Below are 112,896 nucleotides of genomic sequence, written 5' to 3'. Positions count from 1 at the left end.
CGCGGTGTGCTCTGCACCCGTGGTGGTTACGGAGCGCAGCGGATGGTCGACGCGATCGACATGGCGGCGGTACGCGCCGACCCGAAGGTGGTGGCCGGCTTCTCCGACATCACCGCGTTGCAGTTCGCGCTCTGGCGCGGTGCCCGGCTCGCCACCGTGCACGGTCCGGGAGCCGCCTGGCTGGACCAGCGCACCCCGGCGGTCTCGGCCGAGTCGTTGCGCCGCGCGCTGATGACCACCGAGCCGGCCACGGTCACCCGGCTGCCCACCGAGGAGACCGCCCCGGTGCTGGTCCCCGGTACGGCCACCGGCCCGCTGATCGGCGGCAACCTGTGCCTGGTGCTGGCCTCGCTCGGCACCCGCGACATGCCGGACCTGACCGGGGCGATCCTGTTGATCGAGGATGTCGAGGAGCCGCCGTACAAGGTGGATCGGATGCTCACCCAACTCCGCCGGACCGGGGTCCTGGACGGGGTCGCCGGGGTGGCGGTGGGCCAGTTCACCAACTGCGCCGACGACTGGGCGGTGAGTGTCGCGGACGTGATCGCCGAACGCCTGGGCGACCTGGGCGTGCCGGTGCTCGGCGGGCTGCCGATCGGGCACGGCCACGGCCAGCTCACCGTCCCCGTCGGTACGCCCGCCACGCTCGACACGACCGCCGGCACCTTGACGGTTTCGCCCGCCGTGAGCTGAGTTCCCGGCTTTTTACTGTCCGGTTTTATACCAACAATTCGGGTTTCAGGGCTAATTCACAGGCTGCGCATAGGTTCAGCACGGGGTTCGTCCAGGTCGGTACGTGACGGTGGGTGGGTCGTGCACCACACACCGATCATGGGGGTTTGCATGTTCAGGACCATCTCCAGGAAGACGGCGCTGGGCGGGCTCGCGGCTGCCGGCGTACTCGCGGTGGGGATCGCCGTACCGACCGTCGCTTTCGCCGAGGACCCCACGCCGGCACCGTCGACCTCGAACTCGACCACCGCACCGGATCCCGCCGCCCCGGCTCCCGGCGACCAGGGCGACCAACAGGGGCGGCCCGGACACTCGGGTGCTTTCGCCGAGGACCTGGCCAAGGAACTGGGCATCTCCAGTGACAAGGTGACCGCCGCGCTGGAGAAGCTACGGGAGCAGCACAAGTCCGACGCCAAGCCGCAGGACGGCCAGAAGGGCGGCCGGCCGGCCGACTGGCAGGCCAAGATCACCGACCGGCTGGCCCAGGCGGTCAAGGACGGCAAACTCACCCAGGAGCAGGCCGACGCGATCACGGCCGCCCTCGACGCCGGCATCCTGCCGAACGGGTTCGGCGGCCACGGCCGCGGTGGCCCGGGCGCCCCGACCGAGTAACCGGCAACGCCCGTTCGTGAACCACGAAGGGTCCGGCTCGCCAGTGCGAGCCGGACCCTTCCTGATCAGCAGACCTAGGCGACGGCCTGGAGGTAGAACCTCTGCTCGACACCGAGGTACGGCTCCGGGTCGACGACGTCGTAGGCCCGGCTGGCGATCAGCGCCGAGGCACCACCGTTCGGCGCCGTCACCGCCTTCCCGTTGACGATCGCGCTGAGGTAGAAGCTGCCATCCGCGGGGTACCCGAGGACGAAGAACTTCTCCCACTCGAAGACCGCGGTTGCGCGGGCGAGCAGCGGGCTGGCACCGGCGGCGTTCGCCGACACGTAGTTGGCGTTGGCAGCGGCCTTCAGGGCGAAGGTGCCGTCACCGGAGTCGGAGATCTCGAACCGCTCCCACGGGCCGACCGTGTCACGGTTGGCGATCAGCGGCGAGGCGCCGCCGTTCTCCGCCACCACGTACTTGCCGTTGACCGCCGCCCGAATGCCGATCGTCGGGAACGGTGCGACGTACTCGAACTTCTCCCAAGCACCGATGGCGGGCCGGTTGGCGCTCATCGCCCCGCCGACGGTGAAGTCGGCCGTCACGAAGGCGCTGGTGGCGTTCGCCCGCAGGCTCACGCTGCCGTCGGCGCTCTGCACGACCTGGAACTTCTCCCAGTCGCCGATCGCGGCACGGTTGGCGACCAGCCGGCCACCAACGGTGGCGTCGGCCTGCACGAACAGGCCGTTGGCCTTCGACCGCAGGGCGACGAACCCGTTGCCGGCGTCGACCTGGTCGAACCGGTCGGCCGCGACGAGCGCGGCGGCCGAGGCCCGCAGTTGCTGGCTACCGCCGGCACCCGGGGTCACGTACGAACCGGTGGCCACCGCACGGAAGCCGACGTTGGCGCGTGCCGGGGCGAGCGCGCCGACGTGCAGCAGGCGGTTCGGCGAGCCCTGGAGGTCCTGGACCGTGCCGAAGGTGCTGCCGGCGACGATGGCGTCACGTACCTGCTGCGGCGTCCAGGTCGGGTTCGCCGACAGCAGCAGCGCCGCCGCGCCCGCCACGTGCGGCGAGGCCATCGACGTGCCGCTCGCGACCAGACCCTCGGGCGCACCGAGCGCGGCCGAGCGGATTTGGACGCCCGGAGCGAACAGGTCCACACACGGTCCGTAGTTCGAGAAGAACGCACGGAAGTCGAGGTGGTCGGTCGCTCCCACGGTAATCGCCGCGGGCACCCGGGCCGGCGACGGCGTGCAGGCGTTCCTGCCCTCGTTGCCGGCCGCGACCGCGTAGGTCACACCGGAGGCGATCGACGCCTGGACCGCGGCGTCGATGATCGCGTCGGGCCCGTCGGTGCCGAGGCTCATGTTCGCGACGGCCGGCTTGACCGCGTTCGCGGTCACCCAGTCGACCCCGGCGGCGATCTCCTCGGACGTCCCCCAGCCGGCGCAGTCGAGCACCCGCACGGCCACCAGGTTCACGTTCTTGGCGACGCCGTACGTGGTGCCGCCGACGGTGCCCGCCACGTGCGTACCGTGGCCGTGGCAGTCGGTCGCGTCGCTGTCGTCGTCGATGAAGTCGTGCCCGGACTGGATCCGACCGGCGAACTCGGGGTTGGTCATCCAGACACCGGTGTCGAGGACGTACGCGGTGACGTTGCTCGTCGACGTCGGGTAGGTGTACGAACGGTCCTGCACCGGCGTGACCTGGTCGACCCGGTCCAGCCCCCACGACGGCGGGTTGGTCTGGGTGCCACTCTTCGAGTAACGGCGGACCGGCTCGACCAACTTGACGTCGGAATTCTTCGCGACCTGCTTGGCCTGCGCCTCGGTCATCTGCGCGGAGTAGCCACGGATTGCGGCGGTGTAGACCCGACGCACCGTCCCGCCGTTCGCCCGGGTGAGCGTCGCGGCGGTGGCCTGCGTCTGGGCGGCGCTCGCCTTGCCGTCCTTCAGCACGACGATGTATCGGTCCTTCACCACACCGAGGGGTGCGGCGGGCGCCACTCCCCGGATCGGATCGGTGGGCTTGGCCGGATCGGCCATCGCGGCTCCGCCGGTGGCGGCGAAGAGCATGGTCGTCACGGTGGTGAGGGCAACCCCCACGACCGCGGAGCGGCGCAGTACGCCACGACGTTCCATAAATTGTTCTCCCCGTTGCTAGACAACTGTCCTCGAAGGACAGTAGGTCACGTGATCGACAGCCGCGAAGGGTTTTCGGGCCGGCGACAGCCGCTTAATAATCCGCGACGATCGACATCGCTGCGTCCGCCATTCGGCTGATTCCCACGTCGCTCGCCCGCGTCGCCACATCGACGGCTCCATATCTTCACGGGACCTTCACGAGCTGGCCGCACGGCACCGCGCGGCACCGTCCATTTCGGACTTATGCCTGCCGCCGGGCACCGCCTCGGTGCGCACGAAAATCGGCTGGCCCCGCAATGTGCCGGGACCAGCCGATGGACGCTTCGGTTCAGAGGGCGCCGAGGTAGCGCTGACGCTCGTACGGGGTGACCTCGCGGCGGTACTGCTCCCACTCGGCCCGCTTGTTGCGCAGGAAGAAGTCGAAGACGTGCTCACCGAGCACCTCGGCGACCAGTTCCGAGCCGGCCATCACGTCGATCGCCTCGGAGAGGTTCTCCGGCAGCGCCTCGTACCCCATCGCCTTGCGCTCGGCGTTGGACAGCGACCAGACGTCGTCCTCGGCGCCCGGCGGCAGCTCGTAGCCCTCCTCGATGCCCTTGAGGCCGGCGCCGAGCAGCACCGCGAAGGCGAGGTACGGGTTGGTCGCCGAGTCCAGCGACCGAACCTCCACCCGGGCCGAGTTCGGCTTGCCGTACGCCGGCACCCGGACCAGCGCCGACCGGTTCAGGTGACCCCAGCAGACGTACGCCGGGGATTCGGTGATCCGGTCCGGCAGTGCCTGCGGGAAGAGCCGCTTGTACGAGTTGACCCACTGGTTGGTGACCGCGGTGTATTCCCGGGCGTGCACCAGCAGCCCGGCGATGAACGCGCGGGCGACCTTGGAGAGCTTCGACGGGTCGCCGCCGTCGTGGAAGGCGTTGCGCTCGCCCTCGAACAGGGACAGATGGGTGTGCATGCCGCTGCCCGGCTGGTCGGTGAAGGGCTTCGGCATGAAGCTGGCCTGGACCCCGGTGGAGAGCGCCACCTCTTTGATCACGTGCCGGAAGGTCATGATGTTGTCGGCGGTGGTGAGCGCGTCGGCGTAGCGGAGGTCTATCTCCTGCTGGCCGGGGGCGACCTCGTGGTGGCTGAACTCGACCGAGATGCCGATCCGCTCCAGCGACAGCACCGCCTGGCGGCGGAAGTCGCGGGCGATGGCGTGCGTGGTGTGCTCGAAGTAGCCGCCGGCATCGACCGGGACCGGCACCGAGCCGTCGTTGGGGCCGTTCTCCAGCAGGAAGAACTCGATCTCGGGGTGGGTGTAGAAGGTAAAGCCCTTCTCGGCGGCCCGGGACAGCGCGCGGCGCAGGACGTGGCGCGGGTCGGCCCAGGAGGGGGTGCCGTCGGGCAGCAGGATGTCGCAGAACATCCGGGCGCTCTCGCCGCTGACCCCGCCCTCGAACGGGAACACCTGGAAAGTGGTCGGATCGGGCATGGCGACCATGTCGGATTCGAAGACCCGGGCGAAGCCCTCGATGGCGGAACCGTCGAAGCCGATGCCCTCCTCGAAGGCCGCTTCCAGTTCGGCCGGCGCGACCGAGACGCTCTTCAGCGTGCCGAGTACGTCGGTGAACCACAACCGGACGAACCGGATGTCGCGCTCTTCCAGGGTGCGGAGCACAAACTCCTGCTGACGGTCCACTTCAACCCCTCGTGACACTCCTGCTTGACCTGGCCAGCCGACCCCCGACCTAGCGGACCAGTCTTACCCGACCTCGTTACGCCGACGTTACGTGATCTCCGTCGCGCGCGGTACGCCGGGACGGTGACTGTCCCGTTCATGGCCTTCCATCCCAAAGATACGAGGACAAGCCCTTTCCAGCACCCCTGCGCGCGAAACCCACCACGGCCGACCACCAGTCCTTGCTTTACACCCCCGGCGGGAGCGGAGCGGACCGTGGCGCGGCAAGATGAGGACATGCCCACCCTGCGCCTCGCTCTCGCCCAGGTGAACCCCACCGTCGGAGACCTGACCGGCAACGCCGAGACGGTCCGCCGGACCAGCCATGCCGCCGTGACCGCCGGTGCGCAGCTCGTCGTCTTCCCGGAGATGATGCTGACCGGCTACCCGGTCGAGGACCTGGTGTTCCGCAAGTCGTTCGTGACCGCCTCCCGGTCCGCCCTACGCCAGCTCGCCGCCGACCTCCAGGCCGACGGCCTCGGTGCCGTACCGGTGCTGCTCGGTTACCTCGACTCCGACGAGTTCGGGCAGACCCCCGACGGGTCGACCGCAGGCGGCGAAACCGCCGACGGTGGCCCGGCCACCTCCGGCACCGGCCCGCACCGCACCCGCGGCCCGCGCAACGCGCTCGCCGTACTGCACGGCGGGACGGTGGCCGCCACCTACTTCAAGCACCACCTGCCCAACTACGGCGTCTTCGACGAGGACCGCTACTTCGTACCCGGGGACACGCTGACCGTGGTCCGGGTCGGCGGGATCGACGTCGGGCTCACCATCTGCGAGGACCTGTGGCAGGCCGGAGGGCCGTTCGCGGTCGCCCGCCGGGCCGGGGTCGGCCTGGTCGTCAACATCAACGGCTCGCCGTACGAGCGGAACAAGGACGACGTACGGCTGCCGCTGGTCCGGCGCCGGGCCGCCGAGGCGGGCGCCACGGTCGCGTACGTCAACATGGTCGGCGGCCAGGACGAACTGGTCTTCGACGGTGACTCGATGGTCGTCGCCGCCGACGGCACCCTGCTGACCCGCGCCCCGCAGTTCGTCGAGCACCTGCTCGTACACGACCTGGACCTGCCGGCGGCGACCGCCGAACGGGCCACCGACGAGGTCGTCACGGCCACCGGGACCACCGACGAGGTGGCCGCCGGAACCAGGTACACCGCGGGCGACGGGCGGACCACGATGCGGATCGCCCGGGTGGCGGTCAGCGACGCCCTGCCCGCCCCCGCCGCACCACCGGCCGAGGGCGGCATCGCCGAACGGGTCGCCGACGAGGCCGAGGTCTGGTCGGCGCTGGTGCTGGGGCTGCGCGACTACGTCAACAAGAACGGTTTCCCGTCGATCGTGCTCGGGCTCTCCGGCGGCATCGACTCGGCGGTGGTCGCCACGATCGCGGTCGACGCGCTCGGCCCGGACCGGGTGGTCGGGGTGTCCCTGCCCAGCCAGCACTCCTCCGGGCACTCCCGCGACGACGCCGCCGACCTGGCCAAGCGGACCGGGCTCGACTACCGGGTGGAGCCGATCCAGCCGATGGTCGACGGGTTCCTGGCCAACATGTCGCTGTCCGGGCTGGCGGTGGAGAACCTCCAGGCCCGCGTACGCGGGGTGATCCTGATGGCGCTGTCGAACCAGGAGGGGCACCTCGTCCTCACCACCGGCAACAAGAGTGAGCTGGCGGTCGGCTACTCCACCCTCTACGGCGACTCGGTCGGCGGTTACAACCCGCTCAAGGACGTGTGGAAGTCGCTGGTCTGGCAGTTGGCGAACTGGCGCAACGCGGACGCGGTCGCGCGCGGCGAACAGCCGCCGATCCCGGAGAACTCGATCCAGAAACCGCCGAGCGCGGAACTGAGCCCAGGGCAGCTCGACAGCGACTCGCTGCCCGACTATTCGGTCCTCGATCCGATCCTGGTCGGTTATGTCGACGGCGACCGGGGCCGGGAGGACCTCGTCGCGGCCGGGCACGACCCGGCAATTCTCGACCGGGTGCTGCGAATGGTGGATACCGCCGAGTACAAGCGCCGCCAGTCGGCACCCGGCACGAAAATCACCATCAAGGCGTTCGGCCGGGACCGCCGGCTGCCGATCACCAACCGGTGGCGGGAGCGCGGCTGAAATCGCCCGAGCGGTGTGAAATCCTCCACTGCACTCTGACCGAGTCCGGCGTCACGGTGCGACGATCGACGTGGACCCGGGGACCGCGAGCGCGGCCTCGAGGTGAAAGGAGTCGTCATGTCCGAGCAGGGAAACAAGCCCGCGACGCCAGGGACCGAACCGGCGGAACCCGAGGTGACCGCGCTGTACGGCGGACCGGCGAGCCGGCGGATCCGTACCCGTGATCTGGCCGTCGCCCGCGAGCGCGGCGACCGGTGGGCGATGCTCACCTCGTACGACCAGTACACCGCGTCGATCTTCGACCAGGCCGGCATCCCGGTGTTGCTGGTCGGCGACTCGGCGGCGAACAACGTGTTCGGCTACGAGACCACCGTGCCGGTGACCGTGGACGAGTTGCTGCCGCTGGTCCGGGCGGTGGTACGGGCCACCCGGTACGCACTCGTCGTCGCCGACCTGCCGTTCGGCTCGTACGAGGAGGGGCCGACCCAGGCACTGCGTACGGCGGTGCGGTTCATGAAGGAGGGCGGCTGCCACGCGGTGAAGCTGGAGGGCGGCCGTCGGGTCGCCGCCCAGATCGAGGCGCTGACCACCGCTGGCATCCCGGTGATGGGACACGTCGGTTTCACCCCGCAGAGCGAGCACACCATCGGCGGCTACCGGGTGCAGGGGCGCGGCGACGCGGCCGACGAGGTGTTGGCCGACGCCCGCGCGGTGGCCGAGGCGGGCGCGTTCTCGGTGGTGCTGGAAATGGTGCCGGGCGAGGTCGCCAAGCGGGTCACCGCGGAGGTGGGAATTCCGACGATCGGCATCGGCGCCGGCCCGGACACCGACGCCCAGGTGCTGGTCTGGCAGGACATGGCCGGTCTGCGTACGGGCAAGGCGCCCCGGTTCGTCAAGCGTTACGCCGACCTGTCCGGGGTGCTCACCGACGCCACCCGGCAGTTCGCCGCCGAGGTACGCGACGGCGGTTTCCCGAGCGCCGAGCACACGTTCTGACCCGTACCGTCCGGGGGTGTGCGGCCGTGCACACCCCCGGCGGACGGCTCAGACGTCCGTGACCCGGATACCGGCGTGCGACCGGTACCGCTTGTTGATCGCGATCAGGTTCGCGGTGAACGCCTCGACCTGGTGGGCGTTGCGCAGCCGGCCGGCGTAGATGCCCCGCATGCCGGGGATCCGGGCGGCGAGCGCGCCGACGATGCCGACCAGTTCCCGCTCCTCGGTGCAGATCAGCACGTCCAGCTCGATCCGCTCGATCTCCGGGTCGGCCAGCAGCGGCGCACTGACGTGGTTGAACGCGGCGCAGACCCGCGACTCCGGCAGCAGGGCGGCGGCCTGCTGCACCGCGCTGCCCTCTTCCACCCGCAGCGCGTACGGGCCCTGCTTATCGAAACCGAGCGGGTTGACGCAGTCGATAACGATCTTGCCGACCAGGGGTTCGCGGAGCGCGGCGACGGTGTCGTGGTGCCCGTCCCACGGCACCGCGATGACCACCACGTCGGACTCGACGCAGACGGTGTTGTTGTCGACACCGGTCAGGTCGGCGTCCGCGGGCACCCCGGGCAGCGCGGCGATCTCCTTCGCCGACTGTGCCGCCCGCTCCGCCGACCGGGAGCCGATCAGGACCCGCTGCCCGGCGCGGGCGAACCGGTAGGCCAGCCCCCGCCCCTGGTCGCCGGTGCCGCCGATGATGCCGACGGTGAGCCCCGAAACGTCGGGCAGTTCGCTCGCCTCGTATGCCATACCCGCATCCTGCCAAACCGCCCACCCGGCCAGCCGGCGCGGTCGTCGCCACCGGCGCAGTCGTTCCGGCTGGCGCTGTCGCTCCGGCTGGCACTGTCGCTCCGGCTGGTGCGGTCAGTCCAGGGCGAAGAGGACCTTGCGGGCGACCGGGTCGGCGGTGACCAGGCGTACGCGTACCCGCTCGCCCAGGGGCAGGTCGCCCTCGCAGCGGGCCCGTACCGGTGGCTCGTCGAGCGCGACGGTCCCGCCCGGTCGCCGGGTCGGCTTACCCGACTGCCGTCCCACCTGCACCGGCGCGGCGGCGGCTGTGGTCGCAGACGGCGCGGGTACGCGGTCGACGTCGAGGACCGCGGCCTCGAAGGTCTCCCCCACCCGGTGTTCGAGCAGCACCGCCTCGGTCAGCTCCACCGTGGCGCGGGTCGCGGCCGAGGCCACCCGGTCGGTGCCGGTCATCACCGCAGGCAGTTGCGGCAGCGCCTCACGGGCCCAGTCGGGCACCGCCGTACCGGCGTGCAGGGCCAGGCACACCTCGGTGGCGTAGCGGTCGGCGAGCCGGCGCAGCGGCGCGGTCACGTGCGCGTACGCCGCACCCACCGCGCCGTGCCGGGGGTCGGCGGGCGGTTCACCGTCGAACGCGGTGTAGCCGGCGCCGCGCATCAGCTCGGCGGCGTGGTCGAGGAACGCGGCGGCTCTGGGCTGCGCCGGGTCGATGGTGGCGAGCACCTGCCCGACGCTCGCGCCGTCCGGCCACTCGATGCCGAGCACGTCCGCGGCCGTACGCAGTCGGGCCACCGCCTCCGGCTTCGGCGTCGGCATCGTACGCAGCAGGCCCACGCCTCCGGCGAGCATCAGGTCCCCGGCGGCCATCCCGGTCAGCAGGGAGATCTGCGCGTTGTAGTCCTCCATCGGCACGGGGGCGCGCAGCACCAGCCGCCAGCCGCCGTCCTCCGGCTCGACGTCCTGCTCCGGCAGCGGCAGGTTGATCGCACCCCGGTCCAGGCCGCGGGCGATCAGCAGTTTGCCGAGTTCGGGGAGCAGGGCGATCGGTTCGGCCAGCCGGCCCGCGTCCGCGTCGGCCTGCACGCCGACGTAGTCGAGCTTGGCGCGGCTGCGTACCCGTGCGCGTTCGAGGCCGACCGCGACGGTTTCGCCGTCGGCGGCGAGGTCGATGGTCCAGACGACCGCCGCCCGGTCGACGTCAGGCAGCAGGCTCGCCGCGCCCTCACTGAGCGTCGGCGGGTGCAGCGGGATGTTGCCGTCGGGCAGGTAGATGGTCTGGCCGCGCCGCCAGGTCTCCGCCTCGAGTTCACCGCCGGGGCGGACGTGTGCGGCCACGTCGGCGATCGCGTAGTGCACCCGGTAGCCGCCGCCGGGGCGCCGGGTCAGGCACATCGCCTGGTCCAGGTCGCGTGAGCTGGCCGGGTCGATGGTGACGAACGGGATGTCGGTCCGGTCGGCAGCCGGCCCGGGTGGGGCGGCCGCCACCTCGTCGGCCTCGCGTTGCGCCGCGACCGGGAACCGCGTGGGCAGTTCCAGTTCGCGGCGCAACGCGCTGAAGTCGATGCGGGGCGCAACTACGCGTCTGATCACCACGGGTCATTCTTATCAGCGCGACGCGAGAACACGCCGGAGCGCCCGGCACCGGTTTGTCAGCCGGCCGCCTTGCGTACGGTCGCCCGGGTCGACTTCTTCGCCGGCGCCTGACGCGCGGCGACCTTCTTGGCCGGCGCCTTGCGCGCGGTGATCTTCTTCGCGGGCGTACGCGTGGCGGTCGCCGTACGCGTGCCCGTCGACTTGGCGGGAGCCTTCTTGGCCGCGCCAACGGTGGTCTTGCGGGCGCCGGTGGCCGCGCGCGAGGTGGTCGACTTCGCGGTGGTGGCCTTCCTGGCCGGTGCCTTCTTCGCGGTCGCGCGGGTGCCTGGCGCGGTCGACCGGGTCGCGGTGGCCTTCTTCGCCGGAGCCTTCTTCGCCGTGGTCTTCTTCGCTCCCACGGTCTTCTTCACCGCGGACTTCGTCGCCGTCGACCGGGTAGCGGTCGACCTGGCCGGCGTGGACTTGGCCGGTGTCGCCCGCTTCGCGGGTGCCTTCTTCGCCGCGGTCTTCTTCACCGCGCTGGCGGCTCGGGTCGCCGCCGAGGTCGCCTTCTTCCGGGCGGTCGCGGCCTTCGACGCAACGGTCTTCCTGGCCGTTGTCGTCTTGGCCGCGGCCTTCTTCGCCGGAGCCTTCTTGGCCGGTGCCTTCTTGGCCGCCGCGGGCCGGGTCGCGCTCGCCCGGGTGGCCGCCGTGCGGGCCCCGGTCGCTCGGGCCGGCGACGTCTTCTTGGCCACGCCGGTGCTCTTGCGTGCGGCCGTGGTCTTCTTCGCGCCGGTGGTCTTACGGGCCGACGTGGTCTTCGCGCCGGTACGTTTGGCAGCCGGGCGGCTGGTGGCCTTTACTGCTTCGGCCATCTGGGTCCTCCTTGCGGGACATGCTCTCGGGGGTCTCCTTGTGGAGACCGCGGAGTACTTCGACGACGCGGGCTCTGCGCCACGCCGCTACCTCTCCTCCCCGGCCCAACGGGCGTCCTCGGCGTCCCACTCCTCGTTGCGTTGCCGGACCTTCTCCAGCGCGTGCTCCGCGTCGTGTGCCGAGGCGTACGGACCGAGGACGTAGCGCGCCGCACACACGTCGGCATCCGTCTCGACCCGGTGGTGTCGAAGGCACCAGTAGTACCGCTCACCACTTCCGCTGTCGCTCATGTGATAACTGTGCACCGGAAAGTAACTGGAGCGCTACCTTTTCGCACAAAAAGTCGGAGTCTTCTCCACAGTAGATAACTTCCGTTTCCGCAGGTGAGGAATCCGCAGACTCGGTTCCTATCCGGGAAATGGTTGCTATTAAAGGCAATCGCGCGAGGTCGGCATCACGGACGGCCCGTCGGCGGCCGATCCGGGCCCGGAAAAAATATCCGCCACCGGTACGCCCGCAGCCGCTCCCCACCGGCCGTCTGGCACGACGGCACCCTCGTGTACGGACCTCGCACCGAACGACCCCTGCTACGGGACCGCACGACCAGTGAGCGGCGGCACTGCGGATCGGCTGGTCGGCTGATGGCCGGGGTCGTCGCGCGGTCACATCATCGGATCATGTCTCGCTACGAGTATGCCGAAATTGTCTCCCAATGCGCGCTTCACGGTCCGGCGGTGGTGCGGGAGTGGGTCGACTCGAACGGCAAGACGCACCAACTCGGCGGTATCCACCCGGTCGCCCTGCTCACCGCCTGGTCGAGCGAGGGGTGGGACCTGGTGACCGCCACCACCTACGGCAACCTGCGCATCTACACCGTGCGTCGCCCGGTCGACTGAGCGGCGGCGCTCCGTCTCCCCCGGGTTTGACCCGGTGCGCGGTGGGAACCACCGGCTTTTGTCGCCGTCGGGGGCCGTCACCGCAGGTGGGCCCGCCACCGTAGGGGAGCGGATGAGACTACCCACCGCCCGGGGACCGGCCTCGGCGATGCTGGTCGAAGCGCTGACCGGGATCGTCGGCGGGTTACCGGGCGACGCCGACCACTGGTGGCCCGACGCCGGTCGCACCGACCCCCACACCGAGCCGCTTTCGGACGAGGATCTGCAACTGTTCCTCTTCGTCTGTTACGAGCTGCACTACCGGGGCTTCGACGGCGTCGACGAACGGTGGGAGTGGGATCCGTCGCTGCTCGCCGTACGGGCGGCGGCGGAACGCCGGTTCGAGGCGGCGCTGCGCCGTGCGGTCGGACCGCTGCCGGCGGTCGAGCCGGGTGCCGTACCCGAAACGCTGACCGCGCTGGTGGCGGCCGACGACGGCCCGTCACTCGCGGCCGCGCTGCACCGGGAGACGGACCTGGACCGGTTCCGCGAGTTCGTCACCCAGCGTTCGGTGTACCACCTCAAGGAGGCCGACCCGCACACCTGGGGCATCCCCCGGCTCGGCGGTCCGGCAAAGGCCGCGCTGGTCGAGATCCAGATGGACGAGTACGGACGCGGCCAGTTGCCGCGGATGCACGCCGAGCTGTTCCGCGACACGATGAACTGGCTGGGCCTGGACACCGGCTACGGCGCGTACGTCGACTCGGTGCCGGCGGTCACACTGGCCGCCAACAACCTCATCTCCCTGTTCGGCCTGCACCGGCGCTGGCGTGGCGCGCTGCTCGGTCACCTCGCCGCGTTCGAGATGACCTCCTCGCTGCCGAACCGCCGGTACGGCGACGCCCTGCGCCGGCTCGGCGGCACACCCACCGCCACCCGCTTCTACGACGAACACGTCGAGGCCGACGCGGTGCACGAGCAGATCGCCGCGTACGACCTGTGCGGTTCATTCGCGCTCACCGAACCCGCGCGTGCGGCCGACGTGGTGTTCGGTGCCGCGTGCTGCCTGAAGCTCGACGGACTGGTCGCCGAACACGTGCTGGAGTGTTGGGCGGCCGACCGGTCGTCGTTGCGGCTGCCGCTGGCGGCGGGGCATTGACCACCGCGCGACCGGCTGCCGGCGGGCCGCCCACCACGCGACCGGCTGACGTCGGCACCGGGCGGCTGCCGGTGGAGTACGTCCTGCCGCTGCGCTGGTCCGACGACGACGGCTGCGCGGAACTGACCGAATACCTGCGCTGGCTGTCCGAGCGGGTGGCGGTGACCGTGGTCGACGGCTCACCGCCGGAACTGTTCGACCGGCACGCCGCCTGCTGGCCCGCCCTGGTCCGGCACCTCGCCCCGGACCCGGCACTGCGTTACCGCAACGGGAAGGTCAACGGGGTGCTGACCGGGATCCGGCTGGCCCGGCACGAACGGATGGTCGTCGCCGACGACGACGTCCGCTACGACGACGACAGCCTCCGAACGGTGTGCCGGCTGCTCGCCGACGCCGACCTGGTACGCCCGCAGAACTACTTCGACCCGCTGCCCTGGCACGCCTGCTGGGACACCGGCCGTACGCTGCTCAACCGCGCGGTCGGTGACGACTATCCGGGCACCTTCGGGTTGCGCCGCTCGACCGTGCTGGCGATGGGCGGCTACGACGGGGACGTGCTGTTCGAGAACCTGGAACTGCTCCGGACCGTACGCGGCTTCGGTGGCGTCGAGTCCTGCCCCCCGGACCTGTACGTCCGCCGCCTGCCGCCGACCGCGCGCCGGTTCTGGTCCCAGCGAGTACGCCAGGCCTACGACGACCTGGCCATGCCGCCCCGGATGCTGACGTTCCTTGCCGTGCTGCCGGCGGCGGTCGCGCTGGGCCGGCTCGACCGGCGGCTGCTGCCGGTGGCGGTCGCCGCGGTGATGGCGCTGGCCGAGTCGGGCCGCCGCAGGTCCGGCGGGCGGGACGTCTTCCCGGTCCGCGGCTCGCTGCTGGCGCCGCTCTGGGTGCTGGAGCGGGCGGTGTGCAGTTGGGCGGCGCTGGGACTGCGGTTCGGTCGCGGCGGCATCCCGTACGCCGGGCGCCGGATCCGGACCGCCGCGCACAGTCAGCGGTGGTTACAGAACACCCGCCGACCCGTCCACTGACCCTTCCGCATCCCCGCCGGGACGGGGATCGGGGTCGGCGCCAGCCCGGAAACCGATCGCCTTGTGCGTACCGTCGCAGAACGGTTTGAGCGACGACTTGCCGCACCGGCAGAGCGCGATCGTGTCCCGACCGGGGTCCACCGTTTCACCCAGCGCCGTACGCAGGAGGAACTCGCCCCGGACCAGCAGCGGACCGTTCTCGTAGACGGTGACGCTGGCGGCGCTGTCCGTCCGCTCCCGCGGCCCGCCGCCCGTGCGCCCGGTGTCATCCGGCATGCCGCCTGTCTGCCCGGTGCCGGCCCCACGAAACCCCGCCCGTCGACGCGTCCGGAGCCGCCGAGGTTTGTGCCGGCGCGGGGCGGGTAGCTCCGGCCGGGGCCGGACGGCGCCCGTGCGAGGGAGGCCCGGTGGACGGCAGGCGACGGGTTCGGAAGCTGGTGGCCAGCACCGGGCGGGCGGCGGCCCGGGGCGCGATCGGCGCGATGGCGATGTCCGGCGTACGGCAGGCGACCACCTCGTTCGGCCTGGTCCAGCAGACCCCACCGGAGCAGTTGCTGAAGCAGACCGTGCCGGCCCTGTTCAACCGGGTGCCGGTGAACCGGCGACCGGCGCTGGTGGAGCTCATCCACTGGGCGGTCGGCGCGGGCGGCGGCGCGTTCTTCGGCCTGCTTCCCCGGCGGGTACGGCGTCGGGCGTGGGTCGGACCGGCGTACGGCTTCGTCTTCTGGGCGGTCTTCGAGGCGGTCGCCGCACCGAAGCTCGGCATCGGCCGCAACCGCCGCGTGCTCAGCGAGCAGGCAGCCCTCCTGGTCGACCACACCCTGTACGGCGTGGTGGTCGGTTCCGCCCCCTGGCCGAACGCCGACTGACGCTGCCGCCTCCTTGCGACACGACTCGCCGGCAACACGCTGAGCTGCGCGTTTCCGCTTCACCACGGTTGGGCACATCGGTGACCGTTCGGTGAAGGGAGCCGGAGATGAAACGCTGGCTACGGAGCAACGCGCTCTCGGTGACGATGTTCGGGGCCTTCCTGCTCTTCCTCGTCCTGCAGAGCGTTTTCGGGTGGCAGACCCGCAACGAGGAACTGACCCAGTACGGGCTCGGCCCCGAGGGCTACCTGGCCTACCTCGGTACGGGTCACTTCGCCGAGGCGGTGTTCGAGAACTGGGAGTCGGAGTTCCTCCAGATGGGCGGTTACGTGCTGCTGACCGCGTACCTGGTGCAGCGCGGCTCGGCGGAGTCGAAGCCCGAGCAGTCCTCGGACCGCCGGGACGACCGACCCGACCACGCCAAGCCCGACTCGCCGTGGCCGGTGCACGTACGCGGGCTGACGCTGGTGGTCTACCGCAACAGCCTCTCGCTGGCCCTGCTGCTGCTCTTCGCCGGTTCGTTCCTGGGGCACCTGTTCGGCGGCACCGCCGAATACAACGAGCAGCAGGCGTTGCAGAGCGGCGCGGCGTCGATCAGCGCCTGGCAGTTCATCCAGACCAGTGACTTCTGGTTCCAGTCGATGCAGAACTGGCAGAGCGAGTTTCTCGCCGTCGGTGTGCTGGTCGTACTCAGCATCTTCCTGCGGCAGCACGGGTCACCGGAGTCGAAGCCGGTCACCGCGCCGCACGCGATGACCGGCGCCTGACCGGGCCGCCGCGGTATCCGCCGGCTTACTTCTGGCGTACGTCGTTCGCGGTCTGCTGTGCCTGCCCGCGCAGGTTCTGCCCGGCCGACTGGGCCTGGTCACGCAGGGAGCCGGCGTTCTGACCGGCCTTCGACTTGACCGACTCGGCGGCCTGCTGCGCCGGCCCCCGCAGGTTGTCCTGTGCCTGCCGGGCCATGCTGGTGGCCTGCTGCTTGAGGTCGCCGGAGTGCTCGGTCGCCTTGCTGCGCAACTGGCCCGCCACCCGACGCTCCCGATCGCTGGACGGCAGCAGCGCGGAGGCGAGCACGCCGAGGCCGAAGGCGACGAGGCCGGCGGCGAGCGGGTGGCCCTGCGTCTGCTGCTGGGCGCTCTGGCCCATCCCGTGGATCCGGTCGCTGGTCGCGTGGCCCATCTCCTGCGCGCGGGCGCTGGTCGCGTGGCCCATCTCCTGCGCCCGGGCGCTGGTCGCGTGGCCCATCTCCTGCGCCCGGCCGGCGGCCGTCGAGGAGGCCTGCGAGATTCGCGCCTCGGAGACGTCGGCCGCGTGCATGGACGCGTCCCGGGCGTGTGCCGCGCTTCCCATCACGTTCTCCTTGACCTTCTGCCAGGTGCCGCGGGCCCGGTCGACCTGCTGGCGCGCCTGGTGGCGTGGGTTCACCTTGTCCCCGAGCGCGTTCACGTTGCGACCCAGGTCGTCCTGGGTGTCCTCGATGTTGGCTCGGATCTGATCCGGATCCATGCTGCTCACTGATGTCCCCCCGTTCGGTGGTCTCCCCCGGACTTGACCGCGTCCGGTATCCGCCGGACCGATCCCGATGTCTGCGGCAGGGCCTTGAGACCCCGCATCCGCTGGCGGGCCATGGTGATCAGCACCGCCGCGATCACCGCCCAGACCGCCGCGACTATCAGGGCGGACCAGCCCTGGTCGATCACGTTCGACAACCCCCACCACATCGCGTAGGAGAGGAACAGCAGCACCATGAACCCGCCGAGGGCGGCACCGCCGAACATGCCGGCGACCTTGACCGCGCTGCGTACCTCGGCTCGGGCCTCCGCCTTGGCGAGTTGGATCTCCTGGCGTACCAGGGTCGAGGTGTCCCGGGTGATCGCGGTGAGCAGTTCGCCGATCGACGCCTGCCCAGGGTCCCGCTCTCGCTCCTGGGCGGCTCTCGCGCCGCCGGCCGCGGCGCTCACAGCCGCGCTCCTCCGGGTCGCGAGTCGGCGGCCGGCACGCCCGGGTCTGCCTCCTCGTCGACGTTGCCGCGCGCGGTGCTCTGGAACGTCGCCCCCGGCGCGGTCGACTCGCTCGGTCGGTAGTCCGACATCGTCCCGGACCCGCCGCCCTGACGGTGGCCGTCGCCGCGGTGGCCGTCCTCGTGCATGCCGCCGTCGCCCTGCATGGCACGCATGCTCTTGCCCAGTCGACCGGCGAGCACCCCGGCGATCGCGGCGCCGGCCAGGAAGACGCCGGGGTTGCGCCGGGCGTAGTCGCGTACCTCGCTCACCACCGTGCCCGGTTCGCGCTGGTCGAGCCATTGCGCGGCCTGGTGGGCGCGGTCGGCGGCGTGCCGTACGAGGTCGGTGGCGACGCCCTGTTGCTCGGTCCGCTCGGACATCGTCTGCAGTTCGTCGCCGAGTGCCCGTAGCCCTTCGGCCGCACGGTGCTGCTGCTCGTTGGCCTGCTGCTTGAGCTGGTCCGACGCCTGCCCCATCAGTTGCCGTGCCTGCCGGCTGGCCTCGTTGGCCACGTCCCGGCTCTGGTCGACGGCGCTGTGCGCCAGTTGACCGCCCATCTGTGATGCCTGCTGGCCGGTCTGCGCGGCACCCTGTTTGGCTGCCTGCACCTTTGCCGCCCGACCGTCACCGGCATTCGGATTCTGCGTCATAACCAGCCCCCAACAGTGCCGTGCCGTCACCGACCCGACGGAGTCGTCGAATCGGTGCTGGCTACCCGCCCGACCAGGGGTTATGCCGGGACAGTTGCTTCGGCTCGCCGGCCGGTCAGCCGCCGATCCGGGTGAGCAGTTCGCGCATCAGGGTCAGCTCGCCGGGGGTAAGTCCGGCGGGATCCCGGTCGAGCGCGGCGAGCAGGGCGATCGCCGCGGTCGTACGCGACGCGGCCGGGCCGCCGGTTGCCCGGTGCTGCGGCGCGATCAGGATCCCGGCGAGGATCGCCTCGCGGACCCGTTCGGAGAGCCGCAGGTCCCGGTTGTCGTCGGGCTGGGTGATCAGGCTGAGCGTCACGCCGACGTTCGCGGACAGGATCTGCGCGGCGGCCTCGGGCGGCGGCACCCGCAGCAGGCCGCGCCGGGCCGCCTCGTCCAGCAGCCGGACCAGCATGTCGGTGGCGGGACCGGTGATCGCGCACGGCCGTCCGGGTACGACGTCCCCGTAGAGCAGGGCGTAGAAGTTGGGGTGTTGCAGGCCGAAGTCGACGTGTTTGTCCCATCCGTCGCGCAGGTCGCGTACCGGGTCGTCGGAGAGTTCCGGTGAACCGGCGGGTGAGACGTACTGGGTGAAGCCGTGGTGGATCACCGCGTCGACCAGCCCCTGCTTACTGCCGAAGTGGTGGTAGAGCGTGGGCGCGGTCACCCCGGCCAGGTCGCAGATGGCCCGGGTGGAGAAGGACTGGTCGCCGCCCTCCATCAGCTGCGCGGCGGCCAGCAGCAGCCGGTCCCGGGCGGGCGCGGCCTCGTTGATACCCAGCGTCACCTCAGGCTGCATAGCGCTACATTACCCGACCTAGCGGTGATCGAACGGTTCGGATCGTGCCCGCTGCCCGTTGGTGGGATCGTGGTGAGCAGGAAACGACGGTCAGGAAGGGCGGGGCCCGATGTTCGTCTTCTTCTCCAACCGGCTCGGCTGTCTCGGCTCGATCCTGGTCTCGCTGGCGCTGACCGCCCTGGTCATCCTGGTGGTCTCCCTGATCTGGTGAGCCGCGTGTCCGGAGGGGCTGGCCGCCCTGGAACGTAACCTGCACGCACGCTGGAAATCGGTCGCATCGGTCCGGTGTCCGGTGTGCATCGGGAGTTACCCTGCGGGAAGCCGCGCGTGTCCAGTCTCGATGCGGCCGGGGGTGTCAGTGGAGTACCGGATTCTCGGGCCGATCGAAGTCAGAGTCGGTGACACGCCCGTGTACATCGGTGGGCCCCGTGAGCGGCGCAGCCTCACCGCACTGTTGTTGCAGCCCAACCGGACGGTGAGCACCGAGCGCCTGGTGGACGTCCTCTGGGGCGAGCGTCCACCCGCGACGGCCGCCGCCCAGATCCGCAACACCATCGCGACGCTGCGCCGCCACCTCGCCGCCGCACAGGCGGGTCCGGCGCCGGTGGTCCGATCCGCTCACGGATTCCTGGTACGGGTCGAAGACGGTCAACTCGACGCCGCCGTCTTCGACCGTCACGTCACTTCGGCCCGGTCGCTCACCGAGGCCGGGGCGTTCGACCTCGCCGGGACGGCCCTGCGAGCGGCACTTGACCTGTGGCGCGGACCGGCGCTGGGCGGGGCGGACGGGCCGGTGCTCGGCGCGGCGGCGCACGCCTGGGAGGAGCGGCGCCTGGCGACGTACGAGGAACTCGCCGACGTCGACCTGCGTCTCGGCCGCAACGGTGACGTCGTGGCCGACCTGGGCGTCCTGGTGCAGGCGTACCCGTTGCGCGAACGGTTGCGCGGCCAGTTGATGGTCGCGCTCTACCGCAACGGCCAGCCGGCCGAGGCGTTGGCGCTCGTACACGACCTGCGCAGCCAACTCGCCGACCGGTACGGCTTGGAGCCCGGTCCGCAGATCCGCCGGATCGAGGCGTCGATCCTGCGCAACGACCCCGAGTTGCACGCGCCGTCGCCGAGCACCACTCGGCCCGTCCCGGCCAGTTCGCCTCCCGTACCGGTCGAGGTGCCCGCACCCGCCGAACTCCCGGCGGCGGTGCCCGACTTCGTCGGGCGCGACGACCAGATCGCGCGACTGGACAGCCTGCTGCCCGACACGCCCGCCACGGCGCTGACCACCCTGGCCCTCGTCGGGCCCGGCGGGGTCGGTAAGACCGCACTGGCCGTGTGGTGGCTGCACCGGATCAGCCACCTGTTCCCTGACGGCCAGTTGTTCGTCAACCTGCACGGCTACGGGCCCGGCCCGCGGGTACGCCCGGTCGACGCGCTCGCCAGGTTCCTGCGCGCGCTGCGGGTCCCGGAGGAACGGATCCCGATCGGGCAGGACGAGTCGGCCGCCCTGTTCCGCAGCCTGCTCGCCGGCCGGCGGTTCCTCATCCTGCTGGACAACGCGGCCAGTGCCGAGCAGGTCGTGCCGCTGCTGCCCGGTGACGCCCGCTGCCTGGTCATGGTCACCAGCCGGAGCCGGTTGGGTGCGTTGATCGCCACCCAGGGCGCCCGACGGCTCACCCTCGACGTACTCAGCCGACACGAGGCCCGGAGCCTGCTCGGGGCCGTACTCGGCAGGGCCAGGGTCGAGGCGGAGGACGCCGCCAGCACCGAACTCGCCCGGCTGTGCGGGCACCTGCCGCTCGCGTTGCGCATCGCCGCCGCACGTCTCGACGAAACCCCTGACACGCCGATCGCGGACTACACCTCGGCTCTGGCGGCTGCCGGCCCACTGGACGCCCTGGCCGTCGAGGACGAGCCGGAGGTTGCCGTACGGGCCGTGCTCGATGCCTCGTACGCCCGGTTGACCGCAGCCGAACGGCTGCTGTTCGGCCTGCTCGACCTGGCACCGGGCCCGGATGTCACCGCCGAGGCCGTGGCCGCACTCGCCGCCTGGCCACTGTCACGAGCCGAGGAGGTGCTCGACCGGCTGGCCGCGGCACACCTGCTCACCGCCGCCGGCAACCGCTACGCCATGCACGACCTGGTACGCCAGTACTGCGCGGACCGTGCCACCAGCGAGTCGACCGGGAGCGGCGCCGCCGGGAGCGGGTCGAGCGGGAGCGGGTCGGCCGGCGCCGAGCGGGGTGCCGCGCTGGACCGGATGCTGGACTGGTACCTGCACGTCAGCGACTCCGCCGCCGTGCTGCTGTATCCACAGATGGCCCGCCTCGAACTCCCGCCGGCCGGCGAGGGGTTGCCGTCGGTCGGTCTCGACGGTCACGCCGACGCGGGGGCGTGGCTGGCCGCCGAGCTGCCCAATCTGCTCGCCGCGATCGAACGGGCCGGTCCCCGACCGGTCGCCTGGCTGCTCGCCGACACCCTGCGCGGCTATTTCTGGCAGACCCGCCGGATGGTGGACTGGCAGCGGGCAGCCCAGGCCGGGCTGGCCGCGGCGGCGGACGCCGGGGACCCACCGGCCAGGGCTGCGGGTTGGCTCAGCCTCGGCCAGATGTCCTACTGCTCACGCCGGTACCCGGAGGCGATCGAGCACTACACGACCGCGTTGGAGGTCAGCCGCCGCGCCGGTCTGCTGCGCACCCAGGCGGCGATCCTCGGCAACCTGGCCTCGGTACGCGCCGAGTCCGGCCAGCCCGGACCGGCGATGGACGATCTCGGCGCGGCCCTGGCCATCAACCGTACGATCGGCTGGCGCGCCGGTGAGGCGGTCACCCTCGGCAACCTCGGTCTGGTGGCGGGCATACTGGGCCGGCTACGGCAAGCCGAGGAGCACTACCTTCAGGCGCTGCCCCTGCACCGGGCGACCGAGTCGTACGCGAGCCTCGCCGTGATCCTCGGCAATCTCGCCGACATCGAGATCCAGTTCGAGCGGTTCGGTGACGCGTCGGAACACGCCAGCGAGGCGTTGGAGCTGGCCCGGAAGGTCGGCCGGCTGGACGCCGAGACGTTGGCCCTGATCCACCTCGCGGAGATTGCCGGCGCGCAGGACGACCGGGCCTCGTCGGTCCGGCACGCCTCCGAGGCGGTCCGGCTGATCGGGACCGACAACGACCGGGAGATCGAGGCCATGGCGCGCAACAGCCTCGGCCGTGCCTTCCAACGCTGCGGCAACCACCGGGAGGCGGTGGACCAGCACGCCGAGGCGTACCGGCTCGCCACCGAGACCGGCAGCCGGTACGTCGAGGTCGAGTCGCTGATCGGGCTGGCCGCCGGTCGGCACCTCCTCGGCGAGGCGGCGCAGGCGGACGCCGACATCCGGCGCGCGATCGCCGAATGCCGGACCGTCGGCTACCGCGACCTGGAGGGACAGGCCCTCACCGTGCTGGCGACCCTCAGACTCGCCGAGGGTGACGCGGGCTCCGCGATCGGCTACGTCCAGCAATCGCTGACCATTCATCGGCAGACCGGTGGCCGGCTGGCCGAATCGCGGGCCCTCGCGCTGCTCACCGCAGGTCAGCCCATGGACCGGCATCTCGACGGAGAGCTGGGAACGAGCATCGTCGGCCGGGCCGGACTCCCCGCCCGGCAGCTGGAGTGGCTGTCCGGGAAGGAGACGGAGGCTACCGCCGTTGCTACCGACAAGGTGACGATCCAGCAAAGTGGAGGATAAAGCCGTGTCGGTGGAGTTCAACGAGGAGATACGCAAGCTGCTCGACGGGCGGAACTTCGCCACGGTGGCCACGCTCAACCGGGACGGCAGTCCGCAGACCTCGGTGGTCTGGATCGCCCGGGACGGCGACACGGTGCTCTTCTCCACCACCGCCGGGCGGCAGAAGGCGCGCAACCTCACCCGAGACCCGAGGATCAGCCTCACGGTCTTCGACCTGGACGACCCGTACCGGTCGGTGGAAATTCGCGGAACGGTCGAGCTGGTCGCGGACCCGGAGAAGGCGTTACCCCGTACGGTCTCGCACAAGTACCTCGGCGTGGATCCGCCGCCCGAGTCGGACGACGTGCTTCGGTTGGTCGTCCGGGTGACGCCGCATCGGGTCGTCGGGATGTCGGTCTGAGGGCGGGCAAGATGAGCAGGCAGCAGCCGATCGTCTTCGAAACCGAGGTCAGGCAACGCTTCCAGTTCCTTGTCGACGCCTACCACACGGCCGAGCCGGAATACAGCGAACTACTCCTGCCAGGTGTGCTGTACAAGCGGCCGGACCTGTGGGTGTGGGTGTTCCTGGAGTCGGGTGACGGCGCCGGCACCGGCATCTCGGTCAGCGTCGACCTGCTGCGACACGACTGGCCCGCCAAGGCGGAACTGCCGGACCTGGTCGAGGCCGCCGAATTCGCACCCCGACACCATGTCACCCGCAAGGCCCACACCCCCGATGCCGTACGCGACACCCTCGACCAGAACGCGATCTGGCTGCGCCGCCTGATGCCCCTGCTCCTCTCCCCCGAAGCCGAAGCCCTCGTACGCAAGGCAACCAGGCAGCCGCTGAACCGCGCCGGCAACCCCAAACCCCGCAACCCCAACACCAAATGGAAGTACGCCTGACCAACGCGTACGACGGACAGCGGTGGACGGGCTCCTCCACCGTGCTTGGCTACACGACGGTCGTACGCAGTGCCTCTTCGATCTGGTCCGGCGTGCACAACATCACGTCTTGGTCGAGCTGCGGAGTCAGTCCCCCTCCCCAGACGACCCCCAGGCCGTAAGGGCTTGCCGTACCAGCCAACGAACCGGCGAAGGCCTGGCGGTAGGCGAGGAGGTCGAACAGCGCCCGCCCTGCTGTCTCCCTTACGCTCGCATCGACGCTGTGCTTGCACTCGATCATGAGCGTTCGGGGGCTTCCGGTCGGCGCCTGCCAATGCAGTACGAGGTCCGGTCGTAGGTCCAGGGGATTTGGGAACTTGTGGCTGGCGAGCACCTCCCGATAGTTGGAGCCGGTGCCGAGCACCCGTGGCATCGACTGGTACCACAGGTCGATTCGCCGCCCATCCTCGCTGGTGCCGTGCGTTTCGACGGCACCTCGGAACAGCCGGAGGGGCTGGAGCTGCCAGCCGTGGACACCGAGCGCGGCGATCACCCGGAAAAGGGTCAGCAGCTCGAAGAGGAGGTGTTCTTTGGCTGCGACGAGCCCGGCCTGCTCGATCGCCGCCCGGATCGCGGCGCGGTCGAGGCGCTCGACGAGTGCGTTCAGCTTGCGGTACGCAGCGAGCACAGTTTGGTACCTCGTGCCGGTGCGACCCGCTTTGATACGGGCCAACGAGCGCGGTGTGGGTGGGATTCGCTCGATCGTGGTGAGCATGCTGCTGCTCTGCCATTTCGTGGCCTCGTCCAGATGGCCCCGGATGATGGCAGCGGGCTCGGAAGTCATGGTGGGCAGGTGCCAGCCGCTGGCGCTCGCGTGCTTCACCACGGCGTCGAGCACGTGGACCAGAAGCTCGTTTTCGGCTGTCTGGTACGCCCGCTCGACCGGCGCCGTCACGTGCAGATGGGGAGTGCCGCTCGTGAGCCGACCCGTCATCGTCTGACCCCAGTGCACAGCGCCCCGAATACGCTCGGTGCTGCGCTCCTCGTCGCGGACCGACGTGGTGCTGAGCCGCCTGGCAAGCTCGGGAAGTTGCTGGACGAACTCTTTCACCTCCGCGGTCAGCAGAAACTGGAGTGCGGCAAGCTTGGCGACATCCTCCTTGGCCCACCCCAGGAGTGCGGCCGCGACGAGGAGGCCGGGGCCCTCGAGGCTCGAGGCCGGTGAGACATGGGTCCAGAGCTGGTCGCCCACTTCGGCGATACGGGATCGCCGCTCCCACGGCAGTTTGTGCATCACAGCAGCCCGTCTATGCGCCTTCGCCGAGTTCGTCGTCGTCCGGCGAGAGTGTCACCCCGAGAACCTCGCGCAGGGCGGTCGCGAGCCGTTCCCGCTGGGGGCCGACGACAGGTGTCAACGTCTGGAACAGCCGGCGTGCGTCACGCTCGTCGATTCCCTCGAATTGCGGCAGGAGAAAGCTGTAGAACAGCTGGAATGCGAGCGTGCCGTCGGAACCGGTGCCACCCGCCGCCAGGTACTGTCGAGCGAATCCCGCCATGTCCTTGAACACGGCAGGTCCGAGCTGTTTGATCGTCCGGAGCCGTTCGAGCCCCCCGAGGATCTGGCCGACCTGCGCTGCGTCGGCGGCGGTCAGCTCGTCCAGCTCTCGCTGCCAGATCGTCTCGTAGACCGCCGTGTCCGGGGCCGGCACCTCTACGAACGCAAACCGCCGCATCAAGGCGTACGACATCTCGAACAGCAAGGTCTTGTCGAACACGTTCATCGTCGCGATGATGCGCCAGTCACGCGGCACCTCGATGACCGAATACCGCGAGGGTCGGTATTTGTGCGCACCGCCGTCGACCGCGAGGACGATCCTCTTGCGGGTCTCATGATCATCGTACGGGAGCACGACGGATTGACCGGAGAGCACGGTGAACAACTGGCCGAACGCTCGATCGAAATTGGATCGGTTGAGTTCGTCGATGATCAGCCAGCGCCCGTTGGTGGCGGAATCAAGGCACAACCCGGGGTGGAACCGCAGTTCCGTACCGTTACCGGCAGGACGCAAGCCCCCGATCGTCTCGTACGTCGTCCAGTCCGCCGTAGCGGTAGTCAACGTGTATCCCCGGCAAAACCCGGCATCTGCCGCCAACTGGCACAGCACCTCCGCCAGCGTCGTCTTGGCGGTGCCAGGAGGGCCGGTGAGAATCAGATGCTTCCCGCTTCGAACAGCGGCTATGACGGCACGATATACCTCGTCCGCGATCTGCAGACCGTAGGGCAGCGCCGAGGCACGCGCACGCAGGGTGTCGAGGTCGAACGTGGCAGTGGGCGGTTCGTCTTCCAACTCCTCGTCGTCCTCCGGTAGGTCGTTAGGCGACGTCGAAGCGCGGGTGCGTACGTCGAGGTCGAACGTGGCAGTGGGCGGTTCCTCTTCCAGCTCCTCGTCCTCCTCGACGTAGCCGTTACCGAAGCAGTAGTCGAACAACGGGGCGGCCGCCTGCAGCATGTCCAGGTACTCGTCGGCGATGCCGTCGCCTAACGCTTCCAACTCTTTGGTCGAGAGGTAGCGGGAGACGCTCGCCTGGGTGCCCTGCGCGCTACCGGCATAAGCCAGCCAGTCGCGGAGGCTTTCGAACTCGCTCGCCCCCGACGGACGGCGCCACGCAGTCAGGTACCTGACGTCCTTCGGCAGCGCCCGGGTCACTGCCCCGACGACGGCCTCCGGTGCCGATCGGAGCTTGGCTTGCAAACGCTCCAGGTAGTCCTCTCCGTCCTGGCGCAACTCCGGCACCCTGATCTGCGACGTACCCGAGCCTAGACAAAGGCACAATTCGGCGCCGTCGGCCGAGATGATCAGCGCGACCTGTAGGGCGTAGGACTTGTTCGACGCATCACCAGGGTAGACGCAGCACCACATGTCCAGGGGGTCGAACCGTTGGGGTTTAGGGTGCTGACGAAGTGCTGCAGAGGCACTTTCGTGGTCGTTTGGTTCGCCGCCCATTTCGCAAGACCATTGAGTCCGCGCCGAACTCTACGGAAAGCGGCCTGATCGCCCGGAGGTACGCTCGCCTCATCCCAATGAACTCTCTCTGGATAGCGGGCGAATACGTCGCAGTCTGCCTCTGTGAACGAGATTTCAGGAGGCCCCACAGGGCGGCTGGAGTCGACGCTCATCCCTACACTGTAGATGGACGATCGCCGTCCGAGCTGTCCACCCGTCGACGCCCACTTATCTGCATCGATATAGGGACCCGCGATTCGGATGCCGGTGTGGCGGGCGACGGACGAGTCGACCTGTACGCCGGATTCTGTGCCCGGCGGCACCGTTGCCGGTGTCGCCGGCGGCGGCCATCCATCTCGGCCTGCCGTTGCCGGCAGGCTCCAGCGGCCTACCCGCAGACATCGGGCGGGCAGCCCTCAAGCGTCTGCGCGGGCCGTCACCTCGCGGTGATGGCCCTGTCTTGGCCTTGCTCCGGGCGGGGTTTACCTAGCCACCCCGGTCACCCGGGGTGCTGGTGGGCTCTTACCCCACCGTTTCACCCTTACCTGGCGTCTTCTGCCGCGCTTGCTAGCTCGGCAGACTCTGCCCGGCGGTTTGTTTTCTGTGGCACTGTCCCGCGGGTCGCCCCGGGTTGCCGTTAACAACCACCCTGCCCTATGGAGTCCGGACGTTCCTCGGCGACGGGTTCGACCCCGCCGACGCGACCGCCCGGTCAACTCGTCCGTCGCGCCGGCAAGTCTACTTGTCGACGGCGTCACAGAGCCGCCGGGAGTGACGCTGCCCGTACCTGACCGGTCGTTACTCTCGGCAGCGATGGACTTCCTGGACGCGGGCCTGCTGCTCGCCGCTGGGCTCGCCGCGGGCACCATCAACGCGGTCGCCGGTGGCGGGTCGCTGATCACTTTCCCGGCGCTGATCGCGGTCGGTTTGCCGCCGATCCAGGCTAACGTGACCAACTCCGTGTCGGTTTGTCCGGGTTACCTGGCCGCCGTTGCCGGCAGCAGGGACGACCTGCCCGACTATCGGCGGCTGTGGCCACTGCTCCCCACCGCCGCGCTCGGCGCCACCGCCGGAGGCGCGCTGCTGCTGAACACCTCCGAGGACGCATTCAAGATCGTTATCCCGATCCTGGTGCTCGGCGCGACGGCCGTACTCGCGTTTCAGGATCGGCTGCGCCGCCTGGTCGGACATCCGGCGGACCTGGGCCCGCGCCGCCGTACGCTCACGCTCCAGGGCATGGTCGCGCTCGGTTCGGTGTACGGGGGTTACTTCGGTGCCGCCCTTGGCGTGATGTTGGTGGCGGGTCTCGCCCTGGTGCTGGACGAGACCCTGGCCCGGGTCAGCGCGCTGAAGAACGTGATCTCAGCGGTGGTCGGGCTGACCACGGTGGCGATCTTCTCCGCGTTCGGGCCGGTCGACTGGGCCGCGGTCGCGATCGTCGCGCCCGCCACCCTGGTCGGCGGTTACCTCGGCGCCCGGATCGCCCGCCAGCTACCACCCGCCGTACTCAAGGGCGTGATCGTCGCCTTCGGTACGACCATCGGCCTGCTCCTGATCTAGCTGGGCGGTACATCCACCCCCGCGAACCCCGTGCTCACGACGGCCTGCCACTCGCGCAGCGCGGCGGCCAGCTTCACGGTCTGCGGGTGCTCCTCGCCCATGAACCGTGCACTGTCGGCCAGCAGTCGTTCGAGCGTGGCGATCGCCTCGTCGGTGCGCTCCGCCCTCCAGTAGAGGCCAGCGAGGGCGAGCCTCGCGTTCGGCCCGCTCGGATGCGTTTCGTCGTACACCCGGCCGTTGTCGTCGATCACCCGCTCCAGCATCGGGATCGCCTCGGCGACCCGGCCGGCGTCGGCGTACGAGGCGGCGAGGTTGGCCCTGGCCATCGCGGTGTCGGGGTGCCCCGGACCGAGGGTTCGTTCGCTGGCGGCCAGCACCCGTTCCTCGATCGGGATCGCCTCGGCGACCCGCCCGGCTTCCCGGTACGAGGAGGTGAGGTTACCGAGCACGGTCAGCGTCTGCGGGTGCTCGTTGCCCTGGGCCTCGACGCAGTCGGCGGCCACCCGTTCGGCCAGTTCGATCGCCTCGGCGTGGCGCCGGGCGACCCGGTAGGAGGCGGCGAGGTTCATCCGCGCGGTCAGGGTGTTCGGGTGCAGGTCGCCGAGGATCTGCGCGTTGTCGACGACCACCCGTTCCTCGATCGCGATGGCCTCGTCCACGCGCCCGGCCTGCCAGTAGGACGCGGCCAGGTTGATCCGGGCGACCAGGGTGTTCGGGTGCTGGTCACCGAGGTTCCGCTCCCGGTCGGCGACCATCTCCTCCTCGATGGTGATCGCTTCGGCGGTGCGACCGCTGTGCCGGTAGGCGTCGGCGAGACCGAGCCAGAGGGTGGTCATGCCGGGATGCCGCTTACCGACCAGCCGCCCGGTGACCGCGATCAGGTGCTCCCAGTAGCGGATCGCGGCCTGGGGCTGCCCGCCGGCCAGCAGGCTGTCCCCGAGCGTGAGCAGGACCGTCGGCGGGTCGGGGTACCACAACCCACCCGCGGTGTTGTCGATGAGCGCCGCCGTGTTGGTACGCAGCGCGGCGACCAGTTCCGCCTGGTCGGGATGGGTGTCCGGGTCGGGCCAGGCGTCGAGCAGGGCGTCCGCGACCGCCTGGATGGCGGCCTCCAACTCGACCGGCGGGGTGGTTTCGCGTACGGCTCGGGCGGTGAGCGCGTGCACGCGTACGGATCGGGGTCCGGTTCGTGGGTTGTGGGCGAGCAGTCCGTAGCGGTGCAGCAGGCGCATCGCGGCCCGCGCCCGGCTGGCGGTCACGCCCCGGTCCGGGGACGGGTTGTGCCTGCTCAGGTGGGCGACGACGGCGGCGTCGGTCCAGAGCGCCTCGGGGTGTCCGGCCGGGTCGAGCACGGCCGCCACCCGGAGTGCGGGCAGTGCCAGGCCGACGGGTTCGCACGCCTGGGCGGCGTCGAGGGCGACGAGCAGGGTGGCGCCGATCGACCGGCGCCAGCCCCTGGAGTCGGTGGTCGACGGCAGCACGGCGTCGAGCTGCGACCGCCGGTCGGCGAAGAGTCCGAGGTACGTCGCACAGCCCACCGCCTCGTTCACCATGTACGCGGCGGCGTGCGACAGGGCCAGCGGCAGGTGTCCCAGCGCCACGGTGAGCGGCCGGGCCCCGGTGTCGAGCAGGTCCGGTGCTCCGGCGGCGGTGAGCCGCTCGGCGAGATAGCCGGCGGATTCGAGTTCGTCGTACACGTCGACGTCGACGACGGTACGTCCGTTGTCGGAGAGGATGGCGTCGCGGCGGCGGGTGGTGGCCAGGACCCGGCCGTTGCCGGTCGCACCGGTCGGCCACCAGGGTTCGATCCGCTCCGGCTCGGTGACGTCGTCGAGGACGATCAGCCACGTACGTTCGGTGGTGGCCAACCAGTCCAGCAGCGCCCGGGCCGCGGCGACGGCATCGGAGCCACCGCCACCGGGAGCCTGCACGCGCACAGCGGTCTGCGCGTACGCGGCCACCACGGCGTCGGTGCCGCTGGCGTCGACCCAGACCAGCAGGTCGACGCCGTTGCGGGCGGCTTCGATGGCGTACGCGGCGGCAAGCTGGGACTTGCCGACCCCGCCCCCGCCGGTCAGCACGTGGGTGGACACGACTCCACTTCGTCCCGTACGGCTGGCTTCTATCGTGGCGCGGAGCCCGGCGCGGTCCTGGAACGCCGATGCCAGCGCGGGCACCACTCCCACCCGCTGCGGCCAACTGACCGGCGGCCCGGCCTGCACGTAGTAATTGTTCTGCTGCGTGTTGACGCCACCCTGATTGACCTGCACCCCCCGCCCCCCGGAAACATCAACCACGCCCACCCCACCCCTCCCCCAGCCCAACCCCAACCCCAACCCCTACCCCAACCCTCCCACCCCACCCCAACCCCGTCCACCCCCGCCGTTGACCATGAAGTTAGCGACAAGAATCGAGCCGAAATCCGTCGCTAACTTCATGATCAACGGGGCGAACGGGGGGTTAGGCGACGGGTTCGGTGGGGGTGGGGGTGGGGGGTTGGCGTTGGGTGGGGATTTTGCGGGGGTCGGTTTCGTCGGCGAAGTAGTCGTCGCGGGTGGTGCCGTCGGGGCCCTCGGTTACCCGTAGGGCGCGTAGGAGGAGGGTGAGGATGGCTGCTACCAGGAGGTTCAGGGCGACCGCTACCAGTCCTACGTAGATGGTCTTGGGGGTGTCCAGGCCGAACTTCTCCAGCGGGAAGTTGGAGCCGCCGAAGTGGGCGCGTTTGGAGGCGGCGTTCGGGATCTGGTAGAGCATCCACATGCCCAGCCCCATGCCGGCGGCCCAACCGGCGATCAGGGCGCCCCGGTGGAACCAGCGGGTGTAGAGGCCGAGCGCCACCGCGGGCAGCGTCTGGAGGATGATCACGCCGCCGATGAGTTGCAGGTCGATGGAGAACTGCGGGTCGAGGAAGACGATGCAGGCGACCGCGCCGACCTTGACCACCAGCGAGGCGATCTTCGAGACGTTCGCCTCCTGGGCCGGTGAGGCGTCCCGCTTCAGGTATTCCTTGTAGATGTTGCGGGTGAACAGGTTCGCCGCGGCGATCGACATGATGGCGGCCGGGACCAGGGCGCCGATGCCGATGGCCGCGAACGCGATGCCGGCGAACCAGCTCGGGAACTGCTGCTCGAACAGCAGCGGGACCACGGTGTTGTTGTCGACGCTGCCCTCGGTGGCACCGGGCAGCGGCGTCACCCCAGCCGCGATGGCCATGTAACCGAGCAGGGCGATCAGCCCGAGCAGCAGGCTGTAGGCCGGCAGCGCGGACATGTTCCGCTTGATCACGTCCCGGTTCTTGCTGGCCAGGATGCCGGTGATGCTGTGCGGGTAGAGGAACAGCGCGAGCGCGGAGCCGAGCGCGAGGGTGACGTACTGGATCTGGTTGTTGGGGTTGAGCAGCGCGCCGTCACCCGGCGCGGCGCTCGCGTCGAACTTGGCGTCCGCCGCGTCGAAGATCTCCCCCCAACCCCCCAACTTGTACGGCAGGTAGACGATCGCCACCAGGATCACGATGTAGATCAGTGTGTCCTTGACGAACGCGATCAGCGCCGGTGCCCGCAGTCCGGACTGGTAGGTGTAGGCGGCGAGGATGGCGAACGCGACGATGATCGGCAGGTGCCGGGCGATGGTGCTCTCCCCGGTCACGCCCATCGTCTTGAGCACCGCTTCGATGCCGACGAGCTGCAACGCGATGTACGGCATGGTGGCCACGATCCCGGTGATCGCGATCAGCAGGGCGAGCAGTGGTGACCCGAACCGGGTCCGGACGAAGTCGGCCGGGGTGACGAATCCGTGCCGGTGCGACACCGACCAGAGCCGGACCACCACCAGGAAGATCAACGGATAGACGATGATCGTGTACGGCACCGCGAAGAAGCCGGCCGCACCCGCCCCGAACAGCAGCGCCGGTACGGCGACGAACGTGTACGCGGTGTAGAGGTCTCCGCCGACCAGGAACCAGGTGATCCAGCCGCCGAAGCTGCGCCCGCCCAGCCCCCATTCGTCCAGGTGGGCCATGTCCTTCGGCGCCCGCCACCGGGCGGCGACGAAGCCCATGCCGCTGACCAGCAGGAACAGCAGCGTGAAGATGATGATCTCAGTGAGATGGTCGCGCCACATGTGGGCTCACCCCCGCCGCTTCGTGAGCTGGTAGACCACTGTCGTGGTCGTGACGCCGAGCAGGATGAAGGCCAGTTGCAGCCAGTAGAAGACCGGGAAGCCGAACAGCCGGGGTGTGTCCTGGTTGAACAGGGGCGTCAGCAGCGGCACGAGGATCGGCAGGAAGAGCAGCCAGTTCCACGGGCTGCGGTCGCCGGCCTTCGAGACCGCCACCGGTACCGGGTCGGGCGCGGGGGTGGAGGCGGCGGTACCGGCCGGATCCGGTGGGTCCGCCGTACCGGGGTTGGCCGATTCTGGTTCGCTCATCGCACACCTCCACCGCGGTTCTGATCTCGTACGCGGGCGGAGGTTATCGAGGCTGTGACCGCCGTCACGTACCGGCGGCGGAGGTGGTGCGCCGAACGGTGAGCGCGCTGCGCCGAACGGCCGATACGAGGGCTGCCCCGCCGACCGGGTGGTCGACGGGGCAGCCGTCAAGCAGGTGCAGGTGGCGACGCTTTCCAGGGGCTCAGAAGGTCCAGAGTCCGAGGGCGAGCGTCCGGGTCAGCGACGCGTTGTCGTCGTCACCGTCGAGCGACCAGATCATCGCCCCGCCCAGACCCTTGGTCCGGATGTAGAGCGCCTTCTGCAGCACCACCGCCGGATCGTCGTACGTCCAGAGGGTCGTGCCGTCGAACAGCCAGGCGTGCCCGGCGCGCAGGTCGCGGTGCACGGTGTAGCCGTTGCCGGCCAGGTTCTTCAGCAGCTTGTAGTCCTCGTACCCGGCCTCGAAGGTGGCCGGCGCCGGGCCGGTGGCGGGCCCGAAGAGCCCGTTGCCGCCGCCGGTGATCCCGGTCCAACCCCGACCGTAGTACGGCACCCCGAGCACCAGCTTGCGGGCCGGCGCACCCCGGTCGAGCCAGGCGTTGATCGCGACCTCGACGGAGAAGTCCGGGTTGTCCGGCGCACCCGCCGGCACCCGCAGCGCGGACTGCTGGTTGGCGCGCGCGTCCCAGCCGCCGTGGAAGTCGTAGCCCTGCACGGTGGCGAAGTCCAGGTACTTGAAGATTTTGTTGCCCTCGAAGCCGGCGTCGATCGTCGCCGGGGCGGCCGGCAGGAACGCGGTCAGCTCGTAGTGCTCGCGCTTCTTCTTGCCGTACGCGTCGAGCTGCTTGCGGAACTCGGCGAGCAACTTGGTGAAGTTCTGCTTGTCCTCGACGCGGATCACGTTGCCCGGCTCGCCGGCCGAACCCGGCCACTCCCAGTCCAGGTCGATCCCGTCGAAGACCCCAGCGGCCGTGCCGGGGGCGGTGCCCGGCAGGTTGCCCTTGAGGTACAGGTCGATGCAGGAGGAGACGAACGCCTTGCGGGAGGCGTCGGTCGCGGCGGCGTTGGAGAAGTACGTCGACCAGGACCAGCCGCCGAGCGAGATCAGCACCTTCAGGTCGGGGTGCTTGGCCTTCAGCTTGGCGAGTTGGTTGAAGTTGCCGTTCAGCGCCTGGCCCGGAGCGTCGGCTACGCCGTCCACACTCTCCTCGGCCGGCACCGGCCGCTGGTAGTCGGCCCAGGCGTCACCCTCGCCCGGTCCACCGTCCACGAAGCACTTTCCGTCCTCGGTGACGTTGCCGAACGCGTAGTTGACGTGGGTGAGCCGGGCGGCAGCGCCGGAGGTGTCGAGCTTCTTGACCGGGAACGCGCGGCCGTAGATGCCCCACTGGGTGAAGTAGCCGACCTTGTAGTAACCGTCCGAGGCCCGGTTGGTGCCGGTGGCCTGCGCGACGGTGGGCGGAGCGGCGGTGAGCAGCAGAGACGCGGTGACGACGAGGACACCGAGTCGACGGGCGAGACGGTTATTCATCCACACTCCTGAGGAGCTGAGATCTGTAAGGAAACCTTGCAGATCGATGATCTGCTGATCACCTGCTGCGGTCAAGCCCTGACTCTGGCATGCTGGTCGGGTGCCGAGGTTCCCCTCGTACGACGCGACCGAGTTGACCTATCACGTGCACGGCGCCGGGCCGCCGCTGGTCTGCCTACCGGGCGGCCCCGGACGCGCATCGTCCTATCTGGACGATCTGGGCGGGCTCTCCGCGTACCGGACTCTGATCATGTTGGACCACCGGGGCACCGGCGAATCCGAGGTGCCGACCGACCCGGCCAGCTACCGGTGCGACCGGCTGGTCGACGACGTCGAAGCACTCCGACAACACCTCGGCCTGGACCGGATGAGCCTGCTCGGCCACTCTGCCGGCGGTGACCTGGCCCAGCTCTACGCCGCCCGGTTCCCGGACCGGCTGGAGCGGCTACTGCTGATCACCCCGGCGCTGCGCGCCACCGGCACCGAGCCGGCCGGTCAGGACGACGCCCTCGCCGCCCGTGCCGGCGAATGGTGGTACCGGGGCGCCAGGGCCGCCCGAGCCACCTGGCAGGAGGCGGTGGCCGGCGGGGCCAGCCTGGCCGACACCGCCGCCCTCCGGCTCGCCGCCGCCCCGTTCAGCTACGGCCGCTGGGACGAGCGTGCCCGCGCCCACCGCGAGGCCGACGCCTGGGAACGCGCCGACGCCGCGACCGAGGGCTTCTACGCCGGCTTCGAACCCGACACCGCGGAGGTTCGCGCCGCGCTGGCGACGCTGGACGTACCGGTGCTGGTGCTGGCCGGGGCACTGGACCCGATGCCGGCGCCACCGGCCGCGCGGGCGCTGACCGAGCTGTTCCCGTACGGCGAACTTGTCGTGCAGGAGCGGGCCGGGCACTACCCGTGGGTCGACGACGCGCCGACCTTCGCCCGGCTGGTGCTCACCCACCTCAGCACCGCCGCCCCGCACACCGCCTAGATCGCGGCCAGGTGGGCGGTGTCGTTGACGGTGCGTACGGCCACCCCGCCGTCGGGCCAGAAGTCCACGACGGACAGCCCGGCGGGCTCCAGGTAGAGGCGGTGCAGGAAGGCGTCGCCGGCCGCGAGTGCGTCCCGGAGCAGGATCTTCAACGGCGACACGTGCGAGACCACCACCACCGTCTCCCCCGGGTACGCCGCCAGCAGCGCCGACTGGGCCCGGCGGACCCGACCGGTCACCGCCCGGAACGACTCCCCGCCCGGCGGGGCGACGCTCGGCGAGGCCAGCCAGGCGTCCATCTCCCCCGGCCAGCGCGCCTGCACCTCGGCGAAGGTGTGCCCCTCCCAGAGGCCGAAGTCGCACTCGACCAGGTCCGGCTCGACCCCGACCGGTTTGCCTCCGAGCTGCTCGGCGATGATCCCGGCGGTGGCCGTACAGCGGGACAGGGGTGAGCTGACCACGACCGCGGCCGCGGGTGCCAGCCCGGCCACCCGGGCGGCCGTCGCCCGCGCCTGGGCCAGGCCGCGCTCGGAGAGCGGCACGTCGCCCCGGCCGGAGTAACGGCGCTCGGCGGTCCGCTCGGTCTCGCCGTGGCGGACCAGCAGCAGCCGGGTGGCGGTCGACGCCGGCCTCGGCTCCCACGAACTGCGGGTGGTCGAGCCCTGGGCGGCGACCTCCCGCGCGCGGGCGCGGGCGGAGGCGTCCGGCCCGGCCAGGGCACCGGCCTCGGCAACCTCCGGCTTGCCCGCCGCCAGGTCCATCGCCGCGTTGGCCAGCGCGTCCGCGTGCCGGTTCTGGTCGCGCGGAATCCACTGGTACCGCACCGACTCGAACTTGCGGACCAGGGTGGCCGCCTGCGCCGCCAGCGGGCGCAGCCCGTGGTTCTTGATCTGCCAGCGGCCGGACATCTGCTCGACGACCAGCTTGGAGTCCATCCGTACGTCGATCTCGGCGGCCCCCAGCTCGACGGCGGCCTCCAGGCCGGCGATCAGGCCCCGGTACTCGGCGACGTTGTTGGTCGCCACCCCGATCGACTCGGACCGCTCGGCCAGGACCTCGCCGGACTCGGCGTCCCGGACCACCGCGCCGAAGCCGGCCGGGCCCGGGTTGCCCCGCGCCCCGCCATCGGCCTCCATCACCACCCGCAGCCGGCGGCTCACCCGAGCACCCGATCCGCGAGCCCCGGACGGCGGGCGGACACGGTCACAACCCCGACTCGGCGGTCCGGACCATGATCCGCCGGCACTCCTCGCAGCGCACCACCTCGTCCGGCGCCGCCGCCTTGATCCGGGCCAGGTCGGCGCCGTAGAGCTCCAGCCGGCAGCCGCCGCACCGGCCATGCGTCATCAGCGCGGCACCGAGCCCGCCGGACGTCTCGCGGATCTTGTCGTAGAGGGTCACCAGGTCGGCCGGCAGGTCCGCCGCGAGCGGCTGCCGGGCGCCGACCTTGAACTCCTCCTCCTTGGCGATGTCGGCCAGCGACTGGGTACGCCGCTGCTCGGTCGCCTCGCGCGTCTCCCGGGTGGTGGCCAACCGCTCCAGGATCCCGTCCAGCACACCCTGGGCGGTTTCCCGCTGCTCCATCAGCTCCAGCTCGGTGTCCTCCAGCTCGCTCTGCCGCCGGTTGAGCGAGTTGAGCTCGTGCTGCAACGCCTCCAGCTCGCGGGCCGGGCCGGAACCCACGGTCAGCCGCGCCTGGTCCCGGTCCTTGCGGGCCCGGACCTGGTCGATGTCCTTTTCCATCCGGTTGATGTCCCGGTCGAGGTCGTCGACCGCCACCTGGGCGCGTACCCGCTCGTCCTCGAGCGCGGAGAGCTGCCGCGCCAGCGCCTCCAGCTCCGCGTGCTCCGGCAGGGTACGGCGCCGGTGCGCGAGCTGGGCGAGCTGGGTGTCGATCGCTTGCAGGTCCAGCAGGCGACGCTGCTCTTGCGGGTTGGCCTTCACAGAAGGTGCTCCTTGTCCACGGGGGATGCGGCGTGCACGGGAGATACGGCGGCCACAGGCGAAGGTACGGGGGTGACGGGTGATGCGGGGGCGCCGTGCGACGGCGATCCGGCCCGGACCGTCCACGGATCGGTGTCCAGGTCGGACACGTACGCGCTGACGGGCAGGTGTTCCCGCAGGTGGGTCGCGAGGTCATCCAACCAGGGACGCTCGGTGGCCCAGTGGGCGGCGTCCAGCAGTGCCGGACCGCCCTCGGCGAGATGTTCGCTGGCGGGGTGGTGACGCAGGTCCGCGGTGAGGAAGGCGTCCACCCCGGCGGCACGCGCGTCCCCGAGGTAACCGTCGCCCGCGCCGCCGCTGACCGCGATGGTGTGGATCACCCGGTCCGGGTCACCGGCGGCGCGTACGCCCCAGGTGGTGGGCGGCAGCGCGTCGGCCGCGTACCGGGTCAGGTCGGTCAGTGTCATCGGTCGGGGCAGCCGGCCGATCCGCCCGGCGCCCCGTCCCGCTCCGGCCGCCGGCCCGGTCGCCGGACGCAGCGGGCGCAGGTCGATGAGGCCCAGCCGGGCGGCGAGCGCGTCGGAGACGCCCGGGTGGGCGACGTCGGCGTTGGTGTGCGCGACGTACAGGGCGACGTCGTTTTTGATCAACTGGTGCACGATCCGACCCTTGTACGTGGTCGCCGCGACCGACGACACCCCACGCAGCAGCAGCGGATGGTGGGCGACGATCATGTCCGCCCCCCGCGCCAGCGCCTCGGCCACGGTCTCCGGCACGCAGTCGACCACGCAGGCGACCCGGCGTACGGGCGCCGCGGGGTCGCCGAGCACCAACCCGACCCGATCCCACTGCTCGGCCCAGGCCGGCGGGTAACGACGGTCCAGCGCGGCCACCAGTTCGGCCACGCTCGACGTCTCGGATCCAGTTGTTCCCACGGCGGCCCAGCTTACCGGCGCCGGCCCGTCGGCCGTGGTGCCGGCTCGATCGGCCCGGCCGGTCGGACCGGTCGGACCGGCCCGACCGCTGTCACCCGTGCACTCCCCTGGGCGGCCACCGGGCCGGTCGGCCCGCTCAGCCGGGGCGGCCGTTGACCGCGCATCGGGCCCGCAGGGCGTCGCGCCCCAGCTCCCAGGGGTACTGGTCGAGGTAGTGCGCACCGCTGCCGGGGGCGAACGGCGGCAGCACGTCGTCACCGAACAGCACCGTCACGTCCCAGCCGCGCAACCGGTCCAGGCTGGTCCGGAAGGCCGGGTGGGTGGCCATCGCGGCGTTGGTGAACGGCATCGCCACGATCGGCAGCCCCAGGCCCTGTCCCTCGATCAACAAGCCCAGGGCGAGGCTGTCGGTGATGCCGACCGCCCACTTGTTGACCGTGTTGACCGTGGCCGGCGCGACGATCATGGCGTCGGCCGGCGGCAGCAGGTCCGGGTCACCCGGAGACTTGTACGTCGAACGGACCGGATAACCGGTCTGCTCCTCGATCGCCGGTACGTCGACGAACTTCCGCCCGTCCGGCGTACTCACCACGCAGACCACCCAGCCGTCCTGCTGGGCGAGAGCCACCAGCCGGTCGACGTTGCGGGCCAGCGGGGACCCACAGGCGATCACGTAAAGGACTCTGCGCTGGGCCAGCCCGGTCATCCGGCCACCAACCCACTCATATGCCGACACCCATGTGCTCAGCCAACTCTGCAATCGGCGCAGGCGGCGCACCACGTGTGCGACGGAGGATGTCGGACATCACCTCGTGCGCGATCGGCCGGCAGCGGATCTCCGAGGGGGCCAGCCGGTCGCCGTCGACCAGCATCTCCCCCGCGCTGCTCACGTCCCCGATCTGGGCGAAGCCGCGGGCGATGTCGAGCAGGTGGTGGGCCCGCCGCTCGGGCAGCAGGGCGGCGAACCTGCGCTTGTCGATCCGCTGCTCGTGGGTCTCGACCGCCTGCCGGCCCTCGCCCAACTCCACCGCCGCCGCCGCCCGGTGCAGTTCGAGGTTGGTCGGGCCGAAACTGGTCCAGTAGTAGTTCTGGTCCGAGCCGAGCGCGTTCGACGCCTCCTCGGCGCCCCGGATCAGGTCCCGCACGGTGGCGTTGTCGCCCAGCCGGGCGGCGGCCATCGCGCCCTGGAGCAGGAGCATGCCGTAGACCGAGAGCCGGTCCGGGTCGGCGCCGTTGGTGCCGCCGGGGGCCAGCCGGTTGGCGATGTTGACGTTGACCTCCAGCGCCGAGCGGGCCCGACCCAGGGCGAGCAGCGCGTTGCCGACCCGGTACGTGGCCACCCCGGCCAGCAACTGGTCGTCGGCGCGTACGGAGACGGCCATCGAGCGGTCGGCGGCGAGCCAGGCCAGCTCGTGCTCACCCAGCTTGCGCAGGGCCGACGAGGCGATCTGGTAGACCTGCCCGAGCAGGCTCGCGGCGAGCTGTCCGTCGTCACCGGTGTAGTACGCGTCCGCCGCCTGCGCGTCGCGCAGCAGCTTCGGCAGCGCCCGGGTCAGTACGCCGTAGCGGGCGTACTGGTAGGTCAGCCAGGCGTGGCTGACCGCCTTGCGGAACTCCGGCAGGGGCGGCGGGACCACCTGCGCGTCGAAGTACTTGCTCATCGAGACGTACCGCTCCAGCGCGGCCCGGATCTCCTCGACCTCGACCTCGTCGATGCAGTTCAGGGCATCGGTACGCCGTTCCGGGTCCTTGCCGAGCAGGAGCTGGACGTCGATGGTGAGCACGTCGGCGATCTCGTACAGGACGGAGAACTTGTCCAGTCGGCGTACGCCGCGTTCGACCTTGTCGACCCAGCTCTTGGACTTGCCGAGGCGGTCGGCGAAGACCTGCTGGGACAACTTGCGTCGACCACGCCAATAGGCGACGCGGCGCCCGATGGGCAGCTCGTCCACGTCCGTTCCTCCCCTTTGCCATGCCGGCGGTCCGGGCCGGTCGAGCTCTGTCGGGTATGTATCGGGCTCACTTTTCAGATGTACGCTTCATTGCCGTACGAGATCCATTGTGCGTTTTGTTCGCTATGTGTCGGTCGCACATTCTGTGCGTCTGACCCCCGTTTGGTGCTCGTACTTTTCGATGCAAGTTGCAAGTGGCTTTATGCCAGGAGCAACGAATACGCCCGGCGCCGGTGACGGCGCCACCCCATCGATCTCACCTTGATCGACCTCGAAAGGAGCTGCGTGCCATGTGGGGGACTACCCGACCGCCCATCACCCGCCTGACCACGCTGGAACGGGTACGCCTGAGGCGCGTGGCCGTCCGGTACGCCATGCACGGCTGGGAGGTGACCCCCGGCGCCTTCCTCAACCGGCAGCGCTTCGTCTGCGGCCGGGCCGGCTGCCCCACCACCGGCTGCCACCCGGCGCTGGAGGAGTGGGAGGGAGCCGCCAGTTCCGACCCCGCCCGGGTCGGCGCCTGGTGGCGGGTACGACCGCACGCCGTACTGCTCGCCACCGGCTACACCTTCGACGTGCTGGAGGTGCCGGCGTACCTCGGCCGGCACGTACTCGACGCCTGTCGGCCGCACCCCGGCGTCACCATCCCCGGCCACGACGGCGTACGCGGGCCGGTCGCGCTCACCCCCGGCGGGCGGTGGATGTTCCTGGTCCGCCCCGGCGACCCGCTCCGACCGGAACTCGACCAGTGCCTGTACGTGGTCCGGCACGGTCCCGGCTCCTGGATCCCCGCCCCGCCGACCCGGCTGCCCGAGGGAACCGTGCGCTGGGTGGTGCCGCCGGAGGAAGCCCGCTGGCAACTGCCCGACTCGTACGCCGTACAGGAACTGCTGGTCGACGCGTTGCAGGCGCACACCCCGGCGATCCCGGTCGCCCTGCTGCCCGGCCGGCTGCCCGCCCCCCGGCGCGGCTACTGAACCACCGCACCGCGTGGCGCCCGGCTCCCGCGCCGGTACCGGCGAGTCGGCGCGCGGCATGCAGCGACCCACCGAGGTCGCGGTCGTTAACGCAGGTAGCACAGCCGAGGTCGGGACCGCAAGAGGCAAACCGAGCCGGCGCGCACACGGGGGATGAAATGCGAACTGACGAGACGCTGCCGGCAGCCGGCGGTATGGACGGGGCGGAGCCGGCCACCGGCTCACCGCCGTGCCGGTGGGCGGGGACCCGACCGAAGGGATCCCGCCCCGGCGGCCCGCGGCCGACCGGCTCCCGACCGGCCGGCACCCACCGCCCCGTGCGCTGACCCGGCCCACCACGTACGTCAGTCCGTGATCGGCAGGCGGTCGGACCGGGGCGTACGCCGGTCGTCGGTGACCACGGCCCACTCGTACCCGGACAACCGGCCGAGCCAGCCCACTCCGGCCTGCCCCATCGCCAGCGCCGCGGTCGCGTACGCGTCGGCGGTGCCGAGGTCGGTGCCGACCACCGTCACCGAACGCAGGCCCCGTGCCGGTGTGCCCCGGCGCGGATCGACCACGTGGTGCCCCCGCTCGTAGACGCCGGAGGTGGCGACCGCCAGGTCGGTGCCGTGCAGCACCAGCGCCACCCGGCTCGGGTCCCACGGGTCCTGCACCCCGACCCGCCACGGCTCACCGGAACTGGACCGGCCGCGTACCCGTACGTCACCACCGGCGTTGACGCAGTGGTTCGGTGCCCCGGCGGCCACCAGCCGGTCCGAGGCGACCTGGGCCGACCAGCCCTTGACGAAGCCGGACGGGTCGAACCGACCGGTGGCGTACGCGTCGAAGAAACCGTCGGTGTCGCCCCACAGGTCGGCGCAGCGTTCCAGGGTGGCCCGCAGGTCGGCCGACGCGTCGCAGAGCAGCACCTCGCCCCGGTCGAACCGGCTCACCTCGCTGTCGGCCTTGAACGTGCTGAACCGCTGGTCGACCTCGCGCATCCAGCCGAAAACCTGCTCGGCGAGCTGGTCGAGACGCTCCGGGGGCAGGTCGTCGGCGAGGTCGAGGCTGATCGCCGTACCCATGACGAACTCGACCCGGCGCAGCCCCGGCCTGGTCCGTACGCTGGTCACGCCGACCTCACATCTTGTCCAGGGCGGCCTGCAACGACCGCCGGTACGCCGAACTGGTCGCGGTCGCGCCGCTGACCGTGTCCGGCAGCCGGCCCTGGTTCGCCGCCGTGACCGCCTGCCCGCCCGTTCCGCTGTAGGCCCGGTCCACCCGGTCGCTGTTCCCCTCCGAGGTGGCCGTCTCGCCCGGCAGTTCCAGCGCGATGACGTTGGTGACCCGGTCGCCGGAGACGGTGATCTGCACCTGGACCAGGCCGAAGTCGGCCGCGGGCGTGACCGAACCGTCGATCTTGCGCGGCCCGCTGGCCGGCGGCGGCGCCTTGGTGGTGGTCGCTCCCCCACCGGTCGGCGCCTTCGACGTGGACTTGCCGGTCGGGGTCTTCGACGGGGACTTTCCGGGCGACCCGCTCGGCGCACCCGGCTTGCCCGGCGCGGCACCGGACGGGGTCGGTTGTGCACCGCCGCCGGCCGGGTCCGGGGTCGGCTCCGGCGGCGCGCCGGCACTCGGGTCGGTCGACGCGCCCGCCGTCCCGACCGGTACGTCCTGGGCGGTCGCGGTCGTCGCCGGCCCGCCCTTGAGCACCACCAGCAGGGTGGTGCTCGCGGCGAGGCCGGTGATGCCGAGAATGGCGCGACGCAACGGTGCAACCTCCGTCAGAGTTCGAACGTGGCCAGGTGGATCTGCCGGCGCGGCACCCCGGCACGGCGCAGCGCCTTCACCGACTCGCGGACCAGACCCGCCGGCCCGCAGAGGTAGACGTCCCGCTCGGTCACGTCGGGCACCAGCCGGCGCAGGCCACGGGCGGTGAAGATCTGCTGCGGACCGGGGTCGTCACGGGAACCGAGCACGTACCACATCTCGGTGCCACGGGCCTCGGCCAGCCAGTCCAGCTCGCGCCGGAGCAGCAGGTCGTCCGGGGTGCTGGCCCGGTAGATCAACGCGGCACCGGGCGGCAACTCCTCCAGCAGGGCCCGGATCGGCGAGATCCCGCTCCCCCCGGCGATCAGCAGCGACCGCTCCGCGACCCGGTGCGCGGCGGTGAACGTACCGGACGGGCCGGCGGCCCAGACCCGGGTGCCGGGACGCAGCCGCCGCAGTTCGGCGGTGTGCCCGCCGACCACCTTGACGGTCAGCCGCAGCCAGCGGCCGTTGCGCGCGGCGGAGAGCGAGAACGGGTGCGACTGCCACCAGCGCCCGGCGGACAGGAACCGCCAGCGGAAGAACTGGCCGGCGAGCACCTGCAACCGGTCGAGGTTCCGCCCGGTCAGGTAGATCGAGATGGTGTCCCGGCTCTCCGCCACCACGTCGGCGACCCGGAGTCGGTAGCGCAGGTTCAGCCACAGCGGGGCGATCACCCGACCCCAGAGCACGGCCGCGATGACCAGGACGTACACGGCTATCCAACCGGTCCGCACCGGTCCGGGCCGGAACAACTGCTGGCCGTACGTGAACTGGTGGCCGAAGCCGAGCAGCAGTACGGCGTAACTGCTCAGGTGCAGGTAGTACCAGAACTCGTACGGCAGCGCGTTGCGTACGAACCGGATGCCGGTGAAGCCGAGCAGCACGATGATGGCGGCGGCGCCGAACGCGGCGAGCATGTCCTCGTAGTCGCGCAGCAGCGTGGTCGCCTCGGCGAGCAGCGTCTTGCGTTCCAGGCCGGCGTAGCCGGCGAGGATCAGCCCGACGTGCGCCAGCACCGCGACGAACACGGTGCCGCCGATGTCGCGGTGCCACCGGCTGAGCTGCTCGGCACCGATCCACCGCTCCAGCGACCGCAGCCGGCTCATCAGCAGCACCTGCACCAGCAGCAGGTAACCGGCGATCAGGCCGCTGATCCGGCCGGCGGCGGTGAGGGCGGCGTGCTCGCTGTTCACCGCGCCGGGCTCGGTGTCCAACCACCACGGCACCACCGCGGCCAGCAGCCCCACCCAGAGCAGGAGTACGACCAGCCACCGGCCCACCGGCCCGCGCTGCTCCGGCACCTCGTTCGGTACGGCGGCAGGCGGGTCGGACCGCGCCGGCCGGGTCTGCTGCCCTCGGCGCTGCTCGGCGGATCGGCGCTGGTCGGCGTCCCGGGTGTCGTCGGTCCAGCGGGCGTCGTCGGCGTAGACGCGGACGTACGGCTGCTGGCCACCGTCCCGGGAGTAGTCCTCGGAACGGTGGCCAGTCGAGGTCGACCGGTTTGTCACGCGTACAGCTTGACCGGGGTGAATGTCTGACGGGGGAACATCTTCTTCACCTCGGCGTCGGTCAGGTTGAAGCGGCCCTGTGCCACCGACCCGTACACGTTGAACATGTTGTTGTACTCGGGCACGTCACCGCTGTCGAGCTTGTCCAGCCCGTTCCAGTTGCCGAGCAGCGAACTGGCCAGCTTCTTGCCGGACAGGATGGTGACCACGCCGCCGTGGCCGTGGTCGGTGCCGCCGCTGTTCGAGGCGACCCGGCGACCGAACTCGCTGCTGACCATGATCGTGACGTCGGCGGCCAGCGGTCCGAGGTCGGTGAAGAACGCCGCCATGCCCTTGGCCAGCTCGCCCAGCCGGTTGTGTAGCTGGCCGCCCTTGGCCGTGCCCTGGTTCTCGTGGGTGTCGTAGCCGCCCATGCCGATGGTCGCCACGCGTACGTTGGCGCCGCCCTTGATGAGCTGGGCCAGGGTACGGAACGAGTTGCCGACGCCGGTGTACTCGGCCCCCTCGGCCGGGGTGTACGGCTTCGCGGCGAGCTGCTGCGCGGTCTTCAGCGCGCCCAGCCCGGCGATCACCGACTCCTCCACCGGGTGGTTGATCCCGGTGAAGAGGCCCTGGATGGCCCTGGCGGTGGCGTCCTTGAACCGGCCGTCGCCGTTGAAGCCGAGCGAGCCGACGTTGTTCAGCGACAGCGCGCCGTTGTTGCCGACCAGCGAGCGCGGCAGCGTGCTGCCGACGCCGACGCTGCGGAACGCGGTACCCGGCCCAAGGGCGTCGACCAGGCTGTCCAGCCAGCCCCGGCCACCGGTCTCGTTCGGCAGGCCACCGAGGTTGCAGGCGTCCGCGGCCTGGAAGTGGCTGCGCGACACCCGCGGGTCGGAGGCGGCCGGCACGAAACCGAGCTGACCGGCGTCGAGGAACTTCTGCAACGGCGCGAACGCACTGGTCAGCTTGAAGCCTCGGTCCAGGGCGAGCGAGTCGGTGCCGAGCAGCAGGTCGGGCCGGGCCTTGCTGAGCACCGGGTCGTTGTCCGGTGCGACCAGGCTCAGCCCGTCCAGCCCGCCGTAGAGGAAGACGTGGATCAGCGTGCCGCCGGGGGTGGCGGCGAACGATGCCTGGGTCGACACGAACTGGGTGGTGGCCAGGGCGGTCACCGTGGCGGCGGCACCGGCGACGAACGTACGGCGGGTGACGCCGCGCCCGTCCTGCTGGGCCTCTTCCACTTCGGACAGGTTGAGGAACTGCTCGCGTACGGCGGCGTTCTCGGCCGTCACCGCGGCGTGCTCGGCGCGCAGCACGGCCTCGGTCCGGTTCGGGGCGAGACGCCGCAGGTCGGGGCAGTCGGGGTGCAGGGGGTACGAGTGCACAGTCTTCTCCACTGTTAGCTCACCGGAGGTGGTGCTGGGGGGAGGCGAGAAGCGCCCGCGCGATGGCGGTGATCGCGCCGTTGAACGTGGCGTCGACCTTCGCGTCGGCGGTCACCCCGGCGATGCCGAGAATCAGGGACTTTTCCTTGTCCGTCAGCTTCTGGTGCACCAGCCGCAGCGACAGGGCGTCGAGGTAGGCGCCCGCGGTGGCCGGCGGGGCCGCCACCAGCTTGTCCGGCTTGGTGTAGGAGAAGACCTTCCGGTTGCCGTTGATCACGTCGTGGGCTTCGTTCCAGCCGTTGACCATGGTCCCGGCGGAGGTCCAGGCGACGTAGACGTCCGGGTAGCCGTTCGGGGTGGAGAGGCCGGCGGGGAACTGGCCCAGCTCCTCCATCTTGTTCTTGATCTGGTTCAGCCCGTCGGCGAACGGGGTGCGCTTAAGGTCGGCCCGCTTCTGGTAGTCCGGCGACGGGTCCGGCTGCATGCCGAGCACCCGGTACGTGGCGACCAGGTACTCCATCGGGCGGCGTACCTTCTGGCCGACCGCGCCCCAGAACTCGGTGGAGCTGAACAGCGTCATCAGGGTCGGCTTGATCGCACCCTTGTTGGCCGTGTACGTCTTGGCCAGCCGCTCGACCAGGGACTTCGGCGGGGTGTCCGAGACGAACCGGGTGGCCAGGCTCTGCGCGATGTAGTTCGCGGTCGAGGGGTGCAGGGCGAGGTGCTTCAGGTACGCCTTGATCACCGCCTCGCCGCCCTCGGCGGAGTTGTTGTCGCTGTTGAAGCCGAGGATGCTGACCTTGCCGACGTAGTGCCGGTTGGCGCGGTAGACGTACTCGTCCTTGTCGACGCCGAGACCGGTCTGGAGCATCGCGGCCTGCCGTACGTCCATCTCGGTGTAGCCGCCGTCGACGCCGACCGAGTACAGCTCCAGGTTCTCCCGGGCCAGGTTCTCGTTGATCGCGTCCTTGTGCGACTCGTTCTGGTTCAGGTAGACGATCAGCGCGGGGTGGGTGTTGGCGGCGATCAGCATGTCCGCGTAGTTGCCCAGCGCGTGCTTGCGGATGACGTCCCGGTCGAACGTCGACCGGGTGATGTCACCGCCGTCGAAGTACGCGGCGACGTGCAGGAAGTCGTTCCAGAAGTCGACCATGACCTCGAAGAGCTGCCGGTCGGACCAGATCTGGCGGGCGACCGACGCCCAGACGAACTCGTGGTCGGAGTTGTCGACGTCCTTGACCGTCTCGCGGCGTTCCCGGAGCTGCTTGATCGACATGTTCAGGGTGGGCAGCTCGGAGAGCTTCAGCTCGGCCTTGGTCGGCGCGATCTTCTCCGGTTCGAGCTGCCAGCGCAGCCACTCGTCGATACCCATGGTCTTGATCTCGGCGAGCACCTTGGGGGTGGCGCCGAAGGTGGCCCGGGTGGCGAGGTGCCGGATCGGGTCCTTGGCCAGCACCGTCTTGACCGTGACCTCGGTCGCGGCCGCTGCGGAGGCCGGGCCGGCGAGGGTACGACCGCTGGCCGGCGCGTTCTTCTTCAGTTCCGCGCCGGCACGGGAGCCCATGTAGCTCTCGTTCTGCTCGGTGTAGGTACGCACCGTGCTCGGCTGCTGTCCGCTGGGGCGGTCGGCGGTGCCGTCGGTGATCGCGGCCGCGGTCGCGTTGCCGTTGCCGCCGCCGAACGGGGTGTTGCCAAGGATCTTGTCGCCGAGTTCGGTGCCGCGCGAGGCCATCGCGATCGCACCGGCACCGGCCACCACCGCGGCCGCACCGGTCAGCGCGACCAGCGCCCGGCGACGCCCGACGTTGCGCTTGCCCGGTTCACCGTCGTCGTCCAGGTCGGGAAGCTGCGACGGATCGGCGTACGGGTCGCGGCCCTGCGGCTCCAGCCCCTCCGGACCGACCCACTGCGGACCGCGGTGGGCGGTGCCACCCGCCCGGTGCTGCTGGGTCCACTGGTCCACGTACTGGTCGGGGTGCTGCTGTCCGCGCTGCGGGTGACCCGGCTGGGGGTAACCGGGGTATTGCTGGTGACCCGCCGACTGCGGGTAGCGCGCGTCCGGGTACGCGTCGGATCCGGGGGCCGGGCGGCCGTACGCGGACTGGCCGGGCGCGGCCCGGTATCCGTCGGCGCCGGGCTGGGGTCGACCGTCCCAAGGGCTGTCGTCACGCGATCGGCGTGGTGGCACATTCTGGTCAGCCATGTACCAATCCGTCTGCTGAGGCGCGCCGGATTCAGCCGCGTGAACGGCAGGGGCGGTGATCCGGCGGCGGTTACTAAGGGGGTTGCTACGGCAAAGTAACCAAGGCGCCGATCCGCTTCAAGGTCGCCGAAACCGCCCTCCAGCAGCGACTTAAGCAACCCTGAAGGGGAATCACCGGCGCGCGGTTTCGACCGGGGCGCACGGCAACGGCCGCCAGCAGCACCGATGTCACCGGGCCGGCGCTTACGGTGGGGTGCGTAACCTGCGCGTAGCACGGACGGGGATTCGGCGGTAAAGACAAACTTAAGGTGGGAATAAGTAAAACCTGCGTCAATCCGAGCGCTGGAACGCAGGCGATCCGGAGCGGGAGTGAGAGCGGCCACGGATCGGGTATCCCCGCCCCGGACAGTTGACGCGTGAGGGGAAGGCTGCCGCCATGCTCAGCAAAGAGGATCAGCGTCGGTTCGACGAGATCACCCGCCAGCTGAGAATCAGCGACCCGGACTTCGTCGCCCGGCTCAGTGATCGTGCCCAGCATCGCCGGGGCAGACTTCTGCTCCTGTTGACCGTCGTGCTCTGGAGCGCCGTACCGGCCGTGGTTGTCATCGGCGGTTGGTTGGCGGCCGTGATAGCGCCGGTCGTGCTCGCCGCCGCCAGCGTGCTGGCCTGGCGGGTCCGCCGGTTGCACCATTGACCCGGCGTCACCCGTGCCAGCTCGCGATGCACCCGGCCGGACCGGGTTGGGAAGGGCCCCTTCCACATCGGATTCCGATGACCAGGGTCCCTTCCTCGCCGGGGTCACGGTGCGGGCTCACCGAAGCGGTCGTACGCCCGCCGTAGCCGCTCGACCAGCCCGGGGCCGCCGATCGGGGCACCCGGGGCGCCGAGTTGGCGCAGCAGCAGGTCGGGTTCGGTGGCCAGGATCGGCACCGGATCCGGCAGCGGAACCGGTGATTGCCAGTAGCGGGCGACCGCCGCGGCCGGTACGAGGTCGGGCAGGTCGGCCAGGGCCAGTCCGGCTCCGGCGACCGGCACCGCACCCGCCGGCCGTTCCAGTCCGGGCAGCGGCTCGGCCGGCACCGGGTCGGCGTGCTCGTCGGACGGGCCACCCGGCTCGACGGACGGCTGTGCGGCACGCAGTTCGCGTAGCCGGTCGAGCAGTTCGGCCCGGGTACGCCCACGCCAGTGCAGCAACTGGAACGGGTCCGCGTCGAACGCCTCGGCGAGCAGGTAGAACGAGGCGGCGAGGTGCTTGCACGGCACGGCGAAGTCCGGGCAGTTGCAGCGCATCGTCAGGTCGTCGATCACGCTCGGGAATAGCGGCGCGTCCGCCTCGGCGAACACCCGTTCCAGTTCCGGTGGCAGGTCGCCGGCCAGCAGTTGGGCGCTGAACAGCGCCTGACCGGCGAGCACCGTCTCGATCCGGGTCCACACCGGCTCCGGGTACGGGTGCAGCCGCACCGTCACCTGGTACGGCTTCGGCCGGGAGCCCTGCACCACCGCCGTCACCAGCCCGGGCGTGACCTCCAGCGACAGCACCTGCCCGGCGCGGGCGTACGACCGGCCACGGGTGAGCCTGGTGCCGAGCGCGAACGACTCCAGTACGTCGACGAACCGTCGGGACCACCAGGACGCGCCGATCGAGCCCCTGGCCGTACGCGCCCGCAGCCCGCCGTCGACCTTGCGCGGCCGCCCGTAGTCGGCGAACCGTCCGGCGCGGGCTCTACTGTCCGGCTCGCGCCCGCCGGCCTCACCGCTCTGCTCGGTCATTCGGCCACCGCCCCGGCTTCCAGGGCGAACAGGCCGCGCAGCTCGGAGGTGGACAGCTCGGTCACCCACTGCTCGCCGGTACCGACGATCTTCGCGGCCAGACCGCGCTTCTCGTTGATCATCGCAGCGATCTTCTCCTCGACCGTGCCGGCGCAGACGAACTTGCGTACCTGCACCGCGCGGCGCTGGCCGATCCGGAACGCCCGGTCGGTGGCCTGGTCCTCGACCGCCGGGTTCCACCACCGGTCCACGTGCACCACGTGGTTGGCTGCGGTGAGGGTCAACCCGGTCCCGCCGGCCTTGATCGACAGTACGAACAGCGGCGGGCCGTCGTCGGACTGGAACCGGGTCACCAGGGTGTCCCGTTCGGCCTTGCCGATGCCGCCGTGCAGGTAGAGCACCTCCCGGCCGAGCCGGGCCGAGAGCTGCGCCCGGAGCATGTTGCCGAACTCGGCGTACTGGGTGAACAGCAGGGCCTTCTCCCCCGCCGCCAGCACCTCGTCCACGATCTCCTCCAGCCGGGCGAGCTTGCCCGACCGGCCGGTCAGCGCGGAACCGTCGCGCAGCAGTTGCGCCGGGTGGTTGCAGACCTGCTTGAGCTTGGTCATCGTGGCCAGCACCAGGCCCCGCCGCTCGATCCCCGTACTGGACTCGATCTTGGCCATCATGTCGTCGACCACCGCCTGGTAGAGCGAGCCCTGTTCGGCGGTGAGGTTGCAGAGCACCTCCATCTCCAGCTTCTCCGGCAGGTCCGAGATGATCGACTTGTCGGTCTTGGTGCGGCGTAACACGAACGGGCCGGTGAACCGGCGCAACCGCTGGGCCGCGTCGTCGTCGCCGTGCCGCTCGATCGGCACCGCGTACCGCTTGCGGAACGCCGAGGCGGTGCCGAGCAGGCCGGGATTGGCGAACTCCATGATCGACCACAGGTCGGCGAGCCGGTTCTCCACCGGCGTACCGGTGACCGCGATCCGGTGCCGGGCGGGCAGCGCGCGGACCGCGGCGGCCTGCCGGGTCGCCGCGTTCTTGATCGCCTGCGCCTCGTCCACCACCAGCCGGTGCCAGTCGACCTCGGCCAGCGCCGCCGCGTCCCGGGCCGCGACCGAGTAGGTGGTCAGGACCAGGTCCGCGGCGCGCACCGCCGCGGTGAACGTCTCGCCGCGCGCCCGCTCGGCACCGTGATGCACGTGTACGCGCAACTCCGGCGCGAACTTCGCCGCCTCCCGCTGCCAGTTGCCGACCAGCGACATCGGGCAGACCAGCAGCGTCGGCCCGTCGGTCGGCCCGTCCCCGGCGAGCAACGCCAGCAACTGCACGGTCTTGCCCAGCCCCATGTCGTCGGCGAGCACCCCGCCGAGGCCGAGCGACTGGAGGAACACCAACCAGGCCAAACCCCGCTTCTGGTACGGCCGCAGCGTGCCCCGGAACCCCTCCGGCTCGTCGCGCGGGGTCAGGTGCCGCTCGGCCTGCCCGGCGAGCAGGTCACCGAGCGGCCCGTCGGCGCCGACCGTCAGCACCGGCAGCGCGTCCGGCTCGTCGGCGCTCTCCAACCCCAGGCGCAGCAGGTCGGCGACGGTCAACTCACCGCTGTCCCGGAGCAGCCGGAGCCCTGCCGCCAGCCGGCGGGCGTCCAGCTCGACCCACTGCCCGCGCAGGCGTACCAGCGGGGTCTTGAGCTTGGCCAGGTCGCGCAGTTCCCGGCCGGACAGCGGCTGGTCGCCGAGGGCAAGCTCCCACTTGTAGTCGACCAGCGCGTCCAGGCCGAGCGAGCTGCGCGCGGCGACGGTGCCCGGCGCGGTCCGGCTCTTCGCCTGCAACCTGGCACCGAGCCGGGCGCTGGGCCGGGACCACCACGACGGCAGCAGCACCCCGAAGCCGGCCGCGTGCAGCACCGGGGCCCCGTCGCGCAGGAACCGGTGCGCCCCCTCGGTGTCCAGCTCCAAACCGTCCGGCGCGGCCGTACGCAGCGCGTCGGTCAGCTCCGGCCAGAGCCGGCTGGCTCGGCCCAACTCCGCCAGCAACGTCTCCTGTGGCGCGTCGAGGTGCCGGGCCAGCGCCCGCAGGCCGCCCCGGGACTGCCAGATCCGGTCCGCACCGACCACCAGGCTCGGCTCGTCGGCCGACTGGAGCGCGAACTCGACCCGCCAGCCGCCGCCCGCGTCCACCTCGATACCGACCCCGTCCACCGGCTCGGCAGTTATCTCGTCCGGGTCCGGCGGCGGCGGCTCGACCAGCCGGAAGCAGGCGCGTACGGGACTGCCGGCGGCGTCGCGCTGCCACTGGTCGAGTTCCGTGGTCAGGGTGCCGAACGCGTCGGGTGCGATGTCGAACCGGCGCTGCCGCCCGGTGAGTGCCCGCAACCAGGCCCGTACGCCCACCGACACACCGGTGGCACGCGAGTCGATCAGGCGTACGCCCTCCAGCGCGGTACGGGCGGCGGCGTCGGTGAGCGTGTCCAGGGCGTCGGCGACGAGCACGGCAACGGAAACGTCGGGTTCGGCCGCCCGCGCCGCCGGGGGCAGCGCCATCGCCAGTGCCGGTACCCGGGCCGCGTCCGCCCCGGTGAGCAGCGGACGCCAGACGGCGGTGGCCGTGCCGTCACCGTCGGTGCCGATGAGTACGCCGGGCAGGGTGCGGCCCCGGCTGACCAGGTCGGCGGCGAACCCGGCCAGTTCCTCGACCAGCCGCAGCGTGCCGCCCCGGACCACGGTCGGGTCGTCGGCCAGGGCCAGCAGCACCGGCAGGGCGTGGTCGGCGTCGTACTCCAGGGTCGGCACCCGCCAACCGGCCAGGGTGAGGCTCCCGCGAACCGGCTCGGCACCGTCGGCCCGGACCAGTTCCGGCGAGTCGACCGGCAGGCCGGCGCGGGTCGGCAGGGTGAGCAGCGCGGTGCTGGTCGCGGCCTTCGCGGCAACCTCGTCGAGCACCTCGGCCAGCACGGCGTGACCGGCGGCGAACGGATGCGCCCGCTCCCTCGGTGGCCGACCCGACCGCCGCCCCTCCGGCGCGACCAGGGTCGAGTCCTCTCCCCAGAGCGCCAGCCGCCCACCGCGCAGCCAAAGCCCGTGGATCACCCGCAAGGAAGGGCCCCCTCCCGTCGTTTTCGGTGCAGGAAGGTCCCTTCCTAACACCCCAGGCTAGTCAGCCGGCGGACCCACCCCGACGGACGGACGGTCCGGTGTAACCCGCCTCTCCGCCGGGCCTGTCCACCGGACCCCAGCCGGCCGGCTTCGCCCCCCAGCGCCGGCACCGCCCGGCTAGCCTCGGCCGGGTGACCGAGTCGACGAACCAGCGCAACGCCGTCCTCATCCCCGGCGGCGGCTACGGGCTGCAGGCGCCCCTGCTGATGTACGCCGCGGACGCGGTGGAGGCCCGCGGCGCCCGCCAGCATCCGATCTCCTGGAACGGTGAGCCGAGGCAGGTGCCGCCGGACGAGCGCTTCGACTGGGTCGGCGCACACGTGTCACCGGTGCTGGACACATTGCCCGCCGAGGCGGCCGGCGGCCCACCGCTGCTGATCGGCAAGTCGCTCGGCACGTACGCCGCACCGCTCGCCGCCGACCGGGGGCTGCCCGCGATCTGGCTCACCCCGCTGCTCACCGTCGAGCCGGTCGCCGCGCAACTGCGTCGGGCCACCGCGCCGGCCCTGCTGATCGGGGGCACCGCCGACCCGGCATGGGACGGCGCGCTCGCCCGTCAGCTCTCGCCGTACGTGCTGGAGGTGCCCGACGCCGACCACGCGATGTTCGTGCCCGGTCCGCTGGCCGGCTCGGCGGCGGTGCTCGGCCGGGTCGCCACCGCGATCGAGGAGTGGCTCGACAACGTGGTGTGGCGTACGCCGGTCGCCGCCCGAAATTGACGCGCGTTCCGACTGGTTCGTCCGTACCGTGCGAGCACATGAGTGTTACGAGCCGCGAATTCCGCCTGGACAGCCCGACCGCCGAGGCCGACTCCGAGGCCGCTGCGGCGGTGTTGCGCGCCGCGTTGCCGTACCTCGTGGTGACGCCACGGGCGCTGCGTTGGCAGGTGGAGAACGCGCCCGAGACCCAGCACCATCGGCTGCTGCTGGCCGAGGCGGACGGGCAGCTCCTGGGCTGTGCCCGGACCGGGATCTACTACGACAGCAGCGAGCCCGGTCAGGCGTACCTGAACATCTACGTCCACCCGGAGCGGCGGGGCCGGGGCGCCGGCCGTGCGCTGCTGGCCGCCGGTGAGGCGTACGTGACCGGGCTCGACGCCCGGGCCAACTTCTGCTGGTCGCTGGATGACGAGCGGTCGATGGCGTTCGCCGAGCGCAACGGCTACCGGCGGGGCCGTTCGGCGCATTTCCAGCGGCTGGCGCTCGGCGACGGCACGCTGCCGCCGATGCCGCCCTGCCCGCCCGACGTCGAGGTACGCACCGGCGCCAGCTTCGGCGACGACCTGCACGGTATCTGGGTGGCCGACAACGAGGCGGCCCTGGACGAGCCGGACGACCTGGACGTCGAGCCGACCAGCTACGACCTGTGGTTGAGCCAGTATTGGATGCATCCGGAGCACGACCGGGAACTCACCTCCGTGGTGACCGTGGACGGTGAGGTGGCCGCGTTCAGCCTCGCCATCACCGATGGCGGCAGCCGCTACATGTCCGGCATGGCCGGCACCCGGCGCGTCCACCGACGGCGGGGCCTGGCGAAGCTGGCGAAGTCCGCCTCGCTGCACCGGGCCCGCGCGGCCGGCTACACCGAGGCGTTCACCAACAACGACAGCGGCAACGAACCGATGCTCGCGATCAACAAATGGTTCGGCTACCAGGAGTGCGCGACCGAGGTGCGCTGGATCCGCGACCTGACCGGCTGAGGCCGCGCCGCGCGGCCCGATGGGACCGGGGCGATCCGCTGCGGGGCACGCCGGCCGGCGGTTAGATGGTGGCATGGGAGCGACGGCACAGGTACCGCTGGAGGGCGGGGCGGCCGACGGTGGCGTGGTCACCGTCGAGTTGGACGCGCACGGTCGCCCGCCGCTGGTCCACCCGCACCTCGGCGACGGCGGCCTGGCCAAGGCCGAGATGTACGAGCTGGAGTCGGTGCTGGACGACGGCCCACCCTGGGTCTACCGCTGGCGCGGCCCGGCATCCTGAGCCCCCGTCACCGGCCGGCGTGGAACGTGTCAGAGGCCCTTCAGCAGCGGGGTGACGAGTTCACTGGTGAGGTGGGCCTGCGCGCGTACCTCGGCGACCCGGCGCGCGGTGTCCGCGGCCCGCGCCTGCCGCTCGTCCCAGAGCTGGTCGACCTCGGCCAGCAGCGGCCCCTCGACCTCGCGGGCCAGCCCGCTGAGCGCCGGCACACCGATCCGCTGGGCAAAGTCGAAGACCTTTCCCGCGTACGGCAACGGCAGGAACGGTACGCCGGACATGGCGGCGAAAATCAGGAAGTGCAGCCGCATCCCGACAGCCATGTCGAAATGCGACATCAGCCCCAGTAGTTGCCGGGGCGAGTAGTCGCCGTGCAGGATGCGACCCCGGTCCGGGGCGGTCATGTGCGACAGCACCCCGTGCGAGTGCTTGATGTCGTCGCGCTCCATCGGGACGAACAGCACGTTCGCCTCCAGCCGCCGGACCAGGAAGTCGCCGATCTGGGCCAGCAGCCGGTGGTAACCGTCCACGTCCAGCCGGGAGGCGGCCCGCCCCGGCTCGCGCACGCTCATGCCGACCAGCCGGCGGCCGGGACGTACGCCCTCGCGGCGCAGCCACTCCACCGGGAACTCCTCGGGTTGCAGCAGGAAGGCGGGGTCGGCGGTGACCGTGATCGGGCTGTTCACCCCGATGCCCTCGAGCACCAACTGCGACTCGTCGTCGCGTACGGTCACCCCGACCGCCCCGTCCAGGCTCTGTTGCACCATCGAGCAGTCGGTCGAGTCGGTCAACGGCCCCGCACCCACCGCGTACGTGAACACCGGTAGGCCCCGCTCCTGGGCGGCCAGGACCAGCCGCAGGTAACGCCGGGCCTCGCTGTCGTAGAGGATCCCGCCACCGCCGAGGATCAGCAGGTCGAGGCGGGCGACGGTGGCCGCCGAGTCGGCCCGCCTGATCCCGTCCCAGGCCGCCGGCTCGACACCCGGATGGGCGTGGCTGGTGTGCTCGGGGTTACGGGAGAAGACGATGATCCGGGCGTCCGGGCGGGCGGCGCGCACGTCACCGAGGATGCCGGTGAGGATCGCCTCGTCGCCCAGGTTGCGGCCGCCGTACGACCCGATCACGCCGATGGTCGGTCCGTCAGCCTCCGACATCTCCACCCACCCTCCGGTGCTGGAGTGCGGCGTACCCGCTGCGCCGCTCTCCATGCCTGTCCGGGGGGTGGGCGTCCGGCCTGCGGGTCAGACGGTGATCAGGTCGAACTGTTCCCAGCCACCGATCGCGGTCCGGTTGGCGACCAGCGGCGCAGTCCCGCCGCCCTCGGCGCAGACGTAGCTGTTGTTGACCCGGGCGAGCAGGCTGACGCTGCCGTTCGGGTTCTGCACCAGGGCGAACGCCTCCCACGGCCCGGCCGCCGTACGGTTCGCGAGCAGCGGGCCGTTGCCCGCGTCCTCGGCGGTGACCAGCTTGCCGTTGGCCCGGCAGCGCAGGGCGACACCGCCGTCGCCGAGGTCCACCCGGTCGAACTGTTCGGCCGCACCCGCGGCGGAGGCGTTCGCGGTCAGGGGCGAGTCGCCACCGGCACCGGCCGAGACGAAGAGGTTGTTGGCCCGCGAGCGCAGGGTGATCCCGGTGCCGACGACCGGGCCACCGGCCACCGGCGGGGTGGGTCGGGTGGCGGTCAGCGCCAACTGCTTCTTGAGCATCCGGCCACCGTCGGCGGTGAGCCGCAGGTAGTAGTCGGAGGAGCACACGGTGCCGTCCTCGTCGAGCGAGGGCATGGTGATCCCGACCGGCACCATCGAGGCGTTCTCGGCGTTCTTGGCGATGTGGTTGCCCTCGCCGTACTCGTCGAACATGGAGATGTAGATGCCCTGGGCGCCGACCCGGACCATGTTGTAGAACTGCCGCCACATGAAGTCGCCGTGGGCGCGCTGGCCCTCGGTCAGGTCGCCGGGGAGCACACACGGCTGGTAGTCGATCCCGTGCGCGTCACAGTCGGCCTGGTCGGCCTGGTTGACGTTGGCGTAGAACCGGTCCGAGTCGGCGGTGTTGCCGATCCGCCCGACCATCCACGGCGAGAGCATGTGGAAGGCGCGGTAGACGTCACCGAAGCCGGGCCGGGAGTCCTCGTTGCCGGAGCGCCAGTGCGTCGGCACCCCGCCGATGACGTAGCAGCCCTGGGACTTGAACCAGTTGACCACGTCGAGGCAGGCCGCCGCGCCGAACGGGCGACCGGGGTCGTTGAAGCCGAAGCCCCAGACGCAGACGACGGGCTTGCCGTTCTGTCGCGCGTACGCCGACGATCCGGTGTGGACGGACATCTTCGCGGTCCAGTCGGCCTTGATCTCCGACTGCATGTTCGTCCAGTTCGTGACGTCGTACATGATGTAGAACTTGCGCCCGGTGCGTTCCGCCGCGCTGCGGACCTTGGCCGCCATGGCGTCGCGGGTCGGCCCCTCGGAACTGTTCGGGTTGAAGCGTTGCAGGGCCGCGGTGTCGCAGCCGTACTGCTGCATCCACTTGAAGTGGGTGTCGACGGTCTGCTGGTCGTACGAGGAGAAGAGGGTCGCCGGCTGCCCGTTGCCGAAGTTCGGGTACGCGGTCCGGTACACGTTCGTGTACTCCCGCATGTCCGGCCAGCCTTTGATCACGTTGTTGCTCGGCGACGGCGACTGGGACCAGTTCTCGCTCCAGTGCCACCAGCCGTTGATCGGCGCCCCGTCACCCGCGCAGGCGAACCAGCCCTGGTAGCCGACGGTGATCTTCCCGACGACGTCACCCGGTCCGCTGGCCGCCGACGCCGGTCCGGCCAGGTACGCCGAGCCCCCGAGGCCGGCTCCCACCAGCGCGGAGGCGAGGACCGAGCGTCGTGAGATGCCCATGGAACTCCCTTGGATGATGCGGCGTCACCCGGCAGCGGATGCGGGTCGACCGCGACGGGTGCGATAGCTGTCGCAGGGAAGAACCTAAAGACGGCCGCCCGGTGCATCAACACTAAAAAGCCGCAGTTAAGGCAAATTTGAAGTTACTTCACTCTTCGCGCTCCCCCGATCTCGGATTCAAGGGGCCTGTATATACCGTTCCTCGGTATATGCTGATGCTATGAGTAGTCCACCACTCACGGAACCGACGTTCCTGATCCTCACCGCGCTGGCCGATACACCACAGCACGGCTACGGCGTCATCGGCGACGTCCTGGAGATCTCGGACGGCCGGGTGAAGCTGCGCGCCGGCACCCTCTACGCCGTACTCGACCGGCTCCGGACCGAGGGCCTGATCGAGGTCGAGCGCGAGGAGGTGGTGCAGTCCCGGCTGCGTCGCTACTACCGCCTCACCGCCGTGGGCGCGCAGCGGCTCGCCGAGGAAGCCGCCCGTCTGCGGCACAACGCGAACACGGCCGGCAACCGGCTGCGCCGTCGTGACCTGCTCGCCGAGGGAGGCGTCGGATGACCGGCCGGGACCTGGAGAGCCGCTACCGGAGACTGCTGGCCGTCTACCCCTGGGAGCACCGCCGCCGCTACGAGGACGAGATGCTCGGCGTGCTGCTGGAGGACGCCCTACCCGGCCAACGGCAGCCCGGCATCGGCGACACCGTCAACCTGGTCGTCGCCGGGTTGCGGGCCCGGCTGGGTTGGACCGCCCGCGGGCTGACCGACCGGGCCTGGTCCGACGCGGCGGCCGTCACCGGCCTGCTGGCCGCTCTCACCCTTGTCGCCGTGAACGGCCACGCGGTGATATCGAACATCCCGCCGGCACCGGGACCGGAGCACTACCCGTTCGGCGGCGACGGAATCGGCGCGCTCGACTGGTTGCCGCTCGGCACCTGGGCGGTGGTCTGCCTCGCCCTGCTGGCGGGACTGCGCCGGCCGGCGATCGTCCTCGTCTGGGCGGCACTGCTCACCGACATCGCCCTGCTTCCGTCGCAGTACGGCTCCAACCCCATTCCGGCGGTCAGCGGCCTGTGGCAACTCGTACTCGGGCTGGTCGCCGCCGTCGCGGTCACCGTACGGGCGCCGCGCCGCCGCGCACTCGCACTGCTCGGCACCCGACGACTGCTGACCATCGTGCTGGCCCTGGCGACGGTCGACGCGGTCTTCCTGATCAACCGGCTCGCCAGCGACAGCATCGGCGCGAACGGCTCGGTGTTCTACGTGTTCCACCTGCACGACAACAAGGTGCCGCGGCGCAATCTCGAACTGACCTCCGGTTCCGATGCTCAGGTCATGTTCTACCTGGCGTTTCTCGCCGCAGCCGTGCTGGCGCTGCTGGCCGCGCTGACCACCATGGACGGGCCCGTACGCCGGCGGATCGCGGTCCTGCTCGCACCGGTCGTCGCGCTGGTGGTGCTGGTGGAGCAGACCTTCGACGGGTGGGCGGTGTCCAACATGAACATGGGCCACCCGATCTACCTGGTGGCAGCCCAGTGGGCGGCACTCGCCGCGGTCCCCCTGCTGACGCTGGTGATCGCCCTGCTCCTGCTGACACGACGCGAGCACACCCTACGAATGGTCGCCCTAGGCCGCACCGCCGACCGCAACCAACCCACCCCCTAACCCCCATCCCCTGGCCGGCCCTCTCGTAGAGAATGAGGGGCAATCGCGCGCCGAATTGCGCCTGATTCTCTACAAGAGGGCTGCCCTGCGGGCGGGGTCAGGTGAGGGCGGGGAGGATTTGGGTGGCGAAGGTGTCCAGAAAGTCGCGTTGGTCCTGGCCTACGTGGTGTAGGTAGATCTCGTCGAAGCCCAGGTCGGCGTACTCGTGTAGCCACTGGGTGTGGCGGGCGGGGTCGTTCGAGATCAGTACGTGCTCGCGCATGTCGTCGGGGCGGACGTACGCGGTGGCGCGGGCGAACTCCGCCGGCATGGCCAGGTCCCAGGCCACGTCACTGCCGAGGATCCCGGTACGCCACTGCTCGTGCGCGATCCGCAGCGCTTTCTCCTCGTCCCTGTCCCAGCACAGGTGCACCTGCAACTTGATCGGCTTGCCCGCACCGCCGCCCTCGCGGTACGCCTCGACCACCGGTCGGAGCTGTTCCACCGGCCGGTTGACGGTGATCAGGCCGTCCGCCCAGGAGCCGACCCAGCGGGCGGTCTCCGGGCTGACCGCCGCACCGAAGATCGGCGGCGGTGACGCCGGACGGGTCCAGAGTTTCGCCCGGTCGACGGTGACCAGGCCCCGGTGGCTGACCGACTCGCCCGCGAACAGCGCCCGCATGACCTGTACCGATTCGAGCAGCCGGGCATTGCGCTCGTCCTTGGCCGGCCAGCGTTCCCCGGTGATGTGCTCGTTGACCAGTTCGCCGCTGCCGACCGCCATCCAGAACCGGTCCGGGAACATCTCGGCCAGGGTCGCGGCGGCCTGGGCGATGATCGCCGGGTGGTACCGCTGGCCCGGTGCGTTGACCACACCGAACGGCAGGTCGGTGGTGGCGAGTGCGGCGCCCAGCCAGGACCACGCGAACCCGGACTCGCCCTGTTCCGGGCCGAACGGGGCGAAGTGGTCCGAGCACATCGCCCGGCTGAATCCGGCCTGTTGCGCCGCCTGCACCTGGCGCAGCAGCTCGCTCGGCGGAAGCTGCTCGTGCGATGCGTGGAACCCGTACGTGGTCACCAGGACCTCCCGGCCGTCGCGGTCGACTTCGTCACCAACCAGGTGCCCACTTCGCGGAGGTCCCGAAACCCGAGCGGCTGCCGTTCCCGGTTTGCGCCGGTTGACAGGGGACGGTCGGCACCGACGGGCCGCAGGCCGCGAGGCTGCACCAGCGGCGCAGACCGGTCTCGTCGAGGAACAGCCAGCCGCAGCGGGGGTCGGGGCACACCCGGATGGTGAGCCGGCGCGGATCGGCCAACAGTTCGGCCGCGCTCCACGCGACCGCGTACAGCGGTGATCGCAGGCCGGCGGTGCCGGCGGGCCGCCACCGGCCGACGCCGTCCACGTCGCGTGCGAAGACGAGCGTCTTCGCGGCGGCCTCCGCGGACCGCGCCACCGCGTCGAACGCGCGCCGGTCGGCCGGGTCGGTCAGACAGGCATACAACCGGGTACGCAGTGCGCGAACCTCGTCGAGCACAGCTTGCGCCGTGGCGGCATCACGCCGGGCGAGTTCGACCAGTCGGGTCACCTCGACGTCGTCGAGCAGTCCCACGTACCCGCCCCAGACCGCTAGGGTGCGGTAACCGCGCAGCCATTCCGAGCCGGGCAGCGGCGGTTCCTGTCCCCAACCGGCGAAGGTGTTGCAGAACTCCAGCGCCGGATGCCCGCCCACGTTCCACGGCAGGGTCTCGTCACGCACCCGCACCTCGTACGCGGGCCGACCGGGCCGGTCGAGTCGGCGGTCGTCGAGCAGGATCCGTTGGTGCACCTCCCGCAGCTTCGGTCCCGGTTCGACCCCGAGGTCGTCCACCAGGCGCTGCCGGGTGGTCCGGTAGAGCAGCAGCGCGTCGGCCTGACGGGAGGCCCGGTACAGCGCGGTCATCAGGGTGGCGACGAGTTGCTCCCGGGTCGGGAACCGGCTGACCAGCGGGGTCAGGTCACCGACCACCACGCTGTGCCGGCCCAGGGCGAGCTGCGCCTGGGCCCGTGACTCGATGCCGGTCAGCCGCAGTTCCTCGATCGGGCCGTGCAGCCGTTCCCGGAGTTCGTCGTCGGCGGTGTCGGCGAGCAGCGGTCCGCGCCACAGGGCCAGCGCCCGGTCGAGCAGCCGTACGCGTTCGCCGGGATCGGTGGTCGCACCGGCCAGGGCGGTGAGCTGGGTGAACTCCGCCACGTCGACGTGGTGCCCCTCCGCCTCGACCAGGTAGCCGTCCCCGCGTGTGAGGATCCGTACCCCGTACGGCGTCAGCGACGCCCGGAGCCGACCGATGTACGTGTGCACGGCGCTGCGGAGCGACTCCGGCGGGCGGCCGTTCCAGAGCAGGTCGATGAGCCGGTCGGTGCTGACCAGGCGACCCACGTCGAGCAGCAGTACGGCAAGGATGCACCGTTCCTGGCGACGGCTGCCGACCTCGACGGCCTGTCCGTCGTGGCGTGCTTCGAAGGGGCCGAGCAGTCGGAATTCCATACCAACACTGAGTGTCTGGCCTCCGGTAACGGTTGCCGCCCCGGTCAGCCGGCGGTGAGTCCCGGTACCGCGGGCGGCCGGCAGGGTCGTGCCGGCGCCGCTGGACGGTCAGGACCTGGTGAGCGGGGCGGGCAATGCTGATCCGGTCATGCTTGCGGACAGGACTGGAGTGACCATGCGTCTGAGATCGATCATCGGAGCGATCGCGGCGGCCCTGCTGGTGGCGACCGTGCCCGCCACGGCATCCGCCGCGCCGGCCGGCACCGCGGGCGGCTGGCACGGCGGCTGGGTGCCGGCCCCGCAGGAGGCGTTCGAGATGCCCGCCGGGGCGCGCTGTGACTTCGCCGTACGGGTGCAGCCGGTGGTGGACGAGGTCCGCAAGCTGGTGCTGGCCGAGTATCCGGACGGCTCGGCCAAGCGGGAGTTGTACACGGGCGCCCTGATCAACGAGATCACGAACTTGGAGACCGGGGCGACCAGCACGGCGGACGCGAGCGGCACCTCGCTGGTCGACTACGCCACGGACGGCTCGATGACCTGGTACGTCACCGGCCCGGTGCTGCTCGGCTTCCGCGAGAACGCCGGCTCCCTGCCGCGTGGCCTGTGGATCGTCGACGGGGTGTTCAGGGTCGAGTTCACGCCGACGTTCGACAAGACCATCACGATGGTGCACGGCACCACACACGACGTCTGCACCGACGTGGACTGACCCGGGTCGGGACGGCCTCCGGTGCCCGGTACGGCAACGGGGGCCGCCGACGCCGGCTCAGGGTTCGGCGAGTGCGGTCTGCACGACCTGTACGCCGTCGCGGCGCCGGACCAGGGTGCCCCGGCCCGGTGGCAGCGGCGTCGGCCGGATCGAGTTGAACACCGGCCCCTCCTCGCGGTTGCCCGACATCAGCAGTCCTGGGCTGTCCAGTTCGCGCAGGCGTTGCAGGACCGACTCGAACTGGGCCCGCGCCACCCCGGCGACCCGGCGGGCCAGGATCAGGTGCAGGCCGATGTCGCGGGCCTGCGGGAGCAGGTCGAGCAGGGCCGCCAACGGGTTGCCGCCGCCGGTAGCGACCAGGTCGTAGTCGTCGACCAGCAGGTACAGTTCCGGTCCCTGCCACCAGGTCCGGTGCCGAAGCTGCGCCGGGGTGACCTCTGGTCCCGGCAGCCGTTCCTGCATCACCGAGCGGACCTGGCCCAGCACCTCGCTGAATGCCTGGTTGGACGCGGCGTAGCCGATCAGGTGTTCACCCTCGATGGCCCGGAGCAGGCTGCGCCGGTAGTCGGCGATGACGATCCGCGCCTCGGCCGGGGTGTGGCGGGCCACGATCGTACGGGCGATGTGGCGCAGCAGGTTGGACTTGCCGCACTCGGCGTCGCCGAAGACCAGCAGGTGCGGGTCGACCGAGGGTTCGAGGTACACCGGGGCGAGGGCGGCCTCGTTGACCCCGATCGGCAGCCCCGGCCGGTCCGGGTCGACGATCGTGGCCAGTTCGGCGGCGGTGAGCGTACGGGGAAGCAGCCGTACGCTCGGCGCGGGTTGACCCGGCCAGCACTCGCGGACCCGGCGGGCCAGTGCCGTGGTCGCCTCGGCCTGGTCCCGGTAGGTCAGTCCGCTGCCGCCGATGCGGGGTGCGGCGGCGACGAAGTGCCGCTTGTCGGCGGTCAGGCCCCGACCGGGTCCGTGACCGGAGACGTTCCGCGCCGCCCGGCGGTCGATCTCGGACTCGGTCGGGTCGGCGAGACGCAACTCCAGCCGGATGCCGAGCAGATCACGCAGTGCCGGTCGGATCTCCGTCCACCGGACCGCGGTGAGGATGACGTGCACCCCGACACCCGGCCCCCGGGCGGCGAGGGTGGTGATCGCCTCCTCCAGTTCCTCGTAGTCCTGGCGCAGCGCGCTCCAGCCGTCGGCCACGACGAACAGGTCGCCGAACGGGTCCTCGGGGAACTCACCGGCCGCCCGCCGGTCGCGGTAGGCAGCGACGGAGTCGATGCCCAACTGGCCGAACCGTGCCTCGCGCTCGTCGACGATGTTCTCGACCTCGGCGACGGTACGGCGTACGGCCTCGGGCTCGCGGCGGGTGGCGAGGCCGGACAGGTGCGGCAGGCTCGCCAGGTTGGCCAGCGAGCCACCACCGAAGTCGAGGCAGAAGAACTGCACCTCGCGTGGGGTGTGGGTGAGCGCGAGCGCGGCGATGATCGAGGCGACCAGGGTGCTCTTGCCGCTGCGGGCCGCGCCGACGACGGCGACGTTGCTTTGCTGGCCGGCGCCGAAGTGCAGCAGCAGCGGGTCCTGGCGCTGCTCGCCGGGCAGGTCGACGATGCCCACCGGCACGGTCAGCAGGTCACGTTTCGCCGCGATCAGGCCGTAAACCGGGTCTTCGACCAGGTCCATGAGCGTGTCGAGGCCGGGCGGGTCGCCGAGCGGCGGCAGCCAGATCGGGCGGGCGGGTGTCCCGGTGCCGCGCAGCCGCGAGATCACCACGTCGAGCACGGTGCTGTCGCCCAGTTCGCGGTCCCCGGCCAGTTGCGGCGGCACGTGGGCGAGGTAGGGGCCGGAGACGTACCCGGCCCGGAAGCGGGTCAGTTCCGGGCCGACCTTGAGGTAGCCGTGTCCGGGGGTGGTGGGCAGTTCGGACGCGTCGGCGACGCCGAGCACGGCTCGGGACTCCGCGGCGGAGAAGGTGCGCAACCCGATCCGGTACGACAGGTGGCTCTCCAGGCCCCGCAGCCGGCCCTCCTCGATCCGCTGGCTGGCCAGCAGCAGGTGTACGCCGAGACTGCGTCCGATCCGTCCGATCAGGAGGAACACGTCGGCGAAGTCCGGCTTGGCGGTGAGCAGTTCGGAGAACTCCTCGCAGATGACCAGCAGGGTGGGCATCGGGGGCAGGGTCGGGCGGCTCTGCCGGGCCCGTTCGTACTCCCACCGGCCGCCCAGGTTGCCGGCTCCGCGCAGCACCTCCTGCCGGCGTTGAAGCTCGCTCTGCAACGCCTCGACCGCCCGCTCGACCAGCGACAGGTCGTCGGCGAGGTGGGTGATGACCGCGGCGGTGTGCGGGAGTTGGGCCAGTGGGCCGAAGGTGGCCCCGCCCTTGTAGTCGATCAGTACGAAGTTCAGCTCGTCCGGTGTGTGCCGCATCGCCAGCGCCGTGACCAGCGTACGGAGCAGTTCGCTCTTGCCGGAGCCGGTCGCGCCGACGAGCAGGCCGTGCGGGCCGTCGCCGCCCTGCGCGGCCTCCTTGATGTCGAGGTGCAGTGGTTCGCCGTCTTCGTCGATGCCGATCGGCACCCGCAGGTATTCGGCCCCGACCGGGGTGGCGGCCCCGCTGAACTCCAGCAGCGCGGCGTAGTTCGGCACCCCGAGCACGGTCAGCACCTCGCTCGGCGGCGGAACCGTCTCCGGCGTCCGCACCGTCTGCACCGGGGTCGTCAGGTCGCCCGGGTCGGTCTGCGGCACCACGATGGTCCGTGGTTGGCCGCCGTCCTCACCCCACGGGGGCAGGCCGCCGATGGTCCCTCCCGGCGGTCCGTCGCCGCCCGGCCCCTGCGGCTGCCACGCCTCCGCGATCGTCGCCACCAGCAGCGCCGCGCCGTCCGGTGCGCCGTCCACCGGCTCGGTGTCGACGTCGACCTCGCTCGGGGCCAGGTCGGGCAGGGCGATGCGGAAGGTCTGCCGGCCGTGGATGGCCCAGCCGGGCAGGTTCGGCAGGCGACCGGCGTGGTCCGGGTTGACCAGTGACTCGTGCGGCTGGGTCAGCCGGGTCTCGATCCGCGACTGGGGCAGTTCGAGCAGTTCCTCGGGGATGGTCCGCCAGCTCCGGTCGAGTACGGCGACGTGCATGCCGTACCCGAGGCCCTTGTTGGCGAGGTCGATGACCCTCGGTGCGAAGTCGTGGATCAGCGTGGCGAAGTCCTGCCAGCGGTCGACCACGAGGAAGACGTCCGGGTACGGTCCGGAGCCCAGCATTGCCCGCTTGGCGCGCAGGCTGGTCGGTGATTCCAGCTCGTGGTCGCGGAACAGTTGCTTGCGCCGCAGTACGTCCTGTTCGAGCTGGTCGAGCAGCTTGCGGACCTCGCCCACCTCGTCGTCGCCGACGACCGCCCGTACGTGTGGCAGCCGGCGCATCGGGCCGAGCCAGTTGCCGCCGGATTCGAGGCAGTAGAACGCCACCTCGGTGTCGGTGTGGGTGAGCGCGAGCCCGCCGATGATGGTGCGCAGCAGGGTGGTCTTGCCGGTGCCGGCGCGGCCGACGAGCAGCAGGTGTCCCTCGGTGGCGGCGAGGTCGAGCCAGACGGGTTCGCCGGCCGGTTGGTCGATCCGCTGGGCCTGCCCGATCGGCACCTTGAGCAGGCCGCGGCGGCGCCATTCGGTGGCGCAGAGGCGTACGTCGTCGCTGGGTTCGAGCGGGCCGAGCAGGTCACCGAGGCGGATTTCCCGCTGGTCGCGGTGGCGGCGCTGGCGGTGGTGGCCGTCCCGGGACAGGGCGATGTGGATTTCGTCGCTGGCCCGGCCGAACTGGCACGGTGACTGGTTGGGCGCCCGCCGGGGCAGCTCCATCCGCACGTACCGCCAGAGGTCTTCGGGGGTGATCCGCCCGATGCCGGTGATGTCGGCGGCGCCGGTGCTCAGTCCCTGGATGATCGTCTCGGTGAACGCGGACCGCAGCCGTGGGGTGATCTCGGTGGCGGGGCGGCCGTCGTCGGCCCGCTCGACGGAGTTGGTGGCGGTGATGACGTAGCGCCCGTAGCCGGCGCTCAGCTCACCGTCGATCGGCAGGTCGTCGGTGGACTTGAGGCCCTGGCCGTCGAAGGCGCCGCTGTAGCAGCAGTCGAGCAGGATGACCGAGCTGGCCGCGTCGGATTCGTCGAGCAGTTCGCGGACGAAGGAGGCGGAGATGGCGGTGGACGACAGCGCGTCGAGTTCGGTGTTCGCCACCGCCAGGTAGAGCCGGCCACGTTTGTTGCTGCGGATGCCGTGGCCGGAAAAGTAGAGCAGGATCAGGTCCTCCGGCCCGGCCGTACGCAGCATCGACTCGATCGCCCGCTCGACCGCGCTCTTGGACTCGTTCTCCAGCAGTACGGTGTGGTCGAACGCGCCGACGTCGACGTCCGCCAGCAGGCTGGACAGGTCGCGGGCCTCCTCGCGCGGCGCGTAGAGGTCGGACAGCGACTCGTCGATGTACCGGTCGTTGGCGATCAGCAGGGCGAGGCGGCGTCCCATCGTCGCTCAGCGACCGGTGTCGGCGCCGCGGTCGCCCTCGACCGCCCGAGGCCCGTCCCCGCCGCCCAGCGGAGCGGGTGCGCCGCTGGCCGGAGCCGACCCGGTGCCGAAGATCTTTTCGAGCTGGGCGACCAGTACGGGGTCGTCGAGGCGGGTCGAGCCGGTGATCTCGATTTCGTTCTCGCCGCTGCGCAGCCTGATCGACCGCGCGTTGGCCCGGTTGATGTACGCGACCGCGATCTGGGCGATCGCCCCCATGGTGGCGGCCGAGAAGACGCCGCTGACCACGAGCATGCCGAGTTCCCACGCCTGGGGTGACTTGCCGGGGCCGACGGCGGTGGAGCCGGCGTGCCCGACCCGCAGTCCACGGACCGTACGGAGGTCGTCGGCGAGCCCTCCGGCGAGTGCGTCCAGCCGTTCGGCCGCGACGGGTGTGTGCGGTTCGATCGCGACGGCGACCTCGGACATCGTGATACCTCCCACGGCTCGCGCGCGTCTACATTGAACACCACCGAGGCCGCTGCGGTGTCGCCACCGACCGGGTGACCTGCCGTGGGGCGACGTACTCGGACATCTCGATCATTGTTCACTTACTGGTGGTTTTTCCGTACCTCTGCGGGCCTAGCGTCGGCCCGACCGTCAACAATGCGGAGGTACGCATGTCTTCCGGAGACCTGACCCGGCGCAACCTGTTGCGTACCGGTGGCGTCCTGGCCGCTGGTGCCACGATCAACCTGCTTCCCGGCGTCGCGTTCGCCGCACCCAGCACCGACGAGACCGGCACGACCGGTACGACGCAGCAGACCAAGACCGTGACCGGCACCTTCACCCCGAGCATCGACGACTGGTACTACCTGCCGGTCCAGGTGCCGCGCGGGGTGAACCAGATCGACGTCGTCTACTCGTACGACAAGCCGGCCGTCCCCGCCGGCACCCGGGGCAACGCCTGCGACATCGGCATGTTCGGGCCGGAGGGCCACCAGCTCGGCAACGAGCGCGGCTTCCGGGGCTGGTCCGGCGGTTTCCGCGACCGGTTCTCGATCAGCGCCTCGGAGGCGACGCCGGGTTACCTCGCCGGACCGATCACGGCCGGCACCTGGCACGTGATCCTCGGCCCGTACACGGTGGCGCCGCAGGGGCTGAACTACCAGGTGCAGATCACCCTGCACTTCGGCCCGCAGGGCAAGCCGTTCAAGCCGAACCCGGCCCCGGCGACCGCTCCGGCGAAGCAGCGCGGTCGGGCCTGGTACCGGGGCGACGCGCACCTGCACACGGTCCACTCCGACGGTCGCCGTACGCCGCCGGAGCTGGTCGCCGAGGCCCGCGCCGCCGGCCTGGACTTCATGGTTTCCACCGACCACAACACGTCCAGTTCGTCGTTGCAGTGGGGCGAGCACGCCACCGACGACCTGCTGATCCTCAACGGGGAGGAGGTCACCACCCGGTCCGGGCACTGGCCGGCGATCGGGCTGCCGGCCGGCAAGTGGATCGACTGGCGTTACCGGGCCGCCGACCCGGCCGACTTCCGCCGCTTCACCGAGCAGGTGCACAAGGCCGGTGGCCTGGTCACCGCCGCACACCCGTTCGCGAACTGCTTCGGCTGCACGTACGAGTTCGGGTACGAGATCGCGGACCTGGTGGAGATCTGGAACGGTCCGTGGACCGACGAGGACCAGCAGGCGGTCACCCACTGGGACGGCCTGCTGCGGGCGGGTCGGTGGATCCCGGCGATCGGCAACTCCGACGCGCACAGCCCCGGCCAGACCGTGGCGCTGCCGCACACCGTCGTGTACGCCGACAACCTGCGCCGGGAGCCGCTGCTGGCCGGGCTGAAGGCGGGCCGGTCGTGGCTGGCCGAGTCGTCGGCGGTGAACCTCTCCTTCACGGCGAGCGCCGACGGTCGTACCGCCGGGATCGGTGAGCGACTGAAGGCGGAGATCGGCACCCCGGTCACGGTCGAGGTGGCGGTCTCCGGCGTACCGGGTACGACGGTGACGATCCTCGACCAGCTCGGCAAGGAGTACACCGAGCCGGTGCCGGACAGCGGCACCGCGACGGTCCGCTGGACCACCTACCCGCGCTACAGCCGCTGGGTACGCGCCGAGGTGCGCCGCGCCTCAGGTGGCCCGAACACCACCACCCCGAACGCGATGGTGGCGCTGACCAACCCGATCTTCCTCGGCCGCGACTGAGTCCTGTGCCGCTCGCCCCGCCGGCCCGTGCCGGTCGGCGGGGCGAGCCACCGGAGACTTTTGTATCCGTCGATCGGAAGTTGTGCCGATCGACGCGAAAGGCGTAGCGAATTCGACGCGTGTCGATTAGTGTGACGCCAACCTCAGCGCGACGTATCGGCGAAGTTACATCGTCGGCGTGGCTGGCCTCCGAGTCGGTGTCTCCGGGCCAGTCCTCGACGGGGCGTCGCATGTGGACCGTCCCGTCCCACCGCGCCCAGGAGACACCATGGACAGACGATGGCTTCGCCATGCCCTCGCAGTTGCCTCCCTCGCCCTGGTAATACCCGCCACCCTGCCCTCGCCCGCCTCGGCGGGCCCGATCCGTGCCGCCGCGCCGGTCCACGCCACAGGCCCACTGTCGGCGCTGGCCCCGCCGCCGCAGGAACCCGGCGTCACGCTGCGGGTCTTCGACGTGCAGGTGCCGCTGGAGGAGATCTGCGTACTCAAGCCGGGGCAGACCCCGAACGTCGACAAGCTGATGCCGACGATCAACTGGACCACCACCGCGGACTTCGGCGGGATCGCCGACAACTTCGTCACCCAGGTGATCGGCAACATCAACGTTCCCCAGGCGGGCGCGTACAACTTCCGGCTTTTCAGTGACGACGGGTCACGGCTGACCATCGACAGCACCGTGGTGATCGACCACGACGGGCTGCACGGCGCGAACCCGCCGGTCGACGGCTCGATCACCCTGACCGCGGGTTACCACTCGCTGCGCATCGACCACTTCGAGCGCGGCGCCGACCAGCAGATCACCCTGCACTGGCAGCCGCCGGGCGCCTCGTCGTACGTGCTGGTGCCCAACTCGGTGCTCAGCACCGACTCCGGCGTCGTACGGGTGACCGCCCCCGGCCAGAAGCAGTGCGAGGCGAGCACCGACACCCCCGGCGACGGGCTGCCGCTGACCTCGGTGCACCCGAGCTACAACCTGACGAACCTGCGCCCGAACGGCTTCCAGCCGCAGGTCACCGGGATGGACTTCTTCCCCGACGGCCGGCTGGCGATCACCACCTGGGGCGGCACCGACAACCTGCTCGGCGAGGTCTGGATCCTGGGCAACACCACCGGCAACACCGGGCCGGGCCAGGTGACCACGCAACGGGTGGCGAGCGGGCTACGGGAACCCCAGGGCATCAAGATCGTGGACGGCAAGATCTACGTGTCGGAGAAACACCGGCTGACCGAACTCAACGACACCAACGGCGACGGGGTGACCGACGACTACCGTACGGTCGCGACCTGGCCGTTCGGCGGTAACTTCCATGAGTTCGGCTTCGGCCTGCTCTACCAGGACGGGTTCTTCTACCTGAACCTCTCCGTCTCGATCAACCTGGGCGGGAACACCACCGACCCGCAGCCGGCCCCGAACCGGGGCACCACCATCAAGGTGAACCGGACCACCGGGGCGGTCAGTTACGTCGCAGGCGGTCTGCGTACGCCGCACGGCATCGGCTGGGGTCCGGAGGGCGGCATCTTCGTCACCGACAACCAGGGCGGTTGGCTGCCGTCGTCGAAGCTGCTGCACGTCAAGCAGGACCGGTTCTTCAACCACTACATGAACCCGGCGGGCCCGTTCGACTCCCGTCCGGTGACCCAGCCGGTGCTGTGGATGCCGCAGAACGAGATCGCGAACTCGCCGAGCACCCCGGTCTACCTGAACACCGGCACCTTCGCCGGCCAGATGCTGATCTCCGACGTGACGTACGGCGGGATCCAGCGGGCGTACCTGGAGAAGGTCAACGGCGAGTACCAGGGCGCCCTGTTCCGGTTGACGCAGGGCCTGGAGGCGGGGGTCACCGAGCTGACCCAGGGGCCGGACGGCGCGATCTACGCCGGTGGGCTCGGTGCGGGCGGCAACTGGGGCCAGGAGGGCAAGCTCAGCTACGGATTGCAGAAGCTGACCCCGAACGGGGCGAACACGTTCGACATCCTGGCGATGCGGGCGACGGCCACCGGTTTCGAGATGGAGTACACCCAGCCCCTGTCGGCGGCGACCGCGGCGGCGCTGGCCACCTCGTACAAGGTGCAGCAGTGGCGCTACCAGCCGACCGCGGCGTACGGCGGCCCGAAGCTGAACCTGCAGACCCTGACCGTCTCGTCGGCGACCCTGTCGGCGGACGGCAGACGAGTCAACCTGGTGATCAACGGTCTGCAACCCGACCGGGTGGTGTACGTCCGTTCGCCCCGCCCGTTCACCTCGAACACCGGCCAGTCGCTGTGGAGCACCGAGGCCTGGTACACCCTGAACAACATTCCCGGCACCGCCGCCCAGCCGAACCTGGCGCTGGGCAAGGTGGCCACCGCCGACTCGTCGTGCAAGGCCGACGAGGGCCCGGCGAAGGCGGTCAACGGCAGCGTCACCGGCGGTGTGCTGGACAAGTGGTGTTCGACCGGCACCTCGAAGTGGCTCCAGGTCGACCTGGGCCAGGCCCAGACGGTGAACCGGCTGGTGCTCCAGCACGCCGGGGCCGGTGGTGAGCAGGCGTCCTGGAACACCCGCGACTTCACCCTCGCGACCAGTACCAACGGCACCACCTGGTCGACGGTCGCCACGGTCACCGGCAACACCGCCTCGACCACCACCCACAACATCACCCCGGTCCAGGCAAGGTACGTCCGGGTGAACATCACCGCGGGTGAGCAGGCCGGCGGCAACGCCGCCCGGATCTACGAATTCGAGGCGTACGGCGGGTCGGCTCCGCCGCCGACCACGAACCTGGCGCTGGGCAAACCGGCCACCGCCGACTCCTCGTGCAACGCCAACGAGGCCCCGGCGAAGGCGGTCAACGGCAGCGTCACCGGCGGCGGCACCGACAAGTGGTGTTCGCTCGGTGCCTCGAAGTGGCTCCAGGTAGATCTGGGACAGGCCCAGTCGGTGAGCCGTTTCGTGGTCGCGCACGCGGGCGCGGGCGGGGAGAACACCGCCTGGAACACGCGTGACTTCACGATCGCGACCAGCACCAACGGCACCACCTGGTCGACGGCGGCCACGGTCACCGGCAACACCGCCTCGACCACCACCCACAACATCACCGCGGTCCAGGCCCGCTACGTCCGGCTGAACATCACCGCGGCGACGAGCACCACCGACAACGCGGCCCGGATCTACGAGTTCGAGGCGTACGGCACCGCGGCGCCGCCGACCCGGATCAACCTGTTCGACGGCACGAACCTGTCGGCGAACTGGGAGCACACCAACGGGGCCGCGCCGACCTGGCCGGTGTCGAACGGTTCGGCCGAGGTGCTCGGTGGCGATCTGCGTACGAAGCAGAGCTTCGGCGACTTCAAGCTGCACGCCGAGTTCTGGATCCCGAACCTGCCGCCGGAGGTCACCGGCCAGGCGCGCGGCAACAGCGGCATCTACCTCCAGGACCGGTACGAGTTGCAGGTGCTGGACTCGTTCGGCGACACCACCCCGGCCGACAACGAGTGCGGCGGTTTCTACCAGAAGCGGGCCCCGGACAGTAACCGGGCGACGGCGCCGGAGACCTGGCAGACGTACGAGATCACGTTCCGGGCGGCCCGGTGGAACGGGACCACCAAGACCGAGAACGCCCGGGTGACCGTGGTCTGGAACGGCGTGACCGTGCACAACAACGTGGAGATCGACGGTTCGACCGGTGGCGGTGCCGCCGAGAGCCCGGCGATCGGTCCGATCAAGCTCCAGGACCACGGCGACGCTGGCGCCAACGTCCGTTACCGCAACATCTGGATCGAGCCTCAGAGCTGAGGCCGGACCCGGCGGCGCGGGGCCAACGTCGTCCCCGCGCCGCCGCCTCTCCCCCGTGCGCTATGCCGTGAAGTGGGCGCGCAGGAAGTCGCCCGCCCTGCCCAGAGCGGCGTCGGCCTCACCGAGTACGGCCGCGAACGAGTGGAACACGTGCGGCACCTCCGGTGTCACCTCGAGCGTCACCGCGACGTCGGCGCTCGCCGCCACGGTGGCGAGCCGGGTCGCGTCGTCGAGCAGGATCTCGTTCGACCCGACCTGGATCAGCAGCGGCGGCAGCCCGGCGAGGTCCGCGAACACGGGGCTGATCAGCGGGTCTTTGACACTGTGGCTGCCGGCGTACCCGGCGGCCCGCTCCCGCAGGTTTTCCTCGCTGAGGATCGGTTCGGCCGCGCGCTTGGCGCTCATGCTCGCCCCGCTCAGAGTCAGGTCGGCCCACGGCGAGATCACGAAGGCCGCGACCGGCAGCGCAATGCCCTCGCCTCTCAGCCTCACCAGGGTTGCCAGGGCCAGACCACCGCCCGCCGAGTCTCCGGCGATCGCGATCCGGTTCGCCGGTACGCCGCTGTCGAGCAGCCCCCGGTACGCGGCCACCGCGTCTTCGAGCGCCGCCGGGTACGGGTGCTCCGGCGCCAACCGGTAGTCGACGTTGACCACCCGCGCCCCTGCCCGGCGGCCGAGGTCGGACGAGAGCCCCGCGAACGCCTCCGCGCTGCCCAGCGTGTACGCGCCGCCGTGCAGGTAGAGGATGACGTCCTCGGCCCCGGTCCGCTCGATGTCGACCACGGGTACGCCGCCGAGCGTCGACACCTTCGTCCGGGCTCCCTCGGCCAGCGGCAGCGCCCGCATCAGCTGGTCGTACCCGGCCCGCTGTTCGGCCAGGCCCTCCCGCGCCGGGGCCTGCCGGATCATCTGGTCGAGCGCGATCCGCTGTTCCCTGCTCATGATCCATCTCCATCCGACCCCGTGAGGGGCTCACTACCTAGACTCGACGTGGTGGTGCCTCCGGCCCAACAAGTTGCCACGGAAGTTAATTCCACGGAATCTAAGTGCGGTGTGATGGATCTCAAGCAGCTCTTCACCGACCTGGTACGCCTGGAGACCGAGATGTGGAACGCGGTCGACCAGCGTCTGCGCGCCGAGTTCGATCTCCCGCTGGGCAGGTACGACCTGATGCAGGTGATCGCCCGTACCGAGGGGTGCCGGGTGTACGACCTCGCCCGCGAGGTGTCGATCACGGTCGGGGCCGCCAGCAAGAGCGTCGACCGGATCGAGGCGAACGGGCTGTGCGTACGCCGACCGCACCCCGTGGACCGGCGCTCCTCGATCATCGAGCTGACCCCCGCAGGTGAATCCCTGCTCGCCGAGGCCACCGCCACGGTCGAGAACGAACTCGACGTACGGCTCGGATCGGCGCTGCCGAAGCGCGACCTCGAACACCTCGGCGCCACCATCGGCACCCTCCGCGCCGCCGGAGCCCGCGCCGACGGCGACGTACAGGCGCAGGGGCGCTGATCACCGACCTGCTGCCGGCGCCAACCGCTGGCCGAACCGGCCCGACCGCAGGGGATAGAGTAGGTCCGCGTCGTTGATCGTCAGCTGCTCGGGGCGCACGACCACACCGTTGACAGTGTGCACGGCCAGCCGACGATCAGCGCGACGCGGCCGACGACCCAGCCGTACACCAGCGGGATCGCCTCTCGGAGTCGTACGTCCGGGATCTGCTCGGACAGCCCGGCGCCCCGTGACGATGGGCGAATGAGCCGATCCGACGACGCGCCGATCAACCGACGAACAGTTCTCCGCACGGGCGCCCTGCTCGGCCTGGGTGCCGGCGGCCTCCTCAGCACGGGTGCAGCCGAAGCGGGAACAACCCCGAGCAGCGGCCTCCTGCGTACCGACCCCACCGGGGCGTACGGCGACGCGCCCTCACCCGCGCTCGCCGCCCGGTCCGACCAACCCTCCGGCCTGTACGTGAGCGAGTCCCCCGGCATCACCCCGGCCCGTACGCCGTTCGACCCGAAGGCGCGCCCGGAGCAGGGCGTGAACGTGACCCGACGACTGTCCTTCCGCAACAGCTACGGTCCCCGGATCCAGATGGTCATCGCCTACTACAGCCCGGTCACCTGCTCGGCCTGGGGAATCTGGGGAACCCGTGGCTGGTGGATCCTCGACTCCGGGCAGACCGCCCTGGTCCTGATCACCGACGTCAGGGTCGCGTACTTTTTCGCCGAGGCCGCCGACGGCGCCTTTTGGGCCGGTTCGGACCCGACCATGTTCGCGCCCGGTTTCGCCTTCGACTCGTGCATCTGGAACCAGCGCATCGGCGACCGCCACCTGGGCCTGCGCGGGGTCGACATCCGCGCGGAGAACTACACCGTCAACCTGACCCCCTGACGCCCGTCCGCTGCCCCTGCTCGGGACCACCCTGCTGCACGCTCCCCCACCGGCAACGTGCAGCAGGCCTCGGGGACAACCGACGCGAACCAGCGGACGAGTTGACGGACAAGCCGTGGGCGGGCCGATCACCCGACGTTGCGCTGTGCCGCCAGGCCGCTGGCGCGTACGCGGGTCGCCCAGGTCAGTTGGGGGCAACCGTCGCGGGTGCACTGCCGGCAGGTGCCGGGTTGCCAGCTGTTGCCACCGGGCTGGTGCTGCTGCCAGGTGAGGTCGGCGGACGCACGGATCACGCCCGCGTTGATCGGCTCCTGGTTGCGGCTCATGGCGATGACTCCACTCCTTGTGACGATCGCGCTACCCTCGATCAAAACGTGTACGGGCGCCCGGCGGAACTGTCCGGCCGGTCAATCGTGAATGTCCTTCGGATATCAACTAGGTCCTATGCCCGGCCGGAGACGCTGCTGGGAGGCCCTGCCGGACACTCCCGGCGATCCGCGCGGCCTACTACCGTGTTGAACCATGGACAAGCGCACCCTCGGCACCAACGGCCCCCAGGTCTCCGCCATCGGTCTCGGCTGCATGGGCATGAGCAGCGGATACAGCGATCGGCCCGACCGACAGAACATGATCTCGCTGGTCCGCGCCGCCGTGGACCGTGGCGTCACCTTCTTCGACACCGCCGAGGTCTACGGCCCGTACGTCAATGAGGAACTTGTCGGTGAGGCGCTGGCGCCGTACCGCGACCAGGTCGTGATCGCTACCAAGTTCGGCTGGGACATCGATCAGGTCGAACTCAAGTCGACCGGGCGGGTGATCAGCCGCCCCGACCACATCAGGAAGGTCGTCGAGGGCTCGTTGCGGCGCCTCGGTGTCGACACCATCGACCTCTACTACCAGCACCGGGTCGACCCGCAGGTGCCGATCGAGGACGTCGCGGGCACGGTCGGGGAGCTGATCGCGGCCGGCAAGGTGAAACACTTCGGCCTCTCCGAGGCGGCGGCCGGCACGATCCGTCGCGCGCACGCCGTCCAGCCGGTGGCCGCCGTGCAGAGCGAATATTCGCTGTGGTGGCGTCGCCCCGAGGAGGACGTGCTCGCCACGTGCGCGGAGCTGGGCATCGGCTTCGTACCGTTCAGCCCGCTCGGCCGGGGTTTCCTCACCGGCACCATCACCGCGTCGACCAGCTTCGACCCGAGCAACGACATCCGCAGCAGCATCCCGCGGTTCGCGCCGGACGCCCTCGAACACAACCGGGCCGTGGTCGACCTGCTCACCGGCATCGGCGAGCGCAGGGGCGCCACCCCCGGCCAGATCGCCCTGGCCTGGCTGCTGGCGCAGCAGCCGTGGATCGTCCCGATCCCCGGCACCACCAAGCCGCACCGGCTGGAGGAGAACCTGGCCGCCGCCGACATCGACCTGTCCGCCGACGAACTCGCCGAGATCGACAGCGCCGCGTCCAAAATCCAGGTCCAGGGCGGCCGCTACAGCGACGCCGCCGAGAGCCTGACCAACATCTAGTACGCGCCCGATACCCTCGGCGATCGTGGACGACCGGGAGCAGCAGTACACGAGGTACCGACAGGACCGTGCCGCGCTGGCTGCGATCGGGGCGCACCTTGACCCTCAGGTCGGTCGGGTCAGCGTACGGTTGCCCCGGTCTGTAGCGGAGGCGGCGGTCGCCGCGTGGGAGCGCGACGAGCCGGGTCAGACCGGCGAGGAGAGTCGCGAGGAGTACGACCTGCGTGCCGACGCCGCCGCGTTGGCGTTGATCGGCCTGGCGATCGCGTCGCGGGGCGTGTGGGACGGGGACGAGGTCGTGGTCGACCTGGACGTCGTCCAGGTCGCGGCGGCCTTGCAGGCCCCGAGCCCAGGTGACATCAGCCGCCGCTGACGTGGCGCAGGACGGCCAGGACCCGGCGGTTGTCGCTGTCCGAGGACGGCAAACCGAGTTTCGCGAAGATGTTCGCCACGTGTTTCTCTACGACTCCGGAAGTGATGACAAGCGCCGCCGCGATCCCGGCGTTGGATCGTCCCTCGGCCATCAGCGAAAGCACCTCACGCTCCCGTGGGGTCAACGACGCCACCCCGGTCGTGTCCTGCCCGGCCCGCATCAGGTGGCCGACCACCTCGGGATCCAGCGCGGTGCCACCTGATGCCACCCGGGTCAACGCGTCCACGAAATCGGCGACGTCGGCGACCCGGTCCTTGAGCAGGTATCCGACGCCGGCCGGCCGGTCGGCGAGCAGGCGGGTCGCGTAGCGGGTCTCCACGTACTGGGAGAACACCAGCACACCGACGTCGGGGTGGTCGCGTCGGATGTCGATCGCGGCGCGCAGTCCCTCGTCGGTGTGCGTCGGCGGCATCCGGATGTCGACGATGGCTACATTCGGTACGTCGGCGGCAACCGCGGACCGCAACGCATCCGCGTCGGCCACCGCCGCGCACACCTCGAAACCTCGGTCGGTGAGCAGCCGGACCAGCCCTTCGCGCATCATCGCGGCATCCTCCGCGATCACCACCCGCATGTCGTCGCCTCCGTTCATACCGCTGTGGGCAGCTCGATCTCGACCCGGGTCGGACCGCCGGTCGGACTGCGTACGCGCATCCGTCCGTCCACGACGGCGATGCGGCGGGCCAGGCCGGACAGGCCGGGACCGTCCGGGTCCGCCCCGCCGATACCGTCGTCGTCGACGATCACCGTCAGGCGCTCGCCGGACCGGACGACGCCGAGCCCGATACGGGTCGCCCGGCTGTGTTTGGCCGCGTTCGCGAGCAGCTCGGAGGCGCAAAAATAGGCGATGGTCTCGATCGCGGGCGCCGGGCGGTCGGGCAGCTCGACGTTCACCGCGACCGGGATGGCGCTGCTCGTCGCGAGCGTCGCCAGCGCGTCGCCGAGACCGTTGTCGAGGACCGGTGGGTGGATCCCGCGCACCAGATCGCGCAGGTCCGCGAGGGCATCCTTCGCTCCGCGGTGGGCGAGCGCGACCAGTTCGCGGGCCTGCGCGAGGTCGGGTGGCGGGCCGTCGGCACCGAGCTTCTCGGTCGCCATGCCGAGGTTCATCGCCAGCGTCGCCAGCCGGATCTGCGCGCCGTCGTGCAGGTCCCGTTCCAGCCTGCGCATCATCGCGGCCGCGTCGTCGATCGCACGGGCCCGGGTGACCTGCAGTTCGCGTACCCGTTCGGCAAGCCGACGCGGACCGAGCAGCCGTCGCATCGCGGCAAGGTCGAGTGTCGTACCGGCCCGCATCAGCCACGGTGCGACCAGCAGCATGGCGAGGCCGGCCGCGGCGACGAGGAACGTGCCGGCGAGTGTCCGCGTACCGATAGCGCCGAACGGCGTCAGCGCCCACACCGGTCCGAGGCGTGTTCCGGGCGGGTGGTTGCGAAACAGTGGCCACCACACCGGGTAGCTGAGGTTGACCAGGCCGAACACGTAGCAGAACACGCCGTAGCCCTGGGGGATGGACAGTGGCACCTTGAGCAGGCCGTACCCGACGGCGCGCCAGCCCGGTCCGTCGGAGACCACGGCGCTGATCCGGTTGGAGAGCCGGGGCGGCGGGGCGTCCACGTGCACGCCGAGCAGCCGGTCGGCGAGTGAGCGATGCACGGCTCCCATCGCGCGTCCGATCGGGGCGGCCAGCACGAACAGGAGCGCGATGGTGAGCGGGACCAGGACCAGGAACACCGGCGCGACGGTAGGCGCGGGCTGGTCGGACATGGCTCCGGTCGCCCAGAGTACGAGGACGCCCAGGGCCGGCCCGATCGCCGGTACGCACAGGATCGCGGCCGCACTGACCACGCCGACGACGCAGAACACCGCCTGGCGCAGGGCCAGTGTGGTGAACGGAGCGCGCAGCGCGGTCATCAGCCCATTGTCGCTGCTCACGCGTCACGGTAGCGGAGCAGGACGCCGCCGCACAGAATCGCCACCGCCGCGTACCCGCACATCAGCAGCGCGCTGACCCAACTGGAGAACAGCCCGGGTACGGGCGAGGTCACCGCGATCGAGTTGAGCAGCATCAGCAGCGGGACGAAGCGGCCGACCTGGATTCCACTCTCGCCGAACAGGCCAGCCACGATCATCGGGACGAACATCAGACCGAACAGCGTGCCGATCGCTGCGCCCGAGTGCCGCACGATCGTCCCGATGCCGACCCCGATCAGCGCGGTGACGCCCAGATACACGCCGGTCAGTACGACCGCGCGCAGGATCACCGGGTCTGCGAGGGATGCGGCCGGGATGGCGGTGCCGCGGATCGCGAGCTGCCCGCTCAGATAGCCGGCGAAGCTCGCGACCAGGCCGACGGTGAGAGCCGCGCCGCCGCACACGGCGACCTTCGCGGCCAGGACGGTCCGACGCCGCGGTACGGCGGCGAACGTCGAGCGGATCATCCCGGTGCCGTATTCGCCGGTCACCACCAGGACGCCGAGCGCTCCGAGGAGCAACTGGGCCACGATGGCGCCGCCGAGGCTGTTGTTCAGGATCTGGGCGGCGGTGGCGACCGGGGTGTGCGATCGATAGCCGAGTCCCACCCCGGCCCCGGCCACAGCCATCGCGACCACCGCGGCGATCGCCAGCCACCAGGTCGACCGGACGCTGCTCAGCTTGATCCGCTCCATCCGGGCGGCGTGCCGGAATCCGTACCCGTTCATGGCGCTCCCACTCCGCGATAGTCGGTAGCCTCTGAGGTGAGCCGGAAGAACGCGTCCTCCAGGCTGTCGTCGCCGGCGGCAAGCTCGGCGACGGTCGTCTCGGCCAGCAGCCGGCCACGTCCGATGACCACCAGCCGGTCGGCGGTCAACGCCATCTCGGCAATCAGGTGGCTGGAGACGAACACCGTCCGGCCTTCGGCGGCGAGTCCGCGCAGCAGGTCCCGGATCCACCGGATGCCCTCCGGATCCAGCCCGTTGACCGGCTCGTCGAGCAGGAGAACGCCCGGGTCGCCGAGCAGGGCCACAGCGACGCCGAGCCGCTGACGCATGCCGAGCGAGTACGTACCGCCACGCCGGGTTGCCGCGTCGGACAGACCGACGATGCGCAGTACCTGCTCGACCCGCGAACCGGGGATGTCGTTGCTCGCGGCCAGCGCGGTCAGGTGCGCCCGGGCGCTGCGGCCAGGATGGAACGCCCCAACATCGAGGAGCGCACCGACCGTCTTCAACGGCCAGTTCAGGTCCGGGTACCGGACGCCGCCGACCAGTGCCTCGCCATGGTCCGGGGCATCCAGGCCGAGGATCATCCGCATCGTCGTCGACTTGCCGGACCCGTTCGGGCCGAGGAAGCCGGTCACCACCCCCGGTTGCACCAGGACGCTCAGCCCGTCGACGGCGATCTGGTCGCCGTACCGTTTCGTCAGCTCACGTAGTTCGATCACATGATCGACGCTAGGCAACGCCGTCGGCGGTCAGAAGCCGGAAACCATCCGACTCCACCCGGGGGTTTTCCGCCCCCATCACGGTCCCGACCCAGGCCCACCGGCCCTGTGCCGTCGCCGTCGGCGCCGACAGAGGTTACCGACGCGGGAGTGGGGAGCCGATCCGGTGCAGGGTTCCGTCCGGGTCGACAAAGGCGAACTCCCGCAGGCCGTACGGGGTGTCGCGCGGTTCGAGCAGGCGCCCCTCCACACCCGACGCGGCCCATTCGGTGTGCAGGGCGTCGGCGTCGGAGACGTAGAGGTACACCGTTGCTGCCGTACGGAGGGGGTCGTGTTCGGCCCACTCCGTCAGGTGCAGTGACACGTTGCCGCGCTCGACGAAGCCGTACCGCTCGCCGCCCTCGTAGGGGTGGGCGGTGAAGCCCAGCCGCCGGTAACGATCGAGCGCGGCGTCCAGGTCGAGTACGGGCACCACCGGCGCAACGTCCTCGAACGTGATCTCCTCGGCCATCCGCCCCTCCCCCGTCACAAACGCGCTGGTCAGAACCGTACAACTCCGAACCGCCCCCGCCGAGTCCCGCCCAGCGTGGCAAAGCCGACCGGCGAAAACGGCTATTCCGAAGGGGCCGGGCCGGCGGCCCGTACCGCGGTTGCCCAGTTCAGTTGGGGGCAGCCTTCCGGGGTGCACTGCCGGCAGGTGCCGGGGTGCCAGGAGTTGCCGCCGGCCTGGTGCTGCTGCCAGGTCAGGTCGGCCGACGCTCGGATGGCGTCGGCGTTGACCGGTTCCGGGTGCTGACTCATCAAACGGTGACTCCGTCGGGTCTGGTGCGCGTACGCGACGCACGCGCAAGCAGGGCAAACTCTGGATACTGGACCGCTAGATCAGGTGTACGCGGTCGTGGGTACCGTCCGGCTGGACGATCGTGAAATGTCCTTCGGGCGCCAGGTCGGCCATCAGCGACGCCAACCGCAACGCGAAGTTGACCGCGTCGGTCCGGTTGGCGTGCACGTCGCCGAGCCTGGTCAGTGCCGCCTCGGCCGCCGGGGTCAAATTGACGGTCACCTTGATCAGCCCGCTCATCGCGTACGCCTTGCCGGAACCCAGCCGATGAAGCGCTCGTACAGCGCACGTGGGTCGGGTGGCGGTCCGATGGCCGGGTCGATCGTGTTCAGGTCGCCGAGCGCTTCGACGAACTGGGAGGCGAGGAAGAGGGTCAGACTGATCGTCTTGTCGCGGTAGCCGCTCGTCAGGTCGAGTCGCGCATCCGCGCACGGCCAAGGGTAGGCGTCGATCCGGCAGATCCACAGCGGCCGGAGCGGCAGATGCATCCCGCTGGACGAGGTCGCCCCGGTCGGCGTCACCATTCGACCGGTCCGACGATGGGCGGGGGCGTCCCCGGCCGATACCCCGTCGGGCAAACTCCGCTCATCGGCGGTCACCGCCTGGTCGGCGTACCCGATAACCGAGCTGCTGCCCGTAGGTGAGCAGCGGCCCGAGGTGCACGGTCGGCGCCGTCGCCCACGCCGGAGGCGTCGGCGGCACGCCGCCCCCAGGCGCGACCGGCGGCGGCACACTCCGCCGCACCGCCCACGGCCACAGGCGACACCACCAGCGGCGGAACCTTCCCGTCGGGCGGGTCCGGTCAGGTTGTGCGGCACGAGGCCCGTCGGCGCGATGCCGCGGCCGAAGCAGCGCCACGTCCGGATCGGCGTGATTCCGGCGTACGCCGTAAAGCCCGCTCACGACCGCTCCTCCTGCTCGGCGGCCAACATCTCCGGATCAGCGAGGCGGCTCTGCGCGCCCCGAAGCCGCCCACAGTCACCCGGCTCGATGCAGTAGTCACACAACCTGTCACCCTCGTGCGCGGCGACAACGTTGCGCGCCTGTTGCATCAGCGCAGGCCAGAGCGACCGGCTGTAGGTGAGACGGATCGGACTCGACTCACTCATACCGACCGCCAGTGCGACCCACGGTTCTCCGGCCACCTCGCCCGCGTCCCGCGCCGCGTCGAGTCAACCGACTCGTCACCCCGTACGGGCAGCGCCTCGGCACCATCCGGCACGGCCGCCCTCAGGTAACCACCGGACCGACCCCCGTACTGCGTCGCCGGCCCCACCCGATCCGGCTGCGCAGCAGCCCGCACAAACCAACGCCATCGCATCGCGTACCTCCGTCGTGATGAGCGCAGACCCCTGGTACGGCGAGATGCCCAGGGCTCAGCGCGAGGCTCGTTAGCGGGTCTGTGCCCGCAGGTAGTTGGTCACTCGTTCGGCCGATGCCTCGGCCTGCTCAAGCAAGGTCCGCAGTGGTGAGTGGGTGATGCGGTTGGCCAGGCCACGGGCACTCTCGGCCTGGTCGAGTCCGGCGAGGTGCACCCGAGCCAGCTCCAGAGCGCGGTTGACGCGCTCCATCTCACGGGCCATCTCGCCAGAGTCCATCACCGCTCCGTTGATCAAGTACCAACGTTGCGTTACGTTGGATTGGTACCAACCATTACAGCGACATGGGTCTTCGTCAAGACTGGGACCCTAAGATTCGTACCAACGTGTTACCGAGGTGAGGAGAGCCCGTGCCACCGCTCTACCGGAAGATCGCCACCGAGCTTCGGAAGCGGATCATCTCCGGCGAACTCAGCCCAGGCGACAAGCTGCCGACCGAGACCCAGCTCCAAGACCAGTACGGCGTCTCCCGCAACACCGTCCGCCTCGCGACCGCCCTCCTGCTCAACGAAGGTCTGGTCGAATCCGTCGCAGGTCGAGCCGGCGGCATGGTGATCCGCGAGCGAGTCACCCTGACCTACCACGCCAGCCGCGCCGAGATGCCGCACGGCCTGTGGGCCGAGTCGGACGCCTGGTTCGGTGAAGTCCGCGCTCAAGGCCACGAACCGACACAAGACTTCGAACTACGGATCGAAGCCGTCTCCGCCGCGATCGCCGAACGACTCGGCGTCGAGACTGACTCCACAGTCGCCGTACGCCGCTGCATCCGCCGAGTCAACGGCCAACCGTCATCGGTCCAGTCGAGCTACTACCCGATGGACCTCTGCGAGAGCGTGCCGGAGCTGCTGTCGCCACGGGACATTCCGCATGGCACGACACGGCTGCTCGCAGAGCGCGGTTACCAGCAGCTCGGCGCCGAAGATGAGCTGGTCGCGGCAATGCCGACGCCGGACGAGGTCAGCCTGCTTCGCCTTAATCCGGGCACGCCGGTCCTGCACTACATCCGAACCGGCTTCACCGCCGACCAGCCAGTCCGCGTATCGGTCACGACGTTCGCGGGCGATCGCAACCGAGTCGTCTACACGCTGGGCGAGGCAGATGTGATCGCTAGGTTCCGCGACCGGGACTCGGCCGAATGATCATCACTCGTGCCGAGTTGGCCGACGTCGACATCATCATGTCGTGGCGCCGCGAGCGGGTCGCCTGGCTGACCGCGCGTGGCGAGGAGCAGTGGTCGATCCCGCTCCCCCGATCCGCGGTCGCCGCCACCGTGTCCGCAGGGCAGACCTGGCTCGTCTGGGACGGCCAGGAACCCATCGCCACCATCACCCTGACCGCCTACGTCGACGTCGACTCACTCTGGAAACCCGACCGCGACCCCGAAGCGCTCTGGTACCCGGAGGACGACCCAGCCGACGCGCTCTACGTAGCAAAGATGATGATCCCGCTGCGCTACGCCGGAGCCGACCTCGGCGGCGAAATGCTGGACTGGGCCGGCGGACGCGCGTACGACGCCGGGCTGACCTGGCTAAGGCTCGACGCGTGGACAACTAACAGACGCCTGCACGACTACTACCTAGGGCAAGGCTTCCGGCACGTTCGCACGATCGAATCTCGGGTATCTGGTGCATGCTTCTCACGGCCTGCTCAGCCGTACGTCGGCACGAGGCTGAAGACTGAGTCGGGCGCGTGAGTAGCGCTTGACGAGCTGGCCACAGCTCGGACCTAGTCGCCGCCATCCCGCTCAAATACCTGCCTGGCCGATGCCCCTCGATGCCGCTCGCCCCTGTGCGCCGACCACTTGGCGTTGAACTGACACCAGCAGCCGACCTATCCGACATGAGGTAGTCATTCAGGCATTGAGCTGCGGAAACGTTTGTCGTCGATGGTCAACGTTAGTCATCGTCGGTCCACCTTTGACGGCCTGGAAAGGGCCGTATTCGACCTGCTCACCAATGATTGATGACACGGCCTGTTCTCAAGCGCACTGTGGCTCTCGCGGCTGCCGGCGTTGCTCCGCACCACGGCGAGTGACTGGCACGTCCTACGCATCGGGTAAAACCGCATCCCCAGAACCTGAACCCATTTTTCTCTTCTTCCGGTCAGCCCGTAGCTGCCGGTACGTGCCTATCGGATTGACAGATATCCAGATCTCACCGACAGCCATGGCTGCCAAAGCAACAGTTATTACGGCTGCCATTCGGGGGATCCAGGTGGGCAAGTCCTGCCTCGCAGCAAGCACAAACTGCCCCAGCCCCAGTACCCATAGCGGTAGCATGAGCGCGCCAAGCGTATTGAAAAAGAAGGTGAAGGTTCCGAAAATCAGCGCGCCTTTGCCTCTCGAAAAGAAAGTGACCCGAAGACTTCTTTCGAAGTACGAGTTTGGCACAAGAAAGCTTTCCAGCCCATTTTCATAGAGACTGGGATAGCGAATTTTGATAATCTCATCGTGCATCGCAACAGACGCACGCAAATCGCTGATTAACTTAGCGGTCAGATACAGGAAATATGCGGTAGCAACATGCACCCCAACCAGTAGGTAACCTACTGATTTCAACTTCACAAATCCTACGCTCGCTTCGGCTACCTCCCCTGCCGCAATCAGCGCGCACACAACTCCGAGCAAGACGGAAGTGCCGACACTGCGGCGAATTCTCTGCTCAATGTCCCTGTGGCTAAGGCGCAGGTCGTTGAGGATATCCCGCGTCGTCTCGTCATCGATATAATCCTCACTAAACGCGCGATTGACTCGCCAACGCACTTCACTGACGACGCTCACAGGTCTCCCCAGCCACCATCGTTGATTGGTCAAGACCTCCGACGTTACGAACCTTCCGCCAGTCGAAGCCATCCCGTACGCCGTCGACCCGCACTTTGTGGAGCGGGCCGGCGTCCGGGGCGCCATGACAAGCGGACTTTGACGCCCGGACGGACGCTGGCGCCTCGGGCGATGGCCTGCTCGGCTCCGGCAAGTGCATGGGGGCGGGTGGCATCCCACCTCAACCACCCACGATCCACTGGCGACAGGCGGCGCTGGCCTCACCGGGCATACCGGGGCCGGGGGGGATTCCAGCCGGAGGCGCAGTAACCGCACCCCCCGCACTCCCCCGGCAATTCCCCGACTGCGCGGCCTCGGCATCGGGCAACATGATCGAGGGCCACCTCTGTAGGTAGTAGCGATGAGCACCCCGCGCTGGACCAGCACGTCCGACCCCTACGTCACGCCCGGAACCGGCGATGCGTGGGCGAACGAGGCTGCGGCTCGTGGCCGTGCTGGCACCCAGCAACTCCTGGGCATTGAGACACTGACCCCCGAAGCGCCCATCCGCACCGCCCTCAACCTGGGCGAGGAGGGTCGAGCTGTGGTCCGGCGCCGGCTGATCCTGGAGGACGACCAGCCAGTGGAGCTGGCCGACTCCTACTACCCGTTCTGGCTGGCCGGCGGCACTCCGCTCGCCGAGAACCGGAAGATCCGGGACGGCGCCATCGGCGTGCTCGCGCAGCTCGGACACGCGGCAGCCGTGGTCACCGAGCACATCACCGCCCGCCAACCGACCGAGGCGGAACGGAGACTGCTCGGTGTCGACGCGGACGAACCTCTGCTCGTGATGAGGCGACTGAGCCGGAACACAGACGGCACACCAGTCGAGTACGTCGTGACCCACACTGTCTCTCGACTGTCCCCCGGCTTCACCTACCAGATGCAGGTATCCCCCGATGACTGAGCCCACGGGCGAGCAGACCCGCGATCGACAGCAACAGATCGCAGCGGACCTGCGCGCCCTCATCCTGTCCGGAGACCTCGCACCCGGCGAACAACTCCCGGCGACCGCCGCACTCACCAAGCAGTACGGCGTCACCAACCAAACCGTGCAGCGAGCGCTACGCATCCTGAAAGACGAAGGCCTTGTCGAAGGCCAGACCGGACGAGGCGTCTTCGCCACCAGCCAACGCCCCGTACGTGATCCGAAGCGACCACTACCCGCGCCCGGCACCGGACGGCCAGCCGTACCCGTGGGTCAACGACCCGAGCCGGAACGGACAGACCGGTTCGAGCCAGCTCATCGCGGTGGACGAACGGCCCGCTCCGATGCAGGTCGCCGCAGCATTCGGCATCAACAAGGGCGAGCCCGTGGTGATGCGACACCAGTCGCTCCTGCTCGACGGCGAACCCGTCGAACTGGTCTGGTTCCGAGGTCAGCACCGATTGAGACAACGCCGACACGTAGACTGCGCTGCCCTTGCCTGTTTCAAGACCACGCCGATCAAGGCGCTGAGCAGCACAAATAGCGGATGGGTCGGGCGGGACAACACGGTGCGACAGGTGATGCGTTCGCCGTCTACGTGAACGCGCTGGATTTCTCCTTCGCGACGCGGATGCGACCCATGGACTGCCGGGACTGTCGTATAGCTGACGATTCGCTCGAACCTACGGTCGTAGCGACGGAGCCGGCTGCTATGGAAGGCTAGGTGCTCCGTTGTTCCGAGCGGTACCTTAGGGACAGTTCGCCAGGTGATTGAATAACTGAGGATTGACTAACCGAAGCCCTTACCAAAACAGCCAAGGATGCAGGAACAGTGGCGAAGCTGCTAGAAGCGAAGGTTTCCGGACTTGCTGGCAGGCCCGGCAACGTCCACATCGTATTTCACCGCGACCTCAACGTGTTCTGGGGCATGAATGGGTCAGGAAAAACCTCATTCCTCAAGATTCTCCATAGCGCCCTGACGGGCAACCCTAGCAGCATTGCCAGAGTTCCCTTTCGCTCCGCAGAAATCACGTTTGAGCACAACGGAAAATCGGTGACACGGACGGTCAGGAAGGCAGCGCGGCAAAGCGACCTGACATCCGATGAGCAAGAGTTTTGGGCATTCATGGAAGAAGAAAAAGTCTCCGAGGAGGAGAAACGCGCTTTTCTTGCCGAGGTTTCTCGCAAGCTTCAGTGGAAAACCACTCCGGATCCCAGACATGACCGCGCCTTTCCTCACGGCTACCTCCCAATTTCCAGGATGACGGATCTCGCACACGCGGGTTACCGGCACGGCGTCCCACCTCGCGAATCGACCGGCCTGCTAAATGAAACAATCATTGACGAGGAATTTGCCCGACAAACAACAGCACTTTGGCGAGACTACAGCAACGCGGCACTTATCCGTATTAGGCAAGTTCAGGAACAGGGCCTGGCTGAAGTGCTTTCAGCGGTTCTTAGCGGTGAACGATCTCGGCCTCGTTCGCGAGCTGTTATTCCTAGCGAAATTGCATACGAACTGGTGACCTCGTTCTTCGAGGGACAACGAATCGCTCCCCAGCTCGCTTCGCCTGGGAAATTCGTTGAGAATTACGAGAGGAACCCTCTGTTACAAGATGTCGTAACACGAATTTCGGAGATCCAGCACTTAATCAACGTGGCGCAGGCGCCTCAACAGCGCTTGATAGAGATGTTTGCGGCACTATTCCCACGGAACAAGCGACTGATTTTGGATCCCCGACAAGGTCTCGGGGTGAGAATTGGCGATGAACGCATCCCCCTCGAATCCCTCTCAAGTGGCGAGAAGCAGATCGTTCGACTCTTACTCGAATGTCTTGCCGCTCGCTCCAACGCGATTCTCATCGACGAACCCGAACTATCCCTACACGTCGACTGGCAAAACAAGCTTGTCTCATTCATGCACCTAATCAACCCAGATGCCCAGCTAATCCTAGCGACCCATTCACCAGAGGTGATGGCAAATGTGGACAATCATAAGGTGTTTGAGCTTTGAACCGTAAACTTTCCTATACCCCAGGGGGTTTCGCGAAGCGTGTCCGGATGTCAAAAGAAGCTGCCCTATTTATCGTGGTGGAGGGGCGAGACTTCGATACCTCATTCTACGAGGGAGTCGCCGCATCCAGCAGTTACGTTACCGAGCGCGGCTACCAAGTATGGCTAATAGAGCAGATCACCCGGCGCGTTGCGGCGTCCGGCGAAGAAAGAACCACCGGAGGAAAGACGGCGGTTATGGCAGTGTACGAGGAGTACAAAAAGTCTGACTCGCTTTCCGTGACTAATTCTGGCGGCCGACGTTCGATTGCCTTCTGCATAGACAGAGACGTTGACGACATCGCGAAGTCGACACGCCGGTCACGTCATGTTATTTATACACCAATGGCCGATGCCGAATCGTGCGCGTACATCTATAGCGACTTCGCGCAGGCAATTGGCCGTGCGGCATCTCTAGACGGTGACAGTGCACGAGCGTTTGCCAGCCGAAACGCCAACTGGGCCACCGAACTTTCCCATATCTGGTTGGACTGGATCGAGTTGTGTTGTCTTGCCGCAGCACATCGGGCTTTCTGTCATGTGGGTACCACTAAAAAGTCTGTAGTCAACGACGGGTTGTTCGGACCTCCCATAGAGGCTGAGGTAGCGCAAACGAGGCAAGTGATTCTGTCGAAGTCTCAACTCCCTACCTCGGAACACGCTAACTTGGAGCGAAGAGTTAAAGACCGCCTGCGGCGAGTCTACTCCGCCGGGCAGTCACAGCGACTTTTAGGAAAACATTGGATACCTGAATACTTGATGCACCTCCTGTCGACCCAATTTGATGGCTCGCCCGTCACGCTGCGCAATTTCAAGCATCGCGCGCCTATGGCATTCTTAGGGGTCCTCGACTTCGGCGGCAGTTGGGCAGACTACTATCGGAAGAAATTCGAAGACCTCATTTGAGTTCCTGCCATCGACTCATTCACTGAAGACGGCCCGGTGTCCGGCGCAGCATCTACTCTGGCCGCGCGGCGATGCTTAGATTACTTAAATCGGCGCCTGACTACTGCGCAGAGATGGCGAAGTGTCAATGACAGCAATTGTTCCGGCCTGCGGGCAGCTCTCCGAACAGGTCGCGTGGCTCAGCCCCATAGGCCAGGCAGTAAAGGCGACGATAAACGGAGTCCGTGATGGCAAATCGCCCACTTTCATGCCGGTATCTCGCCTTTTCGGTCGCCTCGACGGTTGGCGTATCGCGTAACCCTTCCCGCTGGCCCATCCCGCGCAGCTCACGCGCTGCCCGTTTGCTCGAATCCCAACCTACGGCCTTACGGCGGTTTGCCGGGACGAAATCGGCCTGACCCTCCTTGGTTGCTCCGGGGACACAGCTCATGTCCTTCCATGTCCGTACGTGAGATCTGCCCGTCAGGCCAGTTTGAAGCAGGCTCATTGGTGGCATGTGGCCACTCGGTCTGTGCCTTCATCTGCCCGAATTGGAACCTGCCCAGCTATACCCCGTGGTTATAGCTCGGGGTGCTCAGGGTTGGGTTACAGGGTGCCCAGCGAACTCCAATCCTGACGTCCCACACAGCCGGGAAGGTTGCCCTGCACCGTCTCGTCTGTCTTCCTCGGCTCAGAGCCAACTCAAGGACATCACCAAGCGGGGCGCCGGACTGCTTCTAGGATGAATTGAGATGATGCACGCCGCCGATAATCCTGCGGCCCATCGCGTCCCTGTTGAGGTGGTGGGCGCGGCAGGTTTCGAACCTGCGACCCCTCGCTTGTAAGGCGAGTGCTCTCCCACTGAGCTACGCGCCCGGAACGCTCGTACGTGCAGCGTCCGGCGGCGGCAAGCTTACCCTGCCGCGTGGTTCCGGGTCACCTGAGGCGGCGTACCCCGGAGTTTAGATCTTGGAAGCTCCCCGCATCCCCACGCGGGGAACCTCCCAAGACCACGCTGAGACCCTGGTCAGGCGGTGGCCGCGGCCAGCGCCTTGCGCCAGCCTGCCTGGTCGCGGGCTTCGCCGGGGGCGTTCATCTCGGCGAAGCGGACCACGCCCGCCCTGTCGATCACGAAGGTGCCCCGGTTGGCGTACCCCTTGACGTCGTTGAAGACGCCGTACGCCTGGGCCACCTCGCCGTGCGGCCAGAAGTCGGCCAGGAGCGGGAACTCGTAGCCCTGCTCGATGGACCAGACCTTGTGGCTGTAGACCGAGTCGACGCTGACCGTCAACAACTGGACGTTGTCGTTGACGTACTCGCCGAGGTTGTCGCGTGCCTCGGACAGCTCGCCCTGGCAGGTGCCGGAGAAGGCCAGTGGGTAGAAGACCAGCAGTACGGTCCGCCGTTCCCGGAAGTCCGAGAGGCGTACCTCCTGGTTGTTCTGGTCCTTCAGCACGAAGTCGGGCGCCTGGGCACCAACCTCGATCGGCATGGATCGGCTCCTGTCGCGAATGGCACGCGGATCAACCGAGCACCGGTCTCCCCCGACCGGCACCCCGCCTTCTCCGCACTGGGTGGTGACGCTACTTCTTCACTTTGGCTCCCCGGCGCAGGACCAGACGGGCCCCGCTCCAGTCCTTGCCGGCGTTGATCGTGGAGGTCTGCTGGAGACCGGCGGTAGGTGCCGACTCACTCACCTCACTCGGCTCGACGTGGCCGTCACGTCCAGCCTTGGGCGTCAACAGCCACACCACGCCGTTGTCGGCCAGTGGGCCGAGGGCATCCACGAGAAGCTCGAAAAGGTCGCCGTCGCCGTCCCGGTACCAGACCAGTACGGCGTCCACCACCTCGTCGGTGTCCTCGTCGACCAGCTCCCCGCAGCGGTCGGTCAGGGCGTCACGGAGTTCCTGGTCGACATCCTCGTCGTAACCCATCTCCATGACGACCATGCCCGGCTCGATGCCGAACCGGTCCGCCAGGCTCCGTACTCCGTCGGCGGCCTGACCAGCGGTCGCGCTCACTGTCGCGTGCCTCCTCATCTCAGCTACACCCCGGCACCAGTCGGTGCCGATAGGGCAAAGTCCACACAGTTGTGCCGCCCGGCGCAAGTGGCGCACCGAGTGGATGCGAATTTACCGTGCCAGCAGCGTACGGGCACCCTGGGTAATGGCATCTTCGGACACCAGCACCTCGCGCGCAGCCGGACCTAAGGGTACAAACGAGTCAATTGACGCAACGCGTCGCACAACACCCACATATCCAGCATCCACCAGGCCGGCGACCACGCCCTCACCGACCCCTCCGGACCGGCGTGTCTCGTCCACGACCAGCACCCGACCAGTGGCGGAAGCCTCCCGGAAGATGTCCGCGACCGGCAGCGGGGCCAGCCACCGCAGGTCTACCACCCGCGTCCCGATGCCCTCCTCGGCCAGCCGGGAGGCGGCTCGCAGGGACATGCGTACGCCGTTACCGAAAGTGATGATCGTGATGTCTTCGGCCGACCCTACGCCGTAGACCCTGGCCCGGCCGATCGGCACGTGTCCGCTGGCCCAGCCGCCCGGCCCCAGGTAGGGCGCCAACCACTCCTCGTCACCCTCAGCGTAAAGATCACGCGTGTGGTAGAGCGCGATCGGCTCCAGGAAGACGCAGACGGTCCCGTCGACCGCGGCACTGGCCAGGCACGAGCGCAGCATCGGCGCGGCGTCGTCGGGCCGCGACGGCACCGCGAGCACAAGACCGGGAACATCCCGGAGTACGGCAACCGAGTTGTCGTTGTGGAAGTGCCCGCCGAACCCCTCCTGGTACGCCAGCCCCGCCACCCGTACCACCATCGGGTTCCGGTAGGCCCCCTTGGAGAAGAACTGCATGGTGGCGGCCTCGCCGCGCAACTGGTCCTCGGCGTTGTGCAGGTACGCCAGGTACTGGATCTCCGGGACCGGCAGCATCCCGCCCAGCCCGGCACCGAGCCCCAACCCGAGCACGCTCGTCTCGTCCAGCAGCGTGTCGAAGACCCTGGAGGCGCCGAAGCGGTCCCGCAGCCCCTTCGTCACCCCGTACACCCCGCCCTTGGCGGCCACGTCCTCGCCGAAGACGGTCATCCCCGGGTAGTCGAGCATCCCGTCGGCCAGGGCGGCGTTGATGGTCTGTGCCAGGGTCAGCGGTCCCGCCGCCTCGGGCAGCCGGTCACCGAACGCGGCAGCCCGTGCGGCGGCCCCCGGCCCCGCCCCCCAGGTCCCCGCCTCGGCGACCGTACGGGAGACGCGTACGGGCCGGCGTGGGGCGAGCGGGGCGACGATGTCGGCGGCGCTGGTCAGCTTGGCCTCGCCGAGCACCTCCTCGGCGACCTTGCGCACCTGCCAGCCGACCGCGTCGTAGCGCGCGATCACCTGCTCCGGGGTGGCGAGCCCCGCTTCCACGATCAGTTTGGCGGTGCCGATCAGCGGGTCCCGTCCGAGGTCCCGCTGCAACTCGCTCGCCGGCCGGTACGCCACCTCGGCGTCCGCCCCCGCGTGTCCCATCAGCCGCACCGTGGACAGGTGCAGGACGGCCGGGCGCCGGTGCCGGCGTACCCATGCTGCTGCCTCGCTGGCCACGTCGTACGCCTGGGCCAGGTCGCAGCCGTCGGCGGAGAAGTACCGGATGCCGGGCTTCGCGGACAGCGCGGCGGCCACCCACCCGTCCGGTGACCGGACGCTGATCCCCAGCCCGTTGTCCTCGCACACGAAAAGTACGGGGATGCGCAGGCCGGTGTGGTCGCACCAGCCCGCCGTGTTGAACGCGGCCGTGGCGCTGGCGTGGTTGACCGAGGCGTCCCCGAACGAGCAGACCACTATCGCGTCCGCCGGCCAGGCCGCTCGTGCCTCGGCGGCAGCCGTACGGGCGTCGGTGAGCCGGCTCTGGTTGCCGGCCCGGTGCCGCGCTGCGGGGTTGGCGGCGCCCCGGCGCAGGCGTTCGACGGCGAAGCCGACACCGACCGCCCGGGGCAGGTGGGAGGCGATGGTGGAGGTGGTCGGGATGATGTCGAGCGCGGCGTTGCCGAAGACCTTGTGCCGGCCACCGGCGATCGGCTCCTCGACCGAGGCGACGATCCCGCGCAGCACGTCCCGAGCCGCGTTCGCGATCGGATCACCGAACATCGTGCCCGGAGCCTCGTCGGCCCGGTCACCGTCACCCGCCAACGCCGGTACGGCGGCAGCCTGGGCCATCCTGGCCGCGTAGAAGGCACCGGAGCGGTAGTGCAGCAGGGCAGGGTCGGTGGCGCGTACGGCGGCGGCCACCGCGGCGTTGCCCTCGTGGCCGGCGGAACCGATCGTGTAGAAGCCCTCACCGAAGCTGCGCAGCCAGCGCGCGGCGAGGTCGAGGTGCCGGCTGGTGAGCTGGGCGTCGAACAGCTCCATGGCACGTACGCCGGTGAGCGTGGTGCCGTCGCGGACCGGCCCGTCGGCCGAGCGTACCGGGGTGGGTACGACCAGACCGCCGACCGCCTCCCGGAACCGATCGTCGAGATCTTGAGGGGTGGTCACGTCGGACAGCATTACCGACTTGTGCCACCACTGACCACTCAGACACGGCCGCCGCGCTGCGGATGTGGCGCGCCGATCAGCCCAGTGCGGGTTCTTCCGGACAGCCGCCGTCGGAAACCTTCCACATCAGGGTGCGCAGGGTGGCCAACTCGTCGGCGCTGAGCCCGGCCAGCAGTCGGGAGTCCGACATGATCCGCCCGACCCGTTCGCGTACGTCCCGGCCCTCGTCGGTGACGACCAGGGTGCGCAGCCGACGGTCGGCCGGGTCGACCTGACGTCGTACGAGTCCGAGCCGCTCTAGTTTGTCCACCAGCATGGTGATGTTCGACGGGTCGCAGTCGAGCCGCTCGGCCAGGTCGCGGGCGGGCAGGGGCCGGTCCGGGTCGAGTTCGTGCAGCGCGTTCGCGACCGCCGGGGTCAGCCCGAGTTCGGCCAGGTCGAGGTCCATGAAGTGCCGCATCGCCCCGGACACGTGCATGATCCGGCGCACCACCTCACCGGCCACCCCACCATTGCCGGTCGGGCCTGCCGTGACCGCCGCGTGGACAGCCGTGGCTGCGGCAGCCGTGGCGGGGGCCGCGTCGGGGTCGCCGATCTGCGCCATGGGCAGGACGGTACCCGCGCATAGACCACCCACCGCCCTCTTATCGCCAAGGTCACGTCCATGATCGTTGCGCGCTGAGCTGTTCTCCGCGCCGCCGTTCCGACAGGTGAGCGCGCACCGATCATGAGCAGGCCGGGCGGGGTGTGTCGGAGTCTTCGGTGGGTGCGACTTCCGGCGGGCGCGGGAGCGGGCAGGGGCTGGACGGGTCGTCGTACGGTTAGTTTGCAAATCATTGAACATTGGGAACAAGCGAGGGATCCGTGGTCGAGTTCTCCCCTGAACGTCGTTACGTCGAGGACGCCGGCATCGTGCTGACCGGACTGGGCCTGCCGCCCGCGTACGGCAAGGTCCTCGGTTGGCTGTTGATCTGCGACCCGCCGTACGCGACCGCCACCGAGATCGCCGAGATGACCGGGCTGTCCAAGGGCTCGGTCAGCACCGGCATCCGGATGTTGGAGAGCACCGGACTGGTACGCAAGGTCGCCAACCCGGGCCGGCGCGGCATCGCCTGGGAACTCATGCCCGACGCGTTCACCCGCGTCGCCGAGTCCGAACGGTTCCGCATCTTCCGTGAACTGATGGACCGAGGCATCGAACTGCTCGGCGGCGAACAGTCACCGCTGACCGACCGGCTCGTCTATACCCGTGACCTCTACGCCTTCGTCGAACGGGAGCTACCCGGCTTCATCGAACGGTTCAAGACCGAACACGCCCGGAAGATGGCGCGACCGGAAGCGGGCGACCGCTAGCGGCGCGTCGAAGACCATCGGGCGCGCCGAACCCATCGGAGAGGAGAGGCCGATGACCGAATCGGCCATCAGCACCGAGAACCTCGTCAAGACGTACGGCCGCAACCGTGGCCTGACCGGACTGGACCTGCGGGTCGAGCCCGGTGAGGTGTTCGGCTTCCTCGGCCCCAACGGCTCCGGCAAGTCCACCACCATCCGGATCCTGCTCGACCTGATCCGCCCCACCTCCGGTCGCGTACGCGTCCTCGGCGCCGACCCGCGCACCGACGGCGTACGACTGCGCCGCCGGATCGGCTACCTCGCCGGTGACTTCGTCGTCGACGGCCGGCAGACCGGGCGGGACCTGCTCACCTACCTCGGCAACCTGCGCGGCGGCGTGCCCCGCAACCGGATCGACGAACTCGCGCAGCGGCTCGGGCTCGACCTCGACCGCCGAATCAAGGGCCTGTCCAAGGGCAACCGGCAGAAGATCGGTGTGGTGCAGGCGTTCATGCACTCCCCCGAACTGCTCGTCCTGGACGAGCCGACCAGCGGGCTGGACCCGTTCCTGCAACAGGAGTTCGTCGCCATGGTCCGCGAGGCGAAGGCCGCCGGGCAGACCGTCTTCATGTCCTCGCACGTGATGAGCGAGGTGCAGCAGACCGCCGACCGGGTGGGCATCATCCGGGAGGGACGGCTGATCACCGTCGAACGGGTCGAGGAACTGCGCGAACGCGCCGTACGCCAGGTCGAGATCGTGTTCGAGGAGCCGGTCGGTACGGAGGAGTTCGCCTCCCTGCCGAACATCAGTGACGTGACCGTGGCCGGGCACACCCTGCGGTGCCGGCTGGACGGCCGGGCCGACGCGCTGGTCAAGGCGGCGAGCCGGCACACCGTACTGAGTCTGCGGGCCGAGGAGCCCGACCTGGAGGAGTTGTTCTTCGGCTACTACAGCGAGACCGGGCAGGAGGCACACCATGCTGTTGCGTAACCCGTTCACGAAAGCACTGTTCGACACCCGCCGGTCCCTGTTCGGCTGGACCGTGGCGATCGTCGCCGTCGGCGCCATGTACGCGTCCTTCTGGCCGACGATGCAGACCCCGGAGATGACGGAGGCGCTGGCCGCGTACCCGGAGGGGCTGCTGGAGGCGTTCAACTACAGCGACCTGACCAGCGCCGCCGGTTACCTCGGCGGAGCCGTCTACGGGCTGCTCGTACCGTTGCTGGTGACCGTCTTCGCGATCGCCGCCGGCACCCGCGCCATCGCCGGGGACGAGGAGGCCGGCACCCTCGACCTGCTGCTCGCCCACCCGGTCGGCCGGGCCCGGCTCGCCCTGCACCGGTACGCCGCTCTGCTGCTCGGCCTGGTGCTGATCAGCGGCCTGCTCGCCCTGGTGATGATCGCGCTGAGCGGACCGGCCGAGTTCGACGGTGTCGGGGCCGGTGAGCTGGCCGCGATCAGCTTGCAGCTTGCCCTGTTCGGCGCCACCTTCGGCGCGCTCGCCTTCGCCATCGGCGGTGCCACCGGCAGCCGCGCAGCGGCGCTGGGCGGTGCCGCCGCGGTGGCCGTGCTCGCCTACCTGGCCAACTCCGTACTGCCCCAGGTGGACGGTCTCGCCTGGGCCCAGAACCTCTCCCCCTTCCACTGGTACCTGACCGGCGACCCGTTGGTAAACGGCCTCCAAACCACCGGCCCCCTACTCCTCCTAGCCACCACGACACTCCTGGTCGCCGCCGGCACCCACCTCTTCACCCGCCGCGACCTAGCCGTCTAACCCCACCCCCACCCCCACCCCCCCGCCCCCGTCCCCGTCCCCGCCCCCCGTCGATCTTGCAGTTGTGGCGCCTCGTATGTCGGATTCGTGGCCTATGTAGACGACCACAACTGCAAGATCGACGGGAGTCTTCGCCTGGTGTTCGGCTGGGGGTAAGGCGGGGGCGGTGGGGGGTGAACGGGAGATCGAGAGGGTTCGGGGGTCCGTGTTTTCCGGATCCTGGGGAGAATTTCCGTGTCTGTTTCTCGACGTACTCTTCTGCTCGGTGGGGCGGCGGTTGGTGCCGCCGGCGCCGTGGGCGGGTTGCCGGCGGCGGCCGGGGCGACACCGGCCAAGCCCCTGCGGCAGGACCCGTTCACGCTCGGGGTGGCGTCCGGCGACCCCGACCACGAGGGCTTCGTGCTCTGGACCCGGCTCGCCCCGCAGCCGCTCGCCGAGGACGGTCTCGGCGGCATGCCGGCCCGCACCGTGCCGGTCCGCTGGGAACTCGCCGCCGACGAGCGGTTCCGCCGGGTCGTACGCACCGGCACCGCACTCGCCCGCCCGCAGGCGGCACACAGTGTTCACGTCGAACTCGACGGGCTCCAGGCCGGACGCGAATACTTCTACCGCTTCCACGTCGAGCGGTACACCTCGCCGGTCGGCCGGACCCGTACCGCACCGCCGCCGTGGAGCGTCGGCGGGGCGCTGGCGATGGCGTTCGTCTCCTGCTCGCAGTACGAGCACGGCTACTTCACCGCGTACAAGCGGCTGGCCGAGGCCGACCCGGACCTGATCCTGCACCTCGGCGACTACCAGTACGAGTACGCGCCGGACACGTACAACATCCCCGGCGGGAACCCGCGCGACCACGAGGGGCCGGAGACCCGCACGCTGGCCAACTACCGGCAGCGGCACGCCCAGTACAAGACCGACGCCGATCTGCAGGCCGCTCACCTGGTGGCGCCGTGGCTGGTGGTCTTCGACGACCACGAGGTGGAGAACAACTGGGCCGACGACGTACCCGAGGCACCGGACCCGGAGTTCCCGGCCCGGCGGGCGGCGGCGTTCCAGGCGTACTACGAGAACATGCCGCTGCGGCGTACGTCGATCCCGCGCGGCATCGACATGCAGCTCTACCGGCGGGTGCAGTGGGGCCGGCTGGCCACCTTCCACATGCTCGACACCCGGCAGTACCGCGACGACCAGGGCTGCGGCGACGGTTACAAGGACTGCCCGGCGGCGGTCGACCCGGCCCGTTCGATCACCGGCGCCACCCAGGAGCGGTGGCTGCTCGACGGGTTCCGCCGCTCGTCGGCCCGCTGGGACATCCTCGGCCAGCAGGTCTTCTTCGCCCAGCGCGACAACAACGCCGGCCCGGCGACGGTGACCAGCATGGACTCCTGGGACGGGTACGTCGCCTCGCGCGACCGGATCACCCGCGGCTGGCTCGGCGCGGGCGTACGCAACCCGGTGGTGCTCACCGGCGACGTGCACGCCCACTGGGCCAGTGACCTCAAGCTCGACTACGCCGACCCCACCTCGCGTACGGTCGGCACCGAACTGGTCTGCTCCTCGATCACCTCGGGTGGGGACGGCGCCGACTCGGTCCCGTCGGACCACCCGTTCCTCGGCATCAACCCGCACCTGCGGTTCTACAACAACCAGCGGGGCTTCGTCCTCACGAAGATCACCAACGAGCACCTCAAGGCCGACTTCGAGGTGCTGCCGTACGTGAGCACCCCGGACGCGCCCGCGTACACCCGGGCCTCGTTCGTGATCGAGGACCGCGTCCCCGGCCTGCACCAAACCTACGACCGCCCCCTAGACCCGCCCCCCGCCACCACCCAGCGCCAGGCGCCCACCACCCCCAACACCGCCGCGCAGGAAACCACCCGCCCCTGACCCCCTGCACACCGCGCGCTAATACAGGGAAAGAGGGGCTATCCGGCGCGGAATAGCCCCTCTTTCTCTACATCAGCGCGATCTTCGGGGGCGGCGGCGGCGACGGGCGGGGGCGGCGGGGGCGGTAACGGGTCTTCGGGGGTGCGGAGTTTGGGGTGTGCGGAGGGTGAGGGGAGGGGGGCGGGGGTCAGGCGGGGAGGAAGGAGAAGCGGACCTGGCGGGTGGGGTTGTCGCCGTTCGGGTCGACCAGGCAGATCGACTGCCAGGTGCCGAGGGCCAACTGCCCGGCGAGCACCGGCACCGTCGCGTACGGCGGCACGAAGGCCGGCATGACGTGGTCGCGGCCGTGGCCGGGCGAGCCGTGCCGGTGGCGCCAGCGGTCGTCGGTCGGCAGCAGGTCGTCCAGGGCGCTGAGCAGGTCGTCGTCGGAGCCGGAGCCGGTCTCGATGAGCGCCAGCCCGGCGGTCGCGTGCGGCACGAAGACGTGCAGCAGGCCGTCGCCCTGACCGTCGACGAACCGCTGCGCTTCCCGGGTGATGTCCCGGACCACGGGACGGGAGCCGGTCCGGACGGTGATGACTTCGGTGTGCATGAGGCACAGTCTGCCCGAGCGGTCGGGAAGGGTCCGTTCCTCCCACAAACCGGGCGTCAGCTTTCGCCACCGTCGGTTAGCTGACAAACATGTTGCCGCCAAGTTACTGGAGGGTACATGTGTCGAGTGTCGCGTCTGCGGCCACTAGGCGTGACGGAACCGGGCATGAGGGGGCAGGATGGCGCCAGAGACTAATCCCACACACAACCGAGGGAACGCCTGTGGCCACGGAACGCAAGCGCCCGGTAATCAGCGACGGCCTGCCGAGCCAGCTTCCGGACATCGACCCTGAAGAAACCAGCGAATGGGTCGAGTCGCTTGACGGAGTGATCGACGAGCGCGGTGCCAAACGCGCCCGCTACGTCATGCTCCGTCTGCTGGAGCGCGCGAGAGAGCGCCAGGTCGGGGTACCGCCGCTGACCACCACCGACTACATCAACACCATCCCCCCGGAGCGCGAGCCCTGGTTCCCCGGCGACGAGCACGTCGAGCGCCGGATCCGGGCGTACATCCGGTGGAACGCGGCGATGCTCGTGCACCGCGCGCAGCGCCCGGAGATCGGCGTCGGCGGACACATCTCGACGTACGCCAGCTCCGCTTCGCTCTACGAGGTGGGCTTCAACCACTTCTTCCGGGGCAAGAACCACCCGGGTGGCGGCGACCACATCTTCTACCAGGGCCACGGCTCCCCCGGCATGTACGCGCGCGCGTACCTGGAGGGGCGGCTGTCCGAGCACCAGCTCGACGGGTTCCGGCAGGAGCTGTCGCATCCGGGTGGCGGCCTGCCGTCGTACCCGCACCCGCGGCTGATGCCCGACTTCTGGGAGTTCCCGACCGTCTCCATGGGTCTCGGCGGGATGAACGCCATCTACCAGGCCCGGTTCAACCGGTACCTGCACAACCGTGGCATCAAGGACACCTCCCAGCAGCACGTGTGGGCGTTCCTCGGTGACGGCGAGATGGACGAGCCGGAGTCGCTGGGCGCGATCGGCGTGGCTGCCCGCGAGGAGCTCGACAACCTCACCTTCGTGATCAACTGCAACCTACAGCGGCTGGACGGCCCGGTCCGCGGTAACGGCAAGGTCATGCAGGAACTGGAGTCGTTCTTCCGGGGCGCCGGCTGGAACGTGATCAAGGTCGTCTGGGGCCGGGAGTGGGACCCGCTGCTCGCCGCGGACACCGACGGCGCGCTGGTGAACCTGATGAACACCACTCCGGACGGTGACTACCAGACGTACAAGGCCGAGTCCGGCGCGTACGTCCGGGAGCACTTCTTCGGTCGGGACCAGCGCACCCGCAAGCTCGTCGAGCACATGAGCGACGACGAGATCTGGAACCTCAAGCGGGGCGGTCACGACTACCGCAAGCTGTACGCGGCGTACAAGGCGGCCACCGAGCACACCGGCCAGCCGACCGTGATCCTCGCCAAGACCATCAAGGGCTGGACGCTCGGCTCGCACTTCGAGGGCCGCAACGCCACGCACCAGATGAAGAAGCTGACGCTGGACGACCTGAAGTCGTTCCGCGACCGCCTCTACCTCGACATCCCGGACAGCGCGCTGGAGAGCAACCCCTACCTGCCGCCGTACTACCACCCGGGTGAGAAGTCCGAGGAGCTGGCGTACCTGCGTGAGCGCCGGCAGCAGCTCGGCGGTTACCTGCCGTCGCGCCGGACCGAGGGCAAGAAGCTGGCCATCCCCGGCCCGGAGCGGTTCGCCGACGTCAAGCGGGGCTCGGGCAAGCAGAAGATCGCCACCACGATGGCCTTCGTCCGGCTACTCAAGGACGTGATGAAGGACCGCGAGTTCGGCAAGCGGTGGGTGCCGATCATCCCGGACGAGGCCCGTACGTTCGGCATGGACTCGCTCTTCCCGACCCAGAAGATCTACTCGCCGCACGGGCAGAAGTACACCTCGGTCGACCGGGAGCTGTTCCTGTCGTACAAGGAGTCGACCACCGGGCAAATCCTGCACGAGGGGATCAACGAGGCCGGTTCGGTCGCCTCGTTCACCGCCGCCGGGTCGTCGTACGCCACCCACGACGAGCCGATGATCCCGCTGTACATCTTCTATTCGATGTTCGGCTTCCAGCGCACCGGTGACGCGTTCTGGGCCGCCGCCGACCAGATGGCGCGCGGTTTCGTGCTCGGTGCCACCGCCGGGCGTACCACGCTCAACGGTGAGGGCCTGCAACACGAGGACGGGCACTCGCACCTGATCGCCGCGACCAACCCGGCCGTCGTCGCGTACGACCCGGCGTTCGCGTTCGAGATGGCGCACATCCTGGAAAACGGCCTGCACCGGATGTACGGCGAGAACCCGGAGAACGTCTTCTACTACCTCACCGTCTACAACGAGCCGATCCTGCAGCCGGCCGAGCCCGCCGACGTCGACGTGGAGGGGCTGCTCAAGGGCATCTACCGCTACGCGCCGGCACCGTCGGTCTCGAACTCCGCGGGCGGCGACACGCCGCGGGCCAACCTGCTGGCCTCGGGTACGGGCATCCAGTGGGCGCTGAAGGCACAGCAGTTGCTGGCCCAGGACTGGGGTGTGGCCGCCGACGTCTGGTCGGTCACCTCCTGGACCGAGCTGCGCCGGGACGCGGTGCAGGCCGAGGAGTACAACCTGCTCCACCCGGGCAGCGAGCCGAAGGTGCCGTACATCGCGCAGAAGCTCGCCGACGCGACCGGTCCGGTGGTCGCGGTCAGCGACTGGATGCGGGCCGTGCCGGACCTGATCGCGCGCTGGGTGCCGGGCGACTACACCTCGCTGGGCACCGACGGGTTCGGGCTGTCCGACACCCGGCACGCCCTGCGCCGGCACTTCCACGTGGACGCCGAGTCGATCACCGTGGCGGCGCTGCGGCAGCTCGCGCTCCGCGGTGTAGTACCGGCGTCGGTACCGGCCGAGGCCGCCCAGAAGTACGCGATCAACGACATCTCGGCGGCTCCGGTCGGCGAGACCGGCGGCGACTCCTGATCGGATAGTCCCCGGGTACGTTCCACGCGGGCCCGTCCGCTGGCTGGATTCCCAGCCCAGCAGGACGGGCCCGTGTCGTTTCCCGCCTCGGGTGGTCGTGTCGTTTGCCGCCTCGGGTGGTCGTGCCGTTTGCCGCCTCGGCTGGGACGGTGGGTCGGTAACCGCCTATGGTGGTTACATGGCCGGCGTCATCACCCTGCACCACCCGAGCGGGCAGGTCTTCGGCTTCGACGCCGGGACACTCTGCCTGGAGTTGGTCTGCACCACCGGCGGCGAGGGCTTCCGCGCCCGGTTCGAGGTGCTGCACAGCCCGGCCGACATCGCCACCTGGGCCGCGCTCAGCCGGCTCGACCTGGCCGGTCACGGGGTGGATCCGGCCGAGGTCGACACCCGGCCCGAGCACCTGGCCGATCTCAAGCGACTCCGCGAGGCGATCTGGTCGATCGCGTTCGGCGTGGCGACGACGGGCACCGACGGCTCACCGGGCGGGAGCCCGTCGCCCGGCGGCCGGGTGACGGGGGAGGGAACGGCCGCGAGCGGCGGGCGGCTCGGTGCGTTCGGGGCGGAGTTGGCGGTGGTCAACGAGTTGGCGGCCGGGCGTGGGCTGGTGCCGAGGTTGGATCCGGCGACCGGGGCGGCCGGCTGGCAGCGGCCGGTGGACGCCGGTCAGTTCGTCACCGAGATCGCCCGCGACGCGGTACGCACCTTCGGCACCACCGCGATCGACCGGGTACGCAGGTGCGCCGGGGACAACTGCGCCCTGCTCTACCTGGACACGTCCCGCCCCGGCCAGCGACGTTGGTGCTCGATGCAGCGGTGCGGCAACCGGCACAAGGTCGCCGGCCACCGCCGCCGGCAGCAGACCGCCACCCCGTAGCGGGCTGGCGGGGTCGGCTGACCCCACGAGCACCGGCACCGCCGTCAGTGGACGGGCGCGTCGAGGGATCAGCTCACGGTGGCGAGGCCGGTGAGCCGTTCCAGTGAACCTTCCAGGTTGGCGCCGACGCGCCGCATGCCCCAGCGCAGCAGGGCGCCGCGGATCGGGCCGGCGGGCCAGCGCACCATGATCAGCCGGACCGCGGTGGCGTCGTCACCGTCGGGGGCGAGTTCCACGTACACCTCGGTGCGTGCCTCGGCGCGGGCGCCGGACCCTTCGATCCGCTCGCGCCAGGCGATCAGGGTGGGTGCCTGGTAGGCGATCACCTCGGCGTCCACCGCCGGGCCACGGATGACCCGAACACGTTGCCGCCGGCCGAAACCCTCACCCGAGAGGACCTCGGCCTGGCGTACTCCAGCGAGCCAGGCCGGCAGCCGCTCGGCGCGCTGGACCACGTCCCATACCGCGTCGATGTTCGCTGCCACCCGCACGCTGCGTTCAATGAGCATCATCTCTAGCTGCCTCCATTGAGGACATCGTACGAACATTCGGAGCTTATGCGCATATTGGCACCAAACCGGACGCCTATCCAACGACACGCCGAGGGACTACAGTCCGAACAACTTTCGCGTTTCGAGGAGGGGTGGATGAGCGCTCCGCTGCCCGAATTTCCCGCCGGATTCACCTGGGGCGTCTCCACCTCGGCGTACCAGATAGAGGGCGCGACCAGCGAAGACGGCCGCCAACCATCGATCTGGGACACCTTCACCCGCACCCCCGGCACGGTCGTCGACGGCAGCACCGGCGACGTCGCCTGCGACCACTACCACCGCTACGCCGAGGACGTCGCACTGCTCGCCGGGCTCGGCGTCGGGGCGTACCGATTCTCGATCGCCTGGCCACGAGTCCAGCCGGACGGGACCGGCCCGGCCAACCCCGACGGCCTCGCCTTCTACGACCGGCTGGTGGACAGCCTGCTCGACCGGGGCATCGACCCGGTCGCCACCCTGTTCCACTGGGACCTGCCGCAGGCCCTGGAGGACAAGGGCGGCTGGCTGGCCCGCGACACCGCCGGCCGGTTCGCCGACTACGCCAGCCTGGTCGCCGGCCGGCTCGGTGACCGGGTCAAGCTCTGGATCACGCTCAACGAACCGTTCGTCCACATGAGCTTCGGATACGGGCTCGGTGTGCACGCGCCCGGCCGGCAGCAGCTCTTCGACGCGTTCCCGGTCGCCCACCACCAGCTCCTCGGGCACGGGCTCGCGGTGACCGCGCTGCGCGCGCTGACCGGCAGCCCGATCGGCATCACCAACAACTACTCGCCGGTCCGGCTCCAGGGCTCCACCGACGCCGACCGGGCCGCCGCCGCGGCCTACGACGCGCTGCACAATCGGCTGTTCACCGACCCGGTCCTCGGTCGCGGCTACCCCGAGATCCCCGGCACCGATCCGTCCACCGTGCACGCGAGCGACCTCGACATCATCGCCGCGCCGATCGACGCGCTCGGCGTCAACTACTACAACCCCACCGGCGTACGCGCACCAAGCGACCCGGACAGCCCGCTCCCGTTCGAGCTGGTGCCACTCGACAGCTACCCGACCACCAGCTTCGGCTGGCCGGTCGACCCGGACGGGCTGCACGAACTGCTCACCGGACTGCACCGCGAGTACGGCGACGACCTCCCCCCGATCCACATCACCGAGGGCGGCTGCTCGTACGAAGACACGATCGACGCGCACGGCCGATGCGACGATCCTGAGCGGGTGGCGTACCTCGACGGGCACCTGCGCGCACTGCACCGGGCGATGGCCGACGGCGTCGACGTACGCGGTTACTACGTCTGGTCGCTGTTGGACAACTTCGAGTGGGCCGAGGGCTACACCAAACGCTTCGGCCTGGTGCACGTCGACTTCGACACCCAGTCCCGCACCCCGAAAACCTCGTACGCCTGGTACCGCGACCTGATCGACGGCCGGGCATGACCACCGTGCAGCCCGTACCGGCGTCCCTGCCCGCCGCCCTCGCCGAACCGACCGTCCCGGTACGCCGCGGCTGGATCGCACTGATCTTCGGCGCCAACCTCGGCGTCTGGATGGCGTTCTTCACCCCGATCCAGATCCTGCTGCCGCAGCAGGTCGAGTCGATCTCACCGGTCGGCAAGGAGGGCATGCTGGCGGTGGTGACCGGGTTCGGGGCGCTCGCCGCCGTACTGGCGAACCCGCTGGCCGGGGCGCTGTCGGACCGTACGTCCCTGCGGCTGTGGGGTCGGGCGGTCGGGCGCCGGCACGTCTGGACGGTGCTCGGCGCACTGCTCGCCGCCGGCTCGTTCCTGCTCCTCGCCCAGCAGCGGACCATCCTCGGCGTGGCGCTGGCCTGGGTCGCCGCGCAGCTCAGCCTCAACGCCATGCTCGCCGCGCTGACCGCCGCCATCCCGGACCGGGTGCCGGTGGTGCAGCGCGGCGGGGTCTCCGGCTGGGTGGGCATCCCGCAGGCGCTCGGGCTCGTGGTCGGGGCGGTGCTGGTCACCACCGTGGTCACCGGCACCCGCGCCGGCTACCTGGTGATCGCGGGTGCCCTGCTGCTGCTGGCGCTGCCGTTCGCCCTGCTCACCCCGGACGACCCGCTGCCGCGTACGCACTCCTCGGCGCTGCGTTGGCGGGAACTGCTCGCCGGGATGTGGATCAGCCCGCGTCGGCACCCGGACTTTGCCTGGGCCTGGGGCACCCGGTTCCTGGTCCAGATGGGCAACGCGCTCGGCACCCTCTACCTGCTCTACTTCCTCCAGGACAAGGTCCGCCACGGTGACCCGGAAGCCGGCCTGCTGGTCCTGATCCTGCTCTACACCGCCGGCATGATGGCCACCGCGGTCGTCTCCGGGCGGCTGTCGGACCGGACCGGGCGGCGCAAGGTCTTTGTCATCTGGTCCGGTGTGATCATGGCGGTGGCGGCGCTGCTGCTCGCCGCCTGGCCGATCTGGCCCGCCGCCCTGGTCGCGGCGCTGCTGCTCGGCGCCGGCTACGGCGTCTACCTGGCGGTCGACGCGGCCCTGATCACGCAGGTGCTGCCGGTGGCCACCGACCGGGGCAAGGACCTCGGCGTGATCAACATCGCCAACGCGGCGCCGCAGGTGCTCGGGCCGGCGCTCTCCGCCCCGATCGTGGTGCACCTCGGCGGCTACCCCACCCTGTACGCGGTCACCGCCGCCGTCACCCTGCTCGGCAGCGCCCTCGTGGTGAACATCCGCTCCGTACCGTAAGGAAGGCTCAGCGTTCCAGGAGCAGGACGCTCACGGCGGCGACGACCGTCACAATCGCGGTCAACGCGCCCGTACGCAGGAAGCGCGGCCAACGCGGACTCAGGCCGGCGGCCCGGCACCGCTCCAGCCACAGCAGGGTCGCCAGCGACGCCCAGGGCAGCACCAGCGGCCCGGCGTTGGTGCCGATCAGCAGGCCGAGGAGCTGATTGGTGTGGCCGAGCGGCACCACCGCCTCGGCGGCCACGTACGCCGGCAGGTTGTTGATCAGGTTGGCCAGCACGCCGCCGGTGGCCGCGGCCCGCCACACCCCACCCAGGCCGGGATCGACCCCGACCAGGACCCCCAGCAGCCGGGACAGGCCCAGCCGACCGACCGCGTCGACGATCAGGAACATCCCGCCGACCAGGGCCAGCAACCGCCACGGGATCAGCGCCCAGCGCACCTGCGCCCGGTCCCGGACCGCGAACGCCACCAGCAGCACCACCGCGCCGACCACCGACACCACCGCGATCGGCACCCCGACCAGGATGCCCACCACGAAGAAGGCGCAGGTCAGCGCGGCTACCCGGAACAGCACCCGGTCGCGGGGGTGAAAGCGCGGGGGCGGCTGGTAACGCGATTCGGAGCGCAGCCCCCGGCGCCAGTAGCAGAACCAGAGGCAGGCCGCGGTCGCCACCAGCGCCGCGAGCTGCGGCAACAACATCCGTTCGGCGAAGCCGAGCACCGGCAGACCCACCCGGTCGGCGGCGAGCAGGTTGGTCAGGTTCGACACCGGCAGCAGCAGGCTCGCCGTGTTCGCCAGCCAGATCGTGGTCATCGCCAGCGGCAGCGGGGCGATGCCGGCGCGGGCCGCGACCGCCAGCATCACCGGGGTGAGCAGGACCGCCGTCGTGTCCAGGTTGAGGATCATCGTGGTCGCCGCGGCCAGCGCCACGCTCAGCCCGAACAGCGCCGGGTAGCTGCCCCGGGCGGCGATGGCCATCCGGGCGGCCAGCACGTCGAAGAACTCGGCCCGCGCCGCCAGCTCGGCCAGGATCAGCACCGCGAACAGGAAAACCAGGATCGGGGCGATCCGGTGCAGAGTGGCGTCGGCGTCGGCCGCCGGCACCAGCCCGGTGGCGAGCAGCAGCATCCCGAGGGCGAGCAAGCCGAGCGCGAGCCACGCCGACCAGTCCATCCGCCGCACCGGAGCCAACCGGCGTACGGCATCCAGCCGAACCATCCGCACCTCCCCCCGCCCGCTGTCGTACGCACTGCGGCCCGTTGCCGCGATCGTCCGGTTCCCGCCGTCGACCAGCCGCTGGTCAGCGGCGCGATGGCCGGAGGCGACGATAATCGGGCCGTTGGCGAAACCTGGTGGCGGGGGCGTACGGGGTCGCCCGTAGGCTTGGCCCGTGACGGTACGCGTACGCTTCGCCCCCTCCCCGACTGGCATGTTCCACGTCGGCGGTGCCCGCTCGGCCCTCCAGAACTGGATCTACGCCCGGCAGCAGGGCGGTGTTTTCGTCCTCCGGGTCGAGGACACCGACGCCGCCCGGAACAAGCCCGAATGGACCGAGGGCATCCTTTCCGCGCTGGACTGGATCGGCATCGAACGCGGCAGTTACGAGGGCCCGTACTTCCAGTCCGCCAACGCCGACCAGCACCGGGCCGCCGCCGAGAAGCTCTACGGCCTCGGTCGCGCCTACTACTGCGACTGCACCCGTGAGGCGGTCCAGGCCCGTACTGGTTCGCAGTACCAGGGGTACGACGGTTACCACCGCGACAAGAACCTGGGGCCGGGCGAGGGCAGGGCGCTGCGCTTCCGTACGCCGGACGAGGGCGAGACCGTGGTGGTCGACCTGATCCGGGGCGAGCCGACGTTCGAGAACCGGCTGATCGAGGACTTCGTCATCGCCCGTGGTGACGGTTCGCCGGTCTTCCTGCTGGCCAACGTCGTGGACGACATGATCATGGAGATCAGTCACGTCATCCGGGCCGAGGAACACCTGCCGAACACTCCCAAGCAGCAACTGCTCTGGGAGGCGCTCGGGGTGAAGCCGCCGGTCTGGGCGCACGTGCCGGTGGTCGTCAACGAGAAGCGGCAGAAGCTCTCCAAGCGGCGCGACAAGGTGGCACTGGAGGCGTACAAGGACGAGGGCTACCTGGCCTCGGCCATGCGCAACTACCTGATGCTGCTCGGCTGGGCGCCGTCCGGCGACCGGGAGATCGTGCCCTGGTCGGTGATCGAGTCGGAGTTCCGGCTGGAGGAGGTCAACCTCTCGCCGGCCTTCTTCGACGAGAAGAAGCTGCGTGCCTTCAACGGCGACTACATCCGCGCCCTGTCCGTGGAGGAGTTCATCGCCACCTGCCAGCCGTGGCTGACCGGCACCGACACCATCGCCCCCCCGCCGTGGCAGCCGGACGAGTTCGACCCGGCCGCGTTCGCGGCGGTGGCGGCACTGGCACAGACCCGGATCGCGGTCATGAGCGAGATCGTGCCGAACGTCGACTTCCTCTTCCTGGCCAGCCCGCTGATCGACGAGGCGGCCTGGGCGAAGACGATGAAGGAGGGCTCGGCCGAACTGCTCGACGCGGCGATCGCCGCCTTCGACGCGTTGGAAACCTGGGACACCGAACCGCTGAAGACGACGCTGGAGCAGGTCGGTGCTGAGCGGGGGCTCAAGCTCGGCAAGACCCAGGCACCGGTACGCGTCGCGGTGACCGGTCGTACGGTCGGGCTGCCGTTGTTCGAGTCGCTGACGGTGTTGGGGCGTGAGCGTACGCTCGCGCGGTTGCGGGGGGCTCGGGTTCGGTTGCCCTGATCTTTTGTTCTTGTGGGGTTGGGGCCCGCCGTGCCCGCTCTGGGCCGTCAGGCTTGATCCCCGCCGCGGGCACGGCGGGCCCCAACCTTTCGCTCGTCGGGGTTTTGCTGCTTCAGTGGGTGGATCGATCGGTTGGGTGCGATCGGTTGGTTGCTTGGTTAGGTGGAGCGGGGGCGGCGGCGGAGCAGGAGTAGGGCGCTGATTGCCGCTGCTGCGAGTAGGACGGCTGCGCCGATGGCCCAGGGCCACCAGCTTGAGGTGGTGTTCTTGTCTTGGCCGGTGCCGGCCAGTGGGGTGAGGGCGGGTCCGGCTGTGGTGGTGGGTGTGGGTGTGGGTGCTGCCGCGGGGGTTGCTGATGGTGTGGGGGCGGCGGTTGGGGCTGTGCCTACGGTCAGGGTGAACTTGATCTTGCCCTTGATCGGGTGGCCGTCACTGGACGGAAGCTCGTACCCGACGGTGTAGAGACCGGCCGGGCCGGGCCGGAAGCCGACCGTGGCCTTGGAACCAGAAAAGGTCGGTGCGGCACTTGCGGCCGAAACGTTATCCGGCCCGGTCAGGGTGATTTTCGTGGCCCGAGGGTCGAGTCGGGCCAGGAAGGTCAGGGTCACCTGGGCGGGCGCCTTGCCCAGGCTGGCCCCGTCCTTCGGATCGCTGCTGGTCAGCGAGTTGTGCGCGGCGGCGGGCGTCGCCGTCAGCACAACGCTTGCCACACCGGCGATCGCGGCCAGCAGCAGCCCTGCGGCCCGGATTGATTTGCCCCCCATGGAGTCCTCCGCGAAGATACGATTCGGCCACCGATCAACGGCTCGTCATTAAGTCGACCCTAGATCGCAGATAGTTCCAAATACTGCTCGAACAGGTGCAACCGAGCGGCGTTCTGCGGAGTCTGTGTAGTGAGCGCGACGAACCTGCCCCGGCAGCAGACCGCACTCCGAACAACACCAGTGCGTGACCTGCATCAAGGCCATCCATCGAACGGGGCGAGGAGGTCAGCGATGATCCGAGGGAACAAGCACCGACTCACGGTCGTCGCCGCGCTGCTGATCGCGGTCGGCTCCTGGCTCGGACTGGCCACCCCCGCAGCCGCCGCACCGGCACCCGCACCGAACTCGGTCACCATCACCGGTGACGGCGTCGCCGCGCCTCTGATCATCCGCGCCGAGGGCGACCAGGAAATCTTCGCCGCCGTGCTCGACCAGGTCGGCTGGCTACGCGGCACGGGACAGACCAGTTCCCCGGCCGCCGGTGACCTCGGCCCGAAATACATCGTCACGGTGCTGATCGACGACGTGCCGAAGCAGACCTACGACCTCTACCCGCTGGCCAAGGGCGGCCCTCGGGCGTTCCGCCCGACGAAGCAGCCCGACGGGAGCACCGTTTCGCCGGCCTGGTTCTTCGGCCGGCTCTCGATGAACGAGACGTTGCAGGCCGCCGGGGTGCCACTGCCGAATCAGGCCAGCATGGTCAACGGCGGCATCGGCGGCGGCGAGCGGGTGATCAAGGAAGACTCCCTGACCCCGGGCAAGGACCTCTCCCGGGTGCTCACCGACCTGCGCAGCCTGTTGCTGCTCAACGGTGCCGTGGTCGTCGCGATCACGATCTGCCTGGCCGGCATCTCGCTGCTGGTCCGCCGCCGCACCCGCTGAGGCGCGAGCCAACCTCAGCACCACCGGTCCGGTGGGCGTTGTCGCCGGTCTCCGCGTACGCGCGGTCGGACCGCGCCGTGGCGGTGCCCACCGGCCCAGCCCGGCAGGTCTGGTTGGCAGGACGGCGCCCGCTGGAGTTCACCACCGACCTGGTCGACCGGGTCGGCACACTCGGTGGTGTCGCCGGTAGTCGTGACGGACGTCGCGGCCGACTCGCCGGCCCGCTGCCGGGGCACCAGGGCACCGACCGCCACCTCGACCACACCCTCGTCCGGCAACGGCTCCGCAGTGGGTGAGCCGCCGGTCAACGCCGGGCCGGGGCTGGTCGGGCCGACGCCGGGCGCACCGATGCCGCTGGCGCCGACGCCGGGCGCACCGGAACCGGCGGCACCGGGTGCCACCTCGGCTCCGGCGGGCACTGCTCCGCAGACCCAGCGCATCGGCTTACCCGTGAAGGAAGTCGACTGCTCGTCCTGGTCACCCCGGAACAGCGGCTGATCGCCGCGGGCGCAGCCGTGCTCGGCCTCCCCGTGCGCCATCCGGCCTCCTCTTGCTATTTGTCGCCGTCGCCGTGTGGGCGGTCCCCCGGAACGGCCCAGCTCATCGGTGGTGGTGACCATCGCGGGACTGTGGCAAGCCGTACCAGGCACTCTCACCGTACTGGCCTAAGTTGACGGGTCCGACGCCGCCGTGGCTGGAGATCAGGATGGCGCTGCGGAGCGGACCCGATTACGCGTCGAACCCCGGTTCGGCAGAACCTCGCGCTGACCGGTCGTACGACGCTGTACGGCCATCCGTCGATCCCACCACACCGTCGGTCCGTTGCCATCCGACGAATCGATGACCCGTGGGCACCCGTACTCCGTCAATCGACGGAGGGACACCTGTTGATCACGAAGAGTCCGGCCGGACCGGGTACGCCGAATACCCTCGGATCAGCGGGGTGCCCGGTTCGCGGACAGCGCGGGGACGCGCGGGCGCGGGGCGATGCGGTCCACGGCGTACACCGTCGAGGGGACCACGGCGAGCGCGAGCAGCCAACCACCGAGCACATCTGCCGGCCAGTGCGCCAGCAACGCCAGCCGGGTCAGTCCGATGAAGATCGCGAACGCCGCCGCCAGCGCGACCGTGACGACCCGCCCGGTCCGCGCGAACCGGGGCCAGAGCAGGAGTACGGCCAGCAGCGCCAGCGCGCTCGCGTTGCTGGTGTGCCCGCTGGGGAAGCCGTTGCTGTGCACCACCACGAAACCGTTCGACGGCCGGGGGCTGTGCACCCACCAGTGCATCAGGCTCCACAGCACCGGTACGACCACCGTCACGACGGCGCAGCAGGCGGCGAGGCGGCGTTCGGCCCGGGCCAGCAGACCGGCGCTGACCACCGCACCGATCACCAGGAACGGCACCGTGGCGGCCACGTCGGTGGCGAGCCGCAGCACCGAGACCAGATCGGGGCGCTGGTCGCCGTACCCCCGGAAGGCGTCGCTGATCGCGGCGTCGAAGCTCTCCAGCGGCGCCCAGCCACCGACCACCATGGCGAACAGGGCCAGGAAGGCGGCGAGCGCGAGCAACGGCAGCGCGACCGGCGGGCGGGCGATCATCCCAGCATGATGGCACGACCGTCCGGCCTGGCCCCGGACGTTCGGCTGGGTCCTCGGCTCACGGAAAGCGACGGGCCCTTCCCCACGCCCCGGAGCGGGCGTGGCAGGGTGGCGGGGTGGTGACCGAGGCGGACGGCGGCGAGTTGGCCGCCAC

General features: G+C 70.0%; 103 protein-coding genes, 1 tRNA gene, 1 other RNA gene and 1 pseudogene (2 of these 106 running past the window's edge). 46 read left to right on the top strand and 60 right to left on the bottom strand.

What is annotated here, in order from left to right:
* On the top strand, nt 1-693 hold the 3' portion of the coding sequence (locus AB0J90_RS04605; RefSeq protein ID WP_363592111.1) for an LD-carboxypeptidase. The gene continues 270 nt to the left of window position 1, outside the view; 693 of the gene's 963 nt are visible here — the last part of the coding sequence; its start codon lies off the left edge, out of view; its stop codon occupies nt 691-693.
* Nucleotides 694-843: 150 nt separating this feature from the next.
* Nucleotides 844-1,344: a hypothetical protein gene (locus AB0J90_RS04600; RefSeq protein WP_363592110.1), complete on the top strand. Its 501-nt coding sequence runs from the start codon at nt 844-846 to the stop codon at nt 1,342-1,344.
* Between the two features lie 74 nt (nt 1,345-1,418).
* Here the strand turns inward: AB0J90_RS04600 and AB0J90_RS04595 are convergent, their stop codons facing one another.
* Complete coding sequence (locus AB0J90_RS04595; RefSeq protein ID WP_363592108.1) at nt 1,419-3,470, bottom strand: S8 family serine peptidase; 2,052 nt, start codon at nt 3,468-3,470, stop codon at nt 1,419-1,421.
* A gap of 331 nt (nt 3,471-3,801) precedes the next feature.
* Complete coding sequence (gene glnA, locus AB0J90_RS04590) at nt 3,802-5,154, bottom strand: type I glutamate--ammonia ligase (RefSeq protein ID WP_326556599.1); 1,353 nt, start codon at nt 5,152-5,154, stop codon at nt 3,802-3,804.
* A gap of 276 nt (nt 5,155-5,430) precedes the next feature.
* Here glnA and AB0J90_RS04585 point away from each other — a divergent pair, with 276 nt between their 5' ends.
* Nucleotides 5,431-7,305 (top strand): NAD+ synthase, encoded by a 1,875-nt coding sequence (locus tag AB0J90_RS04585; RefSeq protein WP_363592191.1) that lies wholly within the window; start codon nt 5,431-5,433, stop codon nt 7,303-7,305.
* A 117-nt stretch (nt 7,306-7,422) separates the two neighbouring features.
* A complete protein-coding gene (gene panB, locus AB0J90_RS04580; protein ID WP_363592106.1) occupies nt 7,423-8,301 on the top strand; it encodes a 3-methyl-2-oxobutanoate hydroxymethyltransferase in 879 nt (292 codons plus the stop codon).
* Nucleotides 8,302-8,349: 48 nt separating this feature from the next.
* Here panB and npdG read toward each other — a convergent pair whose 3' ends face one another.
* The 4 genes from npdG to AB0J90_RS04560 form a co-directional block, all read right to left on the bottom strand.
* Nucleotides 8,350-9,048: an NADPH-dependent F420 reductase gene (gene npdG / locus AB0J90_RS04575; protein ID WP_363592104.1), complete on the bottom strand. Its 699-nt coding sequence runs from the start codon at nt 9,046-9,048 to the stop codon at nt 8,350-8,352.
* A gap of 114 nt (nt 9,049-9,162) precedes the next feature.
* Nucleotides 9,163-10,641 (bottom strand): RNB domain-containing ribonuclease, encoded by a 1,479-nt coding sequence (locus AB0J90_RS04570; RefSeq protein ID WP_363592102.1) that lies wholly within the window; start codon nt 10,639-10,641, stop codon nt 9,163-9,165.
* A gap of 56 nt (nt 10,642-10,697) precedes the next feature.
* Entirely contained in the window at nt 10,698-11,495 is a 798-nt protein-coding gene (locus AB0J90_RS04565; protein ID WP_363592100.1) for a histone, read from the bottom strand.
* A gap of 87 nt (nt 11,496-11,582) precedes the next feature.
* Nucleotides 11,583-11,786, bottom strand: coding sequence for a hypothetical protein (locus AB0J90_RS04560; protein ID WP_363592098.1), 204 nt, complete (start codon nt 11,784-11,786; stop codon nt 11,583-11,585).
* A gap of 444 nt (nt 11,787-12,230) precedes the next feature.
* Here AB0J90_RS04560 and AB0J90_RS04555 point away from each other — a divergent pair, with 444 nt between their 5' ends.
* From AB0J90_RS04555 to AB0J90_RS04545, 3 genes are all read left to right on the top strand, one after another.
* Nucleotides 12,231-12,392 (top strand): hypothetical protein, encoded by a 162-nt coding sequence (locus tag AB0J90_RS04555; RefSeq protein ID WP_363592096.1) that lies wholly within the window; start codon nt 12,231-12,233, stop codon nt 12,390-12,392.
* A gap of 112 nt (nt 12,393-12,504) precedes the next feature.
* Nucleotides 12,505-13,530, top strand: coding sequence for an iron-containing redox enzyme family protein (locus tag AB0J90_RS04550; RefSeq protein WP_363592094.1), 1,026 nt, complete (start codon nt 12,505-12,507; stop codon nt 13,528-13,530).
* Entirely contained in the window at nt 13,527-14,558 is a 1,032-nt protein-coding gene (locus tag AB0J90_RS04545; RefSeq protein ID WP_363592092.1) for a glycosyltransferase, read from the top strand. Before AB0J90_RS04550 ends, AB0J90_RS04545 begins: the two co-directional genes overlap by 4 nt.
* On the opposite strand, the gene AB0J90_RS04540 is transcribed toward AB0J90_RS04545, so the two are convergent.
* A complete protein-coding gene (locus AB0J90_RS04540; RefSeq protein WP_363592090.1) occupies nt 14,529-14,834 on the bottom strand; it encodes a CDGSH iron-sulfur domain-containing protein in 306 nt (101 codons plus the stop codon). The genes AB0J90_RS04545 and AB0J90_RS04540 overlap by 30 nt on opposite strands.
* A gap of 131 nt (nt 14,835-14,965) precedes the next feature.
* On the opposite strand from AB0J90_RS04540, the gene AB0J90_RS04535 reads away from it, so the two are divergent.
* Both AB0J90_RS04535 and AB0J90_RS04530 read left to right on the top strand, forming a co-directional pair.
* On the top strand, nt 14,966-15,427 hold the full coding sequence (locus AB0J90_RS04535; RefSeq protein ID WP_363592088.1) for a hypothetical protein: 462 nt from the start codon (nt 14,966-14,968) through the stop codon (nt 15,425-15,427).
* A gap of 107 nt (nt 15,428-15,534) precedes the next feature.
* Nucleotides 15,535-16,194 (top strand): DUF6766 family protein, encoded by a 660-nt coding sequence (locus AB0J90_RS04530; protein WP_363592086.1) that lies wholly within the window; start codon nt 15,535-15,537, stop codon nt 16,192-16,194.
* Between the two features lie 25 nt (nt 16,195-16,219).
* Here the strand turns inward: AB0J90_RS04530 and AB0J90_RS04525 are convergent, their stop codons facing one another.
* The 4 genes from AB0J90_RS04525 to AB0J90_RS04510 form a co-directional block, all read right to left on the bottom strand.
* On the bottom strand, nt 16,220-16,933 hold the full coding sequence (locus AB0J90_RS04525; RefSeq protein WP_363592084.1) for a DUF3618 domain-containing protein: 714 nt from the start codon (nt 16,931-16,933) through the stop codon (nt 16,220-16,222).
* 5 nt (nt 16,934-16,938) lie between these two features.
* Nucleotides 16,939-17,388: a phage holin family protein gene (locus AB0J90_RS04520; protein ID WP_363592082.1), complete on the bottom strand. Its 450-nt coding sequence runs from the start codon at nt 17,386-17,388 to the stop codon at nt 16,939-16,941.
* Complete coding sequence (locus tag AB0J90_RS04515) at nt 17,385-18,080, bottom strand: hypothetical protein (RefSeq protein WP_363592077.1); 696 nt, start codon at nt 18,078-18,080, stop codon at nt 17,385-17,387. The genes AB0J90_RS04520 and AB0J90_RS04515 overlap by 4 nt, the downstream gene beginning before the upstream one ends.
* A 115-nt stretch (nt 18,081-18,195) precedes the next feature.
* Nucleotides 18,196-18,918: a TetR/AcrR family transcriptional regulator gene (locus AB0J90_RS04510; protein ID WP_363592075.1), complete on the bottom strand. Its 723-nt coding sequence runs from the start codon at nt 18,916-18,918 to the stop codon at nt 18,196-18,198.
* A gap of 409 nt (nt 18,919-19,327) precedes the next feature.
* Here AB0J90_RS04510 and AB0J90_RS04505 point away from each other — a divergent pair, with 409 nt between their 5' ends.
* The 3 genes from AB0J90_RS04505 to AB0J90_RS04495 are packed head-to-tail and all read left to right on the top strand — an operon-like array spanning nt 19,328 to nt 23,524.
* Nucleotides 19,328-22,639, top strand: a complete 3,312-nt coding sequence (locus AB0J90_RS04505; RefSeq protein ID WP_363592073.1) for a BTAD domain-containing putative transcriptional regulator — start codon at nt 19,328-19,330, stop codon at nt 22,637-22,639.
* 4 nt (nt 22,640-22,643) lie between these two features.
* Entirely contained in the window at nt 22,644-23,039 is a 396-nt protein-coding gene (locus AB0J90_RS04500) for a PPOX class F420-dependent oxidoreductase (protein WP_363592071.1), read from the top strand.
* Between the two features lie 11 nt (nt 23,040-23,050).
* Nucleotides 23,051-23,524 (top strand): hypothetical protein, encoded by a 474-nt coding sequence (locus AB0J90_RS04495; protein ID WP_363592069.1) that lies wholly within the window; start codon nt 23,051-23,053, stop codon nt 23,522-23,524.
* Nucleotides 23,525-23,573: 49 nt separating this feature from the next.
* Here the strand turns inward: AB0J90_RS04495 and AB0J90_RS04490 are convergent, their stop codons facing one another.
* From AB0J90_RS04490 to rnpB, 3 genes are all read right to left on the bottom strand, one after another.
* On the bottom strand, nt 23,574-24,797 hold the full coding sequence (locus AB0J90_RS04490; protein ID WP_363592067.1) for a hypothetical protein: 1,224 nt from the start codon (nt 24,795-24,797) through the stop codon (nt 23,574-23,576).
* A gap of 13 nt (nt 24,798-24,810) precedes the next feature.
* The gene (locus AB0J90_RS04485; protein ID WP_363592065.1) at nt 24,811-26,508 is read right to left on the bottom strand and encodes an AAA family ATPase; all 1,698 of its coding nucleotides are present in this window, start codon (nt 26,506-26,508) and stop codon (nt 24,811-24,813) included.
* 280 nt (nt 26,509-26,788) lie between these two features.
* Nucleotides 26,789-27,228, bottom strand: an RNA gene (gene rnpB, locus AB0J90_RS04480) — RNase P RNA component class A.
* Nucleotides 27,229-27,321: 93 nt separating this feature from the next.
* On the opposite strand from rnpB, the gene AB0J90_RS04475 reads away from it, so the two are divergent.
* Entirely contained in the window at nt 27,322-28,068 is a 747-nt protein-coding gene (locus AB0J90_RS04475) for a sulfite exporter TauE/SafE family protein (RefSeq protein ID WP_363592063.1), read from the top strand.
* Here AB0J90_RS04475 and fxsT read toward each other — a convergent pair.
* The 4 genes from fxsT to AB0J90_RS04455 form a co-directional block, all read right to left on the bottom strand.
* Entirely contained in the window at nt 28,065-30,338 is a 2,274-nt protein-coding gene (gene fxsT, locus AB0J90_RS04470) for an FxSxx-COOH system tetratricopeptide repeat protein (protein WP_363592061.1), read from the bottom strand. The genes AB0J90_RS04475 and fxsT overlap by 4 nt on opposite strands.
* A 190-nt stretch (nt 30,339-30,528) precedes the next feature.
* Nucleotides 30,529-32,187 carry a monocarboxylate uptake permease MctP gene (gene mctP / locus AB0J90_RS04465; RefSeq protein ID WP_363592059.1) on the bottom strand — a complete coding sequence of 553 codons (1,659 nt, stop codon included), beginning with the start codon at nt 32,185-32,187 and terminating at the stop codon, nt 30,529-30,531.
* Nucleotides 32,188-32,193: 6 nt separating this feature from the next.
* Nucleotides 32,194-32,400 (bottom strand): DUF3311 domain-containing protein, encoded by a 207-nt coding sequence (locus AB0J90_RS04460; RefSeq protein ID WP_363592189.1) that lies wholly within the window; start codon nt 32,398-32,400, stop codon nt 32,194-32,196.
* A gap of 295 nt (nt 32,401-32,695) precedes the next feature.
* Complete coding sequence (locus AB0J90_RS04455) at nt 32,696-34,024, bottom strand: glycoside hydrolase family 18 protein (RefSeq protein ID WP_363592057.1); 1,329 nt, start codon at nt 34,022-34,024, stop codon at nt 32,696-32,698.
* A gap of 100 nt (nt 34,025-34,124) precedes the next feature.
* Here AB0J90_RS04455 and AB0J90_RS04450 point away from each other — a divergent pair, with 100 nt between their 5' ends.
* Nucleotides 34,125-35,000 carry an alpha/beta hydrolase gene (locus AB0J90_RS04450; protein WP_363592055.1) on the top strand — a complete coding sequence of 292 codons (876 nt, stop codon included), beginning with the start codon at nt 34,125-34,127 and terminating at the stop codon, nt 34,998-35,000.
* On the opposite strand, the gene AB0J90_RS04445 is transcribed toward AB0J90_RS04450, so the two are convergent.
* From AB0J90_RS04445 to AB0J90_RS04425, 5 genes are all read right to left on the bottom strand, one after another.
* Entirely contained in the window at nt 34,997-36,160 is a 1,164-nt protein-coding gene (locus AB0J90_RS04445; RefSeq protein ID WP_363592052.1) for a bifunctional RNase H/acid phosphatase, read from the bottom strand. The two genes, AB0J90_RS04450 and AB0J90_RS04445, sit on opposite strands and share 4 nt — an antisense overlap.
* Nucleotides 36,161-36,203: 43 nt before the next feature.
* Nucleotides 36,204-36,944 carry a C4-type zinc ribbon domain-containing protein gene (locus tag AB0J90_RS04440; protein ID WP_363592050.1) on the bottom strand — a complete coding sequence of 247 codons (741 nt, stop codon included), beginning with the start codon at nt 36,942-36,944 and terminating at the stop codon, nt 36,204-36,206.
* Nucleotides 36,941-37,840 (bottom strand): Nif3-like dinuclear metal center hexameric protein, encoded by a 900-nt coding sequence (locus tag AB0J90_RS04435; protein ID WP_363592187.1) that lies wholly within the window; start codon nt 37,838-37,840, stop codon nt 36,941-36,943. Before AB0J90_RS04435 ends, AB0J90_RS04440 begins: the two co-directional genes overlap by 4 nt.
* Before the next feature lie 175 nt (nt 37,841-38,015).
* On the bottom strand, nt 38,016-38,585 hold the full coding sequence (locus AB0J90_RS04430) for a flavoprotein (RefSeq protein WP_363592048.1): 570 nt from the start codon (nt 38,583-38,585) through the stop codon (nt 38,016-38,018).
* A gap of 16 nt (nt 38,586-38,601) precedes the next feature.
* Nucleotides 38,602-39,831 (bottom strand): helix-turn-helix domain-containing protein, encoded by a 1,230-nt coding sequence (locus AB0J90_RS04425; RefSeq protein WP_326556561.1) that lies wholly within the window; start codon nt 39,829-39,831, stop codon nt 38,602-38,604.
* Nucleotides 39,832-40,121: 290 nt separating this feature from the next.
* Here AB0J90_RS04425 and AB0J90_RS04420 point away from each other — a divergent pair, with 290 nt between their 5' ends.
* Nucleotides 40,122-40,808, top strand: a complete 687-nt coding sequence (locus AB0J90_RS04420; protein WP_363592046.1) for a bifunctional DNA primase/polymerase — start codon at nt 40,122-40,124, stop codon at nt 40,806-40,808.
* Nucleotides 40,809-41,152: 344 nt separating this feature from the next.
* Here AB0J90_RS04420 and AB0J90_RS04415 read toward each other — a convergent pair whose 3' ends face one another.
* The 5 genes from AB0J90_RS04415 to AB0J90_RS04395 are packed head-to-tail and all read right to left on the bottom strand — an operon-like array spanning nt 41,153 to nt 47,677.
* The gene (locus AB0J90_RS04415) at nt 41,153-41,875 is read right to left on the bottom strand and encodes an FAD:protein FMN transferase (RefSeq protein WP_363592185.1); all 723 of its coding nucleotides are present in this window, start codon (nt 41,873-41,875) and stop codon (nt 41,153-41,155) included.
* Nucleotides 41,876-41,930: 55 nt separating this feature from the next.
* Nucleotides 41,931-42,560, bottom strand: coding sequence for an FMN-binding protein (locus AB0J90_RS04410; protein WP_363592044.1), 630 nt, complete (start codon nt 42,558-42,560; stop codon nt 41,931-41,933).
* Nucleotides 42,561-42,574: 14 nt separating this feature from the next.
* Nucleotides 42,575-44,110: a ferredoxin reductase family protein gene (locus AB0J90_RS04405; protein WP_363592042.1), complete on the bottom strand. Its 1,536-nt coding sequence runs from the start codon at nt 44,108-44,110 to the stop codon at nt 42,575-42,577.
* Nucleotides 44,107-45,486, bottom strand: coding sequence for a DUF1501 domain-containing protein (locus AB0J90_RS04400; protein WP_363592040.1), 1,380 nt, complete (start codon nt 45,484-45,486; stop codon nt 44,107-44,109). The genes AB0J90_RS04405 and AB0J90_RS04400 overlap by 4 nt, the downstream gene beginning before the upstream one ends.
* 7 nt (nt 45,487-45,493) lie before the next feature.
* A complete protein-coding gene (locus tag AB0J90_RS04395) occupies nt 45,494-47,677 on the bottom strand; it encodes a DUF1800 family protein (protein ID WP_363592038.1) in 2,184 nt (727 codons plus the stop codon).
* Between the two features lie 436 nt (nt 47,678-48,113).
* Here AB0J90_RS04395 and AB0J90_RS04390 point away from each other — a divergent pair, with 436 nt between their 5' ends.
* Nucleotides 48,114-48,371, top strand: coding sequence for a DUF3040 domain-containing protein (locus AB0J90_RS04390; protein ID WP_326556555.1), 258 nt, complete (start codon nt 48,114-48,116; stop codon nt 48,369-48,371).
* 104 nt (nt 48,372-48,475) lie between these two features.
* Here the strand turns inward: AB0J90_RS04390 and AB0J90_RS04385 are convergent, their stop codons facing one another.
* Nucleotides 48,476-49,447: an SWIM zinc finger family protein gene (locus AB0J90_RS04385; RefSeq protein ID WP_363592036.1), complete on the bottom strand. Its 972-nt coding sequence runs from the start codon at nt 49,445-49,447 to the stop codon at nt 48,476-48,478.
* The gene (locus AB0J90_RS04380; RefSeq protein ID WP_363592034.1) at nt 49,444-52,527 is read right to left on the bottom strand and encodes a DEAD/DEAH box helicase; all 3,084 of its coding nucleotides are present in this window, start codon (nt 52,525-52,527) and stop codon (nt 49,444-49,446) included. The genes AB0J90_RS04385 and AB0J90_RS04380 overlap by 4 nt, the downstream gene beginning before the upstream one ends.
* Nucleotides 52,528-52,718: 191 nt before the next feature.
* Between AB0J90_RS04380 and AB0J90_RS04375 the strand changes: the two genes are divergently transcribed.
* The 3 genes from AB0J90_RS04375 to AB0J90_RS04365 all read left to right on the top strand — a co-directional run bounded on the left by AB0J90_RS04375 (nt 52,719) and on the right by AB0J90_RS04365 (nt 54,566).
* The gene (locus tag AB0J90_RS04375) at nt 52,719-53,306 is read left to right on the top strand and encodes an alpha/beta hydrolase (protein ID WP_363592032.1); all 588 of its coding nucleotides are present in this window, start codon (nt 52,719-52,721) and stop codon (nt 53,304-53,306) included.
* Nucleotides 53,307-53,344: 38 nt separating this feature from the next.
* Nucleotides 53,345-54,286: a GNAT family N-acetyltransferase gene (locus tag AB0J90_RS04370; RefSeq protein ID WP_363592030.1), complete on the top strand. Its 942-nt coding sequence runs from the start codon at nt 53,345-53,347 to the stop codon at nt 54,284-54,286.
* Between the two features lie 73 nt (nt 54,287-54,359).
* Nucleotides 54,360-54,566: a hypothetical protein gene (locus AB0J90_RS04365; RefSeq protein ID WP_363592028.1), complete on the top strand. Its 207-nt coding sequence runs from the start codon at nt 54,360-54,362 to the stop codon at nt 54,564-54,566.
* Nucleotides 54,567-54,595: 29 nt separating this feature from the next.
* Here AB0J90_RS04365 and AB0J90_RS04360 read toward each other — a convergent pair whose 3' ends face one another.
* Both AB0J90_RS04360 and AB0J90_RS04355 read right to left on the bottom strand, forming a co-directional pair.
* Nucleotides 54,596-55,714: a polysaccharide pyruvyl transferase family protein gene (locus tag AB0J90_RS04360; protein WP_363592026.1), complete on the bottom strand. Its 1,119-nt coding sequence runs from the start codon at nt 55,712-55,714 to the stop codon at nt 54,596-54,598.
* Nucleotides 55,715-55,801: 87 nt separating this feature from the next.
* The gene (locus AB0J90_RS04355; protein ID WP_363592024.1) at nt 55,802-57,445 is read right to left on the bottom strand and encodes a glycoside hydrolase family 71/99-like protein; all 1,644 of its coding nucleotides are present in this window, start codon (nt 57,443-57,445) and stop codon (nt 55,802-55,804) included.
* A gap of 220 nt (nt 57,446-57,665) precedes the next feature.
* Here AB0J90_RS04355 and AB0J90_RS04350 point away from each other — a divergent pair, with 220 nt between their 5' ends.
* A complete protein-coding gene (locus AB0J90_RS04350; protein WP_363592022.1) occupies nt 57,666-58,013 on the top strand; it encodes a helix-turn-helix transcriptional regulator in 348 nt (115 codons plus the stop codon).
* Nucleotides 58,010-59,116: a hypothetical protein gene (locus tag AB0J90_RS04345; protein ID WP_363592020.1), complete on the top strand. Its 1,107-nt coding sequence runs from the start codon at nt 58,010-58,012 to the stop codon at nt 59,114-59,116. Before AB0J90_RS04350 ends, AB0J90_RS04345 begins: the two co-directional genes overlap by 4 nt.
* Before the next feature lie 97 nt (nt 59,117-59,213).
* On the opposite strand, the gene AB0J90_RS04340 is transcribed toward AB0J90_RS04345, so the two are convergent.
* Nucleotides 59,214-60,173: a TIGR03885 family FMN-dependent LLM class oxidoreductase gene (locus tag AB0J90_RS04340; protein ID WP_363592018.1), complete on the bottom strand. Its 960-nt coding sequence runs from the start codon at nt 60,171-60,173 to the stop codon at nt 59,214-59,216.
* A gap of 31 nt (nt 60,174-60,204) precedes the next feature.
* Nucleotides 60,205-61,620 carry a BTAD domain-containing putative transcriptional regulator gene (locus AB0J90_RS04335; RefSeq protein ID WP_363592016.1) on the bottom strand — a complete coding sequence of 472 codons (1,416 nt, stop codon included), beginning with the start codon at nt 61,618-61,620 and terminating at the stop codon, nt 60,205-60,207.
* Between the two features lie 175 nt (nt 61,621-61,795).
* Between AB0J90_RS04335 and AB0J90_RS04330 the strand changes: the two genes are divergently transcribed.
* Nucleotides 61,796-62,329 (top strand): hypothetical protein, encoded by a 534-nt coding sequence (locus AB0J90_RS04330; protein ID WP_363592014.1) that lies wholly within the window; start codon nt 61,796-61,798, stop codon nt 62,327-62,329.
* A gap of 57 nt (nt 62,330-62,386) precedes the next feature.
* On the opposite strand, the gene eccCb is transcribed toward AB0J90_RS04330, so the two are convergent.
* Together eccCb and AB0J90_RS04320 are read right to left on the bottom strand one after the other, a co-directional pair.
* Nucleotides 62,387-66,835 carry a type VII secretion protein EccCb gene (eccCb, locus tag AB0J90_RS04325; RefSeq protein WP_363592012.1) on the bottom strand — a complete coding sequence of 1,483 codons (4,449 nt, stop codon included), beginning with the start codon at nt 66,833-66,835 and terminating at the stop codon, nt 62,387-62,389.
* A 6-nt stretch (nt 66,836-66,841) separates the two neighbouring features.
* The gene (locus AB0J90_RS04320) at nt 66,842-67,303 is read right to left on the bottom strand and encodes a hypothetical protein (protein ID WP_363592010.1); all 462 of its coding nucleotides are present in this window, start codon (nt 67,301-67,303) and stop codon (nt 66,842-66,844) included.
* 191 nt (nt 67,304-67,494) lie between these two features.
* On the opposite strand from AB0J90_RS04320, the gene AB0J90_RS04315 reads away from it, so the two are divergent.
* Both AB0J90_RS04315 and AB0J90_RS04310 read left to right on the top strand, forming a co-directional pair.
* On the top strand, nt 67,495-69,027 hold the full coding sequence (locus AB0J90_RS04315; protein ID WP_363592008.1) for a CehA/McbA family metallohydrolase: 1,533 nt from the start codon (nt 67,495-67,497) through the stop codon (nt 69,025-69,027).
* A gap of 268 nt (nt 69,028-69,295) precedes the next feature.
* Nucleotides 69,296-72,802, top strand: coding sequence for a family 16 glycoside hydrolase (locus AB0J90_RS04310; RefSeq protein ID WP_363592006.1), 3,507 nt, complete (start codon nt 69,296-69,298; stop codon nt 72,800-72,802).
* A gap of 60 nt (nt 72,803-72,862) precedes the next feature.
* On the opposite strand, the gene AB0J90_RS04305 is transcribed toward AB0J90_RS04310, so the two are convergent.
* A complete protein-coding gene (locus tag AB0J90_RS04305; protein ID WP_363592004.1) occupies nt 72,863-73,744 on the bottom strand; it encodes an alpha/beta hydrolase in 882 nt (293 codons plus the stop codon).
* A 114-nt stretch (nt 73,745-73,858) separates the two neighbouring features.
* On the opposite strand from AB0J90_RS04305, the gene AB0J90_RS04300 reads away from it, so the two are divergent.
* Together AB0J90_RS04300 and AB0J90_RS04295 are read left to right on the top strand one after the other, a co-directional pair.
* A complete protein-coding gene (locus AB0J90_RS04300; RefSeq protein ID WP_363592002.1) occupies nt 73,859-74,314 on the top strand; it encodes a MarR family winged helix-turn-helix transcriptional regulator in 456 nt (151 codons plus the stop codon).
* Between the two features lie 243 nt (nt 74,315-74,557).
* On the top strand, nt 74,558-75,196 hold the full coding sequence (locus tag AB0J90_RS04295) for a hypothetical protein (RefSeq protein WP_363592000.1): 639 nt from the start codon (nt 74,558-74,560) through the stop codon (nt 75,194-75,196).
* Nucleotides 75,197-75,324: 128 nt separating this feature from the next.
* Here the strand turns inward: AB0J90_RS04295 and AB0J90_RS04290 are convergent, their stop codons facing one another.
* Nucleotides 75,325-75,522 carry a hypothetical protein gene (locus AB0J90_RS04290; RefSeq protein ID WP_326556538.1) on the bottom strand — a complete coding sequence of 66 codons (198 nt, stop codon included), beginning with the start codon at nt 75,520-75,522 and terminating at the stop codon, nt 75,325-75,327.
* 196 nt (nt 75,523-75,718) lie between these two features.
* Here AB0J90_RS04290 and AB0J90_RS04285 point away from each other — a divergent pair, with 196 nt between their 5' ends.
* Both AB0J90_RS04285 and AB0J90_RS04280 read left to right on the top strand, forming a co-directional pair.
* Nucleotides 75,719-76,717, top strand: a complete 999-nt coding sequence (locus AB0J90_RS04285; RefSeq protein WP_363591998.1) for an aldo/keto reductase — start codon at nt 75,719-75,721, stop codon at nt 76,715-76,717.
* A gap of 25 nt (nt 76,718-76,742) precedes the next feature.
* Nucleotides 76,743-77,090: a hypothetical protein gene (locus AB0J90_RS04280; protein WP_363591996.1), complete on the top strand. Its 348-nt coding sequence runs from the start codon at nt 76,743-76,745 to the stop codon at nt 77,088-77,090.
* On the opposite strand, the gene AB0J90_RS04275 is transcribed toward AB0J90_RS04280, so the two are convergent.
* The 10 genes from AB0J90_RS04275 to AB0J90_RS04230 form a co-directional block, all read right to left on the bottom strand.
* Nucleotides 77,077-77,724 (bottom strand): response regulator transcription factor, encoded by a 648-nt coding sequence (locus tag AB0J90_RS04275; protein WP_363592183.1) that lies wholly within the window; start codon nt 77,722-77,724, stop codon nt 77,077-77,079. The genes AB0J90_RS04280 and AB0J90_RS04275 overlap by 14 nt on opposite strands.
* Nucleotides 77,725-77,738: 14 nt before the next feature.
* Nucleotides 77,739-79,085 (bottom strand): sensor domain-containing protein, encoded by a 1,347-nt coding sequence (locus AB0J90_RS04270; protein ID WP_363591994.1) that lies wholly within the window; start codon nt 79,083-79,085, stop codon nt 77,739-77,741.
* Entirely contained in the window at nt 79,082-79,852 is a 771-nt protein-coding gene (locus tag AB0J90_RS04265; RefSeq protein WP_363591992.1) for an ABC transporter permease, read from the bottom strand. The genes AB0J90_RS04270 and AB0J90_RS04265 overlap by 4 nt, the downstream gene beginning before the upstream one ends.
* Complete coding sequence (locus AB0J90_RS04260) at nt 79,849-80,574, bottom strand: ATP-binding cassette domain-containing protein (RefSeq protein WP_363591990.1); 726 nt, start codon at nt 80,572-80,574, stop codon at nt 79,849-79,851. Before AB0J90_RS04260 ends, AB0J90_RS04265 begins: the two co-directional genes overlap by 4 nt.
* A gap of 136 nt (nt 80,575-80,710) precedes the next feature.
* Nucleotides 80,711-81,085, bottom strand: a complete 375-nt coding sequence (locus AB0J90_RS04255) for a VOC family protein (protein ID WP_363591988.1) — start codon at nt 81,083-81,085, stop codon at nt 80,711-80,713.
* A 101-nt stretch (nt 81,086-81,186) separates the two neighbouring features.
* Complete coding sequence (locus tag AB0J90_RS04250) at nt 81,187-81,375, bottom strand: hypothetical protein (RefSeq protein WP_326556533.1); 189 nt, start codon at nt 81,373-81,375, stop codon at nt 81,187-81,189.
* Nucleotides 81,376-81,451: 76 nt separating this feature from the next.
* On the bottom strand, nt 81,452-81,655 hold the full coding sequence (locus tag AB0J90_RS04245) for a hypothetical protein (protein WP_326556532.1): 204 nt from the start codon (nt 81,653-81,655) through the stop codon (nt 81,452-81,454).
* Complete coding sequence (locus tag AB0J90_RS04240) at nt 81,652-81,939, bottom strand: hypothetical protein (RefSeq protein WP_363591986.1); 288 nt, start codon at nt 81,937-81,939, stop codon at nt 81,652-81,654. Before AB0J90_RS04240 ends, AB0J90_RS04245 begins: the two co-directional genes overlap by 4 nt.
* 375 nt (nt 81,940-82,314) lie before the next feature.
* Nucleotides 82,315-82,524 carry a hypothetical protein gene (locus tag AB0J90_RS04235; RefSeq protein ID WP_363591984.1) on the bottom strand — a complete coding sequence of 70 codons (210 nt, stop codon included), beginning with the start codon at nt 82,522-82,524 and terminating at the stop codon, nt 82,315-82,317.
* Nucleotides 82,525-82,806: 282 nt separating this feature from the next.
* Nucleotides 82,807-83,013 (bottom strand): hypothetical protein, encoded by a 207-nt coding sequence (locus tag AB0J90_RS04230; protein ID WP_363591982.1) that lies wholly within the window; start codon nt 83,011-83,013, stop codon nt 82,807-82,809.
* 131 nt (nt 83,014-83,144) lie between these two features.
* On the opposite strand from AB0J90_RS04230, the gene AB0J90_RS04225 reads away from it, so the two are divergent.
* Together AB0J90_RS04225 and AB0J90_RS04220 are read left to right on the top strand one after the other, a co-directional pair.
* Nucleotides 83,145-83,933: a GntR family transcriptional regulator gene (locus tag AB0J90_RS04225; RefSeq protein ID WP_363591980.1), complete on the top strand. Its 789-nt coding sequence runs from the start codon at nt 83,145-83,147 to the stop codon at nt 83,931-83,933.
* Entirely contained in the window at nt 83,930-84,487 is a 558-nt protein-coding gene (locus tag AB0J90_RS04220; protein WP_363591979.1) for a GCN5 family acetyltransferase, read from the top strand. The genes AB0J90_RS04225 and AB0J90_RS04220 overlap by 4 nt, the downstream gene beginning before the upstream one ends.
* 351 nt (nt 84,488-84,838) lie before the next feature.
* On the opposite strand, the gene AB0J90_RS04215 is transcribed toward AB0J90_RS04220, so the two are convergent.
* Nucleotides 84,839-85,573: a hypothetical protein gene (locus tag AB0J90_RS04215; RefSeq protein ID WP_363591977.1), complete on the bottom strand. Its 735-nt coding sequence runs from the start codon at nt 85,571-85,573 to the stop codon at nt 84,839-84,841.
* Nucleotides 85,574-85,973: 400 nt separating this feature from the next.
* Here AB0J90_RS04215 and AB0J90_RS04210 point away from each other — a divergent pair, with 400 nt between their 5' ends.
* The 5 genes and pseudogenes from AB0J90_RS04210 (at nt 85,974) to AB0J90_RS04190 (ending at nt 89,498) form a co-directional block, all read left to right on the top strand.
* Nucleotides 85,974-86,519: a UTRA domain-containing protein gene (locus tag AB0J90_RS04210; RefSeq protein WP_363591975.1), complete on the top strand. Its 546-nt coding sequence runs from the start codon at nt 85,974-85,976 to the stop codon at nt 86,517-86,519.
* Nucleotides 86,512-86,721: pseudogene (locus AB0J90_RS04205) on the top strand (winged helix-turn-helix domain-containing protein); the annotation flags it as partial. The gene AB0J90_RS04210 and the pseudogene AB0J90_RS04205, both read left to right, overlap by 8 nt.
* A gap of 34 nt (nt 86,722-86,755) precedes the next feature.
* Complete coding sequence (locus AB0J90_RS04200; protein WP_363591973.1) at nt 86,756-87,142, top strand: UTRA domain-containing protein; 387 nt, start codon at nt 86,756-86,758, stop codon at nt 87,140-87,142.
* Nucleotides 87,143-87,372: 230 nt separating this feature from the next.
* The gene (locus tag AB0J90_RS04195) at nt 87,373-88,554 is read left to right on the top strand and encodes an AAA family ATPase (RefSeq protein ID WP_363591971.1); all 1,182 of its coding nucleotides are present in this window, start codon (nt 87,373-87,375) and stop codon (nt 88,552-88,554) included.
* 47 nt (nt 88,555-88,601) lie between these two features.
* Nucleotides 88,602-89,498, top strand: coding sequence for a hypothetical protein (locus AB0J90_RS04190; RefSeq protein ID WP_363591969.1), 897 nt, complete (start codon nt 88,602-88,604; stop codon nt 89,496-89,498).
* A 780-nt stretch (nt 89,499-90,278) separates the two neighbouring features.
* On the opposite strand, the gene AB0J90_RS04185 is transcribed toward AB0J90_RS04190, so the two are convergent.
* From AB0J90_RS04185 to AB0J90_RS04165, 5 genes are all read right to left on the bottom strand, one after another.
* Nucleotides 90,279-90,353: transfer RNA gene (locus AB0J90_RS04185), tRNA-Val, on the bottom strand.
* A 151-nt stretch (nt 90,354-90,504) separates the two neighbouring features.
* Entirely contained in the window at nt 90,505-90,969 is a 465-nt protein-coding gene (locus AB0J90_RS04180) for a peroxiredoxin (RefSeq protein WP_363591967.1), read from the bottom strand.
* A gap of 91 nt (nt 90,970-91,060) precedes the next feature.
* Nucleotides 91,061-91,498, bottom strand: coding sequence for a DUF3052 domain-containing protein (locus tag AB0J90_RS04175; protein WP_326556520.1), 438 nt, complete (start codon nt 91,496-91,498; stop codon nt 91,061-91,063).
* Nucleotides 91,499-91,609: 111 nt separating this feature from the next.
* Nucleotides 91,610-94,012, bottom strand: coding sequence for a transketolase C-terminal domain-containing protein (locus AB0J90_RS04170; RefSeq protein ID WP_363591965.1), 2,403 nt, complete (start codon nt 94,010-94,012; stop codon nt 91,610-91,612).
* 64 nt (nt 94,013-94,076) lie between these two features.
* The gene (locus AB0J90_RS04165; RefSeq protein WP_326563199.1) at nt 94,077-94,478 is read right to left on the bottom strand and encodes a MarR family winged helix-turn-helix transcriptional regulator; all 402 of its coding nucleotides are present in this window, start codon (nt 94,476-94,478) and stop codon (nt 94,077-94,079) included.
* Between the two features lie 365 nt (nt 94,479-94,843).
* Between AB0J90_RS04165 and AB0J90_RS04160 the strand changes: the two genes are divergently transcribed.
* The 4 genes from AB0J90_RS04160 to AB0J90_RS04145 all read left to right on the top strand — a co-directional run bounded on the left by AB0J90_RS04160 (nt 94,844) and on the right by AB0J90_RS04145 (nt 98,991).
* On the top strand, nt 94,844-95,353 hold the full coding sequence (locus AB0J90_RS04160; RefSeq protein WP_363591963.1) for a MarR family transcriptional regulator: 510 nt from the start codon (nt 94,844-94,846) through the stop codon (nt 95,351-95,353).
* A gap of 52 nt (nt 95,354-95,405) precedes the next feature.
* Nucleotides 95,406-96,323, top strand: coding sequence for an ABC transporter ATP-binding protein (locus AB0J90_RS04155; protein ID WP_363591961.1), 918 nt, complete (start codon nt 95,406-95,408; stop codon nt 96,321-96,323).
* Nucleotides 96,310-97,107 carry an ABC transporter permease gene (locus AB0J90_RS04150; RefSeq protein ID WP_363591959.1) on the top strand — a complete coding sequence of 266 codons (798 nt, stop codon included), beginning with the start codon at nt 96,310-96,312 and terminating at the stop codon, nt 97,105-97,107. The genes AB0J90_RS04155 and AB0J90_RS04150 overlap by 14 nt, the downstream gene beginning before the upstream one ends.
* A 234-nt stretch (nt 97,108-97,341) precedes the next feature.
* Entirely contained in the window at nt 97,342-98,991 is a 1,650-nt protein-coding gene (locus AB0J90_RS04145; protein WP_363591957.1) for an alkaline phosphatase D family protein, read from the top strand.
* 187 nt (nt 98,992-99,178) lie between these two features.
* On the opposite strand, the gene AB0J90_RS04140 is transcribed toward AB0J90_RS04145, so the two are convergent.
* Entirely contained in the window at nt 99,179-99,583 is a 405-nt protein-coding gene (locus tag AB0J90_RS04140; RefSeq protein WP_363591955.1) for a YjbQ family protein, read from the bottom strand.
* Nucleotides 99,584-99,804: 221 nt separating this feature from the next.
* Here AB0J90_RS04140 and aceE point away from each other — a divergent pair, with 221 nt between their 5' ends.
* Both aceE and AB0J90_RS04130 read left to right on the top strand, forming a co-directional pair.
* The gene (gene aceE, locus AB0J90_RS04135; RefSeq protein WP_363591953.1) at nt 99,805-102,561 is read left to right on the top strand and encodes a pyruvate dehydrogenase (acetyl-transferring), homodimeric type; all 2,757 of its coding nucleotides are present in this window, start codon (nt 99,805-99,807) and stop codon (nt 102,559-102,561) included.
* A 178-nt stretch (nt 102,562-102,739) separates the two neighbouring features.
* Entirely contained in the window at nt 102,740-103,438 is a 699-nt protein-coding gene (locus tag AB0J90_RS04130) for a CGNR zinc finger domain-containing protein (protein ID WP_363591951.1), read from the top strand.
* A gap of 68 nt (nt 103,439-103,506) precedes the next feature.
* On the opposite strand, the gene AB0J90_RS04125 is transcribed toward AB0J90_RS04130, so the two are convergent.
* Complete coding sequence (locus tag AB0J90_RS04125; protein WP_326556511.1) at nt 103,507-103,950, bottom strand: SRPBCC family protein; 444 nt, start codon at nt 103,948-103,950, stop codon at nt 103,507-103,509.
* 135 nt (nt 103,951-104,085) lie between these two features.
* Here AB0J90_RS04125 and AB0J90_RS04120 point away from each other — a divergent pair, with 135 nt between their 5' ends.
* Together AB0J90_RS04120 and AB0J90_RS04115 are read left to right on the top strand one after the other, a co-directional pair.
* Nucleotides 104,086-105,420 (top strand): GH1 family beta-glucosidase, encoded by a 1,335-nt coding sequence (locus tag AB0J90_RS04120; RefSeq protein WP_363591949.1) that lies wholly within the window; start codon nt 104,086-104,088, stop codon nt 105,418-105,420.
* Nucleotides 105,417-106,694 carry an MFS transporter gene (locus tag AB0J90_RS04115; RefSeq protein ID WP_363591947.1) on the top strand — a complete coding sequence of 426 codons (1,278 nt, stop codon included), beginning with the start codon at nt 105,417-105,419 and terminating at the stop codon, nt 106,692-106,694. The genes AB0J90_RS04120 and AB0J90_RS04115 overlap by 4 nt, the downstream gene beginning before the upstream one ends.
* Nucleotides 106,695-106,701: 7 nt before the next feature.
* Here the strand turns inward: AB0J90_RS04115 and AB0J90_RS04110 are convergent, their stop codons facing one another.
* Nucleotides 106,702-107,916: an SLC13 family permease gene (locus tag AB0J90_RS04110; RefSeq protein ID WP_363591945.1), complete on the bottom strand. Its 1,215-nt coding sequence runs from the start codon at nt 107,914-107,916 to the stop codon at nt 106,702-106,704.
* 172 nt (nt 107,917-108,088) lie between these two features.
* On the opposite strand from AB0J90_RS04110, the gene gltX reads away from it, so the two are divergent.
* The gene (gltX, locus tag AB0J90_RS04105) at nt 108,089-109,498 is read left to right on the top strand and encodes a glutamate--tRNA ligase (RefSeq protein ID WP_363591943.1); all 1,410 of its coding nucleotides are present in this window, start codon (nt 108,089-108,091) and stop codon (nt 109,496-109,498) included.
* Nucleotides 109,499-109,656: 158 nt separating this feature from the next.
* Here the strand turns inward: gltX and AB0J90_RS04100 are convergent, their stop codons facing one another.
* The gene (locus AB0J90_RS04100) at nt 109,657-110,262 is read right to left on the bottom strand and encodes a copper resistance CopC family protein (protein WP_363591941.1); all 606 of its coding nucleotides are present in this window, start codon (nt 110,260-110,262) and stop codon (nt 109,657-109,659) included.
* Between the two features lie 231 nt (nt 110,263-110,493).
* Between AB0J90_RS04100 and AB0J90_RS04095 the strand changes: the two genes are divergently transcribed.
* The gene (locus AB0J90_RS04095; RefSeq protein ID WP_363591939.1) at nt 110,494-111,144 is read left to right on the top strand and encodes a hypothetical protein; all 651 of its coding nucleotides are present in this window, start codon (nt 110,494-110,496) and stop codon (nt 111,142-111,144) included.
* 14 nt (nt 111,145-111,158) lie between these two features.
* Here the strand turns inward: AB0J90_RS04095 and AB0J90_RS04090 are convergent, their stop codons facing one another.
* Together AB0J90_RS04090 and AB0J90_RS04085 are read right to left on the bottom strand one after the other, a co-directional pair.
* The gene (locus tag AB0J90_RS04090) at nt 111,159-111,683 is read right to left on the bottom strand and encodes a hypothetical protein (protein ID WP_363592193.1); all 525 of its coding nucleotides are present in this window, start codon (nt 111,681-111,683) and stop codon (nt 111,159-111,161) included.
* Nucleotides 111,684-112,079: 396 nt separating this feature from the next.
* Nucleotides 112,080-112,742, bottom strand: coding sequence for a phosphatase PAP2 family protein (locus tag AB0J90_RS04085; RefSeq protein ID WP_363591937.1), 663 nt, complete (start codon nt 112,740-112,742; stop codon nt 112,080-112,082).
* A gap of 119 nt (nt 112,743-112,861) precedes the next feature.
* Here AB0J90_RS04085 and AB0J90_RS04080 point away from each other — a divergent pair, with 119 nt between their 5' ends.
* Nucleotides 112,862-112,896, top strand: partial view of a helix-turn-helix domain-containing protein gene (locus AB0J90_RS04080; protein WP_363591935.1) — the beginning only. The gene runs 1,195 nt beyond the window's last position; 35 of the gene's 1,230 nt are visible here — the first part of the coding sequence; the start codon lies at nt 112,862-112,864; its stop codon lies beyond the right edge, outside the window.

The organism is Micromonospora sp. NPDC049523, from assembly GCF_040676775.1.
Lineage (GTDB): Bacteria > Actinomycetota > Actinomycetes > Mycobacteriales > Micromonosporaceae > Micromonospora_G.
The sequence above is the reverse complement of the archived record's forward strand: the minus strand, read 5'-3'. Positions and strand labels throughout refer to the sequence as shown.

What these genes read in the sequence shown, in the direction of transcription:
- AB0J90_RS04600 (WP_363592110.1), top strand. Translation starts at nt 844, where the DNA reads ATGTTCAGGACCATCTCCAGGAAGACGGCGCTGGGCGGGCTCGCGGCT.
- AB0J90_RS04595 (WP_363592108.1), bottom strand. Translation starts at nt 3,470, where the DNA reads ATGGAACGTCGTGGCGTACTGCGCCGCTCCGCGGTCGTGGGGGTTGCC.
- AB0J90_RS04585 (WP_363592191.1), top strand. Translation starts at nt 5,431, where the DNA reads ATGCCCACCCTGCGCCTCGCTCTCGCCCAGGTGAACCCCACCGTCGGA.
- panB (WP_363592106.1), top strand. Translation starts at nt 7,423, where the DNA reads ATGTCCGAGCAGGGAAACAAGCCCGCGACGCCAGGGACCGAACCGGCG.
- npdG (WP_363592104.1), bottom strand. Translation starts at nt 9,048, where the DNA reads ATGGCATACGAGGCGAGCGAACTGCCCGACGTTTCGGGGCTCACCGTC.
- AB0J90_RS04565 (WP_363592100.1), bottom strand. Translation starts at nt 11,495, where the DNA reads ATGGCCGAAGCAGTAAAGGCCACCAGCCGCCCGGCTGCCAAACGTACC.
- AB0J90_RS04560 (WP_363592098.1), bottom strand. Translation starts at nt 11,786, where the DNA reads ATGAGCGACAGCGGAAGTGGTGAGCGGTACTACTGGTGCCTTCGACAC.
- AB0J90_RS04550 (WP_363592094.1), top strand. Translation starts at nt 12,505, where the DNA reads ATGAGACTACCCACCGCCCGGGGACCGGCCTCGGCGATGCTGGTCGAA.
- AB0J90_RS04540 (WP_363592090.1), bottom strand. Translation starts at nt 14,834, where the DNA reads ATGCCGGATGACACCGGGCGCACGGGCGGCGGGCCGCGGGAGCGGACG.
- AB0J90_RS04530 (WP_363592086.1), top strand. Translation starts at nt 15,535, where the DNA reads ATGAAACGCTGGCTACGGAGCAACGCGCTCTCGGTGACGATGTTCGGG.
- AB0J90_RS04525 (WP_363592084.1), bottom strand. Translation starts at nt 16,933, where the DNA reads ATGGATCCGGATCAGATCCGAGCCAACATCGAGGACACCCAGGACGAC.
- AB0J90_RS04515 (WP_363592077.1), bottom strand. Translation starts at nt 18,080, where the DNA reads ATGACGCAGAATCCGAATGCCGGTGACGGTCGGGCGGCAAAGGTGCAG.
- AB0J90_RS04510 (WP_363592075.1), bottom strand. Translation starts at nt 18,918, where the DNA reads ATGCAGCCTGAGGTGACGCTGGGTATCAACGAGGCCGCGCCCGCCCGG.
- AB0J90_RS04495 (WP_363592069.1), top strand. Translation starts at nt 23,051, where the DNA reads ATGAGCAGGCAGCAGCCGATCGTCTTCGAAACCGAGGTCAGGCAACGC.
- AB0J90_RS04490 (WP_363592067.1), bottom strand. Translation starts at nt 24,797, where the DNA reads ATGCACAAACTGCCGTGGGAGCGGCGATCCCGTATCGCCGAAGTGGGC.
- AB0J90_RS04485 (WP_363592065.1), bottom strand. Translation starts at nt 26,508, where the DNA reads ATGGGCGGCGAACCAAACGACCACGAAAGTGCCTCTGCAGCACTTCGT.
- AB0J90_RS04475 (WP_363592063.1), top strand. Translation starts at nt 27,322, where the DNA reads ATGGACTTCCTGGACGCGGGCCTGCTGCTCGCCGCTGGGCTCGCCGCG.
- mctP (WP_363592059.1), bottom strand. Translation starts at nt 32,187, where the DNA reads ATGTGGCGCGACCATCTCACTGAGATCATCATCTTCACGCTGCTGTTC.
- AB0J90_RS04455 (WP_363592057.1), bottom strand. Translation starts at nt 34,024, where the DNA reads ATGAATAACCGTCTCGCCCGTCGACTCGGTGTCCTCGTCGTCACCGCG.
- AB0J90_RS04430 (WP_363592048.1), bottom strand. Translation starts at nt 38,585, where the DNA reads ATGACCGGGCTGGCCCAGCGCAGAGTCCTTTACGTGATCGCCTGTGGG.
- AB0J90_RS04420 (WP_363592046.1), top strand. Translation starts at nt 40,122, where the DNA reads ATGTGGGGGACTACCCGACCGCCCATCACCCGCCTGACCACGCTGGAA.
- AB0J90_RS04415 (WP_363592185.1), bottom strand. Translation starts at nt 41,875, where the DNA reads ATGGGTACGGCGATCAGCCTCGACCTCGCCGACGACCTGCCCCCGGAG.
- AB0J90_RS04395 (WP_363592038.1), bottom strand. Translation starts at nt 47,677, where the DNA reads ATGGCTGACCAGAATGTGCCACCACGCCGATCGCGTGACGACAGCCCT.
- AB0J90_RS04390 (WP_326556555.1), top strand. Translation starts at nt 48,114, where the DNA reads ATGCTCAGCAAAGAGGATCAGCGTCGGTTCGACGAGATCACCCGCCAG.
- AB0J90_RS04385 (WP_363592036.1), bottom strand. Translation starts at nt 49,447, where the DNA reads ATGACCGAGCAGAGCGGTGAGGCCGGCGGGCGCGAGCCGGACAGTAGA.
- AB0J90_RS04370 (WP_363592030.1), top strand. Translation starts at nt 53,345, where the DNA reads ATGAGTGTTACGAGCCGCGAATTCCGCCTGGACAGCCCGACCGCCGAG.
- AB0J90_RS04365 (WP_363592028.1), top strand. Translation starts at nt 54,360, where the DNA reads ATGGGAGCGACGGCACAGGTACCGCTGGAGGGCGGGGCGGCCGACGGT.
- AB0J90_RS04360 (WP_363592026.1), bottom strand. Translation starts at nt 55,714, where the DNA reads ATGTCGGAGGCTGACGGACCGACCATCGGCGTGATCGGGTCGTACGGC.
- AB0J90_RS04355 (WP_363592024.1), bottom strand. Translation starts at nt 57,445, where the DNA reads ATGGGCATCTCACGACGCTCGGTCCTCGCCTCCGCGCTGGTGGGAGCC.
- AB0J90_RS04350 (WP_363592022.1), top strand. Translation starts at nt 57,666, where the DNA reads ATGAGTAGTCCACCACTCACGGAACCGACGTTCCTGATCCTCACCGCG.
- AB0J90_RS04345 (WP_363592020.1), top strand. Translation starts at nt 58,010, where the DNA reads ATGACCGGCCGGGACCTGGAGAGCCGCTACCGGAGACTGCTGGCCGTC.
- AB0J90_RS04335 (WP_363592016.1), bottom strand. Translation starts at nt 61,620, where the DNA reads ATGGAATTCCGACTGCTCGGCCCCTTCGAAGCACGCCACGACGGACAG.
- AB0J90_RS04330 (WP_363592014.1), top strand. Translation starts at nt 61,796, where the DNA reads ATGCGTCTGAGATCGATCATCGGAGCGATCGCGGCGGCCCTGCTGGTG.
- eccCb (WP_363592012.1), bottom strand. Translation starts at nt 66,835, where the DNA reads ATGGGACGCCGCCTCGCCCTGCTGATCGCCAACGACCGGTACATCGAC.
- AB0J90_RS04320 (WP_363592010.1), bottom strand. Translation starts at nt 67,303, where the DNA reads ATGTCCGAGGTCGCCGTCGCGATCGAACCGCACACACCCGTCGCGGCC.
- AB0J90_RS04315 (WP_363592008.1), top strand. Translation starts at nt 67,495, where the DNA reads ATGTCTTCCGGAGACCTGACCCGGCGCAACCTGTTGCGTACCGGTGGC.
- AB0J90_RS04310 (WP_363592006.1), top strand. Translation starts at nt 69,296, where the DNA reads ATGGACAGACGATGGCTTCGCCATGCCCTCGCAGTTGCCTCCCTCGCC.
- AB0J90_RS04305 (WP_363592004.1), bottom strand. Translation starts at nt 73,744, where the DNA reads ATGAGCAGGGAACAGCGGATCGCGCTCGACCAGATGATCCGGCAGGCC.
- AB0J90_RS04300 (WP_363592002.1), top strand. Translation starts at nt 73,859, where the DNA reads ATGGATCTCAAGCAGCTCTTCACCGACCTGGTACGCCTGGAGACCGAG.
- AB0J90_RS04295 (WP_363592000.1), top strand. Translation starts at nt 74,558, where the DNA reads ATGAGCCGATCCGACGACGCGCCGATCAACCGACGAACAGTTCTCCGC.
- AB0J90_RS04290 (WP_326556538.1), bottom strand. Translation starts at nt 75,522, where the DNA reads ATGAGCCGCAACCAGGAGCCGATCAACGCGGGCGTGATCCGTGCGTCC.
- AB0J90_RS04285 (WP_363591998.1), top strand. Translation starts at nt 75,719, where the DNA reads ATGGACAAGCGCACCCTCGGCACCAACGGCCCCCAGGTCTCCGCCATC.
- AB0J90_RS04275 (WP_363592183.1), bottom strand. Translation starts at nt 77,724, where the DNA reads ATGCGGGTGGTGATCGCGGAGGATGCCGCGATGATGCGCGAAGGGCTG.
- AB0J90_RS04265 (WP_363591992.1), bottom strand. Translation starts at nt 79,852, where the DNA reads ATGAACGGGTACGGATTCCGGCACGCCGCCCGGATGGAGCGGATCAAG.
- AB0J90_RS04255 (WP_363591988.1), bottom strand. Translation starts at nt 81,085, where the DNA reads ATGGCCGAGGAGATCACGTTCGAGGACGTTGCGCCGGTGGTGCCCGTA.
- AB0J90_RS04250 (WP_326556533.1), bottom strand. Translation starts at nt 81,375, where the DNA reads ATGAGTCAGCACCCGGAACCGGTCAACGCCGACGCCATCCGAGCGTCG.
- AB0J90_RS04245 (WP_326556532.1), bottom strand. Translation starts at nt 81,655, where the DNA reads ATGAGCGGGCTGATCAAGGTGACCGTCAATTTGACCCCGGCGGCCGAG.
- AB0J90_RS04240 (WP_363591986.1), bottom strand. Translation starts at nt 81,939, where the DNA reads ATGGTGACGCCGACCGGGGCGACCTCGTCCAGCGGGATGCATCTGCCG.
- AB0J90_RS04235 (WP_363591984.1), bottom strand. Translation starts at nt 82,524, where the DNA reads ATGAGTGAGTCGAGTCCGATCCGTCTCACCTACAGCCGGTCGCTCTGG.
- AB0J90_RS04230 (WP_363591982.1), bottom strand. Translation starts at nt 83,013, where the DNA reads ATGGACTCTGGCGAGATGGCCCGTGAGATGGAGCGCGTCAACCGCGCT.
- AB0J90_RS04220 (WP_363591979.1), top strand. Translation starts at nt 83,930, where the DNA reads ATGATCATCACTCGTGCCGAGTTGGCCGACGTCGACATCATCATGTCG.
- AB0J90_RS04210 (WP_363591975.1), top strand. Translation starts at nt 85,974, where the DNA reads ATGAGCACCCCGCGCTGGACCAGCACGTCCGACCCCTACGTCACGCCC.
- AB0J90_RS04190 (WP_363591969.1), top strand. Translation starts at nt 88,602, where the DNA reads ATGTCAAAAGAAGCTGCCCTATTTATCGTGGTGGAGGGGCGAGACTTC.
- AB0J90_RS04180 (WP_363591967.1), bottom strand. Translation starts at nt 90,969, where the DNA reads ATGCCGATCGAGGTTGGTGCCCAGGCGCCCGACTTCGTGCTGAAGGAC.
- AB0J90_RS04170 (WP_363591965.1), bottom strand. Translation starts at nt 94,012, where the DNA reads ATGCTGTCCGACGTGACCACCCCTCAAGATCTCGACGATCGGTTCCGG.
- AB0J90_RS04165 (WP_326563199.1), bottom strand. Translation starts at nt 94,478, where the DNA reads ATGCACGTGTCCGGGGCGATGCGGCACTTCATGGACCTCGACCTGGCC.
- AB0J90_RS04155 (WP_363591961.1), top strand. Translation starts at nt 95,406, where the DNA reads ATGACCGAATCGGCCATCAGCACCGAGAACCTCGTCAAGACGTACGGC.
- AB0J90_RS04150 (WP_363591959.1), top strand. Translation starts at nt 96,310, where the DNA reads ATGCTGTTGCGTAACCCGTTCACGAAAGCACTGTTCGACACCCGCCGG.
- AB0J90_RS04140 (WP_363591955.1), bottom strand. Translation starts at nt 99,583, where the DNA reads ATGCACACCGAAGTCATCACCGTCCGGACCGGCTCCCGTCCCGTGGTC.
- AB0J90_RS04130 (WP_363591951.1), top strand. Translation starts at nt 102,740, where the DNA reads ATGGCCGGCGTCATCACCCTGCACCACCCGAGCGGGCAGGTCTTCGGC.
- AB0J90_RS04125 (WP_326556511.1), bottom strand. Translation starts at nt 103,950, where the DNA reads ATGATGCTCATTGAACGCAGCGTGCGGGTGGCAGCGAACATCGACGCG.
- AB0J90_RS04120 (WP_363591949.1), top strand. Translation starts at nt 104,086, where the DNA reads ATGAGCGCTCCGCTGCCCGAATTTCCCGCCGGATTCACCTGGGGCGTC.
- AB0J90_RS04115 (WP_363591947.1), top strand. Translation starts at nt 105,417, where the DNA reads ATGACCACCGTGCAGCCCGTACCGGCGTCCCTGCCCGCCGCCCTCGCC.
- AB0J90_RS04110 (WP_363591945.1), bottom strand. Translation starts at nt 107,916, where the DNA reads ATGGTTCGGCTGGATGCCGTACGCCGGTTGGCTCCGGTGCGGCGGATG.
- AB0J90_RS04100 (WP_363591941.1), bottom strand. Translation starts at nt 110,262, where the DNA reads ATGGGGGGCAAATCAATCCGGGCCGCAGGGCTGCTGCTGGCCGCGATC.
- AB0J90_RS04095 (WP_363591939.1), top strand. Translation starts at nt 110,494, where the DNA reads ATGATCCGAGGGAACAAGCACCGACTCACGGTCGTCGCCGCGCTGCTG.
- AB0J90_RS04090 (WP_363592193.1), bottom strand. Translation starts at nt 111,683, where the DNA reads ATGGCGCACGGGGAGGCCGAGCACGGCTGCGCCCGCGGCGATCAGCCG.
- AB0J90_RS04085 (WP_363591937.1), bottom strand. Translation starts at nt 112,742, where the DNA reads ATGATCGCCCGCCCGCCGGTCGCGCTGCCGTTGCTCGCGCTCGCCGCC.